This window comes from Aquimarina algicola (assembly GCF_006443095.1).
Lineage (GTDB): Bacteria > Bacteroidota > Bacteroidia > Flavobacteriales > Flavobacteriaceae > Aquimarina > Aquimarina algicola.
Genome location: NZ_VFWZ01000009.1, coordinates 173,015 through 288,357 on the forward strand (window position 1 = coordinate 173,015; position 115,343 = coordinate 288,357).

General features: G+C 32.2%; 93 protein-coding genes (1 of these 93 cut by a window edge). 51 read left to right on the top strand and 42 right to left on the bottom strand.

The window, feature by feature from the left end; translation table 11 throughout:
* Positions 1-177: 177 nt before the first annotated feature.
* Both FHK87_RS22555 and FHK87_RS22560 read left to right on the top strand, forming a co-directional pair.
* Positions 178-504: a hypothetical protein gene (locus FHK87_RS22555; protein WP_140597065.1), complete on the top strand. Its 327-nt coding sequence runs from the start codon at positions 178-180 to the stop codon at positions 502-504.
* 293 nt (positions 505-797) lie between these two features.
* The gene (locus FHK87_RS22560; RefSeq protein ID WP_140597067.1) at positions 798-986 is read left to right on the top strand and encodes a hypothetical protein; all 189 of its coding nucleotides are present in this window, start codon (positions 798-800) and stop codon (positions 984-986) included.
* Between the two features lie 10 nt (positions 987-996).
* On the opposite strand, the gene FHK87_RS22565 is transcribed toward FHK87_RS22560, so the two are convergent.
* The 4 genes from FHK87_RS22565 to FHK87_RS22580 form a co-directional block, all read right to left on the bottom strand.
* Complete coding sequence (locus FHK87_RS22565; protein ID WP_226294381.1) at positions 997-2,421, bottom strand: S41 family peptidase; 1,425 nt, start codon at positions 2,419-2,421, stop codon at positions 997-999.
* A 168-nt stretch (positions 2,422-2,589) separates the two neighbouring features.
* Positions 2,590-3,888: a carboxypeptidase-like regulatory domain-containing protein gene (locus FHK87_RS22570; RefSeq protein WP_226294382.1), complete on the bottom strand. Its 1,299-nt coding sequence runs from the start codon at positions 3,886-3,888 to the stop codon at positions 2,590-2,592.
* An 86-nt stretch (positions 3,889-3,974) separates the two neighbouring features.
* On the bottom strand, positions 3,975-5,375 hold the full coding sequence (locus tag FHK87_RS22575) for an ATP-binding protein (RefSeq protein WP_140597072.1): 1,401 nt from the start codon (positions 5,373-5,375) through the stop codon (positions 3,975-3,977).
* Between the two features lie 187 nt (positions 5,376-5,562).
* Positions 5,563-6,096, bottom strand: coding sequence for a hypothetical protein (locus tag FHK87_RS22580; protein WP_140597074.1), 534 nt, complete (start codon positions 6,094-6,096; stop codon positions 5,563-5,565).
* A 359-nt stretch (positions 6,097-6,455) separates the two neighbouring features.
* Between FHK87_RS22580 and FHK87_RS22585 the strand changes: the two genes are divergently transcribed.
* From FHK87_RS22585 to FHK87_RS22600, 4 genes are all read left to right on the top strand, one after another.
* Positions 6,456-8,762 (top strand): patatin-like phospholipase family protein, encoded by a 2,307-nt coding sequence (locus tag FHK87_RS22585; protein ID WP_140597077.1) that lies wholly within the window; start codon positions 6,456-6,458, stop codon positions 8,760-8,762.
* 45 nt (positions 8,763-8,807) lie between these two features.
* Positions 8,808-9,260, top strand: coding sequence for a type II RES/Xre toxin-antitoxin system antitoxin (parS, locus tag FHK87_RS22590; RefSeq protein WP_140597079.1), 453 nt, complete (start codon positions 8,808-8,810; stop codon positions 9,258-9,260).
* Positions 9,260-9,715 (top strand): RES family NAD+ phosphorylase, encoded by a 456-nt coding sequence (locus FHK87_RS22595; protein ID WP_140597081.1) that lies wholly within the window; start codon positions 9,260-9,262, stop codon positions 9,713-9,715. Before parS ends, FHK87_RS22595 begins: the two co-directional genes overlap by 1 nt.
* 244 nt (positions 9,716-9,959) lie before the next feature.
* A complete protein-coding gene (locus tag FHK87_RS22600) occupies positions 9,960-12,047 on the top strand; it encodes a M13 family metallopeptidase (RefSeq protein ID WP_140597083.1) in 2,088 nt (695 codons plus the stop codon).
* A 57-nt stretch (positions 12,048-12,104) separates the two neighbouring features.
* Here FHK87_RS22600 and FHK87_RS22605 read toward each other — a convergent pair whose 3' ends face one another.
* Positions 12,105-12,749, bottom strand: coding sequence for a hypothetical protein (locus FHK87_RS22605; protein WP_140597085.1), 645 nt, complete (start codon positions 12,747-12,749; stop codon positions 12,105-12,107).
* Positions 12,750-12,865: 116 nt separating this feature from the next.
* On the opposite strand from FHK87_RS22605, the gene FHK87_RS22610 reads away from it, so the two are divergent.
* The 15 genes from FHK87_RS22610 to FHK87_RS22680 all read left to right on the top strand — a co-directional run bounded on the left by FHK87_RS22610 (position 12,866) and on the right by FHK87_RS22680 (position 30,849).
* Positions 12,866-14,194: an aspartate kinase gene (locus FHK87_RS22610; RefSeq protein WP_140597088.1), complete on the top strand. Its 1,329-nt coding sequence runs from the start codon at positions 12,866-12,868 to the stop codon at positions 14,192-14,194.
* A gap of 152 nt (positions 14,195-14,346) precedes the next feature.
* The gene (locus FHK87_RS22615; protein ID WP_140597090.1) at positions 14,347-15,885 is read left to right on the top strand and encodes a YifB family Mg chelatase-like AAA ATPase; all 1,539 of its coding nucleotides are present in this window, start codon (positions 14,347-14,349) and stop codon (positions 15,883-15,885) included.
* A 145-nt stretch (positions 15,886-16,030) separates the two neighbouring features.
* Positions 16,031-17,245: an Nramp family divalent metal transporter gene (locus FHK87_RS22620; protein ID WP_140597093.1), complete on the top strand. Its 1,215-nt coding sequence runs from the start codon at positions 16,031-16,033 to the stop codon at positions 17,243-17,245.
* 36 nt (positions 17,246-17,281) lie between these two features.
* Positions 17,282-17,995 (top strand): 5-oxoprolinase subunit PxpA, encoded by a 714-nt coding sequence (gene pxpA, locus FHK87_RS22625; RefSeq protein ID WP_140597095.1) that lies wholly within the window; start codon positions 17,282-17,284, stop codon positions 17,993-17,995.
* Between the two features lie 12 nt (positions 17,996-18,007).
* Positions 18,008-18,733, top strand: a complete 726-nt coding sequence (pxpB, locus tag FHK87_RS22630; protein WP_140597097.1) for a 5-oxoprolinase subunit PxpB — start codon at positions 18,008-18,010, stop codon at positions 18,731-18,733.
* The gene (locus FHK87_RS22635) at positions 18,730-19,578 is read left to right on the top strand and encodes a 5-oxoprolinase subunit C family protein (protein ID WP_140597100.1); all 849 of its coding nucleotides are present in this window, start codon (positions 18,730-18,732) and stop codon (positions 19,576-19,578) included. Before pxpB ends, FHK87_RS22635 begins: the two co-directional genes overlap by 4 nt.
* A gap of 641 nt (positions 19,579-20,219) precedes the next feature.
* Complete coding sequence (locus FHK87_RS26435) at positions 20,220-20,366, top strand: hypothetical protein (RefSeq protein WP_226294383.1); 147 nt, start codon at positions 20,220-20,222, stop codon at positions 20,364-20,366.
* 669 nt (positions 20,367-21,035) lie between these two features.
* Positions 21,036-21,815, top strand: coding sequence for a sensor histidine kinase (locus FHK87_RS22645; RefSeq protein ID WP_140597104.1), 780 nt, complete (start codon positions 21,036-21,038; stop codon positions 21,813-21,815).
* 126 nt (positions 21,816-21,941) lie between these two features.
* A complete protein-coding gene (locus FHK87_RS22650; protein WP_140597106.1) occupies positions 21,942-22,592 on the top strand; it encodes a response regulator transcription factor in 651 nt (216 codons plus the stop codon).
* Positions 22,593-23,027: 435 nt separating this feature from the next.
* On the top strand, positions 23,028-24,704 hold the full coding sequence (gene ilvD, locus FHK87_RS22655; RefSeq protein WP_140597109.1) for a dihydroxy-acid dehydratase: 1,677 nt from the start codon (positions 23,028-23,030) through the stop codon (positions 24,702-24,704).
* A gap of 117 nt (positions 24,705-24,821) precedes the next feature.
* Positions 24,822-26,555: a biosynthetic-type acetolactate synthase large subunit gene (ilvB, locus tag FHK87_RS22660; protein WP_140597111.1), complete on the top strand. Its 1,734-nt coding sequence runs from the start codon at positions 24,822-24,824 to the stop codon at positions 26,553-26,555.
* A 2-nt stretch (positions 26,556-26,557) separates the two neighbouring features.
* Positions 26,558-27,094 (top strand): acetolactate synthase small subunit, encoded by a 537-nt coding sequence (gene ilvN, locus FHK87_RS22665; RefSeq protein ID WP_140597114.1) that lies wholly within the window; start codon positions 26,558-26,560, stop codon positions 27,092-27,094.
* A gap of 109 nt (positions 27,095-27,203) precedes the next feature.
* A complete protein-coding gene (ilvC, locus tag FHK87_RS22670; protein WP_140597116.1) occupies positions 27,204-28,679 on the top strand; it encodes a ketol-acid reductoisomerase in 1,476 nt (491 codons plus the stop codon).
* Between the two features lie 134 nt (positions 28,680-28,813).
* Positions 28,814-30,079, top strand: coding sequence for a threonine ammonia-lyase IlvA (gene ilvA / locus FHK87_RS22675; protein ID WP_140597119.1), 1,266 nt, complete (start codon positions 28,814-28,816; stop codon positions 30,077-30,079).
* Positions 30,080-30,285: 206 nt separating this feature from the next.
* Entirely contained in the window at positions 30,286-30,849 is a 564-nt protein-coding gene (locus tag FHK87_RS22680) for a hypothetical protein (RefSeq protein WP_140597121.1), read from the top strand.
* Between the two features lie 138 nt (positions 30,850-30,987).
* Here FHK87_RS22680 and FHK87_RS22685 read toward each other — a convergent pair whose 3' ends face one another.
* From FHK87_RS22685 to FHK87_RS22750, 14 genes are all read right to left on the bottom strand, one after another.
* Positions 30,988-31,656 (bottom strand): bifunctional 4-hydroxy-2-oxoglutarate aldolase/2-dehydro-3-deoxy-phosphogluconate aldolase, encoded by a 669-nt coding sequence (locus tag FHK87_RS22685; protein ID WP_140597124.1) that lies wholly within the window; start codon positions 31,654-31,656, stop codon positions 30,988-30,990.
* 4 nt (positions 31,657-31,660) lie between these two features.
* Positions 31,661-32,665, bottom strand: a complete 1,005-nt coding sequence (locus tag FHK87_RS22690; protein WP_140597126.1) for a sugar kinase — start codon at positions 32,663-32,665, stop codon at positions 31,661-31,663.
* Between the two features lie 36 nt (positions 32,666-32,701).
* Positions 32,702-33,463, bottom strand: coding sequence for an SDR family NAD(P)-dependent oxidoreductase (locus FHK87_RS22695; protein WP_140597128.1), 762 nt, complete (start codon positions 33,461-33,463; stop codon positions 32,702-32,704).
* 56 nt (positions 33,464-33,519) lie between these two features.
* The gene (locus FHK87_RS22700) at positions 33,520-34,821 is read right to left on the bottom strand and encodes an MFS transporter (RefSeq protein ID WP_140597130.1); all 1,302 of its coding nucleotides are present in this window, start codon (positions 34,819-34,821) and stop codon (positions 33,520-33,522) included.
* A gap of 200 nt (positions 34,822-35,021) precedes the next feature.
* Complete coding sequence (locus tag FHK87_RS22705; protein WP_140597132.1) at positions 35,022-35,726, bottom strand: FadR/GntR family transcriptional regulator; 705 nt, start codon at positions 35,724-35,726, stop codon at positions 35,022-35,024.
* Between the two features lie 222 nt (positions 35,727-35,948).
* Complete coding sequence (locus FHK87_RS22710) at positions 35,949-36,821, bottom strand: polysaccharide lyase family 7 protein (protein WP_140597134.1); 873 nt, start codon at positions 36,819-36,821, stop codon at positions 35,949-35,951.
* Positions 36,822-36,838: 17 nt separating this feature from the next.
* Entirely contained in the window at positions 36,839-38,017 is a 1,179-nt protein-coding gene (locus FHK87_RS22715; protein ID WP_140597136.1) for a hypothetical protein, read from the bottom strand.
* 36 nt (positions 38,018-38,053) lie between these two features.
* Positions 38,054-39,463, bottom strand: coding sequence for a RagB/SusD family nutrient uptake outer membrane protein (locus FHK87_RS22720; RefSeq protein WP_140597138.1), 1,410 nt, complete (start codon positions 39,461-39,463; stop codon positions 38,054-38,056).
* A 10-nt stretch (positions 39,464-39,473) separates the two neighbouring features.
* Entirely contained in the window at positions 39,474-42,608 is a 3,135-nt protein-coding gene (locus tag FHK87_RS22725; protein WP_140597141.1) for a SusC/RagA family TonB-linked outer membrane protein, read from the bottom strand.
* 481 nt (positions 42,609-43,089) lie between these two features.
* Entirely contained in the window at positions 43,090-43,434 is a 345-nt protein-coding gene (locus tag FHK87_RS22730; protein WP_140597143.1) for a cupin domain-containing protein, read from the bottom strand.
* Between the two features lie 15 nt (positions 43,435-43,449).
* The gene (locus FHK87_RS22735; RefSeq protein WP_226294384.1) at positions 43,450-45,693 is read right to left on the bottom strand and encodes a heparinase II/III domain-containing protein; all 2,244 of its coding nucleotides are present in this window, start codon (positions 45,691-45,693) and stop codon (positions 43,450-43,452) included.
* A gap of 25 nt (positions 45,694-45,718) precedes the next feature.
* On the bottom strand, positions 45,719-48,058 hold the full coding sequence (locus FHK87_RS22740; protein ID WP_140597148.1) for a polysaccharide lyase 6 family protein: 2,340 nt from the start codon (positions 48,056-48,058) through the stop codon (positions 45,719-45,721).
* 168 nt (positions 48,059-48,226) lie between these two features.
* Positions 48,227-48,925: a FadR/GntR family transcriptional regulator gene (locus FHK87_RS22745; protein ID WP_140597151.1), complete on the bottom strand. Its 699-nt coding sequence runs from the start codon at positions 48,923-48,925 to the stop codon at positions 48,227-48,229.
* Positions 48,926-49,156: 231 nt separating this feature from the next.
* Positions 49,157-50,386: a polysaccharide lyase family 7 protein gene (locus FHK87_RS22750; protein WP_226294385.1), complete on the bottom strand. Its 1,230-nt coding sequence runs from the start codon at positions 50,384-50,386 to the stop codon at positions 49,157-49,159.
* 662 nt (positions 50,387-51,048) lie between these two features.
* On the opposite strand from FHK87_RS22750, the gene FHK87_RS22755 reads away from it, so the two are divergent.
* From FHK87_RS22755 to FHK87_RS22810, 12 genes are all read left to right on the top strand, one after another.
* Positions 51,049-51,690 (top strand): GNAT family N-acetyltransferase, encoded by a 642-nt coding sequence (locus tag FHK87_RS22755; RefSeq protein WP_140597155.1) that lies wholly within the window; start codon positions 51,049-51,051, stop codon positions 51,688-51,690.
* The gene (locus tag FHK87_RS22760) at positions 51,678-52,868 is read left to right on the top strand and encodes an argininosuccinate synthase (RefSeq protein WP_140597157.1); all 1,191 of its coding nucleotides are present in this window, start codon (positions 51,678-51,680) and stop codon (positions 52,866-52,868) included. Before FHK87_RS22755 ends, FHK87_RS22760 begins: the two co-directional genes overlap by 13 nt.
* A complete protein-coding gene (argC, locus tag FHK87_RS22765) occupies positions 52,865-53,842 on the top strand; it encodes an N-acetyl-gamma-glutamyl-phosphate reductase (RefSeq protein WP_140597160.1) in 978 nt (325 codons plus the stop codon). The genes FHK87_RS22760 and argC overlap by 4 nt, the downstream gene beginning before the upstream one ends.
* Before the next feature lie 2 nt (positions 53,843-53,844).
* Positions 53,845-54,639, top strand: coding sequence for a pyrroline-5-carboxylate reductase (gene proC, locus FHK87_RS22770; RefSeq protein WP_140597162.1), 795 nt, complete (start codon positions 53,845-53,847; stop codon positions 54,637-54,639).
* 62 nt (positions 54,640-54,701) lie between these two features.
* Positions 54,702-55,841, top strand: a complete 1,140-nt coding sequence (locus FHK87_RS22775) for an aspartate aminotransferase family protein (protein ID WP_140597165.1) — start codon at positions 54,702-54,704, stop codon at positions 55,839-55,841.
* 3 nt (positions 55,842-55,844) lie between these two features.
* Positions 55,845-57,041: a glutamate-5-semialdehyde dehydrogenase gene (locus FHK87_RS22780; RefSeq protein ID WP_140597167.1), complete on the top strand. Its 1,197-nt coding sequence runs from the start codon at positions 55,845-55,847 to the stop codon at positions 57,039-57,041.
* The gene (gene proB, locus FHK87_RS22785) at positions 57,025-57,819 is read left to right on the top strand and encodes a glutamate 5-kinase (protein ID WP_140597169.1); all 795 of its coding nucleotides are present in this window, start codon (positions 57,025-57,027) and stop codon (positions 57,817-57,819) included. The genes FHK87_RS22780 and proB overlap by 17 nt, the downstream gene beginning before the upstream one ends.
* Positions 57,816-58,760 carry an N-acetylornithine carbamoyltransferase gene (locus FHK87_RS22790; RefSeq protein WP_140597172.1) on the top strand — a complete coding sequence of 315 codons (945 nt, stop codon included), beginning with the start codon at positions 57,816-57,818 and terminating at the stop codon, positions 58,758-58,760. Before proB ends, FHK87_RS22790 begins: the two co-directional genes overlap by 4 nt.
* A gap of 1 nt (position 58,761) precedes the next feature.
* Positions 58,762-59,544, top strand: coding sequence for an acetylglutamate kinase (gene argB / locus FHK87_RS22795; protein WP_140597174.1), 783 nt, complete (start codon positions 58,762-58,764; stop codon positions 59,542-59,544).
* A 4-nt stretch (positions 59,545-59,548) separates the two neighbouring features.
* On the top strand, positions 59,549-60,613 hold the full coding sequence (locus FHK87_RS22800; protein ID WP_140597177.1) for a M20 family metallo-hydrolase: 1,065 nt from the start codon (positions 59,549-59,551) through the stop codon (positions 60,611-60,613).
* A 49-nt stretch (positions 60,614-60,662) separates the two neighbouring features.
* On the top strand, positions 60,663-61,940 hold the full coding sequence (gene argH, locus FHK87_RS22805) for an argininosuccinate lyase (RefSeq protein ID WP_140597179.1): 1,278 nt from the start codon (positions 60,663-60,665) through the stop codon (positions 61,938-61,940).
* Positions 61,941-62,101: 161 nt separating this feature from the next.
* Positions 62,102-63,007, top strand: a complete 906-nt coding sequence (locus FHK87_RS22810; RefSeq protein WP_140597182.1) for a hydroxypyruvate isomerase family protein — start codon at positions 62,102-62,104, stop codon at positions 63,005-63,007.
* A gap of 23 nt (positions 63,008-63,030) precedes the next feature.
* On the opposite strand, the gene FHK87_RS22815 is transcribed toward FHK87_RS22810, so the two are convergent.
* Complete coding sequence (locus FHK87_RS22815) at positions 63,031-63,384, bottom strand: hypothetical protein (RefSeq protein ID WP_140597185.1); 354 nt, start codon at positions 63,382-63,384, stop codon at positions 63,031-63,033.
* Positions 63,385-63,636: 252 nt separating this feature from the next.
* On the opposite strand from FHK87_RS22815, the gene FHK87_RS22820 reads away from it, so the two are divergent.
* Positions 63,637-64,746 (top strand): AraC family transcriptional regulator, encoded by a 1,110-nt coding sequence (locus FHK87_RS22820; protein WP_140597187.1) that lies wholly within the window; start codon positions 63,637-63,639, stop codon positions 64,744-64,746.
* Between the two features lie 103 nt (positions 64,747-64,849).
* A complete protein-coding gene (locus FHK87_RS22825; protein WP_140597189.1) occupies positions 64,850-66,049 on the top strand; it encodes a serine hydrolase domain-containing protein in 1,200 nt (399 codons plus the stop codon).
* Positions 66,050-66,165: 116 nt separating this feature from the next.
* Here FHK87_RS22825 and FHK87_RS22830 read toward each other — a convergent pair whose 3' ends face one another.
* The 4 genes from FHK87_RS22830 to FHK87_RS22845 form a co-directional block, all read right to left on the bottom strand.
* The gene (locus tag FHK87_RS22830; protein ID WP_140597190.1) at positions 66,166-67,707 is read right to left on the bottom strand and encodes an acyl-CoA carboxylase subunit beta; all 1,542 of its coding nucleotides are present in this window, start codon (positions 67,705-67,707) and stop codon (positions 66,166-66,168) included.
* Positions 67,708-67,715: 8 nt separating this feature from the next.
* Positions 67,716-69,158, bottom strand: a complete 1,443-nt coding sequence (gene accC, locus FHK87_RS22835; protein WP_140597192.1) for an acetyl-CoA carboxylase biotin carboxylase subunit — start codon at positions 69,156-69,158, stop codon at positions 67,716-67,718.
* A gap of 101 nt (positions 69,159-69,259) precedes the next feature.
* On the bottom strand, positions 69,260-69,748 hold the full coding sequence (locus FHK87_RS22840; RefSeq protein ID WP_140597194.1) for an acetyl-CoA carboxylase biotin carboxyl carrier protein subunit: 489 nt from the start codon (positions 69,746-69,748) through the stop codon (positions 69,260-69,262).
* 654 nt (positions 69,749-70,402) lie between these two features.
* Entirely contained in the window at positions 70,403-71,413 is a 1,011-nt protein-coding gene (locus FHK87_RS22845; RefSeq protein WP_140597196.1) for a metal-dependent hydrolase, read from the bottom strand.
* Positions 71,414-71,627: 214 nt separating this feature from the next.
* Between FHK87_RS22845 and FHK87_RS22850 the strand changes: the two genes are divergently transcribed.
* The 4 genes from FHK87_RS22850 (at position 71,628) to FHK87_RS22865 (ending at position 77,126) form a co-directional block, all read left to right on the top strand.
* Positions 71,628-72,077: a response regulator gene (locus FHK87_RS22850; RefSeq protein ID WP_226294386.1), complete on the top strand. Its 450-nt coding sequence runs from the start codon at positions 71,628-71,630 to the stop codon at positions 72,075-72,077.
* 2 nt (positions 72,078-72,079) lie between these two features.
* Positions 72,080-72,514, top strand: coding sequence for a response regulator (locus tag FHK87_RS22855; RefSeq protein ID WP_140597198.1), 435 nt, complete (start codon positions 72,080-72,082; stop codon positions 72,512-72,514).
* A 68-nt stretch (positions 72,515-72,582) separates the two neighbouring features.
* On the top strand, positions 72,583-75,303 hold the full coding sequence (locus FHK87_RS22860) for a TonB-dependent receptor (protein WP_140597199.1): 2,721 nt from the start codon (positions 72,583-72,585) through the stop codon (positions 75,301-75,303).
* The gene (locus FHK87_RS22865; RefSeq protein ID WP_140597200.1) at positions 75,303-77,126 is read left to right on the top strand and encodes a YfiR/HmsC family protein; all 1,824 of its coding nucleotides are present in this window, start codon (positions 75,303-75,305) and stop codon (positions 77,124-77,126) included. The genes FHK87_RS22860 and FHK87_RS22865 overlap by 1 nt, the downstream gene beginning before the upstream one ends.
* A 118-nt stretch (positions 77,127-77,244) precedes the next feature.
* Here the strand turns inward: FHK87_RS22865 and FHK87_RS22870 are convergent, their stop codons facing one another.
* The 7 genes from FHK87_RS22870 to FHK87_RS22900 are packed head-to-tail and all read right to left on the bottom strand — an operon-like array spanning position 77,245 to position 84,950.
* Positions 77,245-78,054, bottom strand: coding sequence for a 3-keto-disaccharide hydrolase (locus FHK87_RS22870; protein ID WP_140597201.1), 810 nt, complete (start codon positions 78,052-78,054; stop codon positions 77,245-77,247).
* A 12-nt stretch (positions 78,055-78,066) separates the two neighbouring features.
* The gene (locus FHK87_RS22875; protein ID WP_140597202.1) at positions 78,067-79,119 is read right to left on the bottom strand and encodes a sugar phosphate isomerase/epimerase family protein; all 1,053 of its coding nucleotides are present in this window, start codon (positions 79,117-79,119) and stop codon (positions 78,067-78,069) included.
* Positions 79,120-79,170: 51 nt separating this feature from the next.
* Positions 79,171-80,316, bottom strand: a complete 1,146-nt coding sequence (locus FHK87_RS22880; protein ID WP_140597203.1) for a Gfo/Idh/MocA family protein — start codon at positions 80,314-80,316, stop codon at positions 79,171-79,173.
* Between the two features lie 36 nt (positions 80,317-80,352).
* Entirely contained in the window at positions 80,353-81,582 is a 1,230-nt protein-coding gene (locus tag FHK87_RS22885) for an MFS transporter (protein WP_140597204.1), read from the bottom strand.
* Positions 81,583-81,597: 15 nt separating this feature from the next.
* The gene (locus FHK87_RS22890) at positions 81,598-82,596 is read right to left on the bottom strand and encodes a sugar phosphate isomerase/epimerase family protein (protein ID WP_140597205.1); all 999 of its coding nucleotides are present in this window, start codon (positions 82,594-82,596) and stop codon (positions 81,598-81,600) included.
* Positions 82,597-82,612: 16 nt separating this feature from the next.
* Positions 82,613-83,248, bottom strand: a complete 636-nt coding sequence (locus FHK87_RS22895; protein WP_140597206.1) for a gluconate 2-dehydrogenase subunit 3 family protein — start codon at positions 83,246-83,248, stop codon at positions 82,613-82,615.
* 10 nt (positions 83,249-83,258) lie between these two features.
* Positions 83,259-84,950 (bottom strand): GMC oxidoreductase, encoded by a 1,692-nt coding sequence (locus FHK87_RS22900; protein ID WP_140597207.1) that lies wholly within the window; start codon positions 84,948-84,950, stop codon positions 83,259-83,261.
* Between the two features lie 522 nt (positions 84,951-85,472).
* Between FHK87_RS22900 and FHK87_RS22905 the strand changes: the two genes are divergently transcribed.
* On the top strand, positions 85,473-85,931 hold the full coding sequence (locus FHK87_RS22905; protein ID WP_140597208.1) for a COG2426 family protein: 459 nt from the start codon (positions 85,473-85,475) through the stop codon (positions 85,929-85,931).
* Between the two features lie 146 nt (positions 85,932-86,077).
* Here the strand turns inward: FHK87_RS22905 and FHK87_RS22910 are convergent, their stop codons facing one another.
* A complete protein-coding gene (locus FHK87_RS22910; protein ID WP_140597209.1) occupies positions 86,078-87,703 on the bottom strand; it encodes a leucine-rich repeat domain-containing protein in 1,626 nt (541 codons plus the stop codon).
* A 357-nt stretch (positions 87,704-88,060) separates the two neighbouring features.
* Between FHK87_RS22910 and FHK87_RS22915 the strand changes: the two genes are divergently transcribed.
* From FHK87_RS22915 to FHK87_RS22935, 5 genes are all read left to right on the top strand, one after another.
* Positions 88,061-88,660 carry a hypothetical protein gene (locus FHK87_RS22915; RefSeq protein ID WP_140597210.1) on the top strand — a complete coding sequence of 200 codons (600 nt, stop codon included), beginning with the start codon at positions 88,061-88,063 and terminating at the stop codon, positions 88,658-88,660.
* Positions 88,661-88,955: 295 nt separating this feature from the next.
* The gene (locus FHK87_RS22920) at positions 88,956-89,930 is read left to right on the top strand and encodes a helix-turn-helix domain-containing protein (RefSeq protein WP_140597211.1); all 975 of its coding nucleotides are present in this window, start codon (positions 88,956-88,958) and stop codon (positions 89,928-89,930) included.
* A gap of 78 nt (positions 89,931-90,008) precedes the next feature.
* Positions 90,009-90,863 (top strand): DUF5694 domain-containing protein, encoded by an 855-nt coding sequence (locus tag FHK87_RS22925; protein WP_140597212.1) that lies wholly within the window; start codon positions 90,009-90,011, stop codon positions 90,861-90,863.
* A gap of 69 nt (positions 90,864-90,932) precedes the next feature.
* A complete protein-coding gene (locus FHK87_RS22930; RefSeq protein ID WP_140597213.1) occupies positions 90,933-92,819 on the top strand; it encodes a carboxylesterase family protein in 1,887 nt (628 codons plus the stop codon).
* Between the two features lie 70 nt (positions 92,820-92,889).
* The gene (locus FHK87_RS22935) at positions 92,890-94,329 is read left to right on the top strand and encodes a S41 family peptidase (RefSeq protein ID WP_140597214.1); all 1,440 of its coding nucleotides are present in this window, start codon (positions 92,890-92,892) and stop codon (positions 94,327-94,329) included.
* Between the two features lie 70 nt (positions 94,330-94,399).
* On the opposite strand, the gene mnmE is transcribed toward FHK87_RS22935, so the two are convergent.
* Positions 94,400-95,791: a tRNA uridine-5-carboxymethylaminomethyl(34) synthesis GTPase MnmE gene (mnmE, locus tag FHK87_RS22940; protein WP_140597215.1), complete on the bottom strand. Its 1,392-nt coding sequence runs from the start codon at positions 95,789-95,791 to the stop codon at positions 94,400-94,402.
* A 133-nt stretch (positions 95,792-95,924) separates the two neighbouring features.
* On the opposite strand from mnmE, the gene FHK87_RS22945 reads away from it, so the two are divergent.
* Together FHK87_RS22945 and FHK87_RS22950 are read left to right on the top strand one after the other, a co-directional pair.
* Positions 95,925-96,248, top strand: a complete 324-nt coding sequence (locus FHK87_RS22945) for a DUF4870 domain-containing protein (protein ID WP_140597216.1) — start codon at positions 95,925-95,927, stop codon at positions 96,246-96,248.
* Between the two features lie 93 nt (positions 96,249-96,341).
* Positions 96,342-96,680: a DUF4870 domain-containing protein gene (locus tag FHK87_RS22950; RefSeq protein WP_140597217.1), complete on the top strand. Its 339-nt coding sequence runs from the start codon at positions 96,342-96,344 to the stop codon at positions 96,678-96,680.
* 48 nt (positions 96,681-96,728) lie between these two features.
* Here the strand turns inward: FHK87_RS22950 and FHK87_RS22955 are convergent, their stop codons facing one another.
* Together FHK87_RS22955 and FHK87_RS22960 are read right to left on the bottom strand one after the other, a co-directional pair.
* Entirely contained in the window at positions 96,729-97,979 is a 1,251-nt protein-coding gene (locus FHK87_RS22955; protein ID WP_140597218.1) for an ammonium transporter, read from the bottom strand.
* 52 nt (positions 97,980-98,031) lie between these two features.
* Positions 98,032-98,370 (bottom strand): P-II family nitrogen regulator, encoded by a 339-nt coding sequence (locus FHK87_RS22960; RefSeq protein ID WP_140597219.1) that lies wholly within the window; start codon positions 98,368-98,370, stop codon positions 98,032-98,034.
* A 472-nt stretch (positions 98,371-98,842) separates the two neighbouring features.
* On the opposite strand from FHK87_RS22960, the gene gltB reads away from it, so the two are divergent.
* The 3 genes from gltB (at position 98,843) to FHK87_RS22975 (ending at position 106,117) form a co-directional block, all read left to right on the top strand.
* Complete coding sequence (gene gltB / locus FHK87_RS22965) at positions 98,843-103,342, top strand: glutamate synthase large subunit (protein WP_140597220.1); 4,500 nt, start codon at positions 98,843-98,845, stop codon at positions 103,340-103,342.
* A gap of 13 nt (positions 103,343-103,355) precedes the next feature.
* Positions 103,356-104,819, top strand: a complete 1,464-nt coding sequence (locus FHK87_RS22970; RefSeq protein WP_140597221.1) for a glutamate synthase subunit beta — start codon at positions 103,356-103,358, stop codon at positions 104,817-104,819.
* Between the two features lie 155 nt (positions 104,820-104,974).
* Complete coding sequence (locus FHK87_RS22975; RefSeq protein WP_226294387.1) at positions 104,975-106,117, top strand: esterase-like activity of phytase family protein; 1,143 nt, start codon at positions 104,975-104,977, stop codon at positions 106,115-106,117.
* Between the two features lie 74 nt (positions 106,118-106,191).
* Here FHK87_RS22975 and FHK87_RS22980 read toward each other — a convergent pair whose 3' ends face one another.
* The 3 genes from FHK87_RS22980 to FHK87_RS22990 all read right to left on the bottom strand — a co-directional run bounded on the left by FHK87_RS22980 (position 106,192) and on the right by FHK87_RS22990 (position 110,611).
* Positions 106,192-107,631, bottom strand: coding sequence for a serine hydrolase domain-containing protein (locus FHK87_RS22980; protein WP_140597223.1), 1,440 nt, complete (start codon positions 107,629-107,631; stop codon positions 106,192-106,194).
* Positions 107,632-107,786: 155 nt separating this feature from the next.
* Positions 107,787-110,252: a M56 family metallopeptidase gene (locus FHK87_RS22985; protein ID WP_140597224.1), complete on the bottom strand. Its 2,466-nt coding sequence runs from the start codon at positions 110,250-110,252 to the stop codon at positions 107,787-107,789.
* Positions 110,252-110,611: a BlaI/MecI/CopY family transcriptional regulator gene (locus FHK87_RS22990; protein WP_140597225.1), complete on the bottom strand. Its 360-nt coding sequence runs from the start codon at positions 110,609-110,611 to the stop codon at positions 110,252-110,254. Before FHK87_RS22990 ends, FHK87_RS22985 begins: the two co-directional genes overlap by 1 nt.
* Positions 110,612-110,826: 215 nt before the next feature.
* Here FHK87_RS22990 and FHK87_RS22995 point away from each other — a divergent pair, with 215 nt between their 5' ends.
* Positions 110,827-112,116 (top strand): carboxymuconolactone decarboxylase family protein, encoded by a 1,290-nt coding sequence (locus tag FHK87_RS22995; RefSeq protein ID WP_140597226.1) that lies wholly within the window; start codon positions 110,827-110,829, stop codon positions 112,114-112,116.
* 35 nt (positions 112,117-112,151) lie between these two features.
* Here FHK87_RS22995 and FHK87_RS23000 read toward each other — a convergent pair whose 3' ends face one another.
* The 4 genes from FHK87_RS23000 to dnaN form a co-directional block, all read right to left on the bottom strand.
* On the bottom strand, positions 112,152-113,087 hold the full coding sequence (locus FHK87_RS23000; RefSeq protein WP_140597227.1) for a threonine ammonia-lyase: 936 nt from the start codon (positions 113,085-113,087) through the stop codon (positions 112,152-112,154).
* Positions 113,088-113,098: 11 nt separating this feature from the next.
* Positions 113,099-113,755, bottom strand: a complete 657-nt coding sequence (locus tag FHK87_RS23005; RefSeq protein ID WP_226294388.1) for a spermidine synthase — start codon at positions 113,753-113,755, stop codon at positions 113,099-113,101.
* Between the two features lie 70 nt (positions 113,756-113,825).
* A complete protein-coding gene (locus FHK87_RS23010) occupies positions 113,826-114,152 on the bottom strand; it encodes a GRAM domain-containing protein (protein ID WP_140597228.1) in 327 nt (108 codons plus the stop codon).
* Positions 114,153-114,296: 144 nt separating this feature from the next.
* Positions 114,297-115,343, bottom strand: the 3' portion of a protein-coding gene (gene dnaN, locus FHK87_RS23015; protein ID WP_140597229.1) for a DNA polymerase III subunit beta. 72 nt of this gene lie beyond the right edge of the window; only the last 1,047 of its 1,119 coding nucleotides appear in the window; the start codon falls outside the window, past its right edge; it ends in the stop codon at positions 114,297-114,299.

Below are 115,343 nucleotides of genomic sequence, written 5' to 3' on the forward strand. Positions count from 1 at the left end.
ACTATATATTTTTTAGGGGTAATTTTTATTTTTTGACACTTTATATATAGATTTGAATTGTTTTTAAGGGGTAGTATCGTTTTTTAATGATATTTTTTTAAAATAGACCCTAATTTTTTATAGGTTGTGTTTTGCAGCTTTTAAGTTAAATATATTTTATAACCAAAATTTATGCTTATGAATCTAGAAGAAATTATTACGGCATCAATTTCAGAGTTCTTAGATGTAGAAGTCCATAAAGATACAGAAACACTTGATTTGGCTTCAAAAATAGAAATTGTTCAAAAAAGAATCTTAGATAAATCCAAAAATAGTCCATTTCCTAATTATACAGAAAAGGTAAAAGACTATAAATATGAAATGTTTTTTAAGAGTAACCCTAATGATATGATTAAAATAGATGGTTGGTTACCTATTGAAACTGAAAAAATAGGTAAAACAGATAAAATATCTGAATACATAGAAATTGGGCTTCTCAGAAAAATAGAATCCGTGTATAGCTAACAAACGTTTGTTGTTAGGATATATAAACACAATTTCTGGTTTTAGTGTTTATTGATCTATAGAAAAATTGATTTTTATTATATAGATACTGATTGTTTTGAATGTACCGGTCATGATTGTGTAACAACTATGATCGGTTTTTTATTTTTCATAATTTCTATCTTTTTTAGACTGTTTATTCAATTATAATTGTTAATACTTCTGTTTAAAAGTATTTTTTTTACAAAACGTTAGGTTTTTTTTAAACTGTATTTTTACAGATACAATTTTAAAGTATCAAATTAATAGTATTTATGACAGAGTATGTCTTATTAACAGACGATCAAACTTATTTTGTAGAATATTTAATAGGTGAGTTAGTGCTTTCAAATAGTATTAGTGAAGCTATGAAATTTGATGATGAGCATATTGCCCAAAAATTTAAAAAGATGCTACATGCTACATGCAAGCTTACCACAAGTGTAAATACTTACATAGAGTAATTAAAAAGGATTAGTTATTACCTTTTATTAATCTAAAAATATAATCTAATAAAGGATCTTTTGAGAGGGTTAAATGTTCTACTGACATGTTGATATGCTTGTCTGGCATAACACCAGAGCCTTTGGGAACATTTTTATCTGTTATATAATGATTATTTTTCTGCATATTCATAATCACTTTAATTTTTGAATTTGGAAGTTCGTAGTACACAGGCAATTCTCCATTAGAAAAATAATATCCGCCCCCTGTTTCTTCTCCTAATAGTGTGATATTTTTGTTGTTTTTTGCATTTAGCGCAAATATCGAAGCTTCAGAGGATGTAGCGCCACCAATTAAAACATAAACTTTCCCTGTAAACTTATTTTGACTAGGGATCATCATAGTTTCCAGATCATCAAAATTAAATTTCCAACCATCATAAACAGGATGATTATTAAACTTGGCTTTTAATACTTGTTTTTCATTTGAAAATGATCTAATAGCATGTTTTTTCTCGGGTATCGATAAAGAGGCTACAAACTCACTTGTTATTTGTTTAAAAGGTTTATTTGTGATATGCGAATATAAACTGATAGTATTGGATCTAAACCCTCCTTTGTTATTACGAATGTCAATAACTAAATTTTGAATTTTTTGTTGCTCAATTTCTTTAAATATATCTTCTACATGTGATTTGAAAACTCTGGTATCTCCTGCAAATGAATTTACAACGAGTACTGCTGTATTCAATTCTTTTTTAAACAAGGTAAAGGGACTCTTGTTAACTATAAAATGAGTATAAAATTTGAAATTATTTTGTTCACCATGAAATTTTGCAAAATAAGAATAACGTTTAGCATTTCTTAACTTTACTTTTACAGAAGATTCAGCAGGAAGCTCAATGCTTGCTTCTGTTCCATCCAGTTGCCTATAAGTAATCAAAAACTGTTTTTGTAATCCAAACTCATAAAAGTAATACTCTCCAAAAAGAGCTTCTAACATTCTATATTTACGAGTTAGGTTATGCCCATCTGCCGGAATGTATTTTTTTAACTTTTCTAAGATATGATCAGACTTTTGATCATTGATTTGTATTATTTGTGAACCAACGGGAATGTCAAAATCATCTGTGTCAGTATAAAGGTGGTGGTTAATAATTTTTAATGATAAAGGGAAATAGTATTGATCTTTTTTCAAAATTTTGGGAGGTAGTAATACTAAGTGACTGTCTTTGATGTGATTTGTTATGCCTAATAATGTTTTGTAAACATCTATGTCAGAAGTGTCTTTTATTTGATTTTTTGTAAGATCAAAAACGTAATCAAGTGAATCATTGCTTATGTATTCATAAAGATTAGGATGTCCCTTTTTAAGAATATTTTCAAAAATTATAAAATCTTCCGCAACACCAAGAGAGTCGATAGCTCTTTGTGCAGAAAGAAAATTTATAAACATATAAAAAACTAAAATCGATCTGATTTGTTTCATCTATAATAATAACACTATGTACTAATGGACTTTTAAAAAACAGTAGTTGTTACAATTTTATTATGTTTCCCGTAGTAAAAGTACTAAAATTACTTTTTCATAGTGTTAATTATTATAAAGATATTATGCTAATTATTAGTTTAATTTACGCAGTTGTTTCTTGATTTTTTTAATAGCAGATTCTATAGATTTTTCAGGTTCTATAACGTTGTATTCTCCCCAAAACTCTGGATCAGAAAATCCTGAAGCTTCATCACTAATTACAACAGAAGATTTTAATCGTTCTCGCGCAGCAATGGATTCTTTTTCTGTATTCTTTTTCCAGTCAGTAACTGCCATTTCTACATTTAATTTATATAGAGAATTGAATAGTCTTTTTTTCCAATTAATCTTTATGTTTAAATCTATCCTACCGTAACTATAGTACCATTTTCCGTCTTTTTGTCTGTAATCGATATTATAAGAGGCCTGTGTAGGATAAACTTTTGCTCTTTTAGGTTTTTTTCTAATAAACATTTTACTCACCTCGTCTTTGTTTTCCAAATTGAGATCAAACACAGCTTTTGTTAAAGCCAATGTTTCAGAGTCTATATACAGTTTTCCAAAATATAAAGGTTCTTTTATATTTGGACGTTGTTTGAAATTTAAGACATAAATATATTTGTCATTTATTTTGGTAGATTTTCCAAAACTAAACTCATATAGAGCGGTCATGTTTTCTGTAAAAAGGATCTCAGGATTCTTCATTACATCTATGTATAATGTACTTGTAGGGCCTCCTTGCAATTTTACAGTTAAGGTATCTAATTTTTTATAATCAGCACTTTTTCGTGCTTTAAAAAGTTTGATCACATCATTTTTTCGAGATTCGTATGGATTTTTATAAACATCAATAACTGCTTCAGAAAGTGATACATATGTTCTACGCTTTTTGATGGTTTCTCGGTAAAAAGCTGTCATTATCGTATTGTCACTTAAATAGTTAGTGCCTTTTTTCTTGAGGACTTCTCTTATAAGTGCATTAGGGTCTTTGGGATCAATATTAATCTCTGAAAGTTCAGTTACAGATAAGTTTAATTTTATCTTTAATTTACCTTCTTTAAAATCTGAAAAAGAAATTACTTTATCGTGATAACCTAGGTAAGAAACTTTAATGCTATTGCTATTGGTAAGCGATTTAGGAACTTTAAGCAAAAATTCTCCTTCATCATTTGTAACAGTAGAAATATTTGTTTGATTTACAGAGACAGAAGCTGATATAAGTGGTTTATTTGTTTCACTATCTAGAACAATTCCTTCATATTGCATGTATTCTGATGACGTATCTTGAAAAAATGCAAATGCATGCATATTAAAAAACAATCCGATTACAAAAACAATCATTTTAAAAGCATTGCTACTGCTTCTTTTGTGTAAAGTATTTTTTTTACTCATGATTAAATTTTTAATTTTTCTTTTTATTTAGCTTATAATGAACAATATAAGAAATTTTGGGCAGAAATGCTGGTTTTGTAAGGGAACTAGTGATAATCATGATGTTCTCCAAACCAATTTTTTAGTTTGATATTTAGAGTTTCTGTAGTAAATGGTTTTGTGATGTAATCATCTAATCCTTTGGCGATAAAACGTTCAGCATCTCCCGGTAAGGCATTGGATGTAATAGCAATAATAGGAGGTACTTTTTTATGATGTTCACGAATCAACTTACTAGTTTGTACACCATCGATACCAGGGAGATTAATATCCATCAAAATCAAGTCGTATAAACCTTCTTTGAACATTTGTAATGCTTGTGTTCCATTTTTTGCAACATCAGTTGTACATCCAAAATATTTTAATATTTGTTTAGATACTAATATATTGGTTTCAGAATCTTCGACTAAAAGAATGTGCAGGTTATATTTTTGCTCTTGTATATTACTATTTTGTTTTGTGTCTTTTTGTAAGGAGGTTTTTGAAATTTTTGTCTTAAAAGTAAACCAAAAGTTACTCCCTTTGCCAAGCTCACTTTCGACTCCTAATGATCCTCCCATCAAGTCAACTAATTTTTTTGAAATAGTAAGACCAAGACCACTACCTTCACCAATTAAAATTGATGGTTCATGAAATTGGCTGAATCTATTAAAAAGAGCTTCAGAGTCTTGTTTGTTAATTCCAATTCCTGTATCGATTACCTCAATTTTAATGATAAGTTCTTCTTGTTTTTGGGAGAAAACAGAGCATTGTATTTTGATCTCTCCCTCATCTGTAAATTTGATAGCATTACCTATAAGATTTGATAAAACCTGAGTTAAACGATTATTATCGGCTATAATATTTTCAGGTACATCATCAGCATAATCAGCTTTTAAAGCAATATTTTTTGATTTTGAAGTTGCTAAAAAAAGATAAATATTTTGATGAATCAAATCTTTTAAGTTGAGATGAATATGAGATAATTCAAATTTTCCCGCCTCAATTTTTGATATATCTAAGATTTGATTTAAAATATCAAGTAAATTAAGAGAAGATTGGTGTATGGTCGTTACATACTCTTTTTGAAGATTATTAAGTTGAGTGTTCTTAAAAAGAAGATCAATCATTCCTACTACTCCTACCATGGGAGTTCTTATCTCATGACTCATATTGGCCAAAAAATCCAGTTTGAACTTAGATGCTTTGAGAATCTGTTGATTTTTCTCTTTTAATTTATCAAGATTTCTACCGCCAAACAGAGCAAACAATCCTAAAAATAAAGGGGCAGTATCTATAATATAATGTATAGGATAACTTTTTTGAACATAGAGTATAGATTTCCACGAAAACTCTAGATTGAGTCTTGATATATCTATAAAAGTAGCTAGTATAGGAAATAAAAAACCAAAAAATACCCCATATAAAGAGTATTTAGCAGCTTCAGATTTTACCCATGATGTGTGCATTGTGTATGTTAGAGTTGGTTAGGTTTTAATTTGATTTTACATCCAATAATATCAAAAATAAATATCAATATTTTTTTAGTATAAAAATTAAAGAATAAGAACTATAATGTGATAAATATACACTAAAAAATCCACGACACGTAATGGTCGTGGATCATAAAAATCTCCTTACTTTTGATGATTGAATTTAGTTTTTAAAAATTATTTTTTTTAGTTTATATCCTTCGATTTTCATTAGATATGGTTTTGGATCTATATAATTTTGTATATAATCATCTACTTCACCTTTGTCAAGTAATCTTCCCGACATTGTATATAAACTATAATTTAGACCTTGCTCTACATCTTTGATATTCTTAAATGTTTTTTGGTCTGTACTTTGTTGACAAGTATCATCTGCTAGAAATCTATTGGTAAATGTAATTCTTCCTTGTTCTTGACCTTCTAAAGTAACTGTTGCAGATTCATCTATTTCGATGATGCCATTACCGGTTAAATCTCCTAATATTATAAGGCATGCATTTCTTACTTTAATTCTAGCGCCATCTTCAAGATGTAAACTCTCTGTAATAAAAATTACTCCTTCTTCCGAGTTTTCATCTAAGCCATCAACAACTGTATTTTCTGTAACCGACATTAACTTATAAGAAATATCTATTTTGGTTGTTGAAAAAGTTAAGCCCGTTACAAAAAAGGCTAATAGGGGTAAAAATATTCTCATATGTTCGATTTTGGGGTTAAACCTTAATTTTTTAAAAAGTAAGTAAATTCTTACTTTGTTTAATTTATGATCGTTGTAAAACGTTAAATCAACGACAATATACAATATTTTATGCTAAAAACGTAATCCGTTTATGCTTAACATTGAGCATTTTAGCATTTTGATAGCTATGTAATCATTCTTAGCCCCTATAATTACTAATGATAAACACAAATGTTAAATTTTTGCTTTTTTTTAACAAAAGAAAAAATAGATTGTTATCTGTTTGATTTTTAGTAAAAAACAAATTTTAAGAATTTGGATACAATAAAAGAGATGTTTTATTTATTAGATTTATATACGTTTTAATATCTAGAAAAATGAAATTATTGTTGTTTTTTCAACAATTCAGTATTTGGTCAAAAGTACTATTGCGAGAGTTATATAATAATTTAATAAGTTTTTTCTTTATTTTATCAGTATATTTTGCATTATGGCATTTTCCCCAGACCATTGATTTGTTATTGATTTTGAATCAGGCAGATGCTTTTATGTTCGAAGTTCCACTATACTTTTTCTTGCTATTAGCTTCGGCTTTTTTGATTTGGAATATACCGAAGTACTTCTATTATTATAATTATAAAGATATTTCGTTGTCAAATTTTATTGGTTTTGTCCCTAATCAGCACTATCGATTTCAAACCAAAGGAACTTCGGTGAATTATCAATATAGATTAAGAATCCATATGCGTAAAGTAGTACCTAGAATTTTGGCGCTAATGCTATTAATTATCTCTGCTTTAAGTATACTCAATGCAATGCAATTATTTGAACTTGATAATATTTATACCAGTATATTAAACCCTTTTAGTACTCTTATATTTTGTATTATATTATTACTTGTTCTTTCAGAACCGAATGCATACAAAAAAATTCAGTATTTATTTGCAAAAGTACCTAGAACAAAGAGCTTGCTTGTTATTATGGTTTTGATATTGATACTGTTTATTATTTCTTTAGGAACGCTGAATACGCAAACAGAAAAAGATTTAGGAAATCTTTTTTTAGCAAATACTGCTTTAGTTCTAGTGTTCTTCATTTTGGTTTTTAATAGTTATATTTTTTTACGGAAAATTTCAAAAAGATTTTTCTATGGAGTGATCCTTATTTCAGGTTTTTTAGGAGTATTATTTTTTTTAGGGCTTAACTTTAATCCCAATTGGGCTAGTAATATCAATCCGTTGTCTATCATGATTTTATCCTTTTCTAGCCTTTTTATGATCAGTTTCATCCTTATCCTTATTGGAAAGAAAATAAAACTACCATTATTTTCTATAGTAGTGATATTATTCTTTTTGTTATCAAAATTATTTTTCCAAAATTCTGAACATTACCAATTGTCTTTACAACCTACCAAAGTAGCTAGACCAACTCTAGAAGACTATATGTATCAATGGATTAAAGCTCGAAAAAACAAAATAATTAAAGCGAAAGATGATTTTCCTGTTGTTTTGATATCTTCTGAAGGAGGAGGGTCGAGAGCAGGACTTTGGGCATTTTTGGTACATAGTTATTTATATGAAAGCTCTGGAGGAGAATATTTTGAAAATAATTTGCTATCTATTACAGGAGCCTCTGGCGGTAGTGTTGGTAATGCTATGTTTTTTGCAGAAGCAAGAAAAGCTCAATTACAAAATAATAAAGGAATTTTTAAGATAAAGGATCAAGACAATTCTTCTATAGTATACAAAGCAAGTGCTATTTATAAAGAAAATTATTTGTCAACTAGTTTACTTTCTTTATTGGGACGAGATTTATTTAAAGAAGCAACTAACTTATTTGTATTTGAAAATAGAGGTCAATTACTAGAGAAACAGTGGAGCGCTGCATTTGATAAATATTTTTCTGTGAAAAAGGATCGTATTTTACAAAATGAATTTCTCTCATTTTATAAAGATTTGGATTTTTCAAGTACTACTACAAAACATACACCACCTTTATTATTTATTAATACGACTCACACCCAAACAGGGAATTATAATATTATTAGTCCTGTTTTGTATACTCACTTAAAACCTCTTGCAGGAATGAATGATTTTATAAGCAATATACAATCGAGTACTCCTGATTTTTCTATAGCATTATCTACGGCAATGAGGGTAAATGCAAGTTTTCCTTATGTTACACCTGTAGGCGAAGTTAAAAGAAAGTCAAAGCTAGACAGAGTATATTCTGATCAATATGCAGATGCAGGGTATTACGATAATATTGGTGGGAGGGTATCTAAGGGGATAGAAGAAGTTTTTAATAAAGTAGTATTAGACTCTTTTCCAGACTTAAAAAATAAAATTAAAATAAAGCATGTTATTATAACCAATGACGAAGAAAGAAAAATAATAAAAACACAAGCTCAATTTTCTGCTCCGTTAACAACATTACAAAACGTTAGATATGGTCATACCAAAGAAATAATCAATAGATTAGGAAGCAATAATATTATTCGTCTAAAACCCACAGCAATACCTTTGTATAAAGCCAGGTTAGACTTGCAGTCGAAAGAAGACGTACTAATGATCAAACCTGTTTTACCGCTAGGAAGATACTTGTCTACTGTAGCAATTCGTTCAATTGAAGCACGATTAGATGAGGTAAAACCGCAATTAGATTCAGTTTTAATAACAAATTAAGACAGTTGTCTTTATTTTTTGTATATTTGTCAAAAATATGTACCTATGAGCGCCGTATCTCCACTTGAATCAGATGACTTTGAAAACAAAGGTTTGTTACGATATTTGAATATTGATACTCCTTTACATAATGTATATGACTTTATAGAGCTTTCCAGAAATGGTATAGATAAAAAAGCATTATTACATTTAGCAAAAACTATTGGTTTCGATCTTAAAGAGTTAGCTCATGTGCTTCATGTTTCTGAACGTACAATTCAGAGGTATGATCTTAATAAAAAGTTAGGTACAGAAGCGAGTTCTAAGGCTTTGCAGCTTGCAAAATTATATGCAAAAGGAGAAAATATTTTTGGAGACCTAGCTCGTTTTAAGAATTGGATGTCTCACCCTAGTACAGCATTAGCTATGAAAAAACCAAAAGAGCTTTTGGATACCACTTTTGGGTTTCAGCTGCTTAATGAAGAATTAGTACGAATAGAACATGGAATTTTTGCATAATGCTCGTATATAGAATAGCAAAACAAAAATACATAAATGATCTTACGGGTATTGGAGCAAAAACAGTAGGAGGAAGATGGAATCCTAAAGGAGTAGCTGTGTTGTATACAAGTTCTACAGCAGCACTTTCTGCTTTAGAAGTGCTTGCACATCTACCAGCGGCTTATTTTCCTGATAACATGTCTATTGCTTCAATAGAAGTTCCTGATGATTTAATAACATCTGTAGAAGTAGATAAACTGCCAGAAAATTGGAATAAAATTCCTGCGCCGATTGAGGTCCAGAATTACTCTATGTATTGGATTACAGAAGCTAAGTATTTAGGACTGATAGTTCCCAGTATTATTATCCCAAAAGAGAATAACCTTTTGGTTAACCCTTTACATCCACAATTTGAAAGCGTAAAATTAGTATCGGTAGAACCTTTTAGTTTTGATACACGACTACTGAAGTAATATTCTTTATTGTAAATAAATCAATTAAAACATTAAGAAATATTAAAAAAAAGTCTCTATAACATATCTATTTTTATGGATATTGTAATGGTTGCGTTGATTTATTCTTATTTTTTTGTTAAAAAAGTAGTGTCTTTTTATTTAGATTTTTTTCTTTTGTATAAATTTCAAAAATATTTTTCGTAACGAACGAGGTTTCTTTACGTCATATTTGAGAAATAACTAATCTTAATTTTCTAATAGAATGAATAATAAAGCAAAAAATTTACTTTTATTATCCGCATTCGTTGTTGCTTTTGTAGGTTGTAAGGATGAAAAAAAGCAAAGTGATAACAATACAGATGAAAAAGCTGTAGCGGAAGTAGAAAAAATTCCAGGGATTGTACTTGAGAATATGGATACTCTAGTTAACCCAAAGAATGATTTCTACAATTATGTAAATGGTAATTGGATGAAGACTACCGAAATACCAGAAGATCGTACGACTTGGGGAGGTTTTAGTGTGCTTCGTAAATCAACAGACGCAAATGTATTAGAAATTCTTGCCAATGCTAAAAAAAGTGGAAAGTATGGGGGAGAAACTGATCAAGCAAAAGCGATAGCTATTTTTGATACCAAATTAGATACAGTAGCTAGAAATAAAGTGGGCTTAGCTCCCTTAAAAGCGGCTCTTGATGATATAGCGTCGATCAAAGACCTATCAGAACTACAAACAGTTTTGGCAAAAAATCCATCTGTATCATCTCCGTTTTTTAATATAGGTGTTCAGGCTGATCTTAATAATAGTAAGATGAATGCTGTATATCTAGGTCAGGGAGGGTTAGGATTGCCAGATCGTGATTACTATTTAGATCAGGATGCAAAATCAAAAGAGATACGAGAAGAGTATAAGAAACATATCTCGAGAATGTTGCAAATGTTAGATGAGTCTGAAGCTGATGCAACTGCTGCTGCCGATAAAATTCTAGAATTAGAAACTATTTTAGCTAAACCAAGGCTTAATAAAGTAGAGCGTAGAGATGCACGTAATTTAAACAACCCTAGAACGATAGCAGAGGTTGATAAAATGATTTCATCTTTTGATTTTAATAAAATTATAAGTGATCTTGGTATTACCAAAAAAATTGATACACTCATAGTAGCTCATTTACGTTATACAGAGACATTAGATGGTTTCTTTAAAAACACTCCGATTGAGGATGTTAAAACATTAGTAAAGTGGGATACCTTTAATAGTTCTACGGGTCGATTGACAACTGATGTAGAGAGAGCTAATTGGGAATTTTATAGTAAATATTTGAGAGGTCAAAAAGAACAAAGACCTGCTGATGAGAGAGCATTAGCTACTGTAAATAGAACTGTGGGAGAAGCTCTGGGACAATTATATGTAGACGAAAAATTTCCGCCAGAAGCAAAAGCTAAGGCAGAAAAAATGATTGCAAATGTAATTGAGGCTTACAAAGCTCGTATTCAAAAATTAGATTGGATGGGAGACGATACAAAAGCTAAAGCGATTGAAAAACTAGATAAATTTACTGTAAAAATAGGATACCCTGATAAGTGGGAAGATTATTCAAAATTAGAAGTATCTGCCGATAAGACGTATTTTGATAATATGATTGCAGTACAAAAATGGGCAAGAGATAGAAATTACGAAGATATAGGAGAACCTGTAGATAAAACCAAATGGGGGATGTCTCCACAAACAGTAAATGCCTATTTTAATCCACTTAATAATGAGATTGTTTTTCCAGCTGCGATATTACAACCTCCATTTTATAATTATACAGCAGACGAGGCAGTTAATTATGGTGGTATAGGTGCAGTTATTGGCCATGAGATTTCTCATGCTTTTGATGATTCTGGAGCTCGTTTTGACTCAGATGGAAACCTTAAAAATTGGTGGACAGAAAATGATCTTAAAGCATTTACAGAAAGAGGAAACGCTTTAGCAGAACAATATAGTGCTATAGAAGTTTTAGATAGTGTATTTATCAATGGTAAATTTACACTAGGAGAAAATATTGGAGACCTAGGAGGTGTATTAGGAGCTTATGATGGACTACAAAAGCACTTTGCAGAAAATGGAAGACCAGAAGATATAGACGGTTTTACTGCAGAGCAAAGGTTTTTTATGTCTTGGGCAACAGTTTGGAGAACAAAATCTCGTGATGATGCTTTAAGAACTCAAATTAAGACAGATCCACACTCTCCAGGAATGGTACGTGCAATACAACCTTTATTAAATGTTCCTGCGTTTTATGAAGCATTTAATATTGTAGAAGGAGATGAAATGTACTTAGCACCAGAAAAAAGAGTTAATATCTGGTAGGATTAAACCTTAAAAAATAAGCTAAAAAGCTCTGTAAAATTATTTTACAGAGCTTTTTTAATTTTCTTTGATCTCATTCATTAATAAAAAAGCTTTATTCACATACTCTTTTTCTAAAAACAGAGTAAAGTAATTAGAGGTAGAAATAATTTCAAAAACAGGTATCCCCTCATAAGCAAGTAACTTGAAGATATAAAAATAGAGTCCTATTGCCTTAGAATTATCTTCGGGTAAAGCAATAGAAATCGAAGATAAGTTATCTGCAACAGAAATACAGGTCTCATTTTTGAAATGCTTTTCTACAACATTTTTCAATGAAGATGTCACAAGAATATTGCTTTCTTGAAAATTACTTGAATAGGTAAAATATGCTTTTGTTTCATTTTTAACATTTTCTAAGAGATTACTCTGGCTAGTGAGTATCGTATTAGAGTTAAGAAACGTGTATTCGGTAATCCCAGATCTTACAACAATATCTCCTAGATTCCTTAGATTATCAATATGTTTGATTTTTCTAGGATGGTAACGCCTTAAGGCCATTACTATAGAACCAGGCTTTACCGGTTTTTTCATGATTTTTTCAACTTGAGGCAATAAATCAATAGCCAAAGAACTAAAGTTTATAATGTCTCTTGATAGTGCATCTTCCAAAAAAGGTTGATGTCTTAAAATATTATGTACACAATCTGTAATAGTCTTCATTGTTATATATTTAACATTTTGTGTAAAAATAGACTTTTTTGTCGTAAAATATTTATTTTATGTGAAGTATTAACTAATTATGTGCTTTCAAAATTAGAATTGATAAAAGAAGAAAGATGAAAATTTTAAAGTTTGGTGGTACTTCGGTAGGTTCGGTAGACAATTTGAGAAGAGTAAAAGATATTCTTATTACAGAAGAAGATGATAAGATCGTAGTGTGCTCTGCGATGTCTGGCGTGACAGATCAACTGGTAAGGTTGGTAGAAAGTGTAAAATTTAAAGATTCAGAAGCTATCGCTCGTCATTTACATCGTTTAGAAAGTAAACATAATGACGTCATTGATCAATTAATAGAAAGTAAAGATTTACAAAATACGCTCAAAAGTAATATTTCTATTATGATTACTGAAATGTTTGAGATTGCAAGTCAAGACTATTCAGCAGAAATAAATTCAAGAATTATTACATATGGAGAAACACTATTGACATATGTATTTTCAGAATATTTAAATTCAATAGGAGTGACCAATACACTTCTAGACGCAAAACAATTTATGTATGTTGATACTATAGAAAGTCCGAATATTGTAAATGTATCCAGAAAAATTGATGCCCTTATAAAAGAACGTCCTTCTTCATTATACATAACTCAAGGATTCGTTTGTAGAGATAGTGACGAGAATATTAGTCATTTAAAAAGAGGAGGTAGTGACTATACAGCAACTATTATAGGAGCTGCTGTAAATGCTGAAGAGGTTCAAATATGGACAGATATCGACGGACTACATAATAATGATCCTCGTTATGTAGAAGAAACATATCCAATTTCACATCTTACCTATAATGAAGCTGCCGAATTAGCATACTTTGGAGCTAAAATTCTTCATCCTCAAACAGTTTCTCCGGTTGTCAATAAGCAAATTCCTGTATTATTAAAAAATACGTTTGATCCGGAAGCACATGGTACTGTAATTTCTAACAAAACGTATAGAAAAGGTTTAAAAGCAATTTCTGCAAAAGATGGTATTACTGCTATAAAGATAAAGTCTAATAGGATGTTGATGGCACATGGGTATCTGAGAAGGATTTTTGAAGTTTTTGATAACTATCAAACCTCGATCGATATGATTACTACTTCAGAAATAGCAATATCACTTACAATAGATAATGCAAGTAATTTGGATAAGATCGTAAAAGAGTTAGAAACATATGCAGAAATCACTGTAGAACAAGATCATAGTATCATTTGCATTGTAGGTGAATCTGTCATAAATGATAAAAATTCGCATAAACTTTTTGAAATTTTAAATTTTATACCTGTTAGAATGGTCTCTTATGGGGGGAGTAATAATAATATATCAATTTTGGTAGATACAAAAGATAAGATTCCTACATTGAGACTTTTGAATGAAAAGCTTTTTTGCGTCGAAGAACATGCCATATAAATGTTTGTTATATTTATTAAAAAGCAGGACTGTAATTAGATAGTTCTGCTTTTTTTGTAATTTATTTTGTTAAAATAATTTTATACATACAAAATTACAGTCTCATTTTTTGAAACTCATATAGCCTATGTTTGCATATAAAAATTAAATTTATGCTAACAAAAGTATTTGGAAGTGCTGTTTTTGGGATAGAAGCGACAACTATAACAGTTGAGGTTAATATTGATAAGGGAATAGGGTATCATTTGGTCGGGCTACCTGATAATGCAATCAAAGAGAGTAGTTATAGAATAGCAGCAGCATTACAAAATAATGGTTATAAACTACCGGGCAAGAAGATAACAATCAATATGGCGCCTGCAGATCTAAGAAAAGAAGGTTCTGATTATGATCTTACATTAGCACTAGGAATTTTGGTTGCAAGTTCTCAGATTAAAGCTGAAGCTATATCAGAATACTTGATCATGGGAGAACTGTCTTTAGATGGTAGTTTGCAACCTATAAAAGGAGCGCTTCCGATCGCTATAAAAGCTAGAGAAGAAGGTTTTAAAGGGTTTATTCTTCCAAGACAAAATGCTAAAGAAGCAGCAATTGTAGATGATTTAGAAGTATATGGAGTCGATAATATAAAAGAAGTAATAGATTTTTTTGAAGAGAGAATAAATCTAGAAAGAACCATCGTAGATACACGCCAGGAATTTTATAAAGAATTAGAAAATCCAGAGTTTGATTTTGCAGATGTAAAAGGGCAGGAGAGTATTAAACGATGTATGGAAATTGCCGCCGCCGGAGGACATAATATAATTTTGGTTGGTCCTCCTGGTAGTGGAAAAACAATGCTCAGTAAACGATTACCTAGTATCTTACCACCTATGTCATTGCATGAAGCATTAGAAACTACAAAAATTCATAGTGTTGTTGGTCGGGTAAAAGATAATATAGGATTAATTGCCCAACGCCCCTTCAGAAATCCCCACCATACTATATCAGATGTTGCTCTAGTAGGTGGAGGCACGTATCCACAACCTGGTGAGATTTCTCTTTCTCATAATGGCGTATTGTTTTTGGATGAATTACCAGAGTTTAAAAGAAGTGTTTTGGAGGTGATGAGACAGCCTCTTGAAGATAGAGAAGTAACGATTTCTAGAGCAAAATTCACAGTAACATATCCATCTAGTTTTATGCTTGTTGCCAGTATGAATCCGAGTCCGAATGGATATTTCAATGATCCAGATGCACCTGTAACCTCGTCACCGGCAGAAATGCAAAGATATTTGAGTAAAATTTCCGGTCCATTATTGGATAGAATAGATATTCATATAGAGGTGACTCCTGTACCTTTTGATAAGCTTAACGAAGAAAGAAAAGGCGAATCAAGTTCGATGATTAGAAAGAGAGTTATTGAAGCTAGAAATATTCAAACACAAAGATTTAATGAATTGTCAGGAGTTCATTATAATGCTCAAATGGGAGTCAGGCAACTAAGAGAATTTTGTGTACTTGATGATGCTTCAAAAGAACTACTAAAAACAGCAATGGAACAATTAAATCTTTCAGCTAGAGCATACGATAGGATACTTAAAGTCTCTCGTACGATTGCAGATTTAGAAGCAAGTAAAAATATAGAAGGACATCATATTTCTGAAGCAATACAATATAGAAGTCTTGATCGAGAAGGGTGGTTAGGATAATATTTTATTTCTCATCTGTTTCTTTTAAATAAAATATAGTGCAGTAGGCTTGCATAAAGATTTTTATAAACTATTCTATCGTTCTTATTAACAATTGATAAACTATCCTTTATAAAATCTATATTTTTAGAACAAAGGATTTTTTATGAAAAATTGGTTTTCTAATATTGGTCCAGGGACTTTAGTTACAGCAGCCTTTATAGGTCCGGGAACTGTTACCATTTGTACATTGGCAGGAGCTCAACATGGGTACTCTTTACTTTGGGCATTAATACTATCAATTATCGCTTGTATAGTGCTTCAAGAAATGGCAGCGCGACTAGGAGTTGTTACTCAAAAAGGCCTTAGTGAAGTGCTAAAATCCCAATTTGATAACAAGTTGATAAGGTTTTTGTTCTTAAGCGTTATAATATCAGCTATAGTTATTGGTAATTCTGCTTATGAAGCAGGAAATATTAGCGGGGGAACACTTGGATTATCTGTAATATTAGGAGAATCTAATATAGTAATAGATGATTTCTCATTCAATTATTTAAGTCTTGTTATTGGAACTATAGCCTTTTTATTATTGTACTTTGGAAATTATAAAATTCTAGAACGCGGTCTGATTGTTTTGGTTTTATTAATGAGTCTCGCTTTTACAATCACAGCTATCATGACAAAGCCGGATGTAGAGTTGTTGATTCATGGGTTCATTCCAAATTTTGAATCAGATAATCTATTTATGGTTATAGGGCTTATAGGAACTACCGTTGTGCCGTATAATTTATTTCTTCATGCAGCAACCGTAAAAGAAAAATGGAATAACCCAAAACAGCTCCCTTATGTTAGAAAAGATACAATTATCTCTATTGTATTAGGAGGAATCATTTCAATTTCAATTATTATCTCAAGCACCGTAATAAGTAAAAATACGAGTATAGAAGGAGTGGTAGATTTGGCCAAAAGTTTAGAGCCTTTATTTGGTGCTTTTGCAAAATATATACTGTCTATAGGATTATTAGCGGCAGGTGTAACTTCTGCGATTACTGCTCCCTTGGCAGCAGCTTATGTTATAAAAGGTTGTATGGGATGGGATATTGGGTTAAAGGATAAAAAGTTTAGAATGGTCTGGATGATCGTACTTGTATTAGGGATAGTATTTTCCTCATTAAATATTAAACCAATTAGGATTATACAATTTGCACAAATTGCAAATGGACTTTTATTGCCAATTATAACATCCTTTTTATTATGGGTAATGAATAAAAAAGATGTGCTAGGAAAATACACAAATTCGATATGGCAAAACAGTATTGGTTTTATGATACTACTATTAGTTATTTTTTTAGGAATAAGAGGGATATATAATGCGATATAAAATTGTAAGAAATATAAAAATATTTTGTAAGAATTTATGGGATTGATTTTTAATGCAGATGTCGGAGAAGGATTAGGGAATGAGGCAGAAATTATGCCTTATATTTCATGGTGTAATATTGCTTGTGGTGTTCATGCTGGAAGTGATAAAGTAATTCAAGAAACGATACAATTTGCTAAAAAGCACAACGTAAAAATAGGAGCTCACCCTTCATACCCTGATCGAGATAACTTTGGAAGAATAAGTATGAAAATTTCAAAAAATGATTTGATAAAAACAATCGCTAATCAAATTGCTCTGGTGAAATATTATACAGAAAAAATAGGATGTAAATTACATCATATAAAGCCACATGGTGCATTATATAATGATGCCATTAAGGATAAGAATGTCGCAGATGCAATTTATGAATCTGTAAAAAGTATTGATAAAAGTTTAAAAATAGTAACGACAAAAGAATCAATGATTTCTAAGGTTTACAGAGATGTTTTTGATATTAAACATGAAGTTTTTGCTGATAGAAATTATAATGAAGATTTATCATTGGTTTCAAGGTCAGAAAAGAAGGCCGTTATTAAAGATAAAGAAGCAGTGCTTAAACATATGAGTGCAATTGTAAAAAGGGGGAAAGTGATTACAAAAAATGGTGCGGAAATGCCAATAACTTTTGATACTGTTTGTGTTCATGGCGACACACCTAATTCAGTTGAAATTTTGAAACATTTGTATGCTAACTTTTTTCAGAAATAGTAAAATGATTGAATGAAATACGAATTGCAATATAGACTGTATTCAGAAAGGGCTATTTTAATTGAATGGCCAGCTGAAATAGATGAGGGTATTCTTGAAGATGTACTGAATTTTAAAAATAAAATTCTCAAAAGCAAAGGTAAAGTAATTATTGAGGTAACATCTGCATATAATTCGTTATTAGTTTTTTATGCTAAAGCTATAGAAAATGTCTATGATGAGGTTTTAATGCTCAAGGAGCTATATTTTTCTGGATTAAAATGTAAAAGTAATAAAAAAAAAATATGGTATCTCCCAGTTTGCTATTCAGTTGAAATTGCTCAAGATCTTCGTGATTTTTCAGAACAAAAATCCTTAACTATAGATGCTGTTATAGATCTTCATACCAAGCCAATTTATAAAGTTTTTTTTATTGGTTTTTTACCTGGTTTTTTATATTTAGGAGGACTCGATAAAAAATTGTTTTTGGATCGAAAAAAAACACCTTCTGCTCACATTCAAAAAGGAGCTGTCGCTATCGGAGGTAGTCAAACGGGAATTTATCCAACGGATAGTCCTGGTGGATGGCATGCTATAGGAGCTTGCCCTTTAGATTTTTTTAATCCTAAAACACCAGAGTGTTGTTATATCTCTCCGGGTGATGCTATTAAATTTATATCGATTAAAGAAAATCAATATAACGATATTAAATCAAAAGTTGAAAATAAAATATTTCATCCGGAATTTAAAATTTTATGATTGGAAAAGTTAAAGTTTTAACCTCGGGGTTTTTGACAACAATTCAAGATGAAGGGCGCTTTGGTTTTTCAAAATATGGTGTTCCTAAAAGTGGTGCTATGGATCAGTTGTCATATCATTATGCGAATCTTTTATTGAATAATGATCCAAATGCTGCTTGTATCGAATGGGTGTTACAACCGCCTACACTTCAATTTTTTGAATCATGTACTATTGTCTTATCGGGTGCAATTATAGATGCTTTTTTGAATGATAAAAAAATAGAAATGTATCGTTGTGTCCATGTTCATAAAAATGATGTTCTAAAGTTTAATTTTTGTAAGAAAAGAATGTATGGTTATATAGGAATTAAAGGAGGTTTTCTTTCTAAAGAAATTCTTACGAGTAGGTCATATTATAAAACAGTGACAGATAAATTTTTAATAGTAAGAGGAGACGAAATCAATTATCCAAAAACTTCTCATGAGAATAATTCTTTAGCTCAGATTGTTCCCCCTTCTTTTAACGAAACATATCGACTTAAATGTTATAAAGGACCCGAATTTGGTAAATTAACTATTGAACAACAGAAACGCATCATTAATTCATCTTTCACGGTTTCCAATACTAGTAATAGAATGGCGATACAATTAGAAGAAAGAGTGTTGAACGATTTGGATTCGATATTAACCTCTGGAGTACTACCGGGAACAGTACAATTAACTCCTTCAGGGAAGCTTATTGTTTTAATGAGAGATTGTCAAACGACAGGAGGGTATCCCAGAGTTTTACAATTAACTGAAGATTCAATTAATAAAATCGCGCAGAAACGAATGGGAGAAAATGTGCTGTTTGATTTAATTTAAAATAAAGACATTTTGATACTGCAAAGATTTTAGATGGGGGTAATACCCTAAAATTTGCAGGGGGAAAACCCCCTGATGCTATATTTTTCTATTTTTTTTAACGTTTTTAATTATCTGATAATTAGTTTTTTACTGCTCTTTTTGTTATGCTTTTATGTCTGTTTAGGTAATGTCAGTTATTAATAAAGTCGTTTTTTAAATATATTAGCATCAAGTTAACTTAAAAATTAGTGTTATGGGAAAAAAACGACCCGAAAAATGTATTGACGTAGAACAAGCAAGAGAACTTCATGACGAATGGTGTTGTACTAGAACCCCACATATTGATAAATGTGTTGGATTTGAGGATACCAGAGAATTTTGGTGGAGTGTTGAAGATTTGCAAGAATATTTAAANAAAAAAACGACCCGAAAAATGTATTGACGTAGAACAAGCAAGAGAACTTCATGACGAATGGTGTTGTACTAGAACCCCACATATTGATAAATGTGTTGGATTTGAGGATACCAGAGAATTTTGGTGGAGTGTTGAAGATTTGCAAGAATATTTAAAATATGTAAAAAAACAGTCTAAAAAACAGGGTATCAAAGATCCAGGAATAAGGATATATTTAGGGGCTTATCCAAAAGGGAAATGTAAAATGAATAGAGGAAATGCTACTGTTTTTTTAGCTCCGACAGGATCTCCTTTAGGAGAAGTTGGAAAAGGTGGACTTAGTGCACCTAATAATTATGAAATTGCTGCTTTGAATGCTGCTAGTGGTGGTGAGCCAGCAGTTATATATTAGTAAAATGTTTTATATTTTACTAATAAATTTTTTAGAGCTTCTTTCGTCGATTTTAGGAAGAAACTACGTAGCAAAGTATCGGAATGATAATGGAATCCGATACTTTGTTTACTTTCTTTTTTTTACTTGTTTTGTTGAAGTTTTGGGCTGGTTACCTAGAGGTATTTATTATTTGGAATCTTTTTCTTTTTTGAAAGATACTTTTTTGAAAAGAAATTACTGGTTATATAATATATATTTTATAATAAGTTATACGATTTATGTTTTTTATTTTTATTCACAAGTAAAGTCTACTAAATTTAGAAAAATTCTTTATTTTATTTTAATATTTTATTCTATAAGTTGTGTTTTAAATATTTTGCTTTCAAAAGTATATTTTAATGCTTATGCATCCTATACTTTTATATTGGGAACTCTTTTTGTTTTTATAAGTGTCGCATTTTATTATTTTGAAATTTTGCAGAGTAATAGAATTTTAACTTTTCATAAATCAATTTCTTTTTATATATCGATAGGAACATTGGTCTTTCATTTGGCAGTAACTCCACTTTTAATTTACAGTAAATACTTCAATTCGACTAAAAGTCCCGATTTTGTTCAAATTCATCGAATAATTTTAACTTCTGCAAACATTTTTATGTATACTTGCTATAGCATTGGTTTTATAGTATGTTACCGAAAGAACAAATCTTACTCATAATATATTTTACCGTAATAATTTTATTTTTTATCATTTTTGGTATTATATTTTTTATTGCCTTTCAACGACGAAAAAATAAACTTATTTTAGATAAGCTCAAAGCTGAACAACGCTTTGAAGACGAGATTTTTAAATCTCGCATAGAAATACAAGAACAAGCGCTAAAAAATGTAAGTTGGGAGTTACATGACAACATTGGTCAATTATTGTCTACAGCCGTAATGCAAATCAACATTATGCAAACTACTATAGATGATAAAACATCAGAGTCGTTAAACGATGTTCGTAAATTGGTTGGAGATAGCCTTCAGGAAATACGAAGTTTATCAAAAACATTAAATAACGAAGTGATCCAGAATGTAGGTTTAGAGCAATCAATACGAGTAGAGCTAAAGCGCTTTGAAAAACTTAATTTTCTTACACCAAGTTTAACTGTAAAAGGAGAAGAGCAATATATAGATCCCAAAGAAGAAATCATTTTATATCGTATTATTCAAGAATTCTTTTCGAATACGATCAAACATGCAGAAGCTTCACATCTCGATGTAGAGTTATTATATACTCCCAAAAGATTAGATATTCATATACAAGATGATGGTGTAGGTTATGATATGAAAACAGTTCAGGCAAACTCAGGATTACTGAATATGAAAAGTCGTGCATCCTTAGTGAATGCTGATTTAGAGTATATTTCTTCTCCAGGCAAAGGTGTTTTGCTAAAATTATCTTATCCTATTCGTAAAAATTGAGATTAACGATTACACAATATCAAAATTTTAATGCTTAAAAAATTTTCCTGAGTCCAAAAATATTAAGACTTTAGCATAATATGAAAGCATTGATTTCATATCATTAACGGTATAGATAGAGATATTATGAAAAAAAAGACGATTGTAATTGTAGATGATCATCTCCTATTTGCCCAATCTTTAGAAAGTTTAATAACGAGACTTGATGATTATTCGGTGTTGGCAATCCTGAAAAATGGAAAAGAGCTTACACAATATTTTATCCATAAAAGAAAAAAGCCAGATGTTGTATTGTTAGATATTAAAATGCCTGTAATGGATGGGGTACAAACTATGCAATGGCTCAAAGAAAATCGTCCTGAACAAAAAGTTCTTGCACTAACAATGGAAGATGATGAGGAAACGATTATAAAAATGATTCGTGGTGGAGCAAGAGGATATTTGCTTAAAGATATACATCCAGAAAATTTTGAATTTGCATTAAAAATGGTAGTAGAACAAGGATTTTTTTATTCTGGAAAAATTTCTAATGCACTTAAAAATTCAGATGGTGCTATTTGGGGTAACGAATTGCATCAAAAACTAACAGAGAAAGAAAGAAAATTCCTTAAGTATGCTTGTTCAGAACTTACCTACAAGGATATTGCAGAAGAGATGAAAATTAGTCCAAAGACTATTGAAAATTATAGAGAAGCTGTTTTCAAAAAACTCGAAGTTAAAACAAGGGTAGGTTTAGTTTTGTATAGTATTAAACATAACCTTTTTAAGATTGAGTAATCAAAATTCAAAACTTTTTTCTATTTTTGATTTAACATTATATGAATAACAAAAGAATAAATACTATCGAAGTCATTATTATCAAAGTGATTCAATCACATTGGTAAAGGCTTCTGTTATATAAAAATATTTAAAATCCCTTTACCGCCGGTAAAGGGATTTTTTTATTTCAAAAGGATACAAAATAAAACACTTTAGAGTCACTATCAATAAAAAATTAACATATAGTGATTGTAAACAAATAGTTTTTAAGTTATTGAAAATCAATTGTTAATAGTGTTTTGTAGTTCTTTGGATGTTGTAAGAAAATTTATGAAAATGCAAAGATTTAGTGTTAAGCAGATAATTTTACGTAGTAAATTGTTTTTAACGGTAAAAAAGTATTGGATTTAAAGTTAAAAAAGTAAATAATCAATAAAAAACTCATAATTAAAGATGAGCATCAACAAATATAGCAAACAAGTAACCCAAGATGATACACAACCTGCAGCTCAGGCAATGTTACATGCAATTGGTTTGACAGAAGATGATTTTAAGAAACCTTTTGTAGGGATAGCAAGCACAGGTTACGAAGGGAATCCTTGTAATATGCACCTTAATGATCTTGCTAAATTAGTGAAACAAGGTACAGAAGAAGAAAATGTTGTAGGACTTATATTCAATACCATAGGTGTAAGTGATGGGATTTCTATGGGAACTCCAGGAATGAGGTTTTCATTACCATCTCGCGACGTAATTGCAGATTCTATGGAAACCGTTGTACAAGCCATGTCTTATGATGGAATGGTCACAGTAGTAGGGTGTGACAAAAATATGCCCGGTGCATTGATGGCGATGCTAAGACTTAATCGTCCTTCCATTTTGGTGTATGGTGGTACTATTGCTTCAGGATATCATTCAGGAAAAAAACTAGATGTTGTCTCTGCATTTGAAGCTTGGGGAGAAAAAGTAGCAGGAACAATTACACAAAAAGAATACCAAAATGTTATAGAAAAAGCATGTCCAGGTGCAGGAGCTTGTGGCGGGATGTATACGGCTAACACAATGGCTTCTGCAATAGAAGCTTTAGGAATGTCATTGCCCTATAATTCTTCAAACCCTGCAATAAGTAGAGATAAAGAAGAAGAGAGTATAGCAGCCGGGCAAGCAATGCGATTGTTGCTAGAAAAAGATATTAAACCAAAAGATATTGTAACCAAAAAGTCTATAGAAAACGCAATACGTTTGATCACGATTCTGGGAGGTTCTACAAATGCAGTATTACATTTTCTTGCAATAGCGAGAGCCGCCGATGTAGAGTTCACTCTGGCAGATTTTCAGAGAATTAGTGACGAGACTCCTTTTCTTGCAGATTTAAAACCAAGCGGAAAATACTTGATGGAAGATGTACATAATGTAGGAGGAATACCTGCTGTCCTTAAGTATTTATTGAGAAAAGGATTATTGCATGGAGATTGCTTAACGGTAACTGGGAAAACACTAGCAGAAAATTTATTAGAAGTTCCTGATCTTACAGAAGGACAAGATGTGATTAAACCATTAGAAAACCCTATAAAGCAGACCGGACATCTTAGAATTATGTTTGGAAATCTTGCCAAAGAAGGATGTGTCGCCAAAATCACTGGTAAAGAAGGGCTTCGTTTTCAAGGGAAAGCCAAAGTATTTGAAGGTGAATATGAAGCAAATGATGGTATAAAGAGTGGAAAAGTAACAAAAGGTGATGTTGTTGTAATACGATACGAAGGTCCAAAAGGAGGCCCCGGCATGCCAGAAATGTTGAAACCAACAGCTGCGATAATGGGGGCAGGCCTGGGAAAAGATGTTGCTTTAATCACAGATGGTAGATTTTCTGGCGGAACTCATGGTTTTGTAGTAGGTCATATTACACCAGAAGCACAAGAAGGAGGAGTGATTGCATTAATAGAAGATGGAGATATCATTACAATCGATGCAGAGTCTAATACTATTAAAGTAGATGTAAATACTGAAGAATTAGAAAAAAGAAAAGCGTTATGGGTGCAACCACCATTAAAATTCGATAGAGGGGTATTGTATAAATATGCACATACCGTCTCTTCGGCATCACAAGGATGTGTTACAGATGAATTCTAAAAACATATCGGTGTTTATGATGTAAATTTTAATAATTATTATTTCAGCAAAAGCTGGAAACTTAAAGAGTCTCATGTTTTGATATAAACAGAATAGACTCCAAAATACAACAAGCGTATGGAAACACAAACGCGAACTTTAAGAAAAGAAACAAAAATAACAACAGAGAGAATGACGGGTGCAGAAGCTGTAATAAGATGTCTATTAGCAGAAAATGTAGACCTGATTTATGGATACCCGGGAGGAGCCATAATGCCGGTTTATGATGAATTATATAAATATCAAGACCAGTTACATCATGTTCTGACAAGACATGAACAAGGTGCTACACACGCTGCACAAGGATATGCAAGAACAAGTGGAAAAGTAGGAGTAGCCATAGCAACATCAGGACCCGGAGCAACAAATTTTGTAACAGGAATTGCAGATGCTCAAATCGATTCTACTCCTTTGGTTTGTATTACAGGACAAGTAGGGTCTCATTTGTTAGGCTCAGATGCATTTCAAGAAACTGATATTATTGGAATTTCTACTCCTATAACCAAATGGAACCATCAAGTCACCAAAGCAGAAGATATCCCTTCGGTATTGGCTAAAGCATTCTACATTGCACGATCAGGTCGACCCGGTCCGGTTTTGGTTGATATTACAAAGGATGCACAGTTTGGAGAATTAGATTTTGAGTATAAAAAATGTAAAGGTGTACGCAGTTATAAACCAGTTCCTGAAACTGATCCAAAAAGCCTTAATGAAGCATCAAGATTAATTAATAATGCAAAAAAACCAATGATTGTTTTTGGGCAGGGAGTTATTCTTGGTAAAGCTGAAGAAGAATTAAAAAACTTTGTAGAAAAATCAGGAATTCCTGCAGCATGGACAATTTTAGGATTATCTGCGTTACCAACAGCACATCCATTAAATGTTGGTATGGTAGGGATGCATGGCAATTATGGACCAAATCGATTAACAAATCAGTGTGACTTACTGATTGCTATTGGAATGCGTTTTGATGATCGTGTTACCGGAAACTTAGAAACATATGCTAAGCAAGCAAATATTATACATTTTGAAATAGATCCGGCAGAAGTAAATAAAAATGTGAAGGCAGATGTAGCTGTTATGGGAGATGTTAAACACACGCTCTCTCAGGTTTTACCACTTATAGAAAAAGATTCATATGACTCATGGGTTCAAGAATTTAGAGATCATGATGCTATAGAGTTCGAAAAAGTAATTAAAACTGAATTGTTTCCCGAAAAAGAAGGACTTTCTATGGGAGAGGTGCTCAAAAGTATAAATAAAGAAACTCATGGGGATGCAATTATAGTGTCTGATGTTGGACAGCATCAAATGATAGCATGTAGATATGCCGAGTTTACAACATCAAAAAGTAATGTCACTTCGGGAGGATTAGGAACAATGGGATTTGCGCTTCCAGCTGCAATTGGAGCCAAAATGGGGGCCCCAAATAGAGAAGTTGTTGCAATAATCGGTGATGGAGGATACCAAATGACAATACAAGAACTTGGAACTATTTTCCAAACAAAAGTACCTGTTAAAATCGTGGTTTTGAACAATGATTTTTTAGGTATGGTAAGACAATGGCAACAATTATTTTTTGATAAAAGGTATGCTTCTACAGAAATGGTAAATCCAGATTTTATCAAAATAGCAGAAGGATATCATATCAAATCCAAAAGAGTAACAAAAAGAGAAGAATTACAAGATGCTGTAAATGAGATGATAAAAAGTACAGAGTCTTATTTTCTTGAAGTATGTGTTGAGAAAGAAAATAATGTGTTTCCTATGATTCCCACAGGCGCATCAGTATCTGATATAAGATTAGAGTAGTTATGGAAAAAGAAAATTTTACAATTTCGGTATATACCGAAAATAATATAGGATTATTAAATAGAATATCTGCAATTTTTTTAAAACGTCATATCAACCTTGATAGTATGACAGCTTCACAATCAGAGATCAAAGATGTATTTCGATTTACTATAGCTGTAAAGGTAACCGAAGAACAAGTCAAAAAAATCGTAGGGCAAATAGAGAAACAAATAGAAGTCATTAAGGCATTTTATCATAAAGAAGAACAAATTATTTATCAGGAAACAGCACTATTTAAAGTAGCATCAAAATTATTGTTTGAAGAACGACAAATTCAAAACGTTATCAAGAATAGTAATTCAAACATAGTAACGGTAACGCCCGAATTTTTTGTTTTAGAAAAAACAGGAAGAAGAAGAGAAGTCGATGCATTATATCGTAAACTCGAACCTTATGGATTAATGCAGTTTACAAGATCAGGCAGAATTGCGGTTACCAAAGAAAAGATGCACATATCTAAAATTTTAGAAAACTTTGCTCCAGAAGAGCTACTATAAATTTGTAATATCCAGATGTTTTGAGAACAATCTTGAAATATTAAAAACAACTATAAATCAAAATTAAATTCCTTTTTCAGAAGGAAATAACAACAAATTAAAGAAGGAAATGGCAAATTATTTTAATACGCTATCATTAAGAGACCAATTAACACAACTAGGAAAATGTAGGTTTATGGAGTCTCAAGAGTTTTTAAAAGGAGTAGAAGCACTTGAGGGGAAAAACATTGTAATCGTTGGTTGTGGTGCACAAGGACTCAATCAAGGGTTAAATATGAGAGACTCGGGTTTACATATTTCTTATGCACTGCGAGAAGCTGCTATAAAAGAACAAAGACAATCATTCAAAAATGCGTCAGATAACGGATTTAGTGTAGATACGTATGAAAAACTTATTCCAGATGCAGATGTAGTTATTAATTTGACTCCAGATAAACAACACACACAAGTGGTGAATACAGTAATGCCTCTTATGAAAAAAGGGGCAACATTATCGTATTCGCATGGATTTAATATTGTAGAAGAAGGGATGCAGGTTAGAGATGATCTTACTGTTATTATGGTAGCACCAAAATGCCCCGGATCAGAAGTGAGAGAAGAATATAAAAGAGGTTTTGGAGTACCAACTTTGATAGCTGTACATCCCGAAAATGATCCTCAGGGACACGGTTTAGAACAAGCAAAAGCATATGCAGTTGCCACTGGTGGTGATAGAGCAGGAGTACTAGAATCTTCTTTTGTAGCAGAGGTGAAATCAGACCTCATGGGAGAACAAACTATCTTATGTGGATTATTACAAACAGGTTCTATTTTGAGTTTTGATAAAATGATTGAAAAAGGAATTGATCCCGGTTACGCTTCAAAACTGATTCAATATGGTTGGGAAACGATAACTGAAGGTTTAAAATATGGAGGGATAACCAATATGATGGATCGATTATCAAATCCTTCTAAGATTAAGGCTTTTGAACTTGCTGAAGAGTTAAAAGACATTATGCAACCACTTTTTCAAAAGCATATGGACGATATTATTTCTGGTCATTTTTCAAAAACGATGATGGAAGATTGGGCTAATGATGATAAAAATTTACTTACATGGAGAAGTGAAACTGCCGAAACTGCTTTTGAGAAAACACCAGCCGGAGATATTGAAATTTCAGAACAAGAATTCTATGATCACGGAGTGCTAATGGTAGCGTTTGTAAGAGCTGGTGTAGAGTTAGCTTTTGAAGCAATGACAGATTCTGGAATCATAGAAGAGTCAGCATATTACGAATCACTACACGAAACACCTCTTATTGCGAATACAATTGCACGCAAAAAACTATATGAGATGAATCGTGTTATCTCTGATACTGCAGAATATGGTTGCTATTTATTTGATCATGCATGTAAACCTCTTTTAACTGATTTTATGAGCAAAATAGATATTGATGTTATTGGTAAGGCATATGATCAGGATAAAAGTAATGAAGTTGATAATGCAAGATTAATAGAAATAAACACGGCAATTAGAAATCATCCAATAGAAAAAATTGGAGCAAGACTTAGAACTTCTATGACAGCTATGAAACCTATTTTTTAATCTTTTAATACATTAAATAAGAATTAGTTTTTGTCTGGCCGGATCTGTTAGAGTTTTTGAGATGTGTATTGTGTAACCTTTGATGGATCTTGGCTGACAAGAATTTAAAATATAGTGATAGGCTTAATTTAACCATGAGCACCATAACCACAACATATTTTCCAGAGTTAGAAGACATTCAAAAAGCAGCTACTTCAATTAAAAAAGTAGCGATGGTCACTCCTTTGATGAATAGTATTAGATATTCAAATAGATATGATGCTAATATTTTATTAAAGAGAGAAGATATTCAAAGAGTACGGTCATATAAAATTAGAGGAGCTTTTAATAAAATTAGCTCACTTTCTAAAGAACAACTAAAACAAGGTGTTGTTTGTGCTAGCGCCGGTAATCATGCACAAGGTGTTGCTTTTGCTTGTAACCATCTAGGTATAAAAGGAACAATTTATATGCCCTCTGTCACTCCAAAACAAAAAGTAGAGCAAACACAAATGTTTGGTGGTGATTTTGTAAATATTGTTTTAGAGGGAGATACCTTTGATGATTCGTCTAAAGCAGCTATGCAGGTTTGCAAAACAGAAGGTAAAACTTTTGTACACCCTTTTGATGACCCAAAAACGATAGAAGGGCAAGGAACAATAGGATTAGAAATATTCAAACAAGTCGATGTACCTATTGATTATATATTTGTTGCAATAGGAGGAGGAGGACTTGCCTCTGGTTTATGTGGTGCAATGAAAGCATTATCACCAAAAACTAAAATCATTGGTATTGAACCACAAGGAGCGCCTTCAATGCTCACATCTATCCAAAATAATAAGAATACAGAAATATTTGATATCGATAAATTTATAGATGGCGCAGCAGTACAAAAAGTAGGAAACTTAAATTTTGAAATTTGTAAAGAATATTTATCAGATATGTTTACCGTTCCCGAAGGATTGGTGTGTCAAACTATTCTAGATTTATATAACCGAGATGCTATAGTGGTTGAACCTGCAGGTGCTTTAACTTTGGCTGCTCTTGAGTTTTATAAAGAAAAAATTAAAGGAAAAAATGTTGTTTGTATCGTAAGTGGTAGTAATAATGATATAACCCGTACTGCAGAAATAAAAGAAAGAGCTTTATTGTATGCTAACTTGAAACACTATTTTATTGTTCGTTTTCCACAAAGAGCAGGTGCATTAAAACAGTTTGTAGGAAAAGTTTTAGGCCCCAATGATGATATTACTCACTTTGAATATTCAAAAAAATCAAGTAGAGAAAATGCTCCCGCAGTGGTTGGCATTGAATTAAAGGATGAAAAAGATTTGGAACCACTTATCAAAAGAATGAAAGCGCTTAATTTTTTTGGAGACTACCTTAATGACAAACCTGATCTCTTTCAGTTTTTGATATAATTACAAAAAAAGCGTTGCTTCTTGCTCGCAAATCACCAATTAAAGTAATAATACATCTTATTTGTTTTAATCTAATAGACAACATTTTAGTTCGGTTAATTCTAGATAACTAAGGTAGTATTGTTAATTTTTTTATGATAAAAATTAGGTTATTTGTTTTTTGTCGATATATTTATGCTTTTAAACGATAAAAAACTTAATCTATTATGAAAAAATTATTACTTTTTGTTGCAGTAGCTTTGTTAGGCATTACAGCTTCGAATGCACAGGTTAAATTTGGTTTTGGTCTTGGATATGCAGTTCCTACAGGAGATGTTGCTGACTTTACAGACGGTGGTATTTCAGGTCACTTAGAGTTGGGATATGGTATTACAGACCAAATTGATGTATCTTTCTTATACACTGGCGACTTTTTAGTTGGAGCGGATTTAACTTCTGGAAATAATTTTGTAGATACAAATGCATCTATTGGAAATGTAACTATCGGTAGTTATATGTTGAATGGGCGTTACTATTTCACAGAATCTGGTTTTAGGCCTTATGGTAGTCTTGGTTTAGGTATTGCAAGTATTGGCTCTATCGAAATCGATGGAACAAATGCTGAATTATTTGCAAGTACGTCTAACTTCGCAATTCGCCCTGCATTAGGTTTCAAATATGGGGTATTAAATGTAAATGCTGCATATTTGAGTGCTGGTAAAACAGGAGAAACTTCTGTAAGTGACTTTTCATTTAATTTAGGACTATTATTTACTTTTGGAGGTAACTAATAATTAAAACATATCTTAAAGAATAACCCCTTACTATAAATTTAGAAAGGGGTTTTTTGATTATTGTGAAATTAACAAGACTAAAAATTTTAAATCTAGGGAATCACATAACAAACGTCACAATAGATCAATTCATTTTTATTTTAAAGAGGCTATGATTTTAATAGACTTTTTTGTCATTGATGTTATGCTTTTATAATCATACGCACCAATATCATTTTTGATGATTAACTTAGAGCCCATACCAACACAATGTGCTCCGGCTGAAAACCAGCTATTTAAATTCTCTTTCTCAGGCGTTACTCCACCACTTGGCATGATACTAGACCAAGGACAAGGTGCTTTTATACTTTTTATAAAATCAGGGCCGCCGACCTGACTTGCAGGAAATATTTTTACAACTTCTGCTCCTAATTCTTCTGCATAATTGATTTCACTTAATGTAGCGCATCCAGGCAACCAACTTATTTTTCTTCGGTTACATACTTTTGCTATATCAGGATTTAAGATTGGCGATACTATAAAATTGGTTCCCTTTTGTATAAAAATAGAAGCTGTTCCTGCATCTACAATAGAGCCAACTCCTAAAATCATTTCAGGTAAGTTGTCAGTGACCCATTTTGATAATTCTGCAAATAAATCATCTGCATAGTCTCCTCGATTTGTAAACTCGAAGACTCTTGCACCACCATCATAGCATGCTTGAATTACTTTTTTAACTATTGTAATATCTTCATGATAAAATAAAGGAACTATTCCTGTATTCTTCATTGTTTCTGTAACCTGTATTCTGGTATATTGTGCCATTTACTTATCTTAAAATTCTTCCTGATAGATTACCTTGAATGATACTAATGATTTCTTTTTCTGTTACAAGATTAGCATCACCTTCTATAGTATGTTTCAATGCACAAGCAGCATTTGCAAATTCTAATGCTTTTGCATCATCATAATGTAGAAGTCCATGAATTAGACCGGCAGCATAAGCATCACCAGTACCAATTCTATCTACTACATGAGTGATTTCTAATTCTTTTGTCTCAGTAAATTCTGTACCATTCCACATTCTAGCTTTAATTTTATGCCAATTTGCGTTTAATGAAGTTCTGGTTTTGTCAAATACTTTAGTTAGATTAGTATGTTCTTTGATTATATGTTTGGCTCCTTTTATAAAATCATCATTTTGATTGGTATAAGAAGTTCCTAACAATTCATTGATTTCATTTGGCCCTCCAATAAATATATTAGATAATGCTACCAATTCATTAAGTGTATCTATCGCATTTTTTCCATAATTCCATAAATCACTTCTATAAGCTGGATCTGCAGAAATGGTAATACCTTTTTTTGAAGCAATTTGTAAACCCTCTTTTAATGCTGAATATGTATTGTTTGATAGGGCAGGGGTGATACCGGTCCAATGAAACCAATTACAATCTTTAAAAGCAACATCCCAATCGATTTGAGATACATCTATATTGCAAAATGCAGAATTGATTCTATTATATGAAATGATACTAGATCTCATAACAGCACCAGCCTCTAAGAAATATATTCCTAGAGGATGATGAGAATCCATTATTAAACTAGTATCCACTCCATATTGTTGTAAGTAGTTTTTTACTGCTTTTCCAACAAAATCTTCAGAAACAGTAGTAATATGTTGTGTTTTATTTCCTAATTGAGAAAGTGAAATAGCAACATTAGCTTCGGTACCTCCAAAGTAGTATTCTAATTGGTTAGACTGATTTAATTTTTTGTTGCCAATAGGAGCAATACGCATTAAAATTTCTCCAAAGGTTACTACTTTGTTCATGTCAGGAAATTCTGTTATTTTGATATTGATATGATTTTAAATTCCTAAAGCTTGTCCTCCACCGATTTGAATAGTTTCGGCTGTCAAAAATGCAGCATCTGTACTTGCAAGAAAAGAAACAACAGAAGCTACATCTTCTGGTTGCCCCAATCTTCCTAATAAGATATTATTTTTCCAGGAAGCAAAAACTTCAGGTTTTGTAGATTTAATTTGTTCATGAAAAGGAGTGTCAATAGTTCCTGGAGATACGGCATTTACTCTGATTCCATATTCGGCTAAATCTTTTGCTAATGCTCTTGTTATGGCATGAACTGCTGCTTTTGAAGTTCCATAAATTCCGGCTCCCGGTCCTCCGGCGGTCCATCCTGCGTTAGAAGTATAGTTTATGATAGAAGCATTTTCTCCTTTTTTGAGAAATGGAATGGCTGCTCTTGAGGCAAAGAATGTCGAATCCAGATTTAATGCCATCACAGATCGATAAAATTCTGTTGTCATTTCTTCAAATCTTGATCTTCCGCCTAATCCTCCGGCATTATTTACCAATACGTCGATTTTACCAAATTTCTCTCCAATGGCATTTATGTTTGAAGTTACTGCTTCTTCATTGGTCACATCAAACCCATAGTACTCAGCGGTTATTCCTGCTTCAGTAAGTTCTTTTACTTTTTGTGCGCCTTTATCATCTTCTATACCGTTCAAAATTACAGTATATCCATCTTTTCCTAGTCTTTTTGCAACTCCGAAACCAATACCACTGGTAGCTCCGGTAACAACGGCAATTTTTGCTTTTGAATTCATCTTTTTTATGGTATTAATTTTAAATTATTTTATTAATTAAATTTTTCTATTGATTATTAATTTTTTGATGTTAAGGGCTCAATTTTAGAACATAAAACCCATACACTTGCCAGTGCGATTAATGCCAATGCAGCACCAATAATAAAAGCCGGAGTATAGTTTCCTCCCATAGTTAACCATGGAACCAAATATGTTAGCCCGGCTGCTGTAAGCTTTGCTGCCATTCCTGAAAAACCAGCAAGAGTTCCTACTGTTTTACCACTGAAAAAATCGCTGGGTAATGTTTGTACGTTACCAATTGCAGTTTGAAAACCAAAAAGAATTACTGCCATGATTAATACTGCTGTAACAGGTGCACCAGGATTGGCCATAGCTAATAATGAAGGTAACATAATCAAGCATCCGATCGTAATAACCATTTTGCGAGTTTTGTTTACACTCCAACCGGCTTTTAATCGATTTTGTGCGAGTAATCCCCCAAACCAAGCGCCAAGCATTGCACCCACATAAGGAACCCAACCGTAGATGCCAATACCTTTTACATCCATATTGTATACTTCTGATAAATAAATAGGAATCCAAAACACAAATAACCACCAAATAGGATCTATTGCAGCAGATGAAATGATAACACCCCAGCTTTGTTTATGAGAAAGTAACTCTTGAGTATTTGGTTCATATACTTCGTTAGTGTCGTCACCTGTATTAGGATTTTGGTTCTTCTGTCCGGTTAAAATATATTCGCGTTCTTCTTTTGTTATCCAAGGGTGTTTTTTTGGTGGGGATTTCACCAAAAATAACCAAGGAATCAGCCAAAGTAATCCTACAATACCGATCAATATAAAAATAGCTTGCCAACTATAGTATACAGTAAGGAATGCAATTAGCGGTATAGAAATAATACCTCCTATAGCTGCACCTGAGTTGAATAATCCTTGAGCAAAGGCACGTTCTTTGGTGGGAAACCACTCTGCATTTCCTTTTGCGGCTCCTGGCCAGTTCCCGGCTTCAGATATTCCTAAAATTGACCGAAAGAATGCAAAACTTCCAAAAGAAGTAGCTAATGCATGCAAAGCAGTCGAAATAGACCATACACCTATTGATAATACAAACCCAAGTCGTGTACCAACCCAGTCAAATATTTTACCAAAAATGGCTTGTCCAAAGGCGTATGAAAAGACGAAAATTATAGAAATCCAAGAATAGATCTCTTTTCGTTCATCATTAGACTTATCCGGATATAGTTCTTCTGAGATTTCTGGCCATAGAACATTGAGCGATTGCCTATCAATATAATTGATTACAGTTGCTAAGGCTATTAGTCCTATTACCCACCATCTTAATCCTTTAACTTTCATATTTTTAGTTTAGTTAAAGAGATTTTTGAGAAAAGTTTTACTTTTCTTTTACTAAAGCCATTAAACTTCTAGATTAAATATGGGGTATCCATATAAATGTTGTAGTGTATGGTTTAAGTATAAATCCCTCCTTAAATATTTTTGATTTGTAGCAAAAAATAGAAGCGTGCAATTCTATCTTTTGTATTTAGATTTTATAATTATTTTTGATTGTAACAATATTGGTATAGTGCTTTAAAATGCATTTTCATTTTTTCTTTTGCCAATTTTGGATTTTGTTGTTTGATAGAATCGTATATATCTGTATGTTCTTGAATTCCTAAAAATGCTTGATTACTGTCACATACATGATATTTTTCAAAATTTGTTATGATACCCGGGGTAATAATGAGCATGAGTGTATTCATTGTACTGTTACCACTAGCTTTTGCTATTGCTAAATGAAAGAGTAAATCTTCTTGAACAGCGTCTTCACCCTTTAGTACTTTTTTAGAGTATGCATCTAAAGCTTCTTTTATAGATTTTAAGTCATCATCAGTTCTTCTTAAAGCAGCTAATCTGGCAGTTTTGAGTTCTAGCAAAATACGAGTCTCAACCAATGATTTAAATTCAGGGTCTTCTAATCTTAATATATCTTCGATCATACCATTCATAGCAATCACACCAATATTAGCAACAAAAGTTCCACTTTGTGGAATAGATTCTAATATTCCATAAAACTCAAGTTTTTGAATTGCCTCTCTGATGCTACCTCTACTAACTTCAAATTTTTCAGATAAGGTTCTCTCAGACGGAAGCTTATCACCAGGTTCTAAGTTTTTATAATTAATTAAATCTCTGATTTTCCTTATGATTTCCTTCTGGATATCCTTATTCTCGTTTTTGGTTAAGATTTCTAATTTCATGGTTAATGTTGGTTTATAAATAATTGGTTGACCAGATTGGTTTTCCAAATTTATGAAATTATTCGTTACTAAAAAATCTATTTTCTTAGTATGTTTATTTTTTATGGTGAATTGAGTTTGCTATTCTAATATAATTAGAATAGCAAACCCAAAATATTGGCTAATACAAATATGCTGATGTCTTTAAAAAAATTATAATAGGTTTTTGCTTTGTTTTGTAAATCAATGTTTTACTTCTAATTCATAAAACTTTATTTTAGCAAAGGCTTTCTTATTTTTGGTGGCTAAATAATTTCCTGCTTTGAAGTAGTTTTCAAAGATTTCCCACCTTTTCATGTCAATGCCTTTATAAACTTTTGAATATTTATCATTTAAGATTACTTTCATTTTTCCTTCAGAAGCAATAATCTCTACAGTAAATTTTTCAAAACCAACTTTTTTGGGAAATGTATACCCTTCATCATCTCCCCATGCTGATTTTTTTAAAATTTCTTTATCAGTAGCATTTTTGTCCTTTAAGAATTTTGATTTTAAACGAACTTTTCCATTATTCCAATATACTTTCATAATTGGTGGGGCATCGTTATCGTCTTTACCAATTAGGTCACGTTGTTCATTTGAAAGTCTACCATGAATTTGCAAAACGATTACTTTATCGTATTTGCCTTTTTCATTTTTGGATATTTTGTCTACTGCTAAAGTTGCTTTCATTCTACCGCCTTGACTAAAAGTCCAATTCACATTATTTTTGCCGGGAACCATTTGTTCACGCAACTCACAACGAGAATATTTTGTGTTTCGAGTAGTAGCTCCGGGAGCAGCATAAAATACTAATGAACCATCACTAGGATCATCATACATATATTTTTTTAGCTGTTCGTTATTAGCATAATCTAATATCTCAGGAGGATTTACATTAATAGGTTTTGGATTTCCAATTGGTAGTGTAACTTTCCAATGGTTGAGATCTATTTTTTTAACGCTATTGATAGAACTTTCTGCAGGCGTATTATCGATATCAGCAACTTCCTGTGCATGAACACAGGAGAGTAATACTGATATAATATAAAGTAAAAAGCTTTTTTTTAAGTACATATAAAAATATTTACTGTTTAATTGTCTACCGCTATAGAGAATGAGTCTACTCTAGCTTCTGCGCCGGTATTTGTGAAATAAATGGCGACAGTACTATTAGAACCTGAATTAAAACTTAAATTTACCCTTGTAAAAGAATCAGCATTAGTTTGATCGTTTCCTGTATCTGTTGCTATTATTGCTGCATTTACTTCGGCTTCACTGGTAAATCCGGTTCCTCCAACTATAGAAACAGTTACAGATCCGGCTGGGCTTGTCTTAATCGTATAGTAATATGTTAATGTATAATCTGTATTAGGCGTTACTGCTATTTCTTGATAACCAACTCTACTACCATCATCTGGTAATTTTGCAGCATTCGTGCCATCTTGTACGGGATCTGTTGTGATTTGGATTATTCCTCCTAAATCAAAACTTAGATATGTTTTATCTTCCCAAGCGCCTCTACTGTCATTCCCTTTATCAAATCCAGGTTCTAAAATCACAGGAGTAGGAGCTACAGACGCGCTTACTTCGACCGTTTTTGTTATTTCAGCTTCATTATCAACAATATTAAATGCCTTTAGAGTTACATCATAAGTCCCTTCATCAGGAAACCTTATTTTTACATTATCATCTTCTAATGAAGGTGTTACATCATCAGAAGGGTCAGCGTCATAAAGTGATGCTCCTGTAGGAAGTACCCAGATTACCCTCGCTGTTTTTTGAGACTCATTAGTAAAGTCAAGAATTCTGAAATCAGATTCTTTAAGTTCAAAACTGAAGTTTGGCTCAGGTGCATCGACAAGAGGTTTTGTGATTTCTACTGTTTGAGTCACAGTACTAGATGCATTATTATTATCAGATGAAGTTAAAGTAATTTCATAAGTGCCAAAATCAGGAAACTTTACACTTAAGTCTCTTGCTTCTAATGGTGTTTGTGTTGAAGAGGGGGCATCATTTAAAACAGTTACACCATCAGGAACTTCCCATAGAAAGTTTATAGCACTTCTAGTATCATTTTTGAGATCAAATGTGAGTAAATCAGTTTGCGATCTAAATGCGCTGAAAACAGATTCTGGAGGTGTTAAATCCTCGATCTCACCTACACCGGGTAGGTCACTATCTTCATCATCACAAGAGATAAAGATACTCATTGTAGTGATGAACAAAATTTGCGCTATATTTTTTAGTGTCAATCTATGTATGCTTTTCATAATAAAAATTTTAGTTTGACTGTTATTTTGTTAAGATTAGTATCCGTTGTTTTGTCGTACTCCACCTTCAGAGAGGTTAATTTCTTTTTGAGGTTTAGGAAGCAGTAAATCATCATTAGGCGTAAAATTTACTCCGGTTTCTGTAGCAAATTTTGCTAAAATAGTGTTTGCTTCGCCAAATCGAATTAAATCATAAAAACGTTGATTTTCGAATGCTAATTCTATTCTACGTTCATTAAGTAGCATTTCTTTAGTAAGTAATCCTCCACTAGCGATTTCACTTACGCCAGCTCTTCTTCTTACCAGATTATATGAATTAATGGCTTCTGTATCAGTAGTTGCGGTGGTTCCTGCTAAAATAGCTTCTGCGTACAATAAAAGAACATCAGCATATCGGATTTCTATCCAGTCGTTTCCAGAAAGTCTAACAGCATTTGAGGAAGATATAAATTTTCCAACTTCTTCATCATTATCAGGACTAATAAGAACAGGGGCTCTAATAGCTTCGGGTGTTGTTGCTAGATCCATAAGTTCAAAAGTAGTTTTGAAGTTGTCTGTGATATAGTTTAAACCACTTCTCACACCATCTTCTGTCATTTCAAAAGAGAAATCTTGACTAGTTTCTGCGTTGTCTGGAGTATATGGGATGTTAAAAACAATTTCATCGTTATTTTCGTTATAAAAAACATCACGATATTCATCTTCTAGCTCATATAAGTCACTGTCAATAACCTCTCTTAATAGTGTTCTTGCTCTTGCGTAATCTCTGGTTAATTCACCATCATTTGTAACTGATAAAAGTACTTTTGCTAATAACGATTTTGCTGCTCCTTGTGTTGCTCGCCCCAAATCTTCTTCATTAGACGTTTTTTCCGGTAGAAGTTCAACAGCTTTTTCAAGATCACCAATGATGAATGTGTATAATTCTGTCACAGTATTTTGACCAAAAAGTTCTCTGTCTTCGTCTGTGATTGTTCTGTCTAGAAGAGGAACCTCTCCATATGCTACGGTCAATTTGAAATGTGTTAAAGCTCTAAGAAATCTAGCTTCTCCTTCAAATTTGTTTTTTGTCGTTTCGTTAGTTACTACTTCGAGATTTTCTAAAACCTGATTTGCTCTAAAAATTACAGTATAGTTATCTGCCCAATACTGAGTGATGACTTCGTTGGTAGGGTCAATTTCAAATTTTTGAAAATCCCCAAAATTACCTTCTATCGATTTACTTTCAGTATTATCAGAACGCATTTCTGTTAATGCAAACTCTCTCAAAGGGACAGCTTGCAAGGCTCTATAGGTACCTTTTAACGCTTGATTGACTTCTTCTGTATTTCTAAAGAATTCTACAAAGCTTGATTCTGGTCTTAAATCTAAATCACTCTCTCCGCAATTTGCTATCACTAAAAGAGTAAAAAAGCCAAATATTATTTTATAAAATTTATTTTTCATGGTTAATATTTTAAAATTCTAGATTTACTCCAAAAGAATATGTTCTATTTATAGGTGCTGCACCTCTTTGATAACCAAAGGTTAGCGGGTTGTTTTCTCCACCTTTGATACCTTCTGGATTGTACCCTTCATAGTTATCTCCAAATATGTATACTAAGTTTTGTCCACCTATATAAACTCTTAGTCTACTGATTCCTATTGTATTTGAAAAGTCTGAAGGAAATGTATATCCTAAGTTTATATTTCTTAATGCTATATATTCTGCATCCTGAATATCTTCATCCGTAAAAATTCGTTGTCTTACTAAATCTGCATCAGGAAAATCACTTGTGAAATCTTGCTTACTAGAGAATTCATTTAATATATACTGAGAATCGATATTTCTTACTTGAGCACCATGCGATCCTTGAAACATAAAACTAAAATCAAAATCATATATTTTGAAAGTATTTGTTACACTCCATATTAAATCAGGATAAGGATCTCCTAAAAATGTTCTATCATCAGTATCAATTTTTCCATCACCATTTAGATCTTTTACATATACATCTTGTGATTGAGCTCCGATAGGGTAGAAGGGATCTTTGATATAACGTAAAGGAATCTCGCGATCAGGATCTTTTACATATCCATAAAAAGAAGTTATAGGTCTTCCTTCTACTGCAATAAATTCTGCCGGGCGTTTATCATCTATAATCGAAATTAATCCATTGGCTCCTGCAAAATCTACAAGAGTGTTTTCATTACGTGTAAATAATGCTGTAGAATTCCATTTAAAGTTATTGGTTGAAATATTTCTTGTTGATATTTCTAATTCGAATCCTTCGTTCTTGATTTCACCTTGATTAACGACTTTTTGTTCAAAACCTGTAACTGCAGGTACCGGCTTGGGTAATAACAGGTCTTTTGTAGTTCTTGTATAATAATCAAAAGAAACGTTGAAACGATCATTAAAAAGACCAAAATCAATACCAGGATTAAATTCTATGAGACGTTCCCATTTTAGGTCTGGGTTTTCGATATTGATTTGCTCTACAGCTCTTTCTGAGCCACCTAAACTAGTCGATGTGGTAATTAATTGTGCTAAGAAGTCATATTCGCCTATTGGATCATTGTTACCTGTTATCCCATAACTAGCTCTCAATTTTAGTTCACTAATAATGTCACTGTCTTGAAGAAAAGCTTCATTACCAATTCTCCATGCTACTGATCCGGCAGGAAAAAAACCAAATTTGTTATTGTTACCAAATTTTGAACTACCGTCTGTTCTTGCACTTAATGATAGAATATAACGATCATCATATGTATAGTTAATTCTTCCAAAATAAGAGACTAATTTTTCTTCGGCTTTATTAGTTTCTGCATCTATTACAAAAGGAAATGATATCGTTGTTATATCATTATTGCTAAATCCTCTAGAATTAATATCAGAAAAATCTCTTTCCCATTCTTCATACGCAAATCCTCCTATGGCATCGATATTATGACCTCCAGAATTAAGATTAAAATTTAAAGTAGATTCAGAAACAAGATGAGTTTGTCTAAAAATACGTTCTCTTACGCCAGAGTCTGTAGCTCCATTTCGAGTGGCATTAATACCTGTAAAATCATTGTTAGTTCTTGTTCTGTAATCACCTCCTATATTTTGTTTGAATGTAAGGTTTTCTCCTAATTGAAATTGAAAGTAAGTACTTCCAACTATTTTTACATCTCTTCTGGTGTTATTTCTTTCAAGAATTTTTGCAATAGGATTTATGTTTGATGTATTGCTTATATCAACACCACTAGATACAGGTTGATTTGTTTGGAGATCAAAATCATCGAATGTTCTTTCAAATGTGTAGTCACCCACTTGAAAATCTTCAAATTGCCCACTTCTTGTGAATCTATTTACAAAAGGCAAATTAGCTTCAGTAATTCTAGGTTGCAACCAAGGACTTTGTCTTAGGGCATCATGAATTCCTATAGGAAATCTTGTTTGATTGGTAATCGATGGGTTGATTCTTATTCCAAATTTAATCTGGTCATTTATTTTTGTGTCTAATTTTAAACTGGCGTTAATTTTCTTAAAATTATCCGTTAATAGTACACCTTCATCATCTAGAAAACCTAAAGAAAAACTATATCTTGTTCCTTTGGTTCCTCCTCTAACAGCAAAAGAATGATTTTTTATGAATCCTCCATCAAAAATTTCTTCTTCCCAATCTGTTAATCCACCTTGTGCCTGTACTAACCGATCTATTACCGCAAATCTATTATTAGTTGTATTGATAAAATTTTGTCTGCCAGTATCATCATCAGGATCAAATCTCTCTAATGCAGCACTTAAATTTTGGCTAGTGTAGGCTTTCCAGGCTTCATAATCTGGCAGGACATTTCTAGACTGCACATTTTTATAACCGATAAATGTATTGTACGTAAATTTTGTTTTTCCTTCGACACCGTCTTTAGTTTCGATAAGAATAATACCATTTGCACCTCTAGAACCATAAATAGCTGCAGAAGAAGCATCCTTAAGTACTTGAACAGAAGCTACATCATTCATATCTAAACTCGATAAGAAATCCCCATCATTTCCTACTGCTATACCATCAATAACGACAAGAGGTGAAGAATTTTGTGCTACAGATCCCTGACCCCGTATTGTAATTCTAGGAGCTTCACCAGCACTAGGATCACTACTTTGAATGTTGATACCTGATAATTGACCATTCAAAGCATCATCAACACGTCCTGTAGGTATTTGATCTAATTGATCATTTACAACCTTTGAAATAGAAGAACTTAAATTCTTCTTTTTAACACTACCGTAACCAACAACAACAACTTGTTCTAATTCTGCAGCATCTTCTTCTAATACAATATTTATAGTAGTTTGCCCTGTTATAGTTACTGATTGTGTTTTGAATCCTACATATAAAAATTCAAGCACATCTCCTTGCTTTACTGATATGGCATAGTTTCCATCAAAATCACTTGATGTTCCATTTGCTGTCCCTTTTACAAGTATGTTAACCCCCGGAAGCGGTATCTTTTCTGAGGCTTCTGTGACTGTACCAGTTAGAGTATATGTCTCATCTTGGGCAATCAAAGAAAGTTGAAAAAAGACCAAGACAATAAAAAATAATTTAATTTTAATGTTCATTTTAGTTGTGTTATGTTTCAAAAATTAGATGATATCCGAAAGGAGATATCCTAATAAAGAATAAGTGAGAACGTATTCCTTTATTCCCTTTCTTACTGATCACATAGCCATACCACATTTAGATTAGTTTTTGTATTTTTGTATGGTACGTGATTGATAAAGCTCGTACATTTTAAGTATTACTTCCCTCCGAAAAGAAGTAATAACAAAAGGATAGGCGTGCACCTGTCCTTTTTATTTTTCTAAAATATTTATAAAGATGTCATTTGAAGTGTTTTTTATTTAACCGTTAGAAAGTTTTGTTTTATTGGTAAACCAAATTGGATAACCAAATTGGTTTACCAAATATATGTTATTTAATTGTTAAATAAAAAAATATTAGAATTTTAATTGTTAAAATTTTTGGTATATCATATTTTGAGGGTAATCTTTTTGTGAATTATTATATTAATGAAAGAATCTTAATGAAAAAGATAAAATATTACATAAAATCTTCTCTGATAGGGCTAAAAGTGTCAATAAGTACACCAGACTCAAGACAAATAGCTCCATGCATCACATTAGGTGGAATATAAAAAGAGTCACCACCCTTCAAAATTTTTGTTTCATCTCCTATAGTCACTTTAAATTCTCCACTTACAACATAAGTTACCTGAGAGTGATAGTGTTGATGCATTACCCCAATACCCCCTTTGTCGAATTTTACATTAACCAACATTAAACTATCATCATATCCCATTATTTGACGTTGAACTCCTTCGCCAACAGTTTCCCATTGAACATCATTTCCGGAAATGAATTCTTTACTTGACCCAAATTTTTTCATTTGATTTATTTTTAGTTAATTTTTGATATAATAATATGGCCCCAACCAATTGATCAATGAAGAATTTAAATTGATTGAGTGTGATACATCTTTTTTATTATTTGAAATACATAGAATAAATGTATGCACATTTCCTCTTTTTGTAGTGATTGACCAACCCATATAATTGGGGTCTTTGACTACAATATTTTCTATTTTAAGAATATTGCTAAATGCATTTTTTGCGGTTTCAGATACCGAGCTATAAGAGCCATGAGATTCTATTGTTGAAATAAAATACCCGCTCTTTACATTCGATTTTCTGATGACAAATCCAGGGTCTTTTCTAAGATTAAACTTAGGATCATTTGCTCCTATTCTTGTAAATAAACATTGATCCCCTTCATTGGCTAATGTAGAAAAGGTATAGAACTTGTTTTTATTGAGCCATGTGACTTGTGCTGTTTTGTTTTTTAAATTTGCTCTACCTTCTAACCAAAGATGTTGATAGCCATTTTTGGTCCCTAGAGGTAAAAGCTTAGGAGGAGTAGTATTCTCAAAATTAAAATCTATGATTTGTCCGTGATAATATAGTGGAAGATCATATTGATGTATGTTTTTAGAGGTAAATTGCATAACATCAATAAGTAAAGGTTCCTCAAATTCTTCATCTTCAAATAGTACTAATGTTCTATGAAGTTTTGTGTTTGGATATGCGTTGCTTTCTTTTGCACTTACAATCTTTAATTTTGAATTAGTAACATCAAAAAGATATTTGTCAGAATGATGAATGCTACCTGTTTTGTACTCACCATTAAAATGTGATGTTTCATCTTGTATAATTGTATTATGTGCAATACTTTGCTTTGCCCAGGATTTGTTTTCTTTGAGATATCCGCCACCATTTTTTTGCTCTATATTTACAAATCGTGCCAATCCATAATCTTGAAGGATTTCATCTCCTTTGTTGTAATAAGAAAAAGATAACTTGTCATAATGACCATGACTTAAACCTTGAGCGGTATATTTCATTACTAATTCATGGTCTTTATCTTCGGAGCGGAGAATACCGATGCCTCCTTTGTCACCTTGTGAGCCATCTTTTAATTCGATTGATTTTTTTAGAAATGGTTTTATTTTGTTTTGTTTGATATCTAAAGAAACATTTAGTCCGGTTTCATCCAATTGGACACTGCCTTGCTTTTGAGCAATATCTAATAATTCAGCAGTATTACCTCCAAAATGATAAGCAATATTAACTGCGGATACCAATTCTTTTGAATAATATGACATTCCTTTTTGAGCATCATTGATTGGAAAAAAATCACCATTTTGATCTGTAAGATTAAGCAATGCTGTTACCGACTTAATAAGTACATTATCCTTATACTCGAATATTTTTAATTCAGGCTTTTTGTTTTGAAGTGCTTGTGCAAATACCATAAAGGGGTACATGGCATATCTTTGGTAGTAGGGACCTTCAGTATAATACCCATCTGGTGAGAAAGGGCTTTCAAGATTCGCAAGAAAACCTGCTTTTTGCCCTTTTTGAATAATAAAACCACCATCATTATCTGTTAGATTATGATCTAAGTTTTTGGTTTTGATCCCATATAACGCTCTGTTGATTAACTCTTCATTATTTAAGGTTAAACCAATCATACCAACAGCTACATTACCCCATGTACTATGATTATGAATTCTATTAAAAAATTGAGGGTTTTCTTTTGAAAGAAAATTGGCGTAGGGAATAAATAGATTTTCTTCCAAAAACTTACGCTCTTTGTTGTTCAAAAAATTATAGATACAATCATATGCTTGACTTGCAAATACGAGCCAATTGGCATCATTAAGGCATTGCCAAAAAATCTTACCTCTGGCATAAGATCTTTCTTCTGGATGAAGAGGAAGTTTTGGGTACATTTTGGCATACTCTTTTAAAATGCTATGAACATGCATTGCATACTTATCATCTTCGAGTAATTGATAAAGAATCCCTGATTTTTGAAGTACATACCAATTTTTTTTATGGCGATCGTGAGTATAACCTCCTGCCATATCTTTGGGGATAGGAACATGGATTCCGGACTTTATTTCCTGATCGATTTCATTCTTAACCTTTGCTAATGTTTTATCGAATAGCGGAACACTACCCAATTGTCTTTTTATGTTTTCTACTCCCTTCTTAGTTAAAATAAGATTGGGGTGTTCTTGCGCATTAGTTATTAAAATGAAAAAAACTAAACTATAACATAGAGAAAACACTTTGATTTTAGTCATTTTTAATGTTTGTAGTCTCATTATGCTACTTATTGATAATTCCTAAATCTAGTCCGTCATCTCCTTTTGAACGTAAAGGAGAATTGTCTTTTAGTAAGAAAGAAGTTTCATTCTCAAAATCAGGAGTCAAAAATGACAAACTATTGATTTCGTAAGGTTGCTCTCCTGTTACAGTCACCTTTTCAGAATTAAAAAAGTTATTGTGATGTACTTTGGCAATAGGTCCTCCTACAACAAGGTGCATTTGTATTCCTTTACTATTATTAAAAATACTATTCTTAATCTGGGCGTTCTGAACACCAATTAAGGAGATTGATTTTTTGTTTTTATTTCTTTTGCTATTTCCAACATTATTGAGGACATTGTGGTCAAAGGTTAAAAAAGGTCCAAATGTGCTTTCATCTTTTCCATCTCGAATTAAATTTAGAACAGCGCCTCCTACATTTGTGAAAATATTATTTTTCATGATTACGAATTCAGCATTAAAGATTCCATTTTCACCAATTTCTTTATCGAGAGAAAGGATGTTTCCGGTGATATTAGAGAAATTGGAATTGGTTATACTGATAGTATCTGCGACTGTATTTTTGAAAACTTTAATCGCATCATAAGAATGATTGATATCTAAATTTCTAAATTCACAAGAGTCGATAAATAATTTGTAATTTTTATTCATCGAATACTTACTTGTTCTTATGACTGCATTTCCCGAATAATCCGGAGCTTCTTTTCCTTCAAAAATCAATTTGGTTAGTGATAAGCTTCCACCATTTTGTATATCAAACAATGATTTTTTTTCAAAAGTTACGATTGTTTTCTTTTGAGAAGAAGTTACCGAGATAGGATGTTGAATATTAATAGTTTTTGTAACCAGATACCCCTCAGAAGCAGTAAGCTTAATAATATCTCCCGGGGTGGCATTTTTTATAGCATCAAATAGAGTATTAATGCCCGGAGCGACCTGAATTGTTTTTCCTGAATTTAGTTTGGTAATTTTATCCTTTTTAGGATACCAGGACACTCCTGTACTTTCTTTAGATAAAATTTCTCCTTCTATGTTAGCACCGGCATTTAGGTTATTCTCTGGAAGTAATACTGCTGTTTTTGAGTTTTTGATGAATTCAAGCTTTTTTGGAATAAAACCATTTTTGTTGATCAATTTTACATTGGGGCTTATAATATTGTTAGAAAATTGAATTCCACTGATATCATCATATACAGTAAATATGTCTTCTTTTGCTTCATTATAAAAGATATTATCTTTCATTATAGAATTAATAGGAGGAGCGCTACGTTCTTTGTCACTACCGGCACATAGTTGTATGTAGTCGCAATCAATAAAGGTATTATTCTTTATGACAGCATCTTCAACTTGAAAATATCGGTTCAAAGGAGAATTTGGAACTCCGTTCATAACGACTAAAGCACCTCCGAAACGATAACCTGTAAGTCCAATAGCATAATTATTCTCTACTGTTTGTTTTCCATTAATAACTCTTATTCCTCCTGTACTTGGAATTTTATTACCAATAAAAATGTTGTTTTTTACTAAGGTTTCATTACCATGACGCATAGTTAATGTACCTCGACATTCATAAAAAACATTATTACGGAATGTGTTTTGACAAGATTTATTTGAGATGATTTCTAGCTCACCACTACAACGATCAAAATAATTATATTCTACAATAGTGTTTGAATTACTGAGAGAATGATGGCTAGTTCCTATTCTTAACGTTTCCCCACCGTTTGATCCTAGAGTTTGCCTCGGGCCAAAATAGTTATGATCAATCTGATGATGATTTTGTAAAAACTCTTTAGAATTAAGGCGGACAGCCATAGTTACTCCCAGATTTCCTTTACCCTCAAAATGATTATGGTCAATACGGTTATTTTTACCATAAATCCCAATCCAATAATCTTGTTCTCTCCGCTCAGGGTTACTAAAGTTATCTATAACACATTCTGTAAGTCTGCTATAAGAAGCAAAATTATTTTTATCTTTTTTAAAAGAGATCACTTCTGAAGTAGGAGTGAAGCCATTTTTGAAAACGAGACCACTTACAATGAGATGTTTTCCTGCCATTCTCAAGTTTGAAGCTCCTTCCAAAATCGTACCCCCTTTTTCTTCTACAGTAAGTGTAATAGGTTTATCTTTTGTTCCATTTGCTTCAAAAAGCAATTCTGTATCTTTCCATATACCTTTTGCTAAAATTATTGAATCTCCCGGTTTGACTGTTTCTAAAGCTTTGTCAAAATCGTCAATAGAAGTTACAAGGTTATCACTAGTTTCTTTTTTTGAAGTATTTGTGCAGGAAACTAATAGTATAGTTAAAAATAGATAGTAAAGTAAATAATTTCTCATATGTTAATCTGGTTGACCAAATTGGTTAACCAAAAATAATCATATTAAATTAGAATCAAAGTAATTGTTTGTATTTTTTGATTAATAATTTAAAAAAGCACTTAATTCTTAAAGAAACTTGTAATATTTAAGTCTCATTATTAAATTATCAATAATATATATCAAAATTTATTCATTACAATACTTATAAAGGTCTTTGAAGTGATCTTGTAGATGTAGTACTGCTTTTTCAGGAGTTTTTTCTCTTATGGCATCTACAATTGCTTTATGTTCTTTGATCAATAGGTAGTTTTCTTCCTTATCGCATACCTTATTTTTGATAAAATGACTTATAATTTCGGGTGTAATCACTAACATTAAAGAATTAATAACGCTATTATTACTGGCTTCTGCAATTTTTAAGTGAAACATCAGATCTTCTTCTATGGCATTTTCACCTTTAATCGCTTTTTGGCTATAGGCTTCGTGTGCTTTTTCAATTTCTTTAACCTGTTCTTCTGTTCTTCTTGTTGCAGCTAGTCGTACAGCATTTGTTTCAAGTATGATCCTTGTTTCTACCAAAGATTTTAAATCAGGTTCTTGAAGTTGTAGAATATCTGACATCATATTATTAAGGGCAGTTACACCGATATTAGAAATGCGAGTTCCACTTTGAGGATATTTTTTTACCAAACCATAAAATTCTAATTTTTGGATGGCCTGTCTAAGCTGGTTACGGCTTACTCCAAATTTTTGAGCAAGTTCTCTTTCTGCAGGAAGTCTATCACCAGGCTCCAAATGTTTGGAAACAATTAATTCTCTTATTTTAGAAATAATCGTTTCTTCAACATTTTTTTTGACATCAACTTGTTTTTTGACTTCCTCCATAATAATCTGGTTTTGTAATATTTTTTTAAAATTAAAATAATTTAATAAAATTTAAATGTAGAAATATAATACTATTTAAATAACTTTTTAAACTACTATTAACTTCATAATACTGATAAAACCAAATAAGATATCGACTTATTTCTTTTTTATTTTGAAAGGTTATTTTATAAAATAAGGTTATTCATCAATATAGAATAACCTTATTATGATAGATGTTTCTATTCGTTTTTAGTGAAATACGTCAAGTTTCTTGATTGCTACCCTACCGTAATCTGAACTTTTATAACTTTTTCCTTTCATAGATTGGAGATAATTTCCTGCTTTAAAGTAATTTTCTTTGGCAGAAGCTTTTTTAGAAGTAAATATTGTTCTTACTCGATTACCACTATTATTAAGCTCATAAAGTTTAACGACACTATTTTGATAGGTAAGTTCTAAATATAATTCTTCTCCTAAGTTAAAGTTACCAACAGTTTTTCCTCCGCCTTCTAATACTTCGGTGACATATCCGTTGATTCTCATTTTTACAGAACCACTGGTTTGGTTTGCTGACCCTTGGCATTGTACTCGTATTACATCATCAAACTTATCAGTTCTGTCATGTATTTGCCCAAAACATACTTTTCCCGAGCTTGGCAAACGATCAACTCGTACTCTCCATTTCATTCTGTGTTCCTTACTTGTGGTACCATCCCAATAGATATTATTATTACCGTTGGCTGTCAACTCTCTAAGTTCCATTCTTGGATTACCAGACCCAGAAGATGTATCGCTACCTGACCATACCTGAAAGATTGTCCATCCATTTTGAAGAAAGAACCAATCTGAATTTGTATAAGAAGATAAATTAGGAATTTGGTCTACATAAGTATTGTTTGATTTACTACCTCTTAAACCATTTAATTTCCAATTTTGAAGTCCTAAAAGTTGATATGGAGTATTAGCAGAAGAGTCAGGAGGGTTAGTAGAACCGTTGTCTCCTGCAATTTGTACTTCTGAAATACTATTCCAGTTATTACTAGAATTTCCAAAAGTAGAAATACGAACATATCGTACTGTAGTTTCATTAAAATTGTAAGTTTCAAGTTGATTTGTTGAACCACTGCTACCAGATGACTTAGCATCAAATATTGTAGTTAAATTAGAAGTCGAATTGCCAGCTCTAATCTTAAAGTAAGATTTTCTTTGGTTTCCTTTATACCAAGCAATTTTGAGCTGAGATATTTTTTTTGGAGACCCTAAATCATAGGTGATATATTTTCCTGATGCTCCTAGGGATGACCAACGAGTACTAAGATTTCCATCTATAGTATTAGCGGGTACATTACCGTCATCACCATTTGCTGATACTGAAACAATAGCAACTTTAGCATTAGAAGAAGTAACGCTATCCTGTGTTAAGAGTGCTTGATCTTCTACAGAGTCTGTAGTACAACTTGATAATAATGCGATTGACATTAGTATACAAAGTCGGTTAAAAAAATTGAAGGTTTTCATTTTAATTAATTGTTTGTGTTAGACATTAATTGGGTGACCAATTTGGTTAACCAATTTAAAACAAAAACAAATAAAAACCAATTTTATTATGATAATGTTTATAAATACTGCTAATAAATGGCATTTTTTTTAAAATGTTTTTAAAATAAAAGGGTTGTCTTTGCAAGAATTGTAATATTTTGAAAAAAGGTGGCATTTATTATCACATGATCAAGTTTTTATGTAATATTGCATTATCTAGTTAACGAAAGGGGCTTCGGCCGACGATTTAGAGTTACTATTATGGAAACAGCAAATTTTATTTATTCAAACGATCAAGTTCAATTCTTGTACAATTTCAGTGATTCTTTAACTTCTGTACGCTGTTTTCGTCGCCCCTTGGGGGTCTAATTTTCTTTTGAAGTAGGTGCGCCCTATTTCTCCTTAGAGACAATTCCATTTTACATATTCGGTTTTAATAGTTAGAATAGTTTTATTCTAGATACAATATAACCTCGAATTCTTTTTTTGGAATGTAATCCTGAAATTTTTTAAATCAACTTATTGATAAACAATGATTTGTTTATAAAATAAGCACTATTCATATTTGAAGTCTATCTGACCTAAAAATAATTGAAGATAAGATGAAAAAGGTAGATATTATCATCGCCAATAAGAATCATTTTAAATATGCACGTGAAATCTGTGACGTGATATCAAATTCTGCAAAAGTACGTGGTACTGGTATTGCCAAAAGAACACCCGTGTATATTCAAAATAAAATGGAGAACCAAAATGCAATCATAGCTTTGTCTGATGGGAAATTTGCAGGGTTTTGTTATATAGAAGTTTGGGGACATGAAAAGTATGTTGCCCACTCTGGATTAGTGGTTCATCCTGATTATAGGAATCAAGGTTTAGCAAAAAAAATCAAAGAATTTACATTTAACTATTCACTAAAAAAATATCCGACTTCAAAAGTATTTGGAATCACTACAGGACTTGCTGTCATGAAAATTAATTCTGAATTGGGATACAAACCAGTCACTTTTTCAGAATTAACTAATGACCCTAAGTTTTGGGCAGGATGCAAGACATGTACAAATTATGAAATCCTGACCGCTAAAGATCACAAGATGTGTTTATGCACAGGAATGCTTTACGATCCTTCAAAAAAAGTAAAGAAAAAAGAAAAATGGTTTAACAAACGAATTCTAAAAAGATTAAAGAATATCAAACAAACAATGCTTACAAATAATAAGCAGTTATTAGTATGGAAAAAGTAGTATTAGCATATAGTGGAGGCCTAGATACATCGTATTGTGTAAAATATCTTATGCACGAGAAAAATCTTGAAGTGCACACAATTTTAGTAAATACGGGTGGGTTCTCAGAACAAGAGTTACAGGAAACAGAAAAAAGAGCTTATGAGTTAGGAAGTTCGGATCATGTAAATAAAACGATATTAGATAGTTTTTATCAAAAAGCAATCAAATATTTAGTTTTTGGTAATGTTCTAAAGAATAATACCTATCCACTTTCAGTTAGCGCAGAACGAATTTTTCAAGCAATTGAAGTGATTCATCACGCTAAGAAAATAGGAGCTAAGTATATTGCTCATGGTAGTACAGGAGCCGGGAATGATCAAATACGGTTTGATGTGATTTTTCAAACACTTGCTCCAGAGATTGAAATTATAACACCTATTAGAGATCTAAAACTTTCTAGACAAGAAGAAGTAGCTTATTTAGAAAAACATGGTGTTCACTATAGTTGGGAAAAAGCCCAATATTCTATCAATAAAGGAATATGGGGGACTAGTGTTGGTGGTAAAGAGACTTTAACATCATCAAACGCATTACCAAACGAAGCTTATCCAAGTCAGCTTCAAAAAGAAAAAGAAGAGACTATTGTTCTTAATTTTGAAAAAGGAGAATTGATAGGAATAGATGGAATAAAAGATACACCTGTAAAAAATATCCAAAAATTAGAAGAATTAGCAAGTGCCTTTGCGATAGGAAGAGATATTCATGTTGGTGATACGATTATTGGTATAAAAGGGAGAGTAGGGTTTGAGGCTGCTGCACCTATTGTAATTATCAAGGCGCATCATTTATTAGAAAAACATGTGTTGACCAAATGGCAACAATACTGGAAAGAGCAATTAGCAAATTGGTATGGGATGTTATTACATGAAGGTAATTATCTAGACCCGGTAATGCGAAATATTGAAGCATTTTTGGAAGACTCTCAACAATCAGTGACGGGAAATGTTACGGTGCAATTGAAACCTTATCATTTTACATTAGAAGGAATAGAATCAGATTTTGATATGATGAAATCAGATTTTGGACAATATGGAGAAATGAATAATTCCTGGACTTCAGAAGATGCCAAAGGATTTATCAAAATCTATGGTAATGCCAATAAAATTTATCATAACGTAAATTCAGGTCAATTATGATTACTGTTGGAATAATAGGAGGATCAGGATACACAGCCGGAGAATTACTAAGGTTACTTATCCATCATCCAAAAGTAACATTAGATTTTGTGTATAGTACGACCAATGCAGGTATATCTATAGGTAAACAACACCCTGATTTGTTAGGAGAAATTAATCTTGTATTTACAGACACTATCAATCCAAATGTAGATGTTTTGTTTTTGTGTTTAGGACATGGGAGATCACAATCTTTCTTAGAAACGCATCATTTTTCAGAAAAAACTAAGGTAATTGATTTGGGCAACGATTTTAGATTACAAAAAGATCATAAGTATCTGGGTAGGGAATTTATGTATGGATTACCCGAACTACAAAAAGAAAAAATTAAGTCCGCACATAATGTTGCGAATCCTGGATGTTTTGCAACAGCAATTCAACTGGCATTACTGCCACTAGCTTCCAGAGATAAAATTATTGATACAGTACATGTAAATGCAACAACAGGTAGTACAGGGGCAGGAGTAGTACCCGGTAGTACAACACATTTTAGTTGGAGAGATAATAATTTTTCGAGCTATAAAGTGTTTACGCATCAACATTTACAGGAAATAGAACAAAGTATAAAACAATTACAACAAGGTTTCGAAACCTCTATCTTTTTTATTCCGAATAGAGGAAACTTTAGCAAAGGAATCTATGCTACTTTATATACCAAATATGAAGGTAACGAAGAAGAAGCAAAGGCGTTATATACATCTTTTTATAAAGATGCAGTATTTACAATAGTTTCTGATCAAGAAATTAGTTTGAAACAAGTCATAAATACGAATAAATGTATTCTTCATATTAAGAAAAAAGACGGAATGATATTAATCACCTCAATAATCGATAACCTAATAAAAGGAGCATCAGGGCAAGCTATTCAAAATATGAATCTTATGCTTGGACTAGAAGAAAATACAGGACTAAAATTAAAGGCGAGCGCATTTTAGATATGAAAAAAGTAACAATTATAGGAGTAGGCAACTTAGGTAAATCAATACTATCCGGTTTAGCAGCTAGTGATATAATAGATGCATCTGATATTACAGCAGTAGATAAATCAAAGTACAACCTCAAAGAAGTTGAAGAAAAACTAAACATTTCTATTTCTCAAGATATTATTACATCGATAAAAGGTGTAAAATGGATTATTCTCTGTGTTCAACCAAGACAATTAGATCTGGTATTAGAAGAAATTAAAGATAAACTCACATCAGATCAAATTTTGATTTCTACCGTGACAGGAACATCTATTGCAGAAATTAATGAGGTTGTTCCTGATAATAAAGTAGTACGAGTAATGCCTAATACAGGAGCTTCAAAAAAACTGTCAATGACCTGTATAGCAGCAAATGAAGATGTAAAAGAAGAATTAAAGTTTGTTGAAGAAATGTTTGATACTATTGGGAGAACATTGATCATCGAAGAACGATTAATGCAAGCAGCTACAGTTTTGGGAGCGAGTGGTATCGCATTCTTTTTAAGATTTCTAAGAGCCATGATACAAGGGGGAATACAAATGGGTTTCCATCCGCATGAAGCTCAAATTATAGCAGTACAAACCGCGATAGGAGCAGCAACATTGGTTGCAAAAAATGGAACACATCCCGAACGTGAAATTGATAAAGTCACAACTCCACAAGGATGCACAATAGAAGGATTAAACGAAATGGAGCATCAAGGACTTAGCTCATCCGTAATCAAAGGAGTAATGGCTTCTTATGAAAAGATAAATACGATAAAATAATTGATGGGGATCAATTATAAATAAAATGAATGACTTGAAATCACAAACAAAAAACCAAAGAAATGAAACTATTTGATGTATATCCTTTATATGATGTAGAGCCTGTAAATGCATATGGTTGTATTGTAGAAGACAAAGATGGAATAGAATATCTTGACCTATATGGCGGGCATGGAGTGATTTCTATTGGGCATTCACATCCTTATTACATAAAAAAAGTAAAAGAACAATTAGAAAAGATCAGTTTCTATTCTAATGCCGTTCAAAATAATATGCAATTGCAACTGGCAGAAAAATTAGGAAGACTCTCTGGTTATGAAGACTATCAATTATTTTTATGTAATTCGGGAGCCGAAGCTAATGAAAATGCTTTGAAATTAGCTTCTTTTTACACAGATAAATCGAGAGTGATTGCATTTGATAATGCTTTTCATGGGCGAACATCAGCAGCTGTTGCTGCTACTGATAATAAGAAGATCAACGCACCACTCAATCAACAACAGCAAGTTACTTTTTTGCCACTTAATGACATTAACTCAGTAAAATCCGAATTACAAAAAGGAGATGTATGTGCTATAATTATAGAACCCATTCAAGGAGTAGGAGGTCTAGATCAAGGTACATCAAGCTTTTTTAAAGAACTGGAAGTTTTATGCCATGAGTTTGGGGCAGTTTTAATTTTAGATGAGGTACAGTCAGGATATGGTAGAAGTGGTAAATTTTTTGCACATCAATACCATGGGATCACTCCAGATATTATTTCTATAGCAAAGGGCATGGGCAATGGTTTTCCAATAGGGGGAATCATGATAGCACCTCACATAAAACCTAGTTATGGATTATTAGGAACTACTTTCGGAGGTAATCATCTGGCTTGCGCAGCCGCTTTAGGGGTTTTAGATGTTATCGAAAAAGAAGATCTTATAAATAATGCAGAAAAGATTGGAACATATTTTTTCTCAAAAGCATCTGAACTTCCTGGAATAAAAAAAATAAAGGGAAAAGGATTAATGTTAGGGGTAGAGTTTGATTTTGAAGTTAGTGATCTAAGAAAAAAACTCATCTATGAGCAACATATTTTTACAGGAGGAGCAATGAACAAAAAATTGTTACGAATACTTCCTCCATTAACAGCCGGGACAAAAGAGATTGATCAATTTATTAAAGCATTGCAAAATGTACTAGTGTTAGAAAAAGCTTAAAATATGGGTAGAGTATTAGACATATCAAAGAGAAATTTGGTTTTGCAACATATGGCAGCTCTAATTGATCAAAATAGAGAAGTTATCATTAAAGCAAACCAAAAAGATATAAAGGAATACAAAGGAGCTGATAAAGCAATGTTTGATCGATTAAAAGTTGATGAAGCAAAAATCGATGGGATGATTTTATCTTTAAAACAATTAGTAAAACAAGATGATCCAATTGGTGTAGAACGATTTCAATTCACACATGAAAATGGAATGAAAATCTTTAATAAAACGGCTCCCTTTGGAACAATACTAATTATTTATGAATCAAGACCGGATGTTACCATCGAAGCTGCCGGAATTGCATTTAAATCTGGTAATACGATTTTACTCAAAGGAGGCAAAGAATCTATTCATTCTAATCTTGAACTTGTAAAACTTTGGCATATCTCACTTCTCGAAGCAAATGTTGAGACAAATTGGGTGCAATACCTAGATTACGATAGAAAAAAGACACAAGCATTTCTAGAAAAACCTACACAAAACCTGGACTTGATTGTGCCAAGAGGCGGCGAAAAGCTAATCGAATTCGTAAAGACTCACGCTACATGTCCGGTAATCGTAAGCGGTAGAGGAAACAATTTTGTGTATGTTCATAAAGATTCAGACAAAGCATTAGCCATTGACACTATTATAAATGGTAAAACCGATAAAATATCAGCCTGTAATGCAGTAGATAAAGTTTTAATAGATAAAGATATGTCTAATAAAGAAGATTTTATACAAAATCTTATTGTAAAGCTTAAGCATTATAATGTAGAAATATTAGGAGATACCTCCCTTTCCAGGTTTGAAGAAATTGAACCAATAACTAACGATTCTGTTTGGTATGAAGAGTTTTTAGATTACAAAATTGTTTTGGGAGAGGTTGAAAATACAATCAGTGCGATTTCAAAAATAAATCAATATAGCGGGGGACATTCTGCTGCTATAATTACAAACGACCAAAAAGAATCAGAAACCTTTATGTCTTCTGTAGATTGTGCAGCAGTGTATCACAATGCATCTACACGATTTACAGACGGTTTTCAATTAGGGTTAGGAGGAGAATTAGCAATAAGTACAGATAAGTTACACCAAAGAGGACCTATAGGACTGCAGCATTTGGTAACAAATAAATGGTATATACATGGCGATGGGCAAATCAGATAAAAAGAGAGTAGTATTAAAAATAGGATCAAATACACTTACTAAAGAGACTGATCAAATCTCTAGAGGTAAGATCGAGGATATTGGCAGGCAAATTGTTGCATTACAAAATGAATATGAATTTGTAATCGTAAGCTCCGGAGCGATTGCAGTGGCAAAGCAATTTGTGAATTTAGAGAGTAATGGTAAAGAAATTAATGTAAAACAAGCATTAGCATCAATAGGGCAACCACATTTGATGCGAATATTTCAAGAAAGTTTCAGAGATCTTGGATTGCTCACTTCTCAATGTTTGTTATCCTACTCAGATTTTGAGAGAGAACAATCAAAAAAGAATATTGTAAATACGATCAATGTGCTTGTAGCCAATAAATATATCCCAATCATCAACGAAAATGATACTGTAGCAACTGATGAGATTCAATTTGGTGATAATGATAAGCTAGCGGGTTTAACTGCTTCACTTATAGAGGCTGATGTATTGGTAATTGCAACCAATACAAATGGAATTTGTACCAAAGCTTCTGTTGAAAACAATACGTATCAAACCATAAAAGAAGTACACGATATTCAAGCCTTAAAAAATGAAGTTGTATCCTCTGTTTCTTCACATGGAACAGGGGGGATGCAGTCTAAAATTGAAGCCGCCAAAATCGCAAAAACATCAAACATTGAAACTTGGATAGTAAACGGGATAAGAGATAATTTTATGATCGATGCCATCCAAAATACAATTCCATTCACAAAAATTAAAACAGAAGAGAAAACAGAAGTAAGATGAAAAACTATTTTTCTATAAATGATATAGACTCCCTGGATACTTGGGTAGAAGAAGCTATAGCACTAAAACAAAATCCTTTGACAAACAAAGATTTGGGTAAAGATAAAACCATTGGGTTATTATTTTTTAATCCAAGTTTGCGTACCCGTTTAAGTACTCAAAAAGCAGCTTTAAATCTCGGTATGAATGTGATGGTGATGAATTTTACAGGAGAGGGATGGTCTTTAGAATATGGAGATGGAACAGTAATGGATCAAGGCAACTCTGAGCATGTTAAAGAAGCGGCACAAGTCGTTTCACAATACTGCGATGTTTTGGCGATTCGCGCATTTGCCAGTCTCAAAAATAGAGAAGATGATTATAGTGAGAAAGTGTTGAAAAGTTTTATGGAGTTTGCAACGATTCCTATCGTCAATATGGAAAGTGCCGCAGGGCATCCGTTGCAGGCATTGACAGATGCAATTACGATTACTGAACATAAAAAAGCAAACAAACCAAAAGTTGTATTATCATGGGCGCCGCATCCAAAAGCTTTGCCTCAGGCCGTCGCTAATTCGTTTGTAGAAATGATGCAGCAAATGGACGCACATTTTGTAATTACCCATCCAAAAGGATTTGAGTTAGCTAATCATATTACTAAAGAGGTGCCCATTGATTACAACCAGGATAATGCATTGAAAGATGCAGATTTTGTATATGTCAAAAATTGGAGTTCGTATCATGACTATGGTAAAATTGGTAAGGATTCTAGCTGGAAAATCACCGAAGAAAAAATGAAACATACTGCAAATGCAAAGTTTATGCATTGTCTGCCAGTAAGAAGAAATGTTGTGGTAGATGACAAAGTTATTGATAGTGAAAATTCTATAGTTATAGAACAAGCCAATAATAGAACATATGCAGCACAGTTAGTGCTGAAGAAGATTCTTGAAAAACAATAATATGAAAAGGCAAAAACTGTTAGTAATAAAGATAGGTGGAAACATTATAGAAAATCAAGATGCTTTAGATTCTTTTCTAAAAGATTTTTCTAAGATCAAAGGCCCAAAAATCTTAGTGCATGGAGGAGGTAAATCTGCTACGCAACTGGCATCAAAACTTGGAGTTAAGACAGAGATGGTAGGAGGGAGAAGGATTACTTCTTCAGAAAATTTAGATATAGTAGTTATGACCTATGCCGGATTATTGAATAAAAAGATAGTTTCCGGCTTACAGAAATATAAATGTAATGCTTTAGGATTAACAGGAGCAGATGCCAATGTTATTGTTGCAGAAAAAAGGCCCGTACAATTTGTTGATTATGGATATGTAGGAGATGTTAATTCGGTAAACTCAAAGGTGATCAAAGGCTTTTTAGATTTAGAGATCACTCCGATTTTTTGTGCAGTAACACACGATGCAGACGGACAATTATTTAATACCAATGCCGATACTATTGCATCAGAAATAGCTTCTGCAATGAGTAAAGCATACGAGGTATCCTTGTTATATTGTTTTGAGTTAAAAGGAGTTCTTGAAGATATTAATGACAAAGAGTCTGTCATAGAACATATCGATTTAGAGAAATACAAAGTATTACAAAAAGCAGAGGTGATAGCTGACGGAATGCTACCCAAACTTCAAAATTGTTTCGAGGCATTGCAAAAAAATGTAAGTAAAGTATATATCGCTAATGCAGAATTCATAAAAGATAAAAACACAAAATGTACAACATTGACTTTATAAACTAATGATAGAACAATTAACAAATAAAGCAATAGAACTATTACAAAGGTTAATAGAGACACCTTCTTTTTCTTCAGAAGAAGAAAAAACAGCTTTGCTGATAGAAGATTGGTTCAAACAATACAGCATTCCTTTTGAAAGAGAAAACAACAATGTTTGGGCTTATAATAAGCACTTTGATGTTTCTAAACCTACTGTTTTGCTTAATTCTCATCATGATACTGTAAAACCAAACGGGAATTATACTAATGATCCTTTTCAAGCCTTTGTAGATGACGGAAAATTATATGGTTTAGGTAGCAATGATGCCGGAGGGTGCTTAGTTTCTTTATTAGCAACATTTACTCATTTTTACGATCAGGAATTTCTAAAATACAATTTTGTAATCGTAGCTTCTGCAGAAGAAGAAAGTAGTGGTCCACTGGGATTAAAAAGTGTATTAAAACATTTAAAAAATGTTGAATTTGCCATTGTAGGAGAACCAACTTTAATGCAACTGGCAGTTGCAGAAAAAGGTCTATTGGTCTTGGATGTATCTGTAAAAGGAACAGCCAGTCATGCTGCGCATCCAAATGATGATAATGCTATTTATAATGCTCTGGATGTTATTTCCTGGTTCAAAGAATATGAATTTGAAGAAGAATCTGAAGCCTTAGGAAAAGTGAAGATGACTGTCACGCAAATCAATGCAGGCAAACAGCACAATGTAGTGCCTGCTCAATGTGATTTGGTAGTAGATATTAGAGTGAATGACAAATACAGGAATATAGAGATTTTAGATATTGTAAAAGATGCAATGCCTCAAAACGTTGAGGTACAACCAAGATCATTGCATTTGCAATCCTCATCGATTCCTATAGATCACCCCGTAGTACAATCAGGTTTAGCCTTAGGAAGAACTACATATGGGTCACCAACTCTGTCGGATCAATCTGTATTAAGCTGCCCGTCATTAAAACTTGGCCCGGGGGATTCAACCAGATCGCACTCTGCCAATGAATTTATTTACATCAATGAAATCAGAGAAGGAATCGAATTATATATCAAGATATTAAAAGGAATTGTATAAAAGAGGTGTGTCCAGTTGATACTGGAATCCAAATATAAAATAATGAATTATGAAACTTTGGGATAAGGGATTACCAACAGATCAAAAGATAGGTATATTTACAGTAGGTAATGACAGACAGTTGGATTTGGTCATCGCAAAATATGATATACAAGCTACTTTGGCACATGCCAAGATGTTACATCAAATTAGTATTTTGTCAGATCAAGATATTTTTGATGTAGAAAAAGGACTGCATGCGCTTTCAAAAGAAGTAGAAGAGGGTACATTCACTATTGAAGATCAATTTGAAGATGTACATTCTAAAATTGAATTTGAATTAACAAATAGTATAGGAGAAGCAGGAAAGAAGATTCATACTGCTCGATCTCGAAATGATCAGGTTTTGGTAGCTATGCATTTGTATTTGAAAGATGAATTGAATCAAATTAAAGATTTGGTGAAAGCATTATCAAATAATCTACTCACTCTTGCAGAACAATATAAAGATGTTTTATTACCGGGATATACACATTTACAAATTGCAATGCCCTCATCTTTTGGATTATGGTTTTCTGCATATGCAGAGAGTTTTGTAGATGATCTATACTTTGTAAATGCAGCATACAAGGTTGTTGATCAAAACCCCTTGGGAAGCGCTGCCGGATATGGGAGTTCTTTTCCGATAGATAGAGCATTTACCACAAAAGAGTTAGGGTTTGAAACACTAAAATTTAATGTAGTAGCAGCTCAAATGAGTCGTGGTAAATCAGAAAAATCCACTGCGTTTGCATTAAGTAGCGTAGCGGGAACACTTTCTAAAATGGCAATGGATGTCTGCCTGTACATGAGTCAAAATTTTGATTTTATGAGTATTCCTTCTCAGTTTACAACTGGATCAAGTATAATGCCGCATAAAAAAAATCCTGATGTTTTTGAGTTGATCAGAGGAAAATGCAATAAAATACAGGCGCTACCCTACGAATTAAGTTTACTAACCAATAATCTACCTAGCGGATATCATAGAGACTTACAATTACTTAAAGAAGGTATAGTGCCTGCCATTCAGGATACAAAAGCATGTTTAGAAATGTCTATTTATGCTTTAAAAAATGTAACCGTTAATCAAAATATTCTTAGAGATAAAAAGTATGATTACCTCTTTAGTGTTGATACATTAAATACATTGGTTATGAATGGAATGTCCTTTAGAGATGCTTATATAAACATTGGAAAAGATATTGAAAATAATAACTATCAACCCGAAAAAGATACTAAACATACACATATTGGGAGCATAAATAATCTATGTCTTAATGAAATAAAAGAGAAGCTGAAACAAGTTTAATTGAGTGTAAGTTGAGTTAGTTTAATTTTTTTGGTTTCAGCCTAGACCCTCAGTGGATTTGTCACCCTCTGAGGGTTGTTTTATACAGTAAAATTACAAACCTGTGCTATTGTATGCTATTAAAATGGTATCTTTAGATACATCATACAATTATTTTTAAAATGGCTAAGAACAAAATTAATCGTAGACAAGCGGTAAAAAATATATCTTTGAGTTTGGGAGCTATTGGCGTTTCAGGAGCAATGATTCCTAATGAGTTTAAAAACACTTCAGAGACTATGGATAATTACATTCAATCATCTATCAAAGGAAATATAAATCACTCTGCATGTAGATGGTGCTACCAAAAAATTCCTTTACAAGAATTCGCTCAAAAAGGAAAAGATATAGGCTTAAAAGCAATAGATTTATTAAAACCTGATGAATGGAAAATCGTTCAGGATGCAGGGTTAGAATGTTCATTAGCAACAGATACTTTTGCTAATATTATAGAAGGGTTTAATAATCCAAAGCATCACGAAGCATTACAAAAACAATATATAGAACTTATTTCTAAAGCAGCTGATGCGGGAATAAAACAAGTCATCATTTTTTCGGGAAATCGAAATGGAATTTCTGACAAAGAAGGATGGGAACAATGTGCTAAAGGATTAGATCCATTAGTAAAACATGCACAGAAAAATAATGTCACCTTGGTTATGGAGTTGTTGAATAGTAAAGTAGACCACGAAGATTATCAATGTGATCACACGCCGTGGGGAGTTGCATTAGTTGACAAAATAGGATCGTCACATTTTAAACTTTTATATGATATTTACCATATGCAGATCATGGAAGGAGACATTATTGCTACAATCAAAAAGTATCATAACTATATCTCACATTATCATACCGGAGGAGTACCTGGCAGACATGAAATAAATGATACTCAAGAACTAAATTACCCTGCGATCATGAAAGCTATTTTAGATACTAAATTTACGGGATTTGTAGCGCAAGAGTTTATACCCACTTATGACGATAAATTGGCTTCATTAAAAGAGGCGATTACTATTTGTGATGTTTAGGATGTGTAACAATGTTAGCGTATTTAAGAAATTAAGGCTTTAATATCATTAATGACATTTATATTATGTCTTATATCAACATAAAGAATAAATAAAATTATAATTGCAATTATAAAACCTAATAAGATTCCATTATTATTACTTGAAAGTTTTTTAGAAGTTCTTAAGTATGATTTAGAAAGTTGCTTAGTGTATTTAGAAACTAATGCAAATGCAGGTGCAAAGATCAATACTACGATCAACATATCAATGAGTACAAGTAGATATCCTTGCTGATCGATATATTTTTTGATATACTTAATAATATATTGATTAATAAGCGTTGCTGATAATACAGCTACGGAATAAATAGCATATTTTGTGGTTTGTCTACTCATCTTAGGGGCTTAGTTTTATTTTAAAATCAAAAAATAGTAAAACTATAAGATTAAATCAAAATTTAAATACAGATTACAGAATTTAATTTTTTACTGTTTTTTTTAAAATCTGATAAGTATGTTGTTGTAGAAACTCTGGCAGGCTTGTTTGGAGTAATTGGTCAATAAAATATTTATATTGTTTACATTTACTCTTTCCTAACTGAATAAAAATAAATCTAGCAAAATAGCTTACCTAACAAATAAAAAAGATTGTACAAATTACAGACAACACTAGACGTAATAGTAATTACAGGTGTGATTTTAGGTTTTTTTATTAGTTTATCTCTAATAACGACTTCTTTCTATAACAGTAGAGCTAATAAATATTTATCAATATCTTTATTTTTGTTAGTATGGATTACTTTTTTAGGTTGGTATGATGCAGATCATGGTATATTAGAATTTCTACATGGTATTATGTGGGAGTTTTTAGTACCTGTTACCTTATTTACCTATTTTTTAATTCAAATTAAACATTCGTATTTCCAAAAAAACTGGTATAAATGGTTATATGCAATCTTTTTTATAACCTTTTTAATTGATGTATATCTTGATTTGGATTTTGTTTTTGGGATATATAATTCTCCTTTTGATGAAGATACATTTATTGTAGATCTCTTTTTCTTTATCGAAGATAGTTTGTCCTTTTGGTACAATGTAGTTTTGATGATATGGGCAAGAAGATTGATACAAAAAGCTGAGGTCATTTCTAGAGAAAAAAGACATTGGTTATTGAGGCTTAACTTATTTATTATTCTAATTCTTGTGATTTGGTTTGTATCTAACTTGGAAGAGATTTTTTTAGATTCAGAATACGTTTTACAACTACTATGGGCAATACTTTCATTTTTGTCATGGTGGCTCTTATATTATGGAGTGTTTAGACTTCAAATAGTAATTCAGAAAGATGAGATCCATAGACAATTGACTATCCATCCTATCGAGCATCTTTCTAAAAAGAGAAATACCGATACGGTTTCAAAATATATTGTAGAATTATACAAAATAATGGACGAAGAAAAACCATATAAAAATCCGTTGTTAGGTAGAATAGATTTAGCAAAACGATTAAATATAAGTGAAGGATATTTATCTCAGGTTGTCAATCAAGAGCTTGGTAAAAGTGTCATTCAATTTGTAAATGAATATCGTGTTAAAACAGCAAAAGAATTATTAGATAATCCAGAGTTCAACAAGTATTCTGTAGAAGCAATTGGAATGGAATCTGGGTTTAAGTCTAAAAGTAATTTTTATAGCACCTTCAAAACACACTCCGGAGTGTCCCCTGGAGCATATAGAAAGCGTCAAAAAACGTCCTGATTTATACACTTCTAACATATTGAGAGTTATACACCCCTTAAAAACAGTGCTTTTTCTTTCATGAGAAATACTTTTACACCATCAATTTTAAAAAGTATTAATTATGAAAAAAATAGTATATACATTCTTAATGATTACAATCATTTTTACTAGTTGTTCAAACGATGATGATGTTGTTTTGATCGATGTAACTGATAAAGAGAGTTTGACTCAACGACTTGATCAAATATTAGAAAAATCAAATTTTCCAGGTTTTACAATAGGAATAGTAAAAGATGGAAAAATAGCACTACAAGAAAGTTTTGGATATCAAAATCTCGAAGATCAAATACCGTACAATAATAAAACTTTGCAATCTATCGGTTCGATAAGTAAAATATTTATTGGTGTTGCTACAATAAAGGCAATAGCATTAGGATATTTTACTTTAGAAACTCCTATAAATGATATTTTGCCTCGACCTATTATAAATCCTAAAAATCCTTCTGCTGTAATTCGGGTAAAACATTTGGTTAATCATACCTCTGGATTAATAGATGAAAATAATGTCTATTTGTCTTCATATTACCTTTTGAGTAATCAAAACTTATCTACTTCAGGAACACAAATTATGGAAAGCTATGGAATAACTTCACGTGAACCTAAAACACTTCAACAATTTATAGAAGCTTATTTTTATAAAAAAGGTGATTATTATAGTGATGATAATTTTTATGGAGTTACTCCTGGTACTCAAGAGATTTACACTAACGTAGGCGCTTCTTTAATGGCTTATATCATTCAAGAATCTTCAGGGATGAAATATCCGGATTTTATAAAAGTCAATATTCTTGATCCTCTTAAAATGACGAGTACTTCATTTTATTATGATCAACCATTAGATCAGTATGCAACATTGTATTTTAATAAAAATACTCCATTGCCATTATACAATTTAGAATCTTTTCCGGATGGAGCTTTAAAAACGTCTAATGAAGATATCATGAAGTTTTTTTTAGATATGATTAGAGGACAACAAGGATTATCGACTACATTATTCAATAAAGAGTATTATGAATTATTATTTACAGCTACATCAGAAAATTTTACCGTATTTTGGGATATTCTTGATAATGAAAAAGGAACTTTTGGCCATACGGGAGGAGATCCCGGATTAAGTACACAATTACTTTTCAGCGAAGCTTCGAATGCAGGATTCTATGTTATTAGTAATTATGATGCTTCTATAGATGAACATGAAGCACATTATAAAGAGATAGCATCTCAAATTAATAAAAGTATCAATATGTACTTATCAAATTAATTTTTGTCCGTGTGGTGAAGGTGGTGGTTCAAATGGACAAATCTGTGTGAATTGTTAGTTACAAAAACAATTAGCGGGATCAATCCCGCTAATTTTCTTAAATCAAAAATATTTAATTATAAAGGTATATTCCCATGTTTACGTTTTGGTTGCTCTATTTTTTTGTTTTCGAGCATACTAAAAGCCTTTATAAGTTTCCTTCTTGTATTTTCTGGTAAAATTACTTCGTCGATAAATCCTCGCTGAGCAGCTCTGTAAGGATTTGCAAATTTATCAGCATATTCTGCTTCTTTTTCAGCAAGTTTAGCTTCTGGATCGTCTGAAGCTTTGATTTCCTTTCTAAAAATAATTTCACTAGCTCCTTTGGCTCCCATTACAGCAATTTCGGCATTAGGCCATGCAAAGTTTAGATCCGCTCCTATATGTTTAGAGTTCATTACATCATAAGCTCCACCATAAGCTTTTCGGGTAATTACAGTAACTTTTGGCACAGTAGCTTCACTTAGTGCATATAATAATTTTGCGCCATGAACAATGATGCCATTCCACTCCTGATCAGTACCTGGTAAGAATCCTGGTACATCTACCAATACCAATAATGGAATATTGAAACAATCACAGAATCTTGTAAAACGTGCCGCTTTTTTTGAACTATTGACATCTAATACACCTGCAAGAAATAGCGGTTGGTTGGCAACAATTCCAACACTTTTTCCTCCAATTCTGGCAAAACCTACAATAATATTTTCGGCATAATCTTTATGAATTTCATAAAATGAATCTTCATCGATAATTCCCCCAATTACGTCATGCATATCGTAAGGCTTATTGGGATTATCAGGAACAATATTAGCAAGCTGTTCTCTTAATTCATCTGTTAGTGTATAAGGAATTTGTTTTGGTGGTTCTTGATTATTTTGTGGTAGATAGCTTAGTAATTTCTTAATATCTTCTAAGCACTCAATATCATTGGCAGAGGTAATATGAGCAACACCGGATTTGGTTGCATGCGTACTCGCACCGCCTAACTCTTCTGAAGTCACTTCTTCATTTGTGACGGTTTTTACAACATTAGGACCGGTAACAAACATATAACTAGTATCTTCTACCATTAGGGTGAAATCTGTCATTGCAGGAGAATATACAGCACCCCCTGCGCAAGGCCCCATAATGGCAGAAATTTGTGGGATCACACCAGAGGTTTGCACATTTCTATGAAATATATCTGCGTATCCGCCCAGTGATTTAACGCCTTCTTGAATTCGCGCACCACCAGAATCATTAAGTCCAATCATTGGAGCACCCATTTTTACAGCCATATCCATTACTTTGCATATTTTCTCGGCATGAGTTTCTGATAAAGCTCCTCCAAATACTGTAAAATCCTGTGCAAATATATATACCAACCTACCATTTATAGTTCCGTAACCAGTTACAACTCCATCGCCATAAAATAATTCTTTATCCATTCCAAAATCTGTAGTCCTGTGAGTGACAAGAATACCAATTTCTTCAAAAGAGCCTTCATCTAGTAAATATTCGACTCTTTCTCTTGCAGTTAGTTTTTTATTTTGGTGTTGTCTTTGTATTCTTTGTTCTCCACCACCAAGTTTTGCCTTAGCAATTTTTTCTTCTAATGTTTTTATTTTTGAATCCATAGTATGAATTAGTAAGTTGGTATACGAAGTGTTTTTTGATCTTCCAGGTATTGCTTCATTGCCATTAATGCTGCTATCTTGGCTTCATCCTGTATGTCTGCTTTGGTAACATCTGCAGTATAGTATTTTTTTACAAAGTGTGTATCAAAATCTCCTGATCTAAATGCTTCATGTTCAAAGACAAATTTCCCAAAAGGTAATGTAGTCTCAATACCTTTTACATCATAATTATTGATAGCTTCGATCATGATTTGCAATGCTTCTTCTCTAGTTTCTCCGTATGTAATAAGTTTAGACAACATAGGATCATAATAAATAGGGATATCCATACCTTGTTCGTATCCGTTATCTACTCTAATACCTTCTCCTTCGGGAATAGTATACGTATCTAGGTGCCCGACACTAGGTAAGAAATCATTAAGAGGATCTTCTGCATATACTCTTAATTCTAGAGCGTGACCTGATATGCTGAGATCTTCTTGTTGTATAGTAAGTTTTTCTCCTCTTGCCACTTTGATTTGAAGCTCTACAAGGTCAACTCCCGTGATAAGTTCAGTAACGGGGTGTTCTACTTGTAATCGAGTATTCATTTCAAGAAAATAAAAATTATTCTTTTCATCAAGAATAAACTCTACAGTACCAGCGCCTATATAATCACAAGACTTGGCTACTTTTACAGCGGCTTCTCCCATTTTTGATCGTAATTCTGGTGATAAAACTGTAGAAGGAGCTTCTTCTACAACTTTTTGGTGCCTTCTTTGTACACTGCATTCTCTTTCAAAAAAATGAAGAATATTGCCATGTTGATCTCCCATTACCTGGATTTCGATATGTCTGGGTGAGGTGATATATTTTTCGATAAATACAGAACCATCTCCAAAAGCAGAAGTGGCTTCGCTTATAGCACGTTCCATTTGAGATTCTAGATCTGCTTCATTTTCTACTACTCTCATTCCTTTTCCACCACCTCCGGCAGAGGCTTTGATCAAAATAGGGTATCCAATTTCTGAAGCAATTTCTTGCGCTTTTTTGATATCTGTAATCGCTTCGTCTATACCGGGAACCATTGGGATATCATAAGCTTTCACTGTTTCTTTGGCAGCTAGCTTGCTCCCCATTACTCTTATAGCTTTAGATTTTGGACCTATAAACGTTAATCCACTTTTTTCTACCTGCTCTGCGAAGTCTGCATTTTCACTCAAAAATCCATACCCTGGATGTATGCCATCTACATTAAGTTCTTTTGCTACTTCTATAATTGTAGCCCCTTTTAGGTAAGAATCGACAGAAGGAGCATCACCGATACATACAGCTTCGTCTGCGAATTTTACATGAGGGGTATTTCTATCGATATCAGAAAATACAGCTACTGTTTTTATACCCATTTTTCGGGCTGTTCTCATTACACGTAGCGCAATTTCTCCTCGATTTGCTACTAATATTTTTTTCATCTGGTTTATTATGTTTTTGCTAAAAAGTCAATATTTGAATACAGAGTAAAAAAGTATCCAAAAGTTGATTGCTTTATCAAGAGTTATGATAAAGATGATAATTAAGATTCAAATTCAACAAGTAATTGTCCTTTGTCTACTGCCTCTCCTTTGCTTGCAGAAATAGATTTGATAATACCATCTCTTGGCGACAGGATTACATTTTCCATTTTCATAGCCTCCAAGATCAAAAGAGGGTCATTTTCTTTTACTTCTTGTCCTTCATCTATTTGAATATCTAATAATAATCCTGGCATTGGTGCTTTGATAGCATCTACTTGCTTAGACGAACCAATTGAGAACCCCATCTCTTTGATCTGCATATCTAATGCATTATCAATAGAAACATGATACGTATTGTTATTTACTTTGATGGTATAGTTTTTTGATATAAAATCTGAATCTAGAATCTCGGTATGATACGATTGGTGATCTTGAAGTAGGTGATAAGAACTATCTAAGTTTTTGGTACTGTCCGTCTTCAGGATCTCTTCTTTGGTAAAGTCAAATGTAAACGTATCATTTACTTTAACTTTGTATATGTTGCCCATAAATTATAGTATTTAATTTGCAAGATAAATATAGATATTAAAATTATAAGTATGAATAGCAACAAAATATTATTAATTTGATATAAAAACATCAATTTGTTTATGAATTAGATCAGTTTGGCTGATGTTAAAATATTAGATTACATGTTGTCTTTATATTGAAGAAGAATTATCATCTCTCTTTTTATATGATCTAAAAACAATAAAAGTCATTAATGTACCCAATATAAAACCTAAAAATATGTATAATGTAATATTCAGGTTTTTGAAAGAGAAAGTATTTAGATTTTCATTTTGAGTTTCTAGTGATATTATTGTTTCAAAAGTTTGATTCAATTGAAATACTTTGAATTGCCAGAAGAGAATACCAGAAAATACTATAATTGAAAAAGCGAGTAATTTTTGAACCGTTTTTAACTTTATATATTTATCTATTGATAAATATAATAGTGGTAAAAGCCCAAGAGTAATAGAAAAAAATACTTTGGAATAAAACATATCACTAATAGATGGCACAATGATCTGTATCCTCCCTAAATTTAATTGAGAAAGAGAGATCTTAAAAAATGAATCATGAATCAGATAACCTAGAATGAAACACCCGAATACGAATATTATATATAAAAATGTGTTTTTCATTTTATGACATAAAAATTATGACTGATCAAATATTCTGGCAAATAGTTTTTTGAGCAGAGGTCCGGCTTCTTTCATGTTTTTTTCTCGTTCTTTTGCCATTAAGTTTCCATTTTCATCATAGAAAAGTTCATAACTGAACACAAATTGACTAGAATTTTGATCGACACCAAGTTGCCCAAATCTTAAGTCGTTAAAATAAATTTTATTATTAATTTTTTCTACCGTATACCAACCTTGAGATAGATTTACCAATCGCGCGATTAGCGGGTCATTATTAAAAGTATCTAGAAGATGTCGGTTCTTAGGAAATCGGGCAAAAGAAATCATATCTTTTTTCTGAAATATAGAATAATACCCAATCAAAAATGCATCTTCGGTTTCTATATTTGCTGTCCACAAGATACTATTTAATGGGGTAGGCTTGGTTTGTATTTCATTATATTGAATATGTTGTTGATTTACATTTTCTTCGAAAACTTTATAAGTATACCATTTTAATAGTAATGTAATAACCATATATCCACTACTTATATATAATCCTGTTTTATTGATTTTTTGTCTTTTAGGATTAGTTCTTTTATAAAACAATGCTATTATTACACAAATCAAAAATGGAACAGTGTATAGTGGATCTATGACAAAAATATTTTTGAAAGATATTTTGTAAGAAAAAGGCCAAAACAATTGTGTTCCCCATGTGGTAAAAGCATCTAGAATCGGGTGGGTAAATAGACCAAAAAACATGAGTTTTGTCCAATCTTTCCAGTCTGCTTCTTTATTTTTATATAGTTTGGCAATCAACCATCCAAAAAGGGGAGAAAAGAGAACACAAAATAGTAGTGAATGTGAGAATCCTCTATGCCATTCGTTTGCAGTAATAGGATCAACAAAAAGGTTAGAAAGTGTATCCAAATCTGGTGTAGTACCTGCGATAGCACCCCATAACATAGCTTTGTTCCCTACTTTTTTTCCTAGAACAGCTTCTCCCACTGCTGCACCTAGTACTATCTGAGTTAATGAATCCATTTTATATTTTAAGAAAATACAATCAAAAATACATTTAATTTTTTGCCTTTATGACCTAACTTTCAAAATCCTGAGAATAAGTACCGTTGTTTTGTGTTTATTCTCATAAAAATGGATCTATATGCTTGATACAAAAGGAAAAGGAAATGGTTTTAATCGTTAAATTTTGTTTTTAAGCGTTATTTATTCATAAATTTTATAATTACCGTAGGAAATGTCAAATAAGTTTATTTCTTTTGAGTGTAATTGGAGAAGAAATATGAATACATTGATTAATTGTGTTTTGCTAATCGACGACGATAAAGCGACCAATTTTTTTAATAAAAGAGTGGTTGATAAACACGGAGGTTTTTGCGAAGTGACTACTGTGCAAAGTGGTAAAGAAGCTCTCGAATATCTGGATGCAGTACAAGGAAAAACAAAAACGAAACCAGATCTTATTTTTCTAGATATTAATATGCCAGCTATGAATGGCTGGGAGTTTCTTGTTGAATTCGAAAAACTTAATAGAGAATTAACAAATGGGATACGTGTTGTGTTATTATCTACCTCCTCTAATCCGGATGATGTAAAAGCCTCTATGCAAAATCACTCAGTAGATGATTTTATAAATAAACCTTTATCGATACCCCTCTTAAATGATGTAATCAAAAATCATTTTTGACAATGAAAAAGATAAATAATATTCTTCTTGTAGATGATAGTAATGCGACTAATTTCTTTAATAAAACAATTATAGAAAAATCAGGGTATGCAGAAAAAGTAACTATTGTCAAAAATGGCAAAGAAGCATTAGCATATATCACAACAAATGGATCCCCAGAACTTATATTTCTAGATATCAATATGCCTGTAATGACAGGTTGGGAGTTTCTAGAAGAATATCAGAAATTAGAACTTCAATATAAACAGTCAGTTATTATTTTAATGTTGGGAGCAACTTTGAGTAAAGAGGACAAAGAGAAAGCCGAATCTATTTTATTTGTAAAAGGTTTTGAAGAAAAAATGCTTACAAAAGAATGTCTGTATCAAATAATTGCCTCAAATTTTGGCAATTCAGATTCTGGCATCTCATCAGAAGATACTAAATTTGCAATCTGATTTTTTGAAGAAGTAAAAAGGGGATTATTTTAAACATCATCAAACATATTATAGATTCAATTACAAATATGCACTCTTTAAACCTGAGGCGATATCGAATATACTTAATTATTATAGTATCATTAAGCTTTTTATCCATTGGATTTTCTCAATCCAGAGCAATTATTAAAGGAAATGTTTCTGATCAGTTTGGTAACTTACCCGGAGCCAGAATAGCTATAGAAGGGACAGATAAAAATATAACTACTGATGTAAATGGTAATTATACTTTTGATGTTGATGAAGGAGATTACGTAGTGACTGCTGGCTTTGTAATGTATACCAATGTTTCAAAATCAGTTACAGTAAAAGTAGGTGATACGGTTACAGTAGACTTTATTCTTAAAACCGGATTTTCTATAGATCAACCAGTTTCTCTCGGATCTAGAGCTAAACCTAAATCATTATTAGAAAATACTGCGGCTGTAGATATTATCTCACCACAGCAATTATCAAATTCATCTCAAGTAGAATTGAGTCATATTCTCCATTATTTAATTCCATCATTTCATTCTACCAATCAAACTATAGCAGATGGAACAGATCATATTGATCCTGCTACTTTAAGAGGCCTTGGACCAGATCAAGTATTAGTTTTGGTGAATGGTAAACGAAGACATAGTAGTTCTTTATTGAATGTAAATGGAACTATAGGTAGGGGATCTGTGGGTACAGATTTTAATGCTATTCCAATTGCTGCTATAGAACGTATAGAAGTTTTGAGAGAGGGAGCAACGTCACAGTATGGATCTGATGCAATTGCAGGAGTCATTAATATTATTCTCAAAAAACAAATAGAGATTATTCAAGTAGACAATAGGGTTGGGATCAATACAGAAGGAGATGGTTTACAAGTATACTCATCTGCCAATTTTGGGCTTAAAGTAGGAAAACGAGGTTTTATTAATGTAACAGCAGAATATAGAGATAGGGAGGCGATTAATAGAGCAGGGGATTATACAGGTAGGGTTTATTCTGAAAATGAAGCAGCAGATATACTTGCGATCGAACAAAATAATTTTTATAATCAAACAGGATATTCGGGTAGGAGAGTAATGGAAATTGGTAGTGCAGAAACCCAGAACCTTGCACTGTCATTCAATGGCGAAATCCAAATGTCAGATTATGCGACTTTTTATATGCATGGTGGAAGAAATTATAGAGAAGGTACCTCAAAAGGATTTTATAGATTTCCTAAAGATCAAGATAGGGTTGTTTTAGAATTGTTCCCAAATGGGTTTTCGCCAGAGATTCTTACCGATATACAAGATGATGCTATAACTTTAGGAGTAAAAGGGATTAAAAATAGTTGGGATGTCGATTTTAGCCATACTATAGGAATCAATAGGTTAGATTATACAGTAAATAATTCAAATAATGCATCTCTGGGAATGATGTCACCTAGAACTTTTTATGCAGGTGGTTTTTTATACAATCAAAGCACAACAAATCTTGATATTTCTAGAAATTTTGATTGGCTAAGTGGTGTAAATATAGCTTTTGGAGCAGAATTAAGGGTCGAAAATTATGAAATTATTGCAGGAGAAGAAGCCTCTTATATTGATGGTGAGAGTACTTTTGTAGATGAGTTGGGAGAAGAGCAACCTAGAATAGTTGGAGCACAGGTATTCCCGGGATTTCGACCAGAAAATGAACTTAGCCGATTTAGAACAAATAGCTCTGGATATGTTGATATAGAAGCAAATCTTACAGACAAATTATTATTACGAGGAGCTGCTCGATATGAATCTTACAATGATTTTGGAGGGCAAGCGATCTGGAAATTATCAGGACGATATATAATTAATGATGGGATAAGCATACGAGCAGATTATTCTACAGGGTTTAGAGCGCCATCTTTGCATCAGGTGTTTTTTCAAAACATAAGTACACAGTTTATAAATGGAGAAAGTGTGCAAGTGGGTACATTTAATAATGAAAGTGCAGTTACTACAGAGGCTTTTCAAATTCGTAAACTGAAACCAGAATTATCCAGCCATTTTAGTGCAGGTGTAAGTGGAAAAATTAATGATAAGATTACATTTAATCTTGACTATTATTTGATAGATATCGATGATAGAATTGTATTATCAGGACGATTTGCAGAAGGCTATGAAACAATATTACAACCTTTTAATGTAGGAGCAGCTCAGTTTTTTACCAATGCTGTCGATTCTAGAACTTCTGGTGCAGATATAGCAGTAAATTTTAGATCTCAATTAGGAACAGGACAATTTGGAGCTTCCTTAGGAGCAAATATTACCGATACAAAAGTAAAAGGTGAAATAAAAGTTTCTGAAGCTTTAGAAGGACAAGAAGAAGTACTGTTTAATAGAGAAGAAGTAGCAAGAGTTGAAAACGGACAACCCAATTATAAATTTAATACATTGTTGTCTTATGATATAGATCAATTTGGTTTTCAATTGGTCAATACATTATTTGGTGAAGTGCAATTTGTACATCCAGAGGATGGAGATCCAAACAATTGGATAGTAAATGAATTTACAGGCTTGGTAGCATCTAGAGATCAGACCTTTTCTCCTAAATTAACAACAAATATGATGATTTCTTATCAAGTAAATGATAATGTAAAATGTACCATAGGAGGAAATAATGTTTTTAATGTATATCCTGACAGACATAAACATTCTGCAAATACAGAAGATGGTAACTTTATTTATAGTAGAAGAGTGCAACAGTTTGGTGTAAATGGAGCTAATTATTATATTCGATTACTGTTAAGGTTATAATGAAAAAAGATCCATACATATTATATAATCGCATATGTACTCTCTTTTTATTTTTTTATTGCATTATCTTTTTCAGTCCCTGTCAAATAAATGCCCAAGGTACTACAAATGAAGAGGTAAAAAGAGTTCAAAGAGCAATCTTTATCTTCAATTTTGCACAACAGGTAGATTGGCAGACTAATGATTATCAACAAACATTCAAAATAGGAGTTCTAGGGCCAGATAGAACGGTTATAGATCTTCAGGCCATGGCTCAAAAACGAAAGATACAGGGTAAACCGGTAGAAGTTACCAGATTTCAACTTGTAAAGGATGTTAATGATATACAACTTCTTTACGTCAACCGTAAGTATAATTATGATATCAATTATATTTTGAGCAAAATTTCTGGAAAAGGAATCCTGTTGGTAAGCGAAGATTATGATTTCAATTCTTCTATGATCAATATGGTTAACGTTGAAAATTCTTTTGAATATGAAATCAATGTAGATAGAATAGCCAGAGAGGGGTTTAAAACAGTTCCTTCGCTAAAACAATACGCTATTAGCTCTTCAGAAAAATGGAAAAGACTTTATCAAACCTCTGAAAAAACATTAAAAGACGTAAGAAAAGAGAAAGAAAATCAAGAAGAACAATTAGCTACTCAAAATACTAAAATCAAAAGCCAGGAGAAGCAAATTGATAAACAAGAGGAACTGATAGAAAAAAGACTGACACAAATTGACAAACAAAATCAAAAAATAGAAAACCTTTATAAAAAAGGAAGTATTCAACAAAAGCAATATGATGAAAAGATTGAGATAGAAAAAGCTCTGGAGCAGAATATCCAAGAGCAGATTACTTTTATCAACCTACAAAAAGAAAAAATAGAACAAGCAAAATTAGCTATAGAGCAAAAGAATGCTTATTTGGAAGAACAGAATATAAAGATAAAAGAACAACAACTTGTTTTAGATGAACAAATATCACAGATAAACGCGCAGAAAAAAATCAATGTTTTACTTGTCGGTGTTATTGGATTAATTCTCGTGGTAAGCTTTTTTATTTATAAGGGATATGTTGAAAAAAAGAAGTTTACCAAAGAATTAGAGGCAAAAAATATTGCTATAGAAAAACAATCTTTAGAGATAGAAAAAAAGAATGAGGAGTTAGAGCAGTTTGCTTATATCGCTAGTCATGATTTACAAGAACCTCTTAATACAATATCAAGTTTTATAACTCTTATCGCAGAGGAGTATGGTGATGGTTTTGATGAGTTAGGAAAAGAAAGTCTTTTTTATATAAAAGATGCTAGTGTGCGCATGAAAAAACTTATCGATGCGCTTTTACAATACTCTCGATTAGGAACTCATAAAGAGCATGAAGCAGTAGACTGTGATACTTTATTAAAAGAATTGAAAAAAGATCTTGCCAATAGTATTCAGGCAAGCGAGGCAAAGATTCATGTAGAGGAATTACCTGTAGTGCAAGGTTCAGAGATTGAACTAAGACTACTATTTCAAAACTTGATTAGTAATGCTATAAAGTTTCGATCGAGTACTGTACAACCCAAAATTGATATAAGTTGTACAAAAACAATAGATTCCAAAAGTCAACGTCCTGTTTGGCAATTTGCGATTAAAGACAATGGTATTGGCATCCCAAAAGAGCATCAAGAGCGTATATTTGCTATTTTTCAGCGATTGCATACCAGAGAGATGTATGAAGGTACAGGAATTGGGTTGGCGCATTGTAAAAAAATAGTAGAAGCGCATCAGGGTACGTTGTGGTTAACTTCTGAAGAAGGAAAGGGAAGTACCTTTTACTTTACCATTCCCATATAACTTTTTTACTCAATAATCGAGATTTAAATGCTTCGGGGCTAGCCTCGAGATCAAAAATCAATTTTCTGTAAATGCTATGTGAGCGTACTACAAGAATCTATACTTCTACGTATTCTTTTTATAATTCTCTAATCCAGATATTACGATATTGAACAAGATTACCATGGTCTTGTAATTTGATAGGGCCTTTACCATGAGCGTCATTTTTTGGGTGTCCAATATATTCTGTAGTTCCTAAAATTTCAACATGATCTTGTACAAGTACTCCATTGTGGATCACAGTAAAAGTGCCAGATTTTGTTTTACTTCCAGAAGCATCAAATTGGGGAGCATGAAATATAATATCATATGTTTGCCATTGATCAGGAGCCTTAGTTGCATTAACCAAAGGAATATGTTGCTTATATACAGCTGTAGCCTGACCATTAGAATATGTTTTATTTTGATAACTATCCAGGATTTGTACTTCATATCTGTTTTGAAAAAACACACCACTATTACCTCTTCCTTGTCCTTCACTTTGTATCTCATCTGGAGCGCTCCATTCTAGGTGTAATTGTACACTTCCAAAATTTTGTTTGGTTTGTATATCTCCTGATTTTGGTAACACTGTCATAGTTTTATCTTTATTGATACTCCATTTGGCACTAGTAGAGTCTTTTGTAGAAATCCATGACTCTAAATTAGAACCATCAAATAGTACGATTGCATCAGAAGGAACATTATTGTTGTTAAAAGAAATAGCTTTTGGTTCAGGTTCCCAAACCTCTGTCTCTTTAGGATCGGTGATTTCTTTCTCCGGTTCTTTTTTTTCTTCAATTATTTCTTCGGGTCTTTCTGTTTTTTCTTCAGTTGTCACCTCTTTTTTTTCATTACAAGAAAAAAAGAAGATTGTCATCATCAAAATACCGTAGCTTAAGCGTTTCATTTACTATCTTTTTTATATTCCTAAAATTTCTTTTAGTTGTTGTTTGTCAATATCAGCACCAGCAAAGTCATCAAATGCTTTTTGCGTAGCTTCAATAATATGCTTTTTGATAAAAGGAGCTCCTTCTCTTGCACCTTGTTCCGGGGATTTGATACAGCATTCCCATTCCATCACCGCCCAAACATCGCATCCATACTCAGTAAGTTTAGTAAAAATGGTTTTAAAATCGATTTGCCCGTCTCCCGGTGATCGATAACGACCTGCTCGATCAATCCAATCGCTATACCCACCAAAAGTCCCTTTTTTACCTGTTGGATTAAATTCAGAGTCTTTTACATGAAAGGCCTTTATAAATTCGTGGTAATGATCAATATACTCGATATAATCTAGTTGTTGAAGTACAAAATGACTTGGGTCGTATAAAATGTTTACTCTTTTGTGTTTTCCTGTAGCTTCGAGAAATCGTTCAAAAGTAACACCATCATGCAAGTCTTCACCTGGATGAATTTCATAACATACATCTACACCCTCTTGATCAAAATGATTGAGAATAGGCAGCCAGCGTTTTGCTAATTCTTCGAATCCCATTTCTACAAGACCAGGAGGCCTTTGAGGCCAGGGGTGCATGGTATGCCATAGTAAAGAACCCGAAAACGTTGCATGCACGTTTATGCCTAATCTTCTACTCGCAGTAGCTGCATTTTTAACTTGCTTTATAGCCCATTGTGTTCTTTCTTTTGGACTATTTTTATATTGATCAGGAGCAAAATTATCAAACATAATATCATATGCAGGATGCACTGCTACTAATTGTCCTTGCAAATGCGTAGATAACTCTGTGATTTCGAGTCCGTAATCTGCTATTTTTCCTTTTAATTCATCACAATAGGTTTGGCTTTCGGCGGCTTTATCAAGATCTATTAGACGTTGTTCCCAGGTAGGGATTTGTATACCTTTATATCCTAAGTCTGATGCCCATTTACATAATCCATCAAGTGAGTTGAATGGTGCTTTGTCATCCATAAATTGTGCTAAGAATACGGCTGGCCCTTTGATTGTTTTCATGTAAGCTATAAATATTGTTTTGTGTTTTTTATATTTAAATATACCAAAAAACTAGATTTTTACCCATTTTGCATTGTCAGAACTACTTTTTACTGCGGCATAAATAAATTTCATTCCCCGAGTTCCATCTTTTACGGTAGGAAAATCAAATTTTTTAGCCATTGATTGTCCATTTTTGATGTTGATAAGTTCTTTTGCAAAACTTCTGTAAATTGTTGCAAAACCTTCTAAATATCCTTCTGGATGCCCTGCAGGAATGCGAACATAATCAGAAGCTTCTGGATAACCGCCATTGCCTCCCGGAGTAAATATTTGTTTTGGCTGTTCTAACCATCGTGCAATAAGTTCGTTGGGATTTTCCTGATACCACTCGAGACTTCCTTTTGTACCATAAATTTTTACTCCTAAATTATTTTCTTCTCCAGTGGCAATTTGAGAGAACGTCATTGTTCCTTTAGCTCCATTTTTGAACCGAAGCAAGATGTTCCCATCATCATCAAGAGTACGACCTTCGCCAAAAGCAGAAAGATCAGCAGCTAATTCTTCTATTTGTGTACCAGTTATATATTCTACCAGATTTTCGGCATGAGTACCGATATCTCCCAAAGCGCCACCAATTCCGGATTTTTTTGGATCTACACGCCAAGAAGCTTGTTTTTGGCCTGTTTTTTCTACCGCAGTAGATAACCAACCTTGTAAATATTGTACATTAACTTTTCGTATGATACCTAAATCTCCTTTGCTAATCATGGCTTTTGCCTGTTTTACCATAGGATATCCGGTATAATTATGAGTAAGTGCAAAAACTTTTTGAGAAGATTCTACAATGTTTTCAAGTTCTTGAGCTTCGTCTAGTGTCAATGTCATGGGTTTATCACAGATTACATGAAAACCATGCTCTAGAGCCATTTTTGCGGGAGGAAAATGCATATGATTTGGAGTTACAATAGCTACAAAATCCATTCTCTCCTCTTCAGGTAGTAGTGCTTCTTTTTTGATCATTTCTTCAAAACTACCATAAGCTCTGTTTTTAGGAATTCCTAATGCTTCTGCAGAAGCAAGGCTTTTTTCTTCAGTACTTGAAAAAGCTCCGCAAACCAATGTTATCATACCATCTATACTGGCAGCTTTTCTGTGTACATCTCCTATAAAAGAACCTGCTCCACCACCGATCATTCCCATTTTTAGTAAACCCATAAGTGTGTTTATCGTTATTAAAGTTAAGTTGAAGATTTATTTTTTATACTCTATTTTTTCATTTTTAAAGAATATACCAAAAAGTAATAATACAGCAGAAGCAAATATGGCTGGAAATATCCAAATATTTTTCCAGTTATGTTGCCCTTCGCTAATTACATTAGCGTCTGTTATTTTTCCGGCAACATAAAACCCAATGAGCATTCCGAGTCCATATGTTGCCAAGGTGATCAAGCCTTGTGCTGCACTTTTAAATTTTTCTCCGGCTTTGCTATCGGTATAGATTTGTCCGGATACAAAGAAGAAGTCATAACAGATACCATGTAACGCAATTCCAATCAATAGAGTGAAAGTCAATTCACCGGCATTACCATAGGCAAACAATACATATCTAACGGTCCATGCGAGCATACCTACTAATAATGTTTTTTTGAATCCAAATTTTTTAAAGAAAAAGGGTAGGAGGAGCATGAAGAGCACTTCAGAAATTTGACCTATTGTCATTTTTGCTGCTGGATCAGGCATACCCACTTCACCCAAAAATTGTCCTGCGTGTTGATAATAAAAAGCTAGAGGAATACAAATAAGGATTGAAGAAAGGAAAAAGAATAAGAAGTTTTTGTTTTTGAGAAGTTTGATAGCATCAATACCAATGATATCACCTATATTAATTTTCTGATCTTTATCCACTTTTGGAGGTGTTTTTGGTAGTGTGAAACTAAAAACTCCTAAGATAGCAGAAGCTATTGCCGTCATCAAAAATGTATTCTTGAGCATTCCGTTAGCGATACCTTCTTCAGAATCCCAGTGAAAGATGTAGCTAATTACAAGTCCTGCAACGATCCAGCCTATAGTACCAAATACTCTTACAAAAGAAAACTCTTTGGCAGGGTCTTTCATTTGATTAAATGATACAGAATTTACCAACGCTAATGTAGGCATATAGATAATCATATATCCCAATACATAAGGATAAAAACTTGAAAAATCTTCGGCATTTGCCATTTGATACATTAAAACAGCACCTATAATATGTAATATCCCTAAAATCCTCTCGGCATTAAAGAAACGATCAGCAATTAAACCAATAATAAAAGGGGCAATTATTGCGCCCCAAGATTGGGTAGAGTATGCCATTGCGGTTTCGCCTCCACTGGTATTAAGAGTGTTTGGCAAATATATCCCCATTGTTACAAACCAACCTCCCCAGATGAAGAATTCTAAAAACATCATCAGTGAGAGTTGAAATTGAATTGTTTTGTTCATGAAAAGGTAGTTAGATTAAAGTTGTTTTACAGTATTGATAAGTAAATCACGAGTGGCAATTATTCCTTCAACTTCATTGAGTCTTTCACCTTCATATTCTACACCTATGTATCCTTTGTAATCTGCCTTTTTGATGATTTGAAGCATTTTTTGGTAATCTATTGTAGTTTCATTTCCGCTTTCATCAAAATCATAAGATTTAGCACTCACAGCTTTTGCAAAAGGCATCATTTCTTCTATCCCTTGATATTTTGGGTACTCTTTTGTACAATTTGCTCCCCATCTTTTGCCCCCTTCTCGTTCTAAACAAAAATTACCAAAATCAGGAAGCGTTCCACAATTTGATTTGCCTACTTTTTGCATCACTTCTGCAAGTAATTTTCCATTAGAAGAGAGATAACCATGATTTTCTACAATCACATTGATATTTTTGGTTGCCGCATACTCAGAGAGTTTACTTAACCCATCTGTAGCGACATCTACCCATTTTTCAGGATCGTTTGTACCAAAAAGATTGACTCTAATAGAATGGCAACCTAAAAATTGAGCGGCATCTACCCATTTTTTGTGATTTTCTATGGTTTGATTTCTTTCTTTTTCGTCTAATACAGCCAAATCTCCTTCGCCATCTACCATAATAATTAGATTTTCTACATTATATTGTTTACTCTTTGCCAATAGTGTGTCTAAGAGTTGCTGTAATGCTTTTTCAGGATCATTTTGTTTTTTAAGATCATCTGTGTAGAGTTGACTTACATATTCTAATCCAGAAAATCCTAATTCACTAGCTTTTTGAGCAAAATCGACCGGGTGTAATTCTCCTGATTGTATGGCTTTATGTAATGACCATTGTGCAAGAGATAATTTAAAAAATGGTTCTGATTCTGTTTTTACAGGTTCTTCCTCAACTTTGTTTTCTTCTTGTGATTGCGTGGTATCAGTTTCTTTTGTGTTTTGTTTACAAGAACCTAAAATTAATGCTAGAATAAGCCCTTTTAAAATGATTTGTTTCATGATTGTGGTTATATTGTTATAAAGACCAAGCTTTGCCTTTTGTTAATTTGTCTACAGATTCGCATCCTATTTGTTCTCCGGGAACAGGTAAATATGCTAGTACATTTTCTGCAATTTCTTCACTGGTTTTGAATCCCCAAATAGACATTCCTCTTACAGCATCGAGATAATTAAAAATAATAGCATCTTCTGGAACCGATTCTAAATCATCTACTGTTTTTACCTCTTGCATGGCTTTTCGATACTCTTTTTGCTCTTCTTTTGATGTTTTGAGATATTTAGCTAGAAGCGCATCATATTCTTCTGTCTTTATTTTATCTACGGGATGCTCTTCGGTTACCCCTAAAGTTTTCATCACGATTTCTGCTCCTTTTTTAAATATATTGGCATGTTCTTTTTTTGATACTGTATATGTATAATTGTCTATAAACATAGGAACATTTAGTTTCTTGGCTCCGGGAATATCGGTTTCAGGAATGATCAGATCTACTATTTGATCAAGCGCTTTTGCTTCGTCGATAGATAGTAGTTTGGGTTGCCAGGTAAGTTTGATCTCACTAGTACAACTTTGTAAGATACCTATGACTGTTGGAGTAACTGCAATATAACCTGCTGTTATTCCTATATTTTTTAAAGCCTCTCTTCTGTTCATAATTTTAGAATTAAGCGTTATTTTTCAATTGATTTGCTGCGTGTTCTGCTGCTCTAGCAGAAAAAGCCATATATGTAAGCGATGGATTGACACAACTGGCAGACGTCATAAAAGAGCCATCTGTAACATAGACATTAGGTACGGAATGTATTTGGTTATGTTTATTAAGTACAGAAGTTTTTGGATCGTTACCCATTCTAGCTGTTCCCATTTCATGAATCCCTAAACCGATTCCCCCGATGTCATCCCAAGGTTCAATATCTTTGAATCCAGCTTTTTTAAGCATTTCCATAGCTTGAGAGATCATATCTTTTCGCATTTGTAATTCATTTTCTTTGAATTCTGCATCAAAAGTTACCGTTGGTAATCCCCATTCGTCGAGTTTATTGTAGTCAAGGGTCATTTTATTCTCGTGATAAGGAAGACACTCTCCGAATCCCATTAATCCCATTCTCCATTTACCCGGTTTTAGTATACTTTCTTTAAGTTGAGCTCCATATCCTAATTCTGCAACGGTTTCTCTCCAATCTTGTCTACTGGCGCCTCCTTGGTAACCATATCCTCGTTTGAATGTTTTTTGATCGGTATTACCTCCTATATTTCTGAATCTTGGTATATATATTCCGTTTGGTCTTCTTCCTTTATAGTATTTGTCTTCAAAACCTTCAAAGCTAGCTGTTGCTCCTGCTTTGAAATGATGATCCATAATATTATGCCCTAATTCTCCTGAATCATTTCCTAGTCCATTTGGAAATCTTTCTGATTTTGATTGAAGAAGGATACTGGTAGTTGCTATTGCAGAGGCACATAAGAAGATTATTTTTGCAGAAAATTGCATTTTTTCTTTTGTTTCTGAATCTATGACTTTTACTCCTGTTGCTTTTTTGGTCTTATCATCATATATCACTTCATGTACAATAGAATTTGGTCTAAGTGTCATATTACCTGTTTTTTCTGCGGCAGGTAATGTAGAAGAATTACTACTAAAATATCCTCCAAAAGGGCAACCTCTCATGCATCGGTCTCTAAACTGACAGTTTGTTCTGCCATCGAAGGTTTTTGTTCCCGTTATATGTGCAGCTCTTCCTATCGTCATTATCCTATCTTCATAATTTTGAGAAATATTTGATTTTAGGTGTTCTTCTACACAATTCAATTGCATTGGTGGTAAAAATTGCCCATCTGGCAATTGCTCTAAACCTAATTTTTCTCCACTTACTCCGATAAATTCTTCAACTTTATCATACCAAGGAGCTATGTCTTTATACCTAACAGGCCAATCTACAGCAATTCCTTCTTTTTTATTAGCTTCAAAATCGATATCACTAAATCGATAACTTTGCCTACCCCAAACTAATGATCGTCCTCCTACTTGATAGCCTCGAATCCAGTCAAAACGTTTTGTCTCATTATAAGGATGTTTTAAATCATTGACAAAAAAGTGTCTATGTTCGCGTGATGTTACATATCCGGTACGATGTTGTTTTTCTTGCTCTGCTATTTGTTCTCTTGTAGGTTGTCCTTTGTACTCATCATCCCATGGATCATTATTCATGGTTGTATAATCTTCTATGTGACGTACCATTCTACCGCGTTCTAAAACAAGTATTTTTAATCCTTTCTCGCAGAGTTCTTTGGCTACCCAGCCACCGCTAATCCCTGTTCCAACAACAATTGCATCATATTGAGGTTCTTCTTGCATAATTATGAAATGATTTTTTTGAGTTATTTAAAAGTCATTTGTGATCTTATACCTTTATATAAGGCAGAAGATGTAGTATTTTTAATACTTTAGAATATCATTGATACCTTTATACTAGTATAGAGTAATCATCAATCAATTTATAGACATATTTATCAGAATAATAAATGTAAAAAAACATTTACCAATAACAATAAGGTTAAATTTAAAAATATTATTTGTTTTTCTGTTAAAAGTTTAAATAATTATTAATCAGCGTTTTTTGTTTAAGTAAAGCTCTTTTTTAGATTTTTGTGATTGTTTTTTGAATTGATTATTTTTTTGAAAAAAATAAAATAGAAATTGTAAGGAAAAACCATATTAGCATACAAAGATGGAAAACACCTACATCTAGAAGGTTTATCATGATTTGATTTTTGTTATAAAAGATTAGATGTTATTAATTTTATGATTTTTTAAGATGAAAATTCAGATTAGAAGCATAAAGAACATTAAATTTGTAGGCTTAAATAAAATACGCTAGTGATTCAAGATATTGTAATAGCCATTTTGTGGAGTATTTCTCCTTTTGGAGAAGCTAAAGTTGGGATTCCTTATGGGATGATTAATGGGGTAAATATTTATTTGGTATTTGTAGTTTGCTTTTTGGCAAATGTTTTGGTTTTTCCTTTGATGATGTTTTTTCTAGAAAAAGTAAACAGCTACTTATTGCGTTGGCACTATTATAAAAAAGCTGCTATATATGTAGCAAGAAGAGCAAAACTAGGTTCAGGAAGTAAAATTCAAAAATATGGTTTTTGGGGACTTCTTTTCTTTGTGATGCTTCCAATACCGGGTACAGGTGTGTATGCAGGTAGTATTGCGACTTATTTGTTTAAAATAAAAAAGAGTAATGCTTTTTTAGCCAATACAATTGGAATTTTCTTTTCTTCATTAATTGTTTGGGCAACTACCCTAATTACTATGGAAGGGATTTCCTAAACGTTTCTATTCGATTGATCGTTATTCGTATTATAAATTTATAGTAATAACAATAATGCGGAAACCTATTTTAATATAGATCCCCGCATTTACACAACTTGAAATAAAATTATTTATGATGTGATTACAAGCCGTATTCCAATTAGTTATAATTCACAAGTTGTTTGAAAATCTTTCTCAAAGACACTTAAATTTAAATCACAAATCGACTCAGAAATTGATGCAATTTGATTACTTCTTATTTGTAATATTCTAAGGTTGCTAAGATTACTAATTTCTATAGGTAAACTAGTCAAGCGGTTACCGGTCAAATCTAAAATAACAAGCTCGGTATTGTTTCCTATTGATTTTGGAATACTTGTTATCTGATTTCTTCTAACAACAAGTGTGTTGAGAAGTGTTAGATTTTCGATTTCTTCTGGCACCTCAGTCAATTGATTGCCTTCTAGGTTTAAGTTTTCTAATTGTGTGATGTTTAATATTTCTTGAGTAATAGAAGTAAATTTATTGAATTTTAGAATTAAAAATTTCAAATTAGGATTGTTTGCTAATTCGGCCGGAATATTGGTTAATTCATTATTGTTTAGATTTAATGTTCCAATTTTAATCAAGTTACCTAATTCTTTTGGAACACTAGTTAATTTATTATTGTTCAACCATAACTTGTTGATATTAATGAGATTGCCTATTTCTGAGGGAATAGACGTTAATCCATTTCCATCAAACAAAAATTCTTCAACATTTGAAAGATCACCTATCTCTGTAGGTAAACTAGCCAACGAATTATTATTTCTTACAATGAATCTTTTTAAGTTAGAAAGTTTTCCAATTTCAGGAGGGAGGTTTGTAATTTTTGTTGAATTTACCGCTAATGATTCTAAAGTAGAAAGGTTACCAATTTCTTTTGGTAGATCGCTTAGTTCTAAAAGAAACATTATAGTAAGTTCTTTGAGATTAGATAGATTACCAATTTCTTTTGGAATACTGGTAATTTTATTTCCTACTATTCTTATTTTCTCTAATTTACTTAGATTGCCGATTTCTATGGGGAGCTTCTCTATTGGATTATTATCAAGTTGAAGTTTTTTTAAGTTAACTAGATTTCCAAGTTCATTTGGTAGGTCTATTATTTCATTAGAATTTAGGTCTAATATTTCAAGGTAATTTAAATTTACAAGAACTTCCGGCGGAATAACTGTGAGATTAGATCTATCGATATTAAGTTCAGTTACTTTACCGTCTTTAACAACTACATCTTCCCATACAGAAATATCTTCTTCATTAATATCCCATCTCAAACTATTTGCAGGATTAGCATTGTATAATAGAATCAAAGCTTCTCTTTCTGTAAGTTCTTCAAACAGTTTTACGGTTACAATATATTCTTGGGTACTTCCGTCTTCTGCAGTAACAGTATATGTTATGGGTTCTTTAAAATCAACAGTTTCTTTATTTTCTGGGCTAATAGTAGCTTTTTCAGATATTGTGATAGATGGTTTGAGTGAGGTAGATGAGCTTGGTGCTACAATAGAAATTCTAATAGTTTTGCTTTCTGTATCTACAGAAGCTTTGAGATCAGAAGATAGTATTTCATTATCTTCTGATAAAAGTGAAAATGTTTTAATTTCTTTTGCACTGCTTTCTTCAACTTGAGGTGGTGGTGGTGTGTTATCTGTAGATGGTGGCGTATCATCATCACTACTACAAGCAACAATAAATGTACTAAAGAGGCATAAAACTATGCTTTGTAAGTTTTTTGTAAGAATTCTCATTTTGAAATTTAATTTTATAATTCTATTTTTTTTGAATGTATAATTTCTGATGAGAGAGAGTAGACAATCAGCGTTTTACAATTTTTCCATGCAAATTTTAAAATTCTTTTTTGTAATTTTAGGAATCACTTTCTGATTAACTGTTTTCAGTTGCTGAAAGTAGTTTCTTACTTTCTGAAAATACTTAATGAGTAAATTGTAAGATGAAAACCTAATGCTTTTTTAACTGTTAAAACTTATTTTGAGACTGATATTATTATTCAAATACGTATATAGAACTTTGAAAACAGCTAATGAAGTTATAAATTTGACCTTTCAAAATTATATATTATTAAACCCCAAATTAATATTGAACACATGAAAAATTTATTATTGATAGTAGTTTTTTTATACTCTTTTATATCTGCAAATGCACAAAATGAACAAATTTCTATTCAATCCATTAGTGATAAAGAATTTTCTGTTAATAGTATAAATGGAATTCCTTTTACAGTTGTAATTGAGGAAAGCAATAATGATGGTCAATTTCACTTACCAAGTGGGGGAAGTGTTACCTTCAGGCTTTATGATATGATCGAAAACAGAAGTACTCTTAGAATTATTTTTGAAGAAGAAATGTATCATTCTTTAGAAGATAAACTAATTAATCAGTATACAACTGAATTAGAATGGATAGGCTCTACGCTTAATATTAAGGATAATGATTTGAAAATGTTTCCTACACGTCCTGTTTTTACAGATGCTGCTTTAGAAAAACTAAAATCAAAAGTGTTTGATTATGTTGATACAGACGAGAAAGAAGATTATTTTAATCAGTGGATCGAAAAAATAAACTACTCTGTTGGTGCCGTACAATATTTTAGTGATATGTATGCTGCATCTAATGGCGAAAATAACTCACAACGTCGCGACTTTTTACCAATTAATATTTCTGAAGCACTTCAAAAAAATAGATAATACTTCTTGATAATAAGTAACTATTAAAATGTTCATTTCTGGTATATCAAAAATATTAGGAATGCATTTGTATAAGTTTCTTTTTGGATTCGAATATGTATTAGTGGTCTAATAGCTTCTTTGCTGTATTTTGGAATAAAATACTTTTTTGGTATCTCAAAACAGTTTTTTGGTGCTCTAAAACAATTTTTTTGTAACGTTTATGTAAACATATGGTCTCGTAAATATTATAAAAATAAATTACTTTTTCACATTATTATGAATAGTAGTAAGTGAGAAAATATAGATGTATTAGATGAAAGAAGTCGCTTATCGTATAGGACATACCCCGTTTATAGCTCAAACAATAGCAAATACCTTTGGGATCAAAATCAAAAATTCCAGTTATGATATCAAAAATGCATTGGTAGATGGGAACGTTGAGTTTTACCAGTTTAATGAAGGCCTATCTATACAGATAAGTAAATTTAAACCTGAAGCTCCTATTAAAGTAACACGTATAGGTACAAATAATCAAGAACTTATCATATTAGATTTTCATATTGTAGGTAATGCTAGTTTGAATATTACAAATAACAATATAGAATCAGAAAACATTAATGGATTGCAGCATGGAGCTTATTTTGCCTCTTCAGAAATTGAATCATTTGCAGTCTTTCCCGCCGGATTCTACAATGAACAATTACACATTGTCATGGATAAAAAATGGTTGAAAAGCTTCTTTTCATCTGATATTGAAGAGATTTTACATAAAGTAATTGCCTCAGAGTCGTTTTTTATGTATGAACACCTTACTAGCAAAATTACTGCACTATTAATTACGATTTTTGGTTCAGATGTAAATGCAGATTTCAGGCAAAGCTATTTACATGGCAAAACTATTGAATTGTTATCGTTATTTTTTAACCGAATAAAAAATAGAGAAGAGAATTTAAACTATACAACCTCTAATTATACAGATGTTTCTAATTTATTTGAATTAATGCAGTTTGTAGATGATCATTTAGATAATGATCTAAGCGTTCAACGACTTGCCGATAAAATAGGGTACAGCGAAAGTAAACTACAAAAGCTTTGTAAAGCGGTTTATGGAAAAAGTGTTCTAAAAGAGATTACACAACGTCGTATGAACAAAGCTTTAGAATTACTTGGTAGTCGAAAATATACAATTACAGAAGTTGGATATAAAATGGGATACCAGAATATGAGTCATTTTTCAAGCGCGTTTAAGAGAATTCACGGATTTCTTCCTTCAAAATATTTAAAATAACTGAAACAGAGTATAGATTTACTTAAATGGAGTATCTACATACCTATATAATTATAGTTATTTGGGGTTTGATAGTCTATGAAAGTAATTACATTTTTATTTTATTGTTTCGTTTTTCATCTAATAAGTTATGCTCAGGAGCAATCCAAAGTAGAAATAGCCTTGTTAGGAACATTTCACTTTAATCAAGTACATAACCTAGATCAACCAAATACAAATTTTTTTGGAGAGGTCCTGCAATCAGATCTAGGAAATGTATTAGATAAACTCAAAGCGTATAAACCTGATCGAATTTATATAGAAAGAGAACCACGATTTCAAAAAGCAGTTGATAGTTTATTCTTATTATACCAAAATGATAAGGTACAATTAAAAGATATTAGTGGTGGGGCAGGAGAGGTATACCAATTGGCATTTAGGTTAGCCAAAGAATTAAAATTAAGATCTCCGCTTTGTGTAAATCATTATGAAAGTACTTCGCAAGAGTTATTGAATTCTGGAAAAAATATAGAAATATATCGTAACGACTTAAAAAGCTTTCAACAATTAGGGAGAGGAATAGTGGGTGATTTTATAAAAGGAAAGACTTCTTTACTAAAAACGTTGGAGTTAATGAATACACCTGAGAATATTAGAAAATCGCATCGTCTATTTTTTAATACACCGGCTTATGTAAAAGAAGGAAGTTTTGCAAATTATAAAAATATAGATGCTACTTCGATGGATACAAATTATGTAGGAGCTGAATTTATTTCTTTGTTTTATAAACGAAACCTCAAAATCTATTCTAATATACTTAATGCTCAATTAGATAAAGGTGGAATAAAAATATTGATGATTACGGGTCAGACTCATGTTGGAGTATTACAAGAGCTTTTACAAAATAACATAAATTTTAAAGTAGTGCCCCTGCACAACTATTTGAAATTATAATAATAGTGTTTTAATGAGAAATTACTGTAACATATAACATTTTATATCATCCTTATTAAAATGTAAAAAATGAAATTAAGACATATACTCTATTTCTTTGTTATAATATCAATGATTGGATGTCAAAAAGAAGAGCCCTCAGGGATTTCATTTCTTGAAAAAAAACCGATCATCGACGGGGTTCTTGATAAAGAGCTTACTGATTTAAAAGAATTTGAATTTAATCACATTTGGCAGTTTGATAATCCGGTTACAGATACAGTACCTGTTACATATAGAATGGGGTATACTTCGACTCATTTGTACGTTTATATTGAAGCTAAGAGTGATAGTATAAACTACAGAAAGAGAGGATTTGTTAACGGGGATGGATTCAAATTATTGCTGGCCAAGCCTCAATTAGATTCGTTAACAGATGAGTATTATGATATGGTCTTTTCTGCTTCAAAAGACAAAGAATATTGGGCAAGAAAACGAATTTGGGAATATAATCGTGCTCAGGGATCAAATAAAAAATTTAGTAAGAATACACTTTTTGAAGAGAAAGCTTCTAATGGAAAATCAGGATTTGAAGCTTTGATTTCGTGGAAAGATATAGATCCTTACCATCCATGGTTCATGGAAAAAATTGGGTACAATCTTTATTTTGCAAAAGCAATACAAGATACCATCACAAATGGATATGCTGTAGTCGAAGATGAAGCTATATGGGATGAAGAAATTCCTAAGCGTAATTATAAATTGCTATCTTTTGATTTGCCGACAACTATTACAAATGAACTAGTACTTTTTAGATGTAAAAATAGAAATATTATCAAGCAAGATACGCTTTGGATAGAACAAGTTACAAAGGCGGATGATAAATATTCAAAGGAAATAGGGCTTAAAATATTTGATCCTCAAAATCAACAAGTTTTCAAGCTCAAAAAGAATCTTAAATTGACTGATCAATTTCTGAAAGACAAGTTTCAGGTGACAACTTCATCTCTAGATGAAGGCATATATCAAATGGTTATAATGTCAAAAAATGATACATTATTAAAAAGTTCAATTACAATTTTTCCAAAAATTGATTTTAAGAACATTAATAAAAAAATCAAACAAAACACTACCAAATTAAATCAGGGAATCGCTAACACTTTGTTATTTAAATTTCAACAGTTAGAAAATCAAATTCGAGATTTAAAGTATTACGAAAGCGGTCAACAATATTATAAGCTTTATACTACAATTAAAAAAGAATATTTAGATTTTTTGAATGGAAAAAATCCTTTTCTAAATATAGAAAAGCCTTATCGAAGAGCATTTCAATCTAAAAGTGATAATTCTTATCAACCTTATACGATCAAATTACCAAAAGAGTATGATTCTAATAAAAAGTATCCACTGTTAGTTTTTTTGCATGGTAGTGGAGCAGATGATGTTGGATTATTAAATAGTCCACGAAGTAATGGAGAGTTTATAGAAATAGCTCCTTTTGCCAGAGATAAATACAGAGCATATACATCAGATATTTCTCAAAGAGATATTATTGATGCTATAGAAGATGTTTCAACATATTTTTCAATAGATAAACAAAATATTATTGTTGGTGGATTTTCTATGGGAGGATATGGTGCTTTAAGGACATTTTATGAGTATCCGAATCTGTATAAGGGAGTAGCCGTGTTTGCGGGACATCCAAATCTAGCTAATTATTGGTTGAAAGGAAATCATCCAAACTTCTTAGATTCAAAATATCTAGAGGTATTTCAAGATAAACCGGTATTTGTATACCATGGTAAGAAAGATGGTTCTTTGCCGGTTCATTTGATAGAAAACATGATCGCCAAAATGGAAAAAGCAGGAATTGATGTAACACATAGAATTGTAAAAGAGTACGGACATCAATATCCTGATCAACAGACAAATAATCTATATTTTGAGTGGTTAAAAAACACTATAAGTTCTCAATGATTACTTTTAGAATAAGGTAAAAGAGCTTAAAATTAAACAATTGTTTTTCAATAGATATAAAATTATACATATGAGTATTAAACTATTACAAAGTAAGTTGCTATTCTTATCGATATTAGTGTTACTATTTTTTACAGCATGTAAAACTGAAAAGCATGAAAAAACAAACCCTTTATATGGTAGTTGGAAATCAATAGGATATGGAAAATTTCTGGTTTTAGATTCGATATCCTACACATTTTATGATTATACGAAGATTTCATGCTTGCCAGCTCAAAAAGGAGATATTTCTTTATTAGAGAATAGAATGCATATTAAAAACGATACGTTACTTATTTCTAAAGGAACAAGCGTATATTCTTATGTAAAAACAAATCAACTGCCAAAAGTTTGCAATCAAAAACTTTCAGAAAAAGATATCAATGATCCTGAATTCAATTTTGAGGTTTATGCAAAAACAATAGGAGAACATTATGCCTATTTTGAGTATAATAATATTAAGTGGGATAGTTTATATACAGTAACAAGGCAAAAGGTTACACCACAAACCACTGATGTAGAATTATATCAAATCATAGAAAAACTTATAGAAACCATACATGATAATCATGGGTATATCGAACAAACAGACGAAGTCTATGAAGCAGTAGAGAAATTAAATACAAATGTTGAAGAACAGGAAGATATGCCGGAATACGGAGATTTTCAGATAGCTCAAATGGTTTCAGATCAATATCTGAATGAGGATATGACTAAAGACACAGGTTTGGTCAATTGGGGAATTACAAAAGCAAATATCGGATACATTCAATTAAAAACGATGTGGTTATTTGCTGATTTGAACTTGTCTAAAGAAGATATTGAGGCAAAAGGATATGTTGATGCTTATGTAGATGCTTTTACAAAGCTCAATGAAGGAGAGTATATTAAAAAAGAAAAAGCAGGAGCTTCTAAAATCATGGATCGAGTAATGGATGATTTGAAGGATACAGATGCCATAATTTTGGATATAAGATTTAATGGGGGAGGGCAAGATGCTGTTGCTTTAGAAGTGATAAAAAGATTCAACAACCAAACAAGAATAATTGCTACCAAGAAAACAAGAGTAGGTAATAGATATACAAAACCTATTACAATTACTCTGGAAGCTTCAAGTCGACCCTATTTAAAACCAGTGTATTTATTAACTTCTCAACAAACGGGTAGTGCCGCAGAGATGGCTACTATTGCTACACTATCTTTAAAACATGTTAAACGCATAGGGGCACATACACAAGGAGCAAATTCAGACGCTTTAGAAAAGCGTTTGCCTAATGGTTGGTATTTTACCACATCAAATGAGATGTATTTGGGGCCTAAAGGAAAATGTTATGAAAATACAGGAATCCCAGTAGATCACAAATTAGATTATCCTGAAGATCGACAAACATTTTTTAGAAAAATTGCAAATCATCTAGAGCAAGATCAGGTCACCATATTAGAAGCAATTGATGCATTGGATACAAGATGATTAAAATCGTGCAAGATCATAATTGTTGATAAAGAAAATGTTCTGCGATATATTGGTTTGATTTCTATAATTACTTCCCGATACAGAAATTAGCAAAAATATTTCCTAAGACATCATCATTTGTAATTTCTCCTGTGATTTCGCCAAAATGATATAGTGCTTGACGAATGTCTATAGCCATAAGATCACCAGATAGGCCATTATCTATGCCATACTGCACTTTTTGAATTTCTTCTAAAGCTTTTAGCAAAGAATCATAGTGCCTTGTATTTGTAACAATGGTTTCATTATTACGCAATGCACCAGTATTCACAAATTCAAGAAGTTTACTTTGTAATTCTTCGACGCCTATACCTTGTTTAGCAGAAAGCAAGAGTATATTTCCTATTTCAGAAGTAAGATAGTTTGCTTGATTCTCATCAAGTTTATCTACTTTGTTTGCAACAATGAGTAGAGGTTTTTGAGGATATTTATTTTTAATTTTTCCAATTTCAGTTTTTAATTCATGTACACTATCTTCTGTTAATTGTGAACTATCAACCAAATAAATAACTACTTGTGCTTGTTCAATTTTTTCAAAAGTTTTTTGTATACCAATACTTTCTACTACGTCCTTGGTATCTCTAATCCCGGCAGTGTCAATAAATCTAAAACTTATACCTCCTATATTAATTTCATCTTCTATAGTGTCTCGAGTAGTTCCGGCAATATCAGAAACAATTGCTCTTTCTTCATTAAGTAACGCATTAAGTAAAGTAGATTTTCCAACATTTGGTTCACCCACAATGGCAACCGGAATCCCATTTTTGATCACATTTCCAACTGCAAAAGAATCGATAAGGCGTTTTAATACATTTGTAATCCTGGATATTAGGTCTTTAAATTGCTTACGATCGGCAAATTCAACATCTTCCTCAGCAAAATCGAGTTCTAGCTCGATTAGAGAAGCAAAATTCATCAATTCTTCTCTTAGTTTTTCGATTTCATTAGAAAAACCACCTCTCATTTGTTGCATAGCAATTTGATGAGATGCTTCAGAATCTGAGGCAATTAAGTCTGCAACGGCTTCAGCTTGAGATAAATCTAATTTCCCATTAATAAATGCCCGTAATGTAAACTCTCCGGCACCAGCCATTCTACAACCTTTACGAAGCAGCAATTGAATAATTTCTTGTTGTATGTACGTAGATCCATGACAAGAAATTTCAACTGTTGGTTCTCCTGTATAGGAAGAAGTTCCTTTGAAAATAGAGACGAGCACTTCGTCTAACACTCGTTTGTTATCAACAATATGTCCTAAATGAATAGTATGACTTTTTTGTTCTAATAAATTTTTAGCACTAACAGACTTGAAGATAGAAGAACAAATTGATAATGCTTCTTTTCCTGAAACTCTAATCACTGCAATAGCTCCTGCGCCAGAAGGTGTAGCCAAAGCTACAATAGTATCATGTGAAATCATATATACAAACTAAAAATGCAAAAATAAAGATTAATAAGAGTAATAAAAGAGATGCAAATCAAACTTTTATAAAATATAGTTAGGTAAAATATTCCTATTATTGCAGAAACATATATCCTTTTCCATTTTAAGCATGTTAAGAGAAGATAAATCACTACTAGTTTTGATGCATATCAGTGCACTTTTTTCAGGTTTTGTAGGTCCTTTACTAATTTGGACAACACAAAAAGAAAAAATCCTTGATATGGATGAGCATGGTAAAGAAGCCATTAACTTTCAGCTTACACAACTTATATTCTTAATTGTTATATTATTTTTTGGATTTATATGCTTTATAGGATTCATAATTTTTCCTTTCTGGATGATATTTATGTACGTTTTTCCAATTATTAGTGCTATCAACGCTAATAATAACAAACCACCATATTATCCCTTAGTTATAAAATTTATTGTATAAAGTAAATGTAACAAAATAGTAATTTGAACGTCAAATTAGTAAAATTGCTAAAATAATTAGCAATCATCATTCATCTATCAAAAACATCAAATTATGAAAGAAGATAAATCATTATTAGTATTCACCCATTTATCACAATTATTAGATTTAATAACCGGAATAGGAGGCTTTTTGATACCCTTATTACTTTGGTTAACTCAAAAAGATAAAGTATTAGCTATGAATGAGCATGGTAAATCAATTCTGAATTTTCAGATTAGTATGTTTATTTACGCATTAGCATGTATTCCATTAACTTTTTTATTTGGGTTAGGAACATTAGGGCTTACCGTTATAGCTGTTTTTTGTTTTGTATTTCCTATTATAAATGCAATCAAAGCGAATAATGGAGAAAAACCTTTGTATCCCTTATCTTTGAAGATTATTGAATAAAAAAAGAGGATGTAAATCCTCTTTCTCAGTTTATATGGTATAAAAGTTTTAATGTTGGTTAATTCTAAAATCGGGATAAGCATCCATTCCATGTTCATGGCTATCTAAACCATCTATTTCTTCTTTTTCAGAAACTCGTATGCCTATTGTCTTTTTAAGGGAGAAAATGATAATAAAAGAGGTTGTCAAACAAAAACCTCCTACAATTAATACACTAATACCTTGTACCAAAAATTGGTCGATACTTGCTTTTGCCCCAAAAATCCCTACAGCAAGAGTTCCCCAAACACCACAAATTAGATGTACAGCAATAGCACCAACCGGATCATCTAATTTTAGTTTGTCTATTAGCGCTACTCCAAGAACAATAATAATTCCTGCAAGGAAACCAATAATTACAGCTTCGTTAGGAGACATTAAATCGGCCCCGGCTGTAATACCAACTAATCCTCCTAATATTCCATTTAAAAACATTGTAAGATCATAGTTTTTGTATAGAATTGTAGAAAGTATGAATGCTCCAACACCACCAGCAGCGGCAGAAAGACATGTAGTTACTAGAACAAGAGATGTTCCTGCAGGATCAGCAGATAAAACAGATCCTCCATTAAATCCAAACCATCCTAACCATAGGATAAGTACGCCAGCAGAGGCTAAAGGAATATTATGACCAGGAATTGCTTGTGGTTTCCCTTCAGAACTAAATTTACCAATTCTTGATCCTAATAGCGCTACTGCAATTAATGCTGCCCAGCCTCCTACAGAATGTACTAATGTAGAACCCGCAAAATCATAAAAACCTTTTGCCTCTCCAATAGTTAGGGTAGATAAAAATCCTTTTCCCCAATGCCAAGAACCAACAATAGGATAGACCAGACCTACATATACAACAGTAAATATCATGAACGCTCCCAGTTTAATACGTTCTGCAACAGCACCGGATACTATTGTTGCCGCCGTTGCTGCAAACATTCCTTGAAATAAGAAATCTGTCCACCATGTGTATCCTCCTTCTGCATATTCAGGAGTCATACCATTAGCAGGTGCGGCAATTCCAAAACCTGCGAACTTTAAAAACCCTGAATCTCCTTCTTCAAACCCCGGATACATAAGATTGAACCCTCCAATATAATATAATAAAAGCCCTACACAGATAATAAATACGTTCTTAAATAAAATGTTGATTGTGTTTTTTTGACGAGTTAATCCTATTTCTAAGAAAGAAAATCCTAAATGCATAAAAAATACCAGTGCAGTACACACCATCATCCATACATTATTCGTAGTTAAAAGTTCCATTGTTTAATTACTATTAAAATTATTTTTTGTTTTCAGTTGGGTTAATTATATCTTAATTTAAAGTACTTCCACCTTTTTCTGAAGTCCTAATACGATATGCTTCTTTGATATCAGAAACAAATATTTTTCCATCGCCTACTTCTCCTGTTTTAGCAGCTTCAAGAATTGCAGAGATAGCCACCTCTTCAAAATCATCATTAACAACTATCGATAAGTATCTTCTTTGTATATCTGTTGTACTATAAGAAATTCCTCTGTAGACACTTCCTTTTTTTTCATGTCCAACTCCCGTTACATCCCAATATGAGAAAAACATTACTCCTTTTTCATGTAAAGCTTCCTTTACAGCACGATATTTTGACCTTCTTATGATTGCTTCAATTTTCTTCATAAAGAATAAAAAGTTAAAATTAATGTTAAATCTTGATCAAAAGTATATTAATTTATTTTTTACACCCAAAAAATATAGGGTTTAGTCTTGATTTTTGTCAATTTATAATATTTAACCCATAAATAATTAGGGGTATGTATTTTTTAGTTGAAAAAATAAGATTTTTATTATTCATAATTGATGAATTTGTAACGAAAACGTTTTAGTTGGTATTTATTTATAATTAAAATGTCATTTCTTTGATAAATTGACATCTAAAACTCCTTTTTATCTAAAAAGTACATTGTAATATTCGTAATTAGAAGCAGATATTTTGTGATTATTTTATTCTAAAAGCAGTTTTTTTGGAGAGCTCAGAAAAGTAATGCCGAATGATTCCTTTTTCTTTTACATTTTTTAACGATTAGTTAATTTCAACACATCAAAACATAAAACTCAGTTAGTATTTTTTATAATTATATCAGAAAATAATATGAAGAAACAAGGAATGTATCTACCAGAATTTGAACACGACGCCTGCGGTGCCGGGTTCATATGTAGTTTAGAAGGGAAAAAATCAAATGATATAATTCATAAGGCATTAGAAATATTAGAAAAGTTAGAGCATAGAGGTGCAGTCAGTGCAGATGGAAAAACAGGAGATGGTGCGGGTATCTTGATCGATATACCTCATGATTTTTTTATTGAGCATTGCGATTTTGACCTTCCTAAAGCAGGAGAATATGCAGTCAGCAATGTTTTTCTACCTAAAAAAGAAAATCAAAGACAATTTTGTATTGATACTTTTGAAAAAAATATCGTCGATCAAGGATTGGTATTATTAGGTTGGAGAGATGTTCCTGTAGATCATATACATTTAGGAGAAATAGCAGCGAATACAGAACCTTTTATTAAACAAATATTTATTGGTAAAGAGAATGAAGGTCAAACCTACTTTGATTTTAACCTAAAGTTGTTTACTGCAAGAAAAATTACAGAGCATGCAATATATAGTTCTAAACTTTCTGAAAATAAATTTTTCTACTTACCGAGCTTATCTACCAAAACTTTAATATTTAAAGGATTATTAATGCCTGAAGATATTAAGTTGTATTATAAAGATTTATTAGATCCAAAAGTGGTTACGCGTTTGGCGTTGGTTCATCAGCGGTTTTCTACGAATACTTTTCCAACATGGGATTTGGCACAACCCTTTCGATATATGTGTCATAATGGAGAGATCAATACCCTTAGAGGAAATGTTACTCGTATGCGATCTAGAGAAGAACTATTAAAGAGCGATTGGTTTGGAGAAAATATTAAAAAGATACTTCCTGTAGTTTTAAAAGGAAAATCAGATTCAGCTTCAATGGATATGGTTGTAGAATTATTATTAATGACTGGTAGATCCTTACCAGAAGTCATGATGATGATGGTACCTGAAGCTTGGGAGAAAAACCCGGAGATGTCAGAAGCCAAAAAAGCATTCTACGAATATAATTCTTGTGCAATGGAGCCTTGGGACGGTCCGGCATCGATACCTTTTACAGATGGTAATTATATAGGAGCTGTATTGGATAGAAATGGGCTTCGCCCATCACGATATAGTGTAACCAAAGATGGATATGTAATTATGTCCTCAGAAACCGGTGTTGTTGATCTTGATCCCAGTAACATTGAATATCATGGTAGATTAGAACCTGGTAAAATGTTTTTGGTTAATATGGATGAGGGAAGGATTGTAAATGATGAGGAAATAAAAGAAAAAATTGCATCACAACATCCATATAGAGAATGGTTAGATAATAATTTGGTGCATCTTAAAGATATCCCTTACAATGATTGTCCTTTATTTTTAGGAGAAGAAACCATAGAAAAACGAAAAGAAGTATTCGGATATACTCAAGAAGATATAGACACAATTATTGTTCCCATGGGGCAATTGGGAAAAGAACCTATAGGCTCTATGGGTTCTGATACACCTATTGCAGTACTCTCAGAAAGACCACAATTGATTTATAATTACTTTAAACAACTATTTGCACAAGTTACAAATCCGCCATTAGATGGTATTAGAGAAGAGTTAATTTGTGATATTAGCCTTACGCTAGGAGAAGACTATAATATTTTTGATATTGATGAGAAGCACTGTAATAAATTAAAGATTCAAAACCCTGTTATTTCAAAGGAAGATTTGGATAAAATTAAAACCTATACTGAAAAAGGTTTCAAATCTACATCTGTTTCTGTACTATATAATATCAATAGGGGATTAAATGGTCTGGAAGATGCATTAGAAAAAGTTCTCAAAGATGCCTCTGATGCTATAGATCAAGGAACTAATATTATTATTCTTTCTGATAGAAATGTAAGTAAGCATAGAGCTCCTATTCCGGCATTGTTGGCTTGTTCTTATGTAAATAGTGGATTGCAAAAACTAGGAAAACGGTCTAAAGTAAGTATTATTATTGAGTCTGCAGAACCTAGAGAAGTACATCATTTTGCCTTGTTATTTGGATATGGGGCGAGTGCTATTAATCCCTATATGGTTAATGAGATTTTAGCTGAACAAATTACAGAACATACGATAACAGATCTTACTTTTGAAGATGCTGTCGTAAATTATAATAAAGCGGTAGGTAAAGGAGTATTAAAAGTGATGAATAAGATTGGAATTTCGACACTTAATTCTTATCGAAGCTCACAATTATTCGAATGTATAGGTATTAATACTAAAGTAGTAAATCAATATTTTCCGAATACTGCTACACGTATTGAAGGTATTGGATTATATGAAATCGAAAAAGAAATCGCTAAAAGACATAAGAGAGCGTACGCAGAAAGAGAGATTGATTCAAATTTGGATCTAGAAATAGGAGGACAGTACCGATGGAGACGTAATGGAGAAAAACATCAATTTAATCCATTATCAGTAGCCAAATTACAAAAATCAGTTAGAGATAATGATCCTAAAACATACAAAGAATATGCAAAACTAATCAATGAGCAATCCAAAGCATTAATGACGATTAGAGGGTTGCTGGAATTTTCTAATTTTGATCCTATTCCTATTGATGAAGTAGAACCATGGACAGAAATAGTAAAACGTTTCAAAACCGGAGCTATGTCCTATGGTTCAATCAGTCAGGAAGCGCATGAGAATCTTGCTATTGCCATGAATCGTATCGGTGGTAAAAGTAATTCGGGAGAAGGAGGGGAAAATCCACTTAGATTTTATAAAAATGTAAATGGAGATTGGAAAAACAGTGCAATAAAACAGGTTGCTTCAGGTAGGTTCGGAGTATCCTCAAATTACCTGACGAATGCTGCAGAAATTCAAATCAAAATGGCGCAAGGGGCCAAACCCGGAGAAGGAGGGCAATTACCAGGTCCAAAAGTAAATCCGGAAATTGCCAAAACGCGTAATTCAACACCTTATGTTGGCTTGATTTCACCACCTCCGCATCATGATATCTATTCAATAGAAGATTTATCACAGTTGATTTATGATCTGAAGTCTGCAAATAGAACTGCAAGGATTAATGTAAAATTAGTCTCAGAAGTAGGAGTAGGTACTGTGGCTGCGGGAGTCGCCAAAGCAAAAGCAGATGTAGTTCTTATTTCAGGATTTGATGGAGGTACGGGAGCGTCTCCATTAACATCATTAAAACATGCAGGATTACCATGGGAGTTAGGTATTGCAGAAGCACAGCAAACTTTGGTAGGAAACAATTTGAGAAGTAGAATTGTACTTGAATGTGATGGACAATTAAAGACAGGTCGAGATGTTGCCGTAGCTTGTCTGTTGGGAGCAGAAGAATTTGGATTTGCAACAGCACCATTAGTGGCTTCAGGATGTATCATGATGCGTGTTTGTCATTTGAACACCTGTCCGGTAGGGATCGCTACGCAAAACCCTGAATTGCGTAAAAAATTCAAAGGTAAACCAGAACATGTTGTGAATTACATGTACTTCGTAGCACAAGAATTAAGAGAAATAATGGCTCAGCTTGGCTTTAGAACAGTCAATGAAATGGTTGGTCAGGTAAGTAAACTGGATCATAATAAAGCAATAGAGCATTATAAGGCTGCAGGAGTAGATCTTACACCTATTTTACATCAAGTAGAAGCGCCAGAAGGAGTAGATATTTATAACACAGAAATTCAAGATCATGGGCTAGGCGGATCTATAGATTTTGAGATAATAGAACAAGCACATCCCGCATTATTCCGTAAAGAAAAAACGACCTTAGACTTTGATGTTACTAATACCGATCGAGCAGTAGGAGCAATACTAAGCAATGAAATTTCAAAAATATATGGAGCTCAAGGGTTACCTGATAATACACTTAAACTCAATTTTACAGGTGCTGCCGGACAAAGTTTTGGAGCATTTGCGACCAAAGGATTGACAATGATTGTAAATGGTAATACCAACGATTATTTAGGAAAAGGACTTTCTGGAGCAAAATTAGTTATCAAAGTTCCTGATGAAGCAACAATTATTCCCGAAAATAATATTATTACCGGTAATGTGACTTTGTATGGTGCTACAGCAGGAGAAGTATATATTAATGGTAAAGCAGGTGAACGTTTCTGTGTACGTAATTCTGGAGCGAGAGCGGTTGTAGAAGGAATCGGAGATCACGGATGTGAATATATGACCGGTGGAGTTGCAGTAATTCTTGGTGAAGTTGGTAGAAATTTTGGAGCAGGTATGTCAGGAGGGATTGCATATATCTATGATGCGAAAAAAACGTTTGAAGCACATTGTAATAAAGAAGCCCTTAACCTTGATCCTGTTGTAGAACAGAAAGATATCACTGAGCTAAAAGAATTAATAGAGAGCCATTATAATGCGACATTGAGCCCGTTGGCGCAAAGAATTCTGGAAAATTGGGAAAAAGAACTACCAAAGTTTATCAAAATATTCCCCGAAGAATACAAACAGGCATTAAAAAGATTAGAAGAAGAAAAACTAGCACAAGCATAAAACGATAATAGAAATGGGAAAGACAACTGGATTTTTAGAATTTGAAAGAGAAATAGAGCAATATTTGCCTGTTGAAGATCGTATTAAGCATTATAATGAGTTTACAAAGGTGATGCCCGAAAAGAAACTCAAAGATCAAGGTGCTAGGTGTATGGATTGTGGAATTCCGTTTTGCCATAGTGGATGCCCATTAGGGAATTTAATTCCAGATTTTAATGATGCGGTTTATCGAGGGAAATGGAAAAAAGCAGCAAATATCTTACATGCTACCAATAATTTTCCTGAATTTACTGGTAGATTATGCCCGGCACCATGTGAAGAAGCTTGTGTATTAGGAATCAATGAAGATCCGGTTACCATAGAAAATATTGAAAAAAATATTGTAGAAGAAGCTTTTAAAAATGGATGGGTCGTAGCAAATCCCCCTAGGGAAAGAACAGGGAAAAAAGTCGCTGTTATCGGGTCAGGCCCCTCTGGATTAGCAGCAGCACAACAACTAAATCGCGCAGGGCATTTGGTAACAGTATTCGAAAGAGATGAAAAAGTAGGAGGATTATTACGATATGGAATTCCGGATTTTAAAATGGAAAAACATATTATAGATCGTCGTGTTGATATTTTGGAAGAAGAAGGAATCATATTTAAGACCAATACTCATATAGGTAAAGATGTCAAAGCAGAACAAATAAAAGCAGATTTTGATGCTGTAGTATTATGCACAGGAGCAACTGTTCGACGTACTTTACCAATCAAAGGCTCTGATTTCAAAGGAGTAGTACAAGCGATGGACTTTTTACCACAGAATAATAGGAGAGTGGATGGGGTCAAAGATTTGGGAGAAGAAATTCTAGCAACGGATAAAAATGTAATAGTTATAGGAGGAGGAGATACGGGGTCTGATTGTATAGGAACCTCAGTGCGTCATGGAGCAACTTCGGTGACCAATTTTGAGATTATGAATAAGGGTACAACGGATCGACCAGAAAATCAACCGTGGCCGTTTTGGCCGATGCGTTTACGTACCAGCTCTTCTCATCAAGAAGGAGTTGATCGTCATTGGAGTATCTCTACCAAACAGTTTTTAGGAGATGAAGATGGAAACTTGAAAGGTTTAATAACTACAGAGGTAGAATGGATAAAAGAAAATGGACGGTTTGCATTGAAAGAGGTTCCAAATACCGAAAAAGAATGGAAATGTGAACTGGCACTTCTCGCGTTGGGTTTTACAGGTTCAGAGCCTACTATTGCAGAGCAACTAGGAATCGATATGGACACCAGAACAAATATTAAAGCAGCAGAAAATACCTATGCTACAAACGTAAAAGGAGTATTTGCTGCAGGAGATTCCAGAAGAGGTCAATCACTTATTGTATGGGCAATCGCAGAAGGTAGACAAGCAGCATATCATGTTGATAGCTATTTGATGGGAAGTTCTAATTTACCATTGAAAGGAGAAGGGGATTTACCAAGGATTTAATTTCGTTTTATAATTTTAATATTAAGAAGAAAAGCTGCTAACAGATGAATTAGCAGCTTTTGTTTTTGTAAAATAATGTTAACATAATAGTAATTATAAATTCACATTTGATTTATTTTTTCTTTTGTCATTGCATGTATCAAAAATCACAAAACATGAAAAACTCATTCATTTGCATATTACTTTTAGTATGCACATTATTAAATTCTTGTATTACTGATGATTACAGCGGTAATCCAATCACAAAACCAACTACTATTAGTAATTTACAATTTATTGGAGAACAAATCATTCCTGATGGTCAAACTTTTAAAGGTTCTACCATAGGAGGGTTGTCTAGTATTGATTATTACAATGGTACGTATTATATTATTAGTGACGATCCTAATGCACCAATTCGATTCTATACTGCTCATTTGACATTTGATAATACTAGTTTTTCTAAGGTCGAAATTACTAATCAAGTAGAGTTATTAAATGATAACGGAGCCTCTTTTGCAGATCAAGAAGTTGATCCTGAGGCTATTCGTTTTGATCCTAGAAGTAGATCTATTATCTGGACTAGTGAAGGTTTTGCAAATAATAATATTGCTCCTTCTGTAAAAGAAGCTTCTTTGCGAGGAAAGTTTAGATCAGAGTTTATGACACCTGATATTTTTAAAGAAAATACTGCTGATTCGGGAGTAAGGAATAATGGTGTTTTTGAAGGCCTTTCGTTAAGTGTTGATCATAAAGGATATTGGGTGGCTATGGAGCTTCCTTTACTTCAAGATGGAGATGCGCCTGTTTTTGGGATGGATACAGACTCACCGGTACGTATTTCTTTTATTGATAGAAAAACAAAAGAATTTGGTCGTCAATTTGCGTATGAGCTGGATCCAGTTGCGAGAGATGGAGGATTTAAGGTAAATGGTGTTGTCGAAATATTACAATATAACAAAGATAGGTTTCTAGTTCTTGAGCGTTCTTTTGCTTCTGGAACAGACGATGGGGGTAATGATGTACGTATTTATGATGTTGATGCTAGTGAAGCAACAGATATTTCAAATATGTCATCACTTAAAAATGCTAATTATAAAAAGGCTACTAAGACATTATTGTTTGACTTTAATTCAATTCGTGATCAATTATCTACTGTACCAGGAGGATCAGCAAATGTAGTTGATAATATTGAAGGCATGACTTTTGGGCCGGATTTACCAAATGGAAATAAATCTTTGGTTTTAGTTTCGGATAATAATTTTAGCGCATTTGGAGCACAACTTAACCAGTTTATTGCTTTAGAAGTACTGCCATAGATAGAAAAGATATCTTTTTAATAAAACAAAAGGCCTTTCATTATATAAGATGAAGGGCCTTTTGACTGCTACTACTATTTTACATTTTTTAACTTACTTTCAAGCTCCTTTATTTTTTGAACTCCATGTTTGTTTTCCGGATTGCGTTCTACAGATTTTTTATAAAATTCAACAGAGGCTTTATAATTTTTATTTATTTCATGACCTTCTCCGAGACTGTCATAAACATTCCATGAATCAGGATATTCTCTCACATTTAATTCAAAGATTTTTATCGCATCTTCAATCCTTGATTTTGCCATTGCATACCCTATTCTGTTAAGTGTTCTTTCAAAGTTGGTATTAGGATTTTTGTTGCTGATTTTAGTATAATTTTCTATAGCTTTATCTGTAGTAAGGTTAAAGAAACCATTAGTGACTTGCTCTTTTATTATTGATTCTTTATCAATATAGGTGGGATTAACTATCCCTGCGATATGATTAATAATTTTGTTGTGTACAGGGTAATATTTAAAACCATTTGTAAGTATAATTATAGTCATATCATCATCAACAAACTTTCTAAAACCACTAACACCACCACCTGTAAAACCAATTGACATTTTATTCTGAATAGGATATAAACCCCATCCATGTAAAAATTTACTTTTTTGATCTTTGAATGAAAAATCACTCCACATTAAATTTTTGGTGTTTTTTTGTAAAAATGTATTATTATCAAAATTTTGATTCCATTTTATAAGTTCTTGAAGTGTTATATTTAGCCCATTACCGCTGTGCGCTCTTATGCCATAATCATCTGTTGCTCCTACAAATTGATTTTTTTTGTAATCAAAACTATATTTTGCAATTCTATTTGGGATGGATTCATTAGAGTTTGATGAAAACAAAACTCCTGATTTTGGAGATAAAAATTGATTTTTGAGTACATAATCATCAAATGAAACCCCTGTTACTTTTTTGATAATAAGTGCTAGTAGCCAGTAATTGGTTTGATTATATGTAAATCTTTCTCCTGCATCAAATAGCATTTTTTCTTTGGCTAATTCTGTGAGTAATGCTTTGTCAGATTGATGACTGTCATAGTGGATCATATCTGGCAACCCCGAAGAGTGTGTGAGTAAATGTTTTATTTGAATAGCTTTCCATGCTGTAGGAATATATGTTAGATGATCATGAACGAAGTCATTCAATGTTATTTTTTCTTTTTCAATGAGTTGAAAAATAGCTGTGGCAGTTATCAGTTTGGTTGTAGAATATACTCTAAACATCGTATTTTTTGTAACAGGAGTATTCTTTTCTAGACTAGCTTTACCATAATATTGTTCATGAATTATTTTTCCATCTTTTATTATAGCCAAGGCCGCTCCCGGAATTTGATGCGTTTGCATGATATCATGCATATAAGTATTGATCTGTTGGCTTTTTTTTTCTTCGTTACTGAATGCTTTACCAATAATATGCTGACTGATTAGTACAATCAGTATTAGTATAAATGTTGAGATTGTTTTCATTTTTTGATATAATAAAGTAACTGCCTTAAATAGTCTATTTAAGTTATTAAAAACAGTTTTTTGAAGTGTTTTTTATACTAAATTGAATCAGTTTTTAGGCAGTTACCTTTTTGTTTTTAGATTGATAGAATGATATTTGTATACAATGATTTTATTTAAAAAACCATTTTAATTTTTATGGCTTGATCTAAAGAAACATTAGGATCTTCTTTTTGCAAAGATGTAATGAATTCTGGAGTTACATCATGTATTTTTAAACCATGAGCCTGGTCTGCTGTAATGTTTTTAAAGCCCATTTCTTCAAAAAGTTTAAGAAACTCCGGAGTGATATCATGAATTTTAAACGATATAATTCTTTTTAGTGGGAGGTCCCCAAATTTTGTTTTTTTGAATACTGTAATATATTGAGGGGTTACATCATGAATTTTGAGAGACAAAAGATCTTCTATAGAAAGGTCTTTGTATCCAATTTTGGCATATTCAGCAGGCATCTCAGTAGTGATATCATGAACCTTTAAAGCGATTACTTTTTTTAAAGGAATGTTTTTGTACCCTATAGCATTAAATTTTTTTACAAATTCTGGAGTTACATTATGTGTTTTTAGTGCTATTGCCTCATTTAAATCTATATTCTTATATCCTAGTTTTTCAAAAGCTGCAATAAGTTCACTTGGGTTTTGTTCTGTTTTGGATTTTGTTTTACCTGAATGGTTTGTAGAACTACTAGAATGCCCATTGGTTCCTTTCACTAATGCCGGAGTGATATCATGAATTTTAAGTTTCATGGCTTCTTTTAATGAGATATTTTTTTGCCCGGCTTTCTTATAAGCTTTGATGAGATCAGCGGTTACATTATGGATTTTTAGCTTTTTGGCTTCCTCTAATGTAATATTCGAATATCCAATGTTTTTGAAACTGTTGATAAATTCAGGAGTAACCTTGTGTATTTTTAAATCTCGGGCTTCTTTAATCGATATTTTAGAATATCCCTGATTTTTGAAAATATCTATGTAATTAGGGGTTACATTATGTATTTTTGCTTTTGTAATCTCTTTTAATGATGCTCTGGAGGTATTGAGTTTGTTGATAAAATTGATATAAGAAAGATCTACATCAAAAAGATTAAGTTTACAGATTTCGTCTATTGTATAGGCATTATACCCTAGGTTTGTGAGTTCTTTTTGATACATTTTTAACTTGTCCAAAGGAAGTGACTTGCGTATGATATCTTCAAAATTTTCTTGTGTTATAGAAATATTTTCTTTTTCTAAATAGGCAAGATAATTCGTATCAAATTCTGTTAAAAAGGAAAGTACGAGATCATTTTTTTCTACGGTTAGGTTATATTTTTCTAAAGCATTAGTAAATGCAGGATTCGCTTCAAAAATATATTTGCCGTCACCTATTTTTCCATCAAACTCACCAATAAAAGTCATTGTACCAACATCATTTGTAACGTTCATTTTTTGTTTTGTTCCTTTTGGAAATTTGGCAAAAAGCGAAGGTTCATAACATCTCGTATTAGACCAAAAACTTTTTTGTAGAGGAGCAGAGCTTCTAAACATCACACATAATTTTCCTCCTCCAACTTCTGCATCCCATGCACCTTTGGTAAAGTCACTATTAGTAATAGATGTATTTACAGATTCATCATTATTACTTATTGTTCCTTCATGTTCAGAAATAGTAGTGTCAATATGTTTTATCGGATTAAAAGACAAAACAGTAAGTGTAAGTATCGGAAGAATGATTAGGTACTTCCAACCTGATTTTGCTGTTGATTTTTTAGAATTCATCATAAGTATTCGTTTTTTGAGAAATGATTGATTGTAATTTGTTGCCAAACCTGTTGGCATATTAGGAGTTGAAACTCTTAAGAGATTCATTTGATATGATTCTTTGTCTTCTCCATGAGTAAGCATACCATCATCAGTAAGGTACTCAAGGTTATTATCTATTGCTTTTCGATACCACCATGCAAAAGGATTAAACCACTGAAACATAACCAATAATTCGACTAATAACATATCTAGACTATGTTTTCCTTTAATATGCATCTGTTCATGTTTTAGTATTTGTAGGTAGGTGTCTGGATTATACTGACTTGGATTCATAAAAATTCGATTCCAGAATGAGTAAGGAGCATGACTTTTATCAGTCTCGATAATTTTATATTCATCAAATTCTACAATAGGGTTTTTAATAATTCTATATAGTAAAACACCAAGTTGAATTATAAAATGAACTGCAAAAACAAAAACACCCAACAAGTAGATATATAGAATTAGGTTTTTCCAATCTAAAGAAGAAGGCCCAGTACTATCCGTTGATAATGTAGGAGAAGAAGATGTTACATCTGGTGATATTACAGTACTTGTATCGGGTAAGATTGATTCTGTTGTTTGCAATTGAGGAGATGTATCTGCAATAGATTCTTTTACAAAAATTGTTCTAAAAGATAAATGCTCTGGAACTGTTATAAATGGCAATGTGAATGATAAAAAAATAAGTCCCAGTAATATCCATCGATTAAGGTGATAAAAAGTTTCTTTGGCAAGAAAAAGTTTATAAATCAAATACGATAATCCTATAAGAGCCGAACTGTAAAAGATATATTCCATTATTTTTTGTTTTTAATCAATTGAAGAATTTCTTCTAATTCTTTGGGATTTAATTTTTCTTCTTTTGCAAAAAATTTAACTAGTGCCATAGGAGAGTTGTCAAAATAATTATGCACAACTTCTCCTAGTATTTCTTTTTGATATTCGTCTTTAGAAATTAAAGGGTAATACTGAAAACTATTGCCAAAGGCTACGTGATTAATAAATCCTTTCTCTTCTAAGATTTTTACTATAGTCGCGGTAGTATTATAATGAGGTTTTGGATTCGGTAACTCTTCAATGATTTCTTTGATAAAAGCTTTTTCAAGCTTCCATAAACTTTGCATGATTTGTTCTTCTCTTTTCGCTAGCTTTTGCATCGTAATAATTTTATAAAACAAACATACTACTAATCTTTTAGTTTTACAACTAATTAATTAGTATTTCTACTAATTTTTTAGTTTTTATGTGGTAAAATATTGGCTTTCAGTACTTTTTTTGTGTTTAAAAAAGAAAAAACATTTAGCAGCTATAATTTAAAAATGAAGCAAACGTTTTTTAAATTGTACCAACATAATTAACCAAACTTAAAAAGATGATACCAACACTTGCCAAGCAACTAGAATCTTCTGCAGTTGATACTAAAATCTTGAAAAAGAAATACAAACCCATGCTTGCTTTGGCAAATGAATTAATTGGAGTAGTGCCCAATGCAGATCCAATTTTAGAAATATGGCCCATAGGTTTTAGAACATATAATCTCTTGATGCCTAATTTATTGGGCTTGCCTAGCTATCTATTGAAAAAAAAGTCATTAAAAAGTTTGGTAGGTTTAGCTACTTACATCTCTAGTAAAACAGCAAATTGCTCTTATTGTACAGCGCATAGTTGTTCTTTTGCCTTAAGAAGAGGATTAGATACAAAGGTAATTACTGGAGAACGAGAACTATCACAAAAGGAAAATGCGGTTATCGAATTTGCTTCATCATTATCTAGTATACCGGTTACTTTAACAAAAGAACGCTATAATGATTTTAGAAAACATTTATCTGCTAAAGAAATAGAGAGAATCGTTTATTCTATTGGTTTGATGGGTTTTCTTAATAAGTTTATGGATGCAACAGGCATTACAATAGAGCAAAATTCTTTACAAGATGTGGGTAAATTATTGTCATCAGATGGTTGGCAACCGGGAAAACATTTTGAAGGTTCATTTGATGCCTCTGAGATACAATCAAAACCTATTCGACAAGATAGTTTCATGACTTTTTTACGAGTTTTAAAACATGCTCCCGGTGTCGTATTTCTTGAAAAAAAATGGACTAGAGGAGTTCCTGGTTCTTATGCAAGAGCAAAAGTATATCTACAAAAACATACCGGATATACTTTTCCTATATTAAAAAATATTAAGAACAGAAAAATTCTAAAAGCGATAACGACTGTTATTAAAATCAATCTAGATAAAGAAACTACACAATTAGGGTTAAGAGTCAAATATTTACTGAGTGTAGTATATTTTAAAACTGTGCAAAATGAAGTCTTAAGCAAGGACTCGCAGATGATAATCATGAAAAAAATACCTAATGTAGGAACAGATACTATAAAAAGGATAGAGAGAATAGGCACAGCTAAAATCCCTAAAAATGCTAATTATTGTAGAGCGTTATTATCAGACCTTTCTTCTAGTACTTGTTTGACAAAAGAAGAAGCTGCAGCAATTATTTTGGCAAGAGCAATGTCTGATAGCCCTGCAGAAGTAAGTGAAATTATTTTAAAAGAAATATCACCATTATTAACTCCTGAAAGTATTGTAGAATTGGGGGTTTGGATTTCTATCCAACAACTGTTTCATCGTTTGGATAGTTTTTATCGAATCGCTAATTGATCATTGATTTTTTAATGAATTTCCATAGCAAAACTTTAAAATGGTAAATTTTTGAGATCTACATTTCCGCCAGAAAGGATGATGCCTATTTTTGTATTTTCAAATCGTTGCTTTTCTTTTAATAAAGCAGCAAATGGTACAGCACAAGAAGGTTCGATAATGATTTTCATACGTTCCCAAATGAGTTGCATTGCAGATATGATTTCATCTTCTTCAACTCTTATGATCTCATCAACATAATTTTTGATAATAGGAAAATTAATGTCTCCGAGTTGTGTTTTTAAGCCATCGGCAATTGTATTTGTTGTGCTATTGGTTTCTATTTTTCCACTTTTAAGGGATCTGTAAGCGTCATCGACCTCAAAAGGTTCTCCGCCAATTACGGTGCAATCAGTACCATAAAAATGTGCCGCAAGAGCAGTTCCGGCTACTAAACCACCACCACCAACAGGGGTAAATATGTATTCTAGATAAGGATGTTCTTCAAGTAATTCTATAGCCGCAGTGCCTTGCCCCAGAATTACATCCAAGTCATTAGAAGGATGTAAAAATGTGGCTTTTTTTTCTGTTTGAATTTTGAAAGCTGTTTGTTCACGATCTTGAAGAGTAGGTGGACATTCGATGATTTCACCTCCGTACCCTTTTACAGCATCTTTTTTTACCTGTGGAGCTGTTGATGGCATTACTATGTATGCTTTTACATCAAGGCTTTTGGCAGCCAAAGATAATGCTTGAGCAAAGTTACCCGAAGAATGTGTAACCACTCCATGAGATTTCTGAATGTCTGATAACTTTGAAATAGCACTTGCTGCTCCTCTCATTTTGAAAGCTCCCATTCTTTGAAAATTTTCACATTTAAAGAATATTTGAGCCCCTGAGATATTGTTGAGTAGGGTAGAAGTAAGTACAGGTGTTCTGTGAATGTATTTTTTGATTCTTTGATGACAATCTTGTAATTCTTTTTTAGTCATGTTGCTTAAGTTTAAAGAATTTTTCCAATTAGTAAAGTGTTAGCACCTTGTACTTTGTTGTATTGATCAAAAGTGATTTGAGTTTTAAAAGTAGATATTAGTGTATCTACTTTAGTATTGTTTTTTAGATTAATACCGGCATTAAATATGACATAACCTTCCTTGTTTACCAATGATAATGTTTGTTTCCAAAACGTATGGGTGTAGAATGGTTCAGGGACTTTGTTATCGATAAAAATATCAACAATGATGAGATCAAATTTTTTGTTACAGTTATGTATATATGATAAAGCATCTTCACAGATGATTTCTAAATTATTGAGATTTTTAATTTTAAATTCATCGATCGCAATGTCTATAACTACTTGATCAATTTCTAAAGCAGTAATTTTTCCTTTATGTTCAAATGTATTTCTTAAAGACGATATGACACTTCCTCCACCTAATCCTAAAAGTAAAATATCACTTGTAGAGGAAATATTAATTTTTGTAAGACCATAGTGAAGTAATTTTTGAAGTGTTCCGTAGGAATAATTTGCATTTTGACTATCAAGTACTTTTTTCCCATTCATCCAGGTAACTTCAAGTGTGCCATTTATTGTAGACTTGATCTCTTTGGTAATCGGCCATACATAGCTAATGATTTTAGATATTATTTTTTTTTGCATGTTACTTTTACAGATCTATTACCATTAAGAAATATTTCTATTAAAACTGTTTTAGCAATATCTATATATTTCACTTTATACCCATTTTTTGATGTATTGCCTTTTGTATGGTTTTTCGTTTCTGTACCACAAATTTTTCTATCTGGTTATTTTGTAATATTATTTTTAACCCATTAGGGATGATTCCTAAAGTATTGCTCAGTTCGATTGTTTTAATGTTGGAATAGTCTATAACTAATTGATGATTTTGAATATTGAAATTATGAGACTTAAACACTATTCTTTTATTTGTAACAAAAAGTTTTCCCCCAACTCCTTCTATACCAACAAAGTGATTTGCGGGAACAGCAAATTCTATAATTTCATCTTCTAATACATCTAGTTTTACAGTAAACATCTTTTAAGTTTATGTTTTCTCAAAGATATACAAAATTACACCTTGATATTGATATAATGCTCTTGGGTTATGTACTTTAAACCAAAAAATCCAATATTACAAAAGCAGTAATATTGGATTTAAAATGGTTAGTTATTTGGTAATTTAGTTATTTAGCATCACCGGCATTACCAACATGGTGATATGTTCTCCTTCGTCTAATCCATCTGTAGGGGTTAAAATCCCTGCTCTATTAGGTAAAGACATTTCTAATTGTACATCGTCTGCATTAAGATTGTTTAGCATTTCACTCAAAAAACGAGAATTAAATCCTATTTGCATGTCATCTCCATGATAATCACAAGTAAGACGCTCATCTGCTTTGTTAGAATAATCAATATCTTCTGCAGAGATATTTAATTCTGCTCCTGCAATTTTTAAACGGATTTGATGCGTAGTTTTATTTGAGAAGATAGAAACTCTTCGTACAGAATTTAAAAATTGATTACGAGCTATTGTAAGTTTATTAGGGTTTTCTTTTGGGATTACCGCTTCATAGTTCGGATATTTTCCATCGATGAGTCTACAAATAAGTTGTGTTTCATCAAAAGAAAACTTTGCATTAGAATCGTTGTATTCGATCAAGACGTCACTATCACTTCCTGCAAGGATTCCTTTAAGGAGGTTAAGTGGTTTTTTGGGCATTATAAATTCTGCCGATTGCGAGGCTTGTATATCTTCACGAGTATATTTTACCAGTTTATGGGCATCTGTAGCTACAAATGTCAATCCTTCTGTCGAAAACTGAAAGAATACACCGCTCATTACAGGTCTCAAATCATCATTTCCTGTTGCAAAAATAGTCTTGCTTACAGCAGTTGCAAGTACATCTCCCAAAATGTTTGTCGAAGAGGGATCTTCTAATTCTACAGCTTTCGGAAATTCTTCTCCATCAGCGTATGCCAGTGCATATTTACCGTGATTAGAACTGATCTCGACTGTATTATTTGGAGCAACAACAAATGTAAGCGGTTGCTCAGGAAATGTTTTCAGAGTTTCTAATAATAGTTTTGCCGGTACGGCTATTGTTCCCTGATCATCAGATTCTACTTCTAACTTTGCAGACATGGTAGTTTCGAGATCAGAAGCAGAAACAGTTAAGCTATTGCTATCCAATTCGAATAAAAAATTATCTAGAATCGGTAATGTGTT

What these genes read in the sequence shown, in the direction of transcription:
- FHK87_RS22960 (WP_140597219.1), bottom strand. Translation starts at nt 98,370, where the DNA reads ATGAAGAAAATTGAAGCAATCATAAGAAGGTCAAAATATCGTGCTGTA.
- ilvA (WP_140597119.1), top strand. Translation starts at nt 28,814, where the DNA reads ATGAGCACCATAACCACAACATATTTTCCAGAGTTAGAAGACATTCAA.
- ilvC (WP_140597116.1), top strand. Translation starts at nt 27,204, where the DNA reads ATGGCAAATTATTTTAATACGCTATCATTAAGAGACCAATTAACACAA.
- FHK87_RS22895 (WP_140597206.1), bottom strand. Translation starts at nt 83,248, where the DNA reads ATGAACAGAAGAGAGGCTTTAAAAAATATAGGAATAACAGCAGGTTAT.
- FHK87_RS22735 (WP_226294384.1), bottom strand. Translation starts at nt 45,693, where the DNA reads ATGACTAAAATCAAAGTGTTTTCTCTATGTTATAGTTTAGTTTTTTTC.
- FHK87_RS22575 (WP_140597072.1), bottom strand. Translation starts at nt 5,375, where the DNA reads ATGCACACATCATGGGTAAAATCTGAAGCTGCTAAATACTCTTTATAT.
- FHK87_RS23005 (WP_226294388.1), bottom strand. Translation starts at nt 113,755, where the DNA reads ATGCAAAAAAAAATAATATCTAAAATCATTAGCTATGTATGGCCGATT.
- FHK87_RS22555 (WP_140597065.1), top strand. Translation starts at nt 178, where the DNA reads ATGAATCTAGAAGAAATTATTACGGCATCAATTTCAGAGTTCTTAGAT.
- FHK87_RS22615 (WP_140597090.1), top strand. Translation starts at nt 14,347, where the DNA reads ATGCTAACAAAAGTATTTGGAAGTGCTGTTTTTGGGATAGAAGCGACA.
- FHK87_RS22990 (WP_140597225.1), bottom strand. Translation starts at nt 110,611, where the DNA reads ATGCAAAAGCTAGCGAAAAGAGAAGAACAAATCATGCAAAGTTTATGG.
- FHK87_RS22845 (WP_140597196.1), bottom strand. Translation starts at nt 71,413, where the DNA reads ATGGATTCATTAACTCAGATAGTACTAGGTGCAGCAGTGGGAGAAGCT.
- FHK87_RS22860 (WP_140597199.1), top strand. Translation starts at nt 72,583, where the DNA reads ATGCACTCTTTAAACCTGAGGCGATATCGAATATACTTAATTATTATA.
- FHK87_RS22870 (WP_140597201.1), bottom strand. Translation starts at nt 78,054, where the DNA reads ATGAAACGCTTAAGCTACGGTATTTTGATGATGACAATCTTCTTTTTT.
- ilvD (WP_140597109.1), top strand. Translation starts at nt 23,028, where the DNA reads ATGAGCATCAACAAATATAGCAAACAAGTAACCCAAGATGATACACAA.
- pxpB (WP_140597097.1), top strand. Translation starts at nt 18,008, where the DNA reads ATGAAATACGAATTGCAATATAGACTGTATTCAGAAAGGGCTATTTTA.
- mnmE (WP_140597215.1), bottom strand. Translation starts at nt 95,791, where the DNA reads ATGATTTCACATGATACTATTGTAGCTTTGGCTACACCTTCTGGCGCA.
- FHK87_RS22755 (WP_140597155.1), top strand. Translation starts at nt 51,049, where the DNA reads ATGAAAAAGGTAGATATTATCATCGCCAATAAGAATCATTTTAAATAT.
- ilvN (WP_140597114.1), top strand. Translation starts at nt 26,558, where the DNA reads ATGGAAAAAGAAAATTTTACAATTTCGGTATATACCGAAAATAATATA.
- FHK87_RS22920 (WP_140597211.1), top strand. Translation starts at nt 88,956, where the DNA reads ATGAAAGAAGTCGCTTATCGTATAGGACATACCCCGTTTATAGCTCAA.
- proB (WP_140597169.1), top strand. Translation starts at nt 57,025, where the DNA reads ATGGGCAAATCAGATAAAAAGAGAGTAGTATTAAAAATAGGATCAAAT.
- FHK87_RS22970 (WP_140597221.1), top strand. Translation starts at nt 103,356, where the DNA reads ATGGGAAAGACAACTGGATTTTTAGAATTTGAAAGAGAAATAGAGCAA.
- FHK87_RS22950 (WP_140597217.1), top strand. Translation starts at nt 96,342, where the DNA reads ATGAAAGAAGATAAATCATTATTAGTATTCACCCATTTATCACAATTA.
- FHK87_RS23000 (WP_140597227.1), bottom strand. Translation starts at nt 113,087, where the DNA reads ATGACTAAAAAAGAATTACAAGATTGTCATCAAAGAATCAAAAAATAC.
- FHK87_RS22840 (WP_140597194.1), bottom strand. Translation starts at nt 69,748, where the DNA reads ATGGGCAACATATACAAAGTTAAAGTAAATGATACGTTTACATTTGAC.
- FHK87_RS22900 (WP_140597207.1), bottom strand. Translation starts at nt 84,950, where the DNA reads ATGCAAGAAGAACCTCAATATGATGCAATTGTTGTTGGAACAGGGATT.
- FHK87_RS22750 (WP_226294385.1), bottom strand. Translation starts at nt 50,386, where the DNA reads ATGTCAATCGCATTATTATCAAGTTGTACTACAGACTCTGTAGAAGAT.
- FHK87_RS22775 (WP_140597165.1), top strand. Translation starts at nt 54,702, where the DNA reads ATGAAACTATTTGATGTATATCCTTTATATGATGTAGAGCCTGTAAAT.
- FHK87_RS22985 (WP_140597224.1), bottom strand. Translation starts at nt 110,252, where the DNA reads ATGGAATATATCTTTTACAGTTCGGCTCTTATAGGATTATCGTATTTG.
- FHK87_RS22740 (WP_140597148.1), bottom strand. Translation starts at nt 48,058, where the DNA reads ATGAGAAATTATTTACTTTACTATCTATTTTTAACTATACTATTAGTT.
- FHK87_RS23010 (WP_140597228.1), bottom strand. Translation starts at nt 114,152, where the DNA reads ATGTTTACTGTAAAACTAGATGTATTAGAAGATGAAATTATAGAATTT.
- FHK87_RS22980 (WP_140597223.1), bottom strand. Translation starts at nt 107,631, where the DNA reads ATGAAAACAATCTCAACATTTATACTAATACTGATTGTACTAATCAGT.
- FHK87_RS22635 (WP_140597100.1), top strand. Translation starts at nt 18,730, where the DNA reads ATGATTGGAAAAGTTAAAGTTTTAACCTCGGGGTTTTTGACAACAATT.
- pxpA (WP_140597095.1), top strand. Translation starts at nt 17,282, where the DNA reads ATGGGATTGATTTTTAATGCAGATGTCGGAGAAGGATTAGGGAATGAG.
- FHK87_RS22695 (WP_140597128.1), bottom strand. Translation starts at nt 33,463, where the DNA reads ATGAATTCAAAAGCAAAAATTGCCGTTGTTACCGGAGCTACCAGTGGT.
- FHK87_RS22610 (WP_140597088.1), top strand. Translation starts at nt 12,866, where the DNA reads ATGAAAATTTTAAAGTTTGGTGGTACTTCGGTAGGTTCGGTAGACAAT.
- proC (WP_140597162.1), top strand. Translation starts at nt 53,845, where the DNA reads ATGAAAAAAGTAACAATTATAGGAGTAGGCAACTTAGGTAAATCAATA.
- FHK87_RS22885 (WP_140597204.1), bottom strand. Translation starts at nt 81,582, where the DNA reads ATGAACAAAACAATTCAATTTCAACTCTCACTGATGATGTTTTTAGAA.
- FHK87_RS22800 (WP_140597177.1), top strand. Translation starts at nt 59,549, where the DNA reads ATGATAGAACAATTAACAAATAAAGCAATAGAACTATTACAAAGGTTA.
- FHK87_RS22955 (WP_140597218.1), bottom strand. Translation starts at nt 97,979, where the DNA reads ATGGAACTTTTAACTACGAATAATGTATGGATGATGGTGTGTACTGCA.
- FHK87_RS22935 (WP_140597214.1), top strand. Translation starts at nt 92,890, where the DNA reads ATGAGTATTAAACTATTACAAAGTAAGTTGCTATTCTTATCGATATTA.
- accC (WP_140597192.1), bottom strand. Translation starts at nt 69,158, where the DNA reads ATGAAAAAAATATTAGTAGCAAATCGAGGAGAAATTGCGCTACGTGTA.
- argH (WP_140597179.1), top strand. Translation starts at nt 60,663, where the DNA reads ATGAAACTTTGGGATAAGGGATTACCAACAGATCAAAAGATAGGTATA.
- FHK87_RS22875 (WP_140597202.1), bottom strand. Translation starts at nt 79,119, where the DNA reads ATGAAAACAATCAAAGGGCCAGCCGTATTCTTAGCACAATTTATGGAT.
- FHK87_RS22605 (WP_140597085.1), bottom strand. Translation starts at nt 12,749, where the DNA reads ATGAAGACTATTACAGATTGTGTACATAATATTTTAAGACATCAACCT.
- argC (WP_140597160.1), top strand. Translation starts at nt 52,865, where the DNA reads ATGATTACTGTTGGAATAATAGGAGGATCAGGATACACAGCCGGAGAA.
- FHK87_RS26435 (WP_226294383.1), top strand. Translation starts at nt 20,220, where the DNA reads ATGAATAGAGGAAATGCTACTGTTTTTTTAGCTCCGACAGGATCTCCT.
- FHK87_RS22910 (WP_140597209.1), bottom strand. Translation starts at nt 87,703, where the DNA reads ATGAGAATTCTTACAAAAAACTTACAAAGCATAGTTTTATGCCTCTTT.
- FHK87_RS22930 (WP_140597213.1), top strand. Translation starts at nt 90,933, where the DNA reads ATGAAATTAAGACATATACTCTATTTCTTTGTTATAATATCAATGATT.
- FHK87_RS22855 (WP_140597198.1), top strand. Translation starts at nt 72,080, where the DNA reads ATGAAAAAGATAAATAATATTCTTCTTGTAGATGATAGTAATGCGACT.
- FHK87_RS22945 (WP_140597216.1), top strand. Translation starts at nt 95,925, where the DNA reads ATGTTAAGAGAAGATAAATCACTACTAGTTTTGATGCATATCAGTGCA.
- FHK87_RS22815 (WP_140597185.1), bottom strand. Translation starts at nt 63,384, where the DNA reads ATGAGTAGACAAACCACAAAATATGCTATTTATTCCGTAGCTGTATTA.
- FHK87_RS22725 (WP_140597141.1), bottom strand. Translation starts at nt 42,608, where the DNA reads ATGAACATTAAAATTAAATTATTTTTTATTGTCTTGGTCTTTTTTCAA.
- FHK87_RS22565 (WP_226294381.1), bottom strand. Translation starts at nt 2,421, where the DNA reads ATGTTTATAAATTTTCTTTCTGCACAAAGAGCTATCGACTCTCTTGGT.
- FHK87_RS22730 (WP_140597143.1), bottom strand. Translation starts at nt 43,434, where the DNA reads ATGAAAAAATTTGGGTCAAGTAAAGAATTCATTTCCGGAAATGATGTT.
- FHK87_RS22720 (WP_140597138.1), bottom strand. Translation starts at nt 39,463, where the DNA reads ATGAAAAATAAATTTTATAAAATAATATTTGGCTTTTTTACTCTTTTA.
- ilvB (WP_140597111.1), top strand. Translation starts at nt 24,822, where the DNA reads ATGGAAACACAAACGCGAACTTTAAGAAAAGAAACAAAAATAACAACA.
- FHK87_RS22580 (WP_140597074.1), bottom strand. Translation starts at nt 6,096, where the DNA reads ATGAGAATATTTTTACCCCTATTAGCCTTTTTTGTAACGGGCTTAACT.
- FHK87_RS22620 (WP_140597093.1), top strand. Translation starts at nt 16,031, where the DNA reads ATGAAAAATTGGTTTTCTAATATTGGTCCAGGGACTTTAGTTACAGCA.
- FHK87_RS22680 (WP_140597121.1), top strand. Translation starts at nt 30,286, where the DNA reads ATGAAAAAATTATTACTTTTTGTTGCAGTAGCTTTGTTAGGCATTACA.
- FHK87_RS22690 (WP_140597126.1), bottom strand. Translation starts at nt 32,665, where the DNA reads ATGAACAAAGTAGTAACCTTTGGAGAAATTTTAATGCGTATTGCTCCT.
- FHK87_RS22595 (WP_140597081.1), top strand. Translation starts at nt 9,260, where the DNA reads ATGCTCGTATATAGAATAGCAAAACAAAAATACATAAATGATCTTACG.
- FHK87_RS22850 (WP_226294386.1), top strand. Translation starts at nt 71,628, where the DNA reads ATGTCAAATAAGTTTATTTCTTTTGAGTGTAATTGGAGAAGAAATATG.
- FHK87_RS22715 (WP_140597136.1), bottom strand. Translation starts at nt 38,017, where the DNA reads ATGAAAAGCATACATAGATTGACACTAAAAAATATAGCGCAAATTTTG.
- FHK87_RS22570 (WP_226294382.1), bottom strand. Translation starts at nt 3,888, where the DNA reads ATGAGTAAAAAAAATACTTTACACAAAAGAAGCAGTAGCAATGCTTTT.
- FHK87_RS22890 (WP_140597205.1), bottom strand. Translation starts at nt 82,596, where the DNA reads ATGAAACAAATCATTTTAAAAGGGCTTATTCTAGCATTAATTTTAGGT.
- FHK87_RS22865 (WP_140597200.1), top strand. Translation starts at nt 75,303, where the DNA reads ATGAAAAAAGATCCATACATATTATATAATCGCATATGTACTCTCTTT.
- FHK87_RS22825 (WP_140597189.1), top strand. Translation starts at nt 64,850, where the DNA reads ATGAAAAAAATAGTATATACATTCTTAATGATTACAATCATTTTTACT.
- gltB (WP_140597220.1), top strand. Translation starts at nt 98,843, where the DNA reads ATGAAGAAACAAGGAATGTATCTACCAGAATTTGAACACGACGCCTGC.
- FHK87_RS22915 (WP_140597210.1), top strand. Translation starts at nt 88,061, where the DNA reads ATGAAAAATTTATTATTGATAGTAGTTTTTTTATACTCTTTTATATCT.
- argB (WP_140597174.1), top strand. Translation starts at nt 58,762, where the DNA reads ATGAAAAGGCAAAAACTGTTAGTAATAAAGATAGGTGGAAACATTATA.
- FHK87_RS22600 (WP_140597083.1), top strand. Translation starts at nt 9,960, where the DNA reads ATGAATAATAAAGCAAAAAATTTACTTTTATTATCCGCATTCGTTGTT.
- parS (WP_140597079.1), top strand. Translation starts at nt 8,808, where the DNA reads ATGAGCGCCGTATCTCCACTTGAATCAGATGACTTTGAAAACAAAGGT.
- FHK87_RS22705 (WP_140597132.1), bottom strand. Translation starts at nt 35,726, where the DNA reads ATGAAATTAGAAATCTTAACCAAAAACGAGAATAAGGATATCCAGAAG.
- FHK87_RS22790 (WP_140597172.1), top strand. Translation starts at nt 57,816, where the DNA reads ATGAAAAACTATTTTTCTATAAATGATATAGACTCCCTGGATACTTGG.
- FHK87_RS22995 (WP_140597226.1), top strand. Translation starts at nt 110,827, where the DNA reads ATGATACCAACACTTGCCAAGCAACTAGAATCTTCTGCAGTTGATACT.
- FHK87_RS22810 (WP_140597182.1), top strand. Translation starts at nt 62,102, where the DNA reads ATGGCTAAGAACAAAATTAATCGTAGACAAGCGGTAAAAAATATATCT.
- FHK87_RS22925 (WP_140597212.1), top strand. Translation starts at nt 90,009, where the DNA reads ATGAAAGTAATTACATTTTTATTTTATTGTTTCGTTTTTCATCTAATA.
- FHK87_RS22745 (WP_140597151.1), bottom strand. Translation starts at nt 48,925, where the DNA reads ATGGAGGAAGTCAAAAAACAAGTTGATGTCAAAAAAAATGTTGAAGAA.
- FHK87_RS22650 (WP_140597106.1), top strand. Translation starts at nt 21,942, where the DNA reads ATGAAAAAAAAGACGATTGTAATTGTAGATGATCATCTCCTATTTGCC.
- FHK87_RS22760 (WP_140597157.1), top strand. Translation starts at nt 51,678, where the DNA reads ATGGAAAAAGTAGTATTAGCATATAGTGGAGGCCTAGATACATCGTAT.
- FHK87_RS22685 (WP_140597124.1), bottom strand. Translation starts at nt 31,656, where the DNA reads ATGGCACAATATACCAGAATACAGGTTACAGAAACAATGAAGAATACA.
- FHK87_RS22975 (WP_226294387.1), top strand. Translation starts at nt 104,975, where the DNA reads ATGAAAAACTCATTCATTTGCATATTACTTTTAGTATGCACATTATTA.
- FHK87_RS22830 (WP_140597190.1), bottom strand. Translation starts at nt 67,707, where the DNA reads ATGGATTCAAAAATAAAAACATTAGAAGAAAAAATTGCTAAGGCAAAA.
- FHK87_RS22880 (WP_140597203.1), bottom strand. Translation starts at nt 80,316, where the DNA reads ATGGGTTTACTAAAAATGGGAATGATCGGTGGTGGAGCAGGTTCTTTT.
- FHK87_RS22645 (WP_140597104.1), top strand. Translation starts at nt 21,036, where the DNA reads ATGTTACCGAAAGAACAAATCTTACTCATAATATATTTTACCGTAATA.
- FHK87_RS22710 (WP_140597134.1), bottom strand. Translation starts at nt 36,821, where the DNA reads ATGTACTTAAAAAAAAGCTTTTTACTTTATATTATATCAGTATTACTC.
- FHK87_RS22780 (WP_140597167.1), top strand. Translation starts at nt 55,845, where the DNA reads ATGGGTAGAGTATTAGACATATCAAAGAGAAATTTGGTTTTGCAACAT.
- FHK87_RS22700 (WP_140597130.1), bottom strand. Translation starts at nt 34,821, where the DNA reads ATGAAAGTTAAAGGATTAAGATGGTGGGTAATAGGACTAATAGCCTTA.
- FHK87_RS22560 (WP_140597067.1), top strand. Translation starts at nt 798, where the DNA reads ATGACAGAGTATGTCTTATTAACAGACGATCAAACTTATTTTGTAGAA.
- FHK87_RS22585 (WP_140597077.1), top strand. Translation starts at nt 6,456, where the DNA reads ATGAAATTATTGTTGTTTTTTCAACAATTCAGTATTTGGTCAAAAGTA.